The sequence below is a fragment of the Kitasatospora sp. P5_F3 genome, from assembly GCF_054049135.1.
The window spans coordinates 1-111677 of the sequence record NZ_JBFUMY010000031.1; the positions used below are offsets into that span (position 1 = coordinate 1).

General features: G+C 71.9%; 104 protein-coding genes, 1 pseudogene and 1 riboswitch (1 of these 106 running past the window's edge). Of the genes and pseudogenes, 42 read left to right on the top strand and 63 right to left on the bottom strand.

All coding sequences use genetic code 11. The features are described 5' to 3' along the window. Nucleotides 1-71 precede the first annotated feature (71 nt). Entirely contained in the window at nucleotides 72-1337 is a 1266-nt protein-coding gene (gene tyrS, locus ACXJMZ_RS19055) for a tyrosine--tRNA ligase (RefSeq protein ID WP_457031439.1), read from the bottom strand. Between the two features lie 248 nt (nucleotides 1338-1585). On the opposite strand from tyrS, the gene ACXJMZ_RS19060 reads away from it, so the two are divergent. Then, a complete protein-coding gene (locus ACXJMZ_RS19060; protein ID WP_184913067.1) occupies nucleotides 1586-2101 on the top strand; it encodes an HNH endonuclease in 516 nt (171 codons plus the stop codon). A gap of 70 nt (nucleotides 2102-2171) precedes the next feature. On the opposite strand, the gene ACXJMZ_RS19065 is transcribed toward ACXJMZ_RS19060, so the two are convergent. From ACXJMZ_RS19065 to ACXJMZ_RS19090, 6 genes are all read right to left on the bottom strand, one after another. After that, nucleotides 2172-3884, bottom strand: a complete 1713-nt coding sequence (locus tag ACXJMZ_RS19065) for an outer membrane protein assembly factor BamB family protein (RefSeq protein ID WP_457031252.1) — start codon at nucleotides 3882-3884, stop codon at nucleotides 2172-2174. A 100-nt stretch (nucleotides 3885-3984) separates the two neighbouring features. Continuing rightward, entirely contained in the window at nucleotides 3985-4281 is a 297-nt protein-coding gene (locus tag ACXJMZ_RS19070; protein WP_457031253.1) for a 4a-hydroxytetrahydrobiopterin dehydratase, read from the bottom strand. A gap of 34 nt (nucleotides 4282-4315) precedes the next feature. Then, on the bottom strand, nucleotides 4316-5074 hold the full coding sequence (locus ACXJMZ_RS19075; RefSeq protein ID WP_457031254.1) for a sulfite exporter TauE/SafE family protein: 759 nt from the start codon (nucleotides 5072-5074) through the stop codon (nucleotides 4316-4318). A 167-nt stretch (nucleotides 5075-5241) separates the two neighbouring features. Next, nucleotides 5242-6255 carry an SPFH domain-containing protein gene (locus tag ACXJMZ_RS19080; RefSeq protein ID WP_057240072.1) on the bottom strand — a complete coding sequence of 338 codons (1014 nt, stop codon included), beginning with the start codon at nucleotides 6253-6255 and terminating at the stop codon, nucleotides 5242-5244. A 10-nt stretch (nucleotides 6256-6265) separates the two neighbouring features. Further along, a complete protein-coding gene (locus ACXJMZ_RS19085) occupies nucleotides 6266-6697 on the bottom strand; it encodes an NfeD family protein (RefSeq protein ID WP_057240074.1) in 432 nt (143 codons plus the stop codon). A gap of 115 nt (nucleotides 6698-6812) precedes the next feature. Beyond that, nucleotides 6813-7604 carry an ABC transporter ATP-binding protein gene (locus ACXJMZ_RS19090; protein WP_457031255.1) on the bottom strand — a complete coding sequence of 264 codons (792 nt, stop codon included), beginning with the start codon at nucleotides 7602-7604 and terminating at the stop codon, nucleotides 6813-6815. Between the two features lie 208 nt (nucleotides 7605-7812). On the opposite strand from ACXJMZ_RS19090, the gene ACXJMZ_RS19095 reads away from it, so the two are divergent. After that, nucleotides 7813-8613 (top strand): hypothetical protein, encoded by an 801-nt coding sequence (locus ACXJMZ_RS19095; protein ID WP_457031256.1) that lies wholly within the window; start codon nucleotides 7813-7815, stop codon nucleotides 8611-8613. On the opposite strand, the gene ACXJMZ_RS19100 is transcribed toward ACXJMZ_RS19095, so the two are convergent. From ACXJMZ_RS19100 to ACXJMZ_RS19110, 3 genes are all read right to left on the bottom strand, one after another. Next, on the bottom strand, nucleotides 8610-9257 hold the full coding sequence (locus ACXJMZ_RS19100) for a response regulator (protein ID WP_057240081.1): 648 nt from the start codon (nucleotides 9255-9257) through the stop codon (nucleotides 8610-8612). The genes ACXJMZ_RS19095 and ACXJMZ_RS19100 overlap by 4 nt on opposite strands. After that, complete coding sequence (locus ACXJMZ_RS19105; RefSeq protein WP_457031257.1) at nucleotides 9250-10395, bottom strand: GAF domain-containing sensor histidine kinase; 1146 nt, start codon at nucleotides 10393-10395, stop codon at nucleotides 9250-9252. Before ACXJMZ_RS19105 ends, ACXJMZ_RS19100 begins: the two co-directional genes overlap by 8 nt. A 61-nt stretch (nucleotides 10396-10456) precedes the next feature. Then, entirely contained in the window at nucleotides 10457-12925 is a 2469-nt protein-coding gene (locus ACXJMZ_RS19110) for an FHA domain-containing protein (protein WP_457031258.1), read from the bottom strand. A gap of 162 nt (nucleotides 12926-13087) precedes the next feature. On the opposite strand from ACXJMZ_RS19110, the gene serB reads away from it, so the two are divergent. Beyond that, the gene (gene serB / locus ACXJMZ_RS19115) at nucleotides 13088-14338 is read left to right on the top strand and encodes a phosphoserine phosphatase SerB (protein WP_457031259.1); all 1251 of its coding nucleotides are present in this window, start codon (nucleotides 13088-13090) and stop codon (nucleotides 14336-14338) included. Nucleotides 14339-14386: 48 nt separating this feature from the next. Here serB and ACXJMZ_RS19120 read toward each other — a convergent pair whose 3' ends face one another. The 3 genes from ACXJMZ_RS19120 to ACXJMZ_RS19130 all read right to left on the bottom strand — a co-directional run bounded on the left by ACXJMZ_RS19120 (nucleotide 14387) and on the right by ACXJMZ_RS19130 (nucleotide 16430). Continuing rightward, nucleotides 14387-14917, bottom strand: a complete 531-nt coding sequence (locus tag ACXJMZ_RS19120; protein ID WP_457031260.1) for a SixA phosphatase family protein — start codon at nucleotides 14915-14917, stop codon at nucleotides 14387-14389. Between the two features lie 73 nt (nucleotides 14918-14990). Next, nucleotides 14991-15113, bottom strand: a complete 123-nt coding sequence (locus ACXJMZ_RS19125) for an SGM_5486 family transporter-associated protein (protein WP_457031261.1) — start codon at nucleotides 15111-15113, stop codon at nucleotides 14991-14993. 57 nt (nucleotides 15114-15170) lie between these two features. After that, a complete protein-coding gene (locus tag ACXJMZ_RS19130) occupies nucleotides 15171-16430 on the bottom strand; it encodes a CynX/NimT family MFS transporter (RefSeq protein ID WP_457031262.1) in 1260 nt (419 codons plus the stop codon). Nucleotides 16431-16502: 72 nt separating this feature from the next. Between ACXJMZ_RS19130 and ACXJMZ_RS19135 the strand changes: the two genes are divergently transcribed. After that, nucleotides 16503-17168 carry a FadR/GntR family transcriptional regulator gene (locus tag ACXJMZ_RS19135; protein ID WP_457031263.1) on the top strand — a complete coding sequence of 222 codons (666 nt, stop codon included), beginning with the start codon at nucleotides 16503-16505 and terminating at the stop codon, nucleotides 17166-17168. A 53-nt stretch (nucleotides 17169-17221) separates the two neighbouring features. On the opposite strand, the gene fabI is transcribed toward ACXJMZ_RS19135, so the two are convergent. Both fabI and fabG read right to left on the bottom strand, forming a co-directional pair. Next, complete coding sequence (fabI, locus tag ACXJMZ_RS19140; RefSeq protein ID WP_057240095.1) at nucleotides 17222-17989, bottom strand: enoyl-ACP reductase FabI; 768 nt, start codon at nucleotides 17987-17989, stop codon at nucleotides 17222-17224. A 2-nt stretch (nucleotides 17990-17991) separates the two neighbouring features. Continuing rightward, nucleotides 17992-18711: a 3-oxoacyl-[acyl-carrier-protein] reductase gene (gene fabG / locus ACXJMZ_RS19145; protein ID WP_457031264.1), complete on the bottom strand. Its 720-nt coding sequence runs from the start codon at nucleotides 18709-18711 to the stop codon at nucleotides 17992-17994. A 299-nt stretch (nucleotides 18712-19010) separates the two neighbouring features. On the opposite strand from fabG, the gene ACXJMZ_RS19150 reads away from it, so the two are divergent. From ACXJMZ_RS19150 to ACXJMZ_RS19170, 5 genes are all read left to right on the top strand, one after another. Then, nucleotides 19011-20144, top strand: coding sequence for an MBL fold metallo-hydrolase (locus tag ACXJMZ_RS19150; RefSeq protein WP_457031265.1), 1134 nt, complete (start codon nucleotides 19011-19013; stop codon nucleotides 20142-20144). A gap of 81 nt (nucleotides 20145-20225) precedes the next feature. Beyond that, nucleotides 20226-21761, top strand: a complete 1536-nt coding sequence (locus tag ACXJMZ_RS19155; RefSeq protein WP_457031266.1) for a serine/threonine-protein kinase — start codon at nucleotides 20226-20228, stop codon at nucleotides 21759-21761. A gap of 116 nt (nucleotides 21762-21877) precedes the next feature. Then, nucleotides 21878-23431, top strand: a complete 1554-nt coding sequence (locus ACXJMZ_RS19160) for a TldD/PmbA family protein (RefSeq protein ID WP_457031267.1) — start codon at nucleotides 21878-21880, stop codon at nucleotides 23429-23431. Continuing rightward, a complete protein-coding gene (locus ACXJMZ_RS19165; RefSeq protein ID WP_457031268.1) occupies nucleotides 23431-24828 on the top strand; it encodes a metallopeptidase TldD-related protein in 1398 nt (465 codons plus the stop codon). The genes ACXJMZ_RS19160 and ACXJMZ_RS19165 overlap by 1 nt, the downstream gene beginning before the upstream one ends. Before the next feature lie 2 nt (nucleotides 24829-24830). Beyond that, a complete protein-coding gene (locus ACXJMZ_RS19170) occupies nucleotides 24831-25379 on the top strand; it encodes an RNA 2'-phosphotransferase (protein WP_457031440.1) in 549 nt (182 codons plus the stop codon). Here ACXJMZ_RS19170 and ACXJMZ_RS19175 read toward each other — a convergent pair. After that, the gene (locus ACXJMZ_RS19175; RefSeq protein WP_457031269.1) at nucleotides 25376-25699 is read right to left on the bottom strand and encodes a GlsB/YeaQ/YmgE family stress response membrane protein; all 324 of its coding nucleotides are present in this window, start codon (nucleotides 25697-25699) and stop codon (nucleotides 25376-25378) included. The two genes, ACXJMZ_RS19170 and ACXJMZ_RS19175, sit on opposite strands and share 4 nt — an antisense overlap. A gap of 127 nt (nucleotides 25700-25826) precedes the next feature. On the opposite strand from ACXJMZ_RS19175, the gene ACXJMZ_RS19180 reads away from it, so the two are divergent. Together ACXJMZ_RS19180 and ACXJMZ_RS19185 are read left to right on the top strand one after the other, a co-directional pair. Further along, complete coding sequence (locus ACXJMZ_RS19180) at nucleotides 25827-26156, top strand: DUF3099 domain-containing protein (protein WP_457031270.1); 330 nt, start codon at nucleotides 25827-25829, stop codon at nucleotides 26154-26156. A gap of 273 nt (nucleotides 26157-26429) precedes the next feature. Continuing rightward, the gene (locus ACXJMZ_RS19185) at nucleotides 26430-26675 is read left to right on the top strand and encodes a hypothetical protein (RefSeq protein WP_457031271.1); all 246 of its coding nucleotides are present in this window, start codon (nucleotides 26430-26432) and stop codon (nucleotides 26673-26675) included. Nucleotides 26676-26691: 16 nt separating this feature from the next. Here the strand turns inward: ACXJMZ_RS19185 and moaA are convergent, their stop codons facing one another. From moaA to ACXJMZ_RS19205, 4 genes are all read right to left on the bottom strand, one after another. Beyond that, the gene (gene moaA / locus ACXJMZ_RS19190) at nucleotides 26692-27681 is read right to left on the bottom strand and encodes a GTP 3',8-cyclase MoaA (RefSeq protein ID WP_457031272.1); all 990 of its coding nucleotides are present in this window, start codon (nucleotides 27679-27681) and stop codon (nucleotides 26692-26694) included. Between the two features lie 114 nt (nucleotides 27682-27795). Continuing rightward, nucleotides 27796-29406: a solute symporter family protein gene (locus tag ACXJMZ_RS19195; RefSeq protein WP_457031273.1), complete on the bottom strand. Its 1611-nt coding sequence runs from the start codon at nucleotides 29404-29406 to the stop codon at nucleotides 27796-27798. Then, nucleotides 29403-29756, bottom strand: coding sequence for a DUF485 domain-containing protein (locus ACXJMZ_RS19200; RefSeq protein ID WP_457031274.1), 354 nt, complete (start codon nucleotides 29754-29756; stop codon nucleotides 29403-29405). Before ACXJMZ_RS19200 ends, ACXJMZ_RS19195 begins: the two co-directional genes overlap by 4 nt. Nucleotides 29757-29940: 184 nt before the next feature. After that, entirely contained in the window at nucleotides 29941-30984 is a 1044-nt protein-coding gene (locus tag ACXJMZ_RS19205) for a zinc-dependent alcohol dehydrogenase family protein (RefSeq protein ID WP_457031275.1), read from the bottom strand. A gap of 168 nt (nucleotides 30985-31152) precedes the next feature. Between ACXJMZ_RS19205 and ACXJMZ_RS19210 the strand changes: the two genes are divergently transcribed. Genes ACXJMZ_RS19210 through ACXJMZ_RS19220 form a run of 3 tightly spaced genes read left to right on the top strand, consistent with a single transcriptional unit; the run spans nucleotide 31153 to nucleotide 33763 of the window. Further along, nucleotides 31153-32142: a DEDDh family exonuclease gene (locus tag ACXJMZ_RS19210; protein WP_457031276.1), complete on the top strand. Its 990-nt coding sequence runs from the start codon at nucleotides 31153-31155 to the stop codon at nucleotides 32140-32142. Between the two features lie 30 nt (nucleotides 32143-32172). Further along, nucleotides 32173-32958, top strand: coding sequence for an SURF1 family cytochrome oxidase biogenesis protein (locus ACXJMZ_RS19215; RefSeq protein ID WP_457031277.1), 786 nt, complete (start codon nucleotides 32173-32175; stop codon nucleotides 32956-32958). A gap of 43 nt (nucleotides 32959-33001) precedes the next feature. Next, nucleotides 33002-33763: an SDR family oxidoreductase gene (locus tag ACXJMZ_RS19220; protein ID WP_457031278.1), complete on the top strand. Its 762-nt coding sequence runs from the start codon at nucleotides 33002-33004 to the stop codon at nucleotides 33761-33763. Nucleotides 33764-33919: 156 nt separating this feature from the next. On the opposite strand, the gene ACXJMZ_RS19225 is transcribed toward ACXJMZ_RS19220, so the two are convergent. From ACXJMZ_RS19225 to ACXJMZ_RS19265, 9 genes are all read right to left on the bottom strand, one after another. After that, on the bottom strand, nucleotides 33920-34540 hold the full coding sequence (locus tag ACXJMZ_RS19225; protein ID WP_457031279.1) for an alkaline shock response membrane anchor protein AmaP: 621 nt from the start codon (nucleotides 34538-34540) through the stop codon (nucleotides 33920-33922). After that, the gene (locus tag ACXJMZ_RS19230; RefSeq protein ID WP_457031280.1) at nucleotides 34537-35070 is read right to left on the bottom strand and encodes a DUF6286 domain-containing protein; all 534 of its coding nucleotides are present in this window, start codon (nucleotides 35068-35070) and stop codon (nucleotides 34537-34539) included. The genes ACXJMZ_RS19225 and ACXJMZ_RS19230 overlap by 4 nt, the downstream gene beginning before the upstream one ends. Beyond that, nucleotides 35067-35387 (bottom strand): hypothetical protein, encoded by a 321-nt coding sequence (locus tag ACXJMZ_RS19235; RefSeq protein WP_457031281.1) that lies wholly within the window; start codon nucleotides 35385-35387, stop codon nucleotides 35067-35069. The genes ACXJMZ_RS19230 and ACXJMZ_RS19235 overlap by 4 nt, the downstream gene beginning before the upstream one ends. Next, nucleotides 35387-35578, bottom strand: coding sequence for a hypothetical protein (locus ACXJMZ_RS19240; protein ID WP_457031282.1), 192 nt, complete (start codon nucleotides 35576-35578; stop codon nucleotides 35387-35389). The genes ACXJMZ_RS19235 and ACXJMZ_RS19240 overlap by 1 nt, the downstream gene beginning before the upstream one ends. A 24-nt stretch (nucleotides 35579-35602) precedes the next feature. Next, nucleotides 35603-36061, bottom strand: coding sequence for an Asp23/Gls24 family envelope stress response protein (locus tag ACXJMZ_RS19245; protein WP_457031441.1), 459 nt, complete (start codon nucleotides 36059-36061; stop codon nucleotides 35603-35605). 175 nt (nucleotides 36062-36236) lie between these two features. Beyond that, nucleotides 36237-37043, bottom strand: coding sequence for an enoyl-CoA hydratase/isomerase family protein (locus ACXJMZ_RS19250; protein ID WP_457031283.1), 807 nt, complete (start codon nucleotides 37041-37043; stop codon nucleotides 36237-36239). Between the two features lie 254 nt (nucleotides 37044-37297). After that, nucleotides 37298-37531, bottom strand: a complete 234-nt coding sequence (locus ACXJMZ_RS19255; RefSeq protein WP_057240394.1) for a helix-turn-helix domain-containing protein — start codon at nucleotides 37529-37531, stop codon at nucleotides 37298-37300. A gap of 341 nt (nucleotides 37532-37872) precedes the next feature. Then, the gene (locus ACXJMZ_RS19260; RefSeq protein WP_457031284.1) at nucleotides 37873-39471 is read right to left on the bottom strand and encodes an ABC-F family ATP-binding cassette domain-containing protein; all 1599 of its coding nucleotides are present in this window, start codon (nucleotides 39469-39471) and stop codon (nucleotides 37873-37875) included. A gap of 294 nt (nucleotides 39472-39765) precedes the next feature. Beyond that, nucleotides 39766-40683: a hypothetical protein gene (locus ACXJMZ_RS19265; protein ID WP_457031285.1), complete on the bottom strand. Its 918-nt coding sequence runs from the start codon at nucleotides 40681-40683 to the stop codon at nucleotides 39766-39768. Nucleotides 40684-41091: 408 nt separating this feature from the next. Between ACXJMZ_RS19265 and ACXJMZ_RS19270 the strand changes: the two genes are divergently transcribed. Continuing rightward, nucleotides 41092-42165 carry a glycoside hydrolase family 26 protein gene (locus tag ACXJMZ_RS19270; RefSeq protein WP_457031286.1) on the top strand — a complete coding sequence of 358 codons (1074 nt, stop codon included), beginning with the start codon at nucleotides 41092-41094 and terminating at the stop codon, nucleotides 42163-42165. On the opposite strand, the gene ACXJMZ_RS19275 is transcribed toward ACXJMZ_RS19270, so the two are convergent. From ACXJMZ_RS19275 to ACXJMZ_RS19310, 8 genes are all read right to left on the bottom strand, one after another. After that, the gene (locus ACXJMZ_RS19275) at nucleotides 42101-43159 is read right to left on the bottom strand and encodes a GNAT family N-acetyltransferase (RefSeq protein WP_457031287.1); all 1059 of its coding nucleotides are present in this window, start codon (nucleotides 43157-43159) and stop codon (nucleotides 42101-42103) included. The two genes, ACXJMZ_RS19270 and ACXJMZ_RS19275, sit on opposite strands and share 65 nt — an antisense overlap. Continuing rightward, nucleotides 43156-43851 (bottom strand): Wzz/FepE/Etk N-terminal domain-containing protein, encoded by a 696-nt coding sequence (locus ACXJMZ_RS19280; RefSeq protein WP_457031288.1) that lies wholly within the window; start codon nucleotides 43849-43851, stop codon nucleotides 43156-43158. Before ACXJMZ_RS19280 ends, ACXJMZ_RS19275 begins: the two co-directional genes overlap by 4 nt. A gap of 14 nt (nucleotides 43852-43865) precedes the next feature. Beyond that, entirely contained in the window at nucleotides 43866-45041 is a 1176-nt protein-coding gene (locus ACXJMZ_RS19285; RefSeq protein WP_457031289.1) for a glycosyltransferase, read from the bottom strand. After that, on the bottom strand, nucleotides 45038-47608 hold the full coding sequence (locus ACXJMZ_RS19290; RefSeq protein WP_457031290.1) for a lipid II flippase MurJ: 2571 nt from the start codon (nucleotides 47606-47608) through the stop codon (nucleotides 45038-45040). The genes ACXJMZ_RS19285 and ACXJMZ_RS19290 overlap by 4 nt, the downstream gene beginning before the upstream one ends. Then, entirely contained in the window at nucleotides 47605-48888 is a 1284-nt protein-coding gene (locus ACXJMZ_RS19295; RefSeq protein WP_457031291.1) for an O-antigen ligase family protein, read from the bottom strand. The genes ACXJMZ_RS19290 and ACXJMZ_RS19295 overlap by 4 nt, the downstream gene beginning before the upstream one ends. A 46-nt stretch (nucleotides 48889-48934) precedes the next feature. After that, nucleotides 48935-50440: a sugar transferase gene (locus ACXJMZ_RS19300; protein ID WP_457031292.1), complete on the bottom strand. Its 1506-nt coding sequence runs from the start codon at nucleotides 50438-50440 to the stop codon at nucleotides 48935-48937. Nucleotides 50441-50773: 333 nt separating this feature from the next. After that, the gene (locus ACXJMZ_RS19305) at nucleotides 50774-51949 is read right to left on the bottom strand and encodes a glycosyltransferase (RefSeq protein WP_457031293.1); all 1176 of its coding nucleotides are present in this window, start codon (nucleotides 51947-51949) and stop codon (nucleotides 50774-50776) included. An 87-nt stretch (nucleotides 51950-52036) separates the two neighbouring features. Continuing rightward, entirely contained in the window at nucleotides 52037-52474 is a 438-nt protein-coding gene (locus ACXJMZ_RS19310; protein ID WP_457031294.1) for an SRPBCC family protein, read from the bottom strand. Nucleotides 52475-52556: 82 nt separating this feature from the next. Here ACXJMZ_RS19310 and ACXJMZ_RS19315 point away from each other — a divergent pair, with 82 nt between their 5' ends. Further along, a complete protein-coding gene (locus ACXJMZ_RS19315; protein WP_457031295.1) occupies nucleotides 52557-53426 on the top strand; it encodes a HipA family kinase in 870 nt (289 codons plus the stop codon). A 13-nt stretch (nucleotides 53427-53439) separates the two neighbouring features. Here ACXJMZ_RS19315 and ACXJMZ_RS19320 read toward each other — a convergent pair whose 3' ends face one another. The 4 genes from ACXJMZ_RS19320 to ACXJMZ_RS19335 all read right to left on the bottom strand — a co-directional run bounded on the left by ACXJMZ_RS19320 (nucleotide 53440) and on the right by ACXJMZ_RS19335 (nucleotide 58493). Beyond that, the gene (locus ACXJMZ_RS19320; protein ID WP_457031296.1) at nucleotides 53440-53880 is read right to left on the bottom strand and encodes a hypothetical protein; all 441 of its coding nucleotides are present in this window, start codon (nucleotides 53878-53880) and stop codon (nucleotides 53440-53442) included. Nucleotides 53881-53950: 70 nt separating this feature from the next. After that, nucleotides 53951-54079 carry a hypothetical protein gene (locus ACXJMZ_RS19325; RefSeq protein ID WP_457031297.1) on the bottom strand — a complete coding sequence of 43 codons (129 nt, stop codon included), beginning with the start codon at nucleotides 54077-54079 and terminating at the stop codon, nucleotides 53951-53953. 18 nt (nucleotides 54080-54097) lie between these two features. After that, complete coding sequence (locus ACXJMZ_RS19330) at nucleotides 54098-55372, bottom strand: S8 family peptidase (protein WP_457031298.1); 1275 nt, start codon at nucleotides 55370-55372, stop codon at nucleotides 54098-54100. Nucleotides 55373-55577: 205 nt separating this feature from the next. Further along, nucleotides 55578-58493, bottom strand: a complete 2916-nt coding sequence (locus ACXJMZ_RS19335) for a glycoside hydrolase family 48 protein (protein WP_457031299.1) — start codon at nucleotides 58491-58493, stop codon at nucleotides 55578-55580. Between the two features lie 220 nt (nucleotides 58494-58713). Between ACXJMZ_RS19335 and ACXJMZ_RS19340 the strand changes: the two genes are divergently transcribed. The 3 genes from ACXJMZ_RS19340 (at nucleotide 58714) to ACXJMZ_RS19350 (ending at nucleotide 60783) form a co-directional block, all read left to right on the top strand. Further along, on the top strand, nucleotides 58714-60234 hold the full coding sequence (locus tag ACXJMZ_RS19340; RefSeq protein WP_457031300.1) for a cellulase family glycosylhydrolase: 1521 nt from the start codon (nucleotides 58714-58716) through the stop codon (nucleotides 60232-60234). 141 nt (nucleotides 60235-60375) lie between these two features. Beyond that, on the top strand, nucleotides 60376-60600 hold the full coding sequence (locus ACXJMZ_RS19345) for a hypothetical protein (RefSeq protein ID WP_457031301.1): 225 nt from the start codon (nucleotides 60376-60378) through the stop codon (nucleotides 60598-60600). 33 nt (nucleotides 60601-60633) lie between these two features. Beyond that, the gene (locus ACXJMZ_RS19350) at nucleotides 60634-60783 is read left to right on the top strand and encodes a hypothetical protein (RefSeq protein ID WP_457031302.1); all 150 of its coding nucleotides are present in this window, start codon (nucleotides 60634-60636) and stop codon (nucleotides 60781-60783) included. Nucleotides 60784-60798: 15 nt separating this feature from the next. Here ACXJMZ_RS19350 and ACXJMZ_RS19355 read toward each other — a convergent pair whose 3' ends face one another. From ACXJMZ_RS19355 to ACXJMZ_RS19370, 4 genes are all read right to left on the bottom strand, one after another. After that, entirely contained in the window at nucleotides 60799-61875 is a 1077-nt protein-coding gene (locus ACXJMZ_RS19355; protein WP_457031303.1) for an amidohydrolase family protein, read from the bottom strand. Nucleotides 61876-61879: 4 nt separating this feature from the next. Next, nucleotides 61880-63220: a glutamine synthetase gene (locus tag ACXJMZ_RS19360; protein ID WP_457031304.1), complete on the bottom strand. Its 1341-nt coding sequence runs from the start codon at nucleotides 63218-63220 to the stop codon at nucleotides 61880-61882. Between the two features lie 81 nt (nucleotides 63221-63301). Next, nucleotides 63302-63862, bottom strand: a complete 561-nt coding sequence (locus ACXJMZ_RS19365; protein ID WP_457031305.1) for a Uma2 family endonuclease — start codon at nucleotides 63860-63862, stop codon at nucleotides 63302-63304. A 12-nt stretch (nucleotides 63863-63874) separates the two neighbouring features. Further along, complete coding sequence (locus tag ACXJMZ_RS19370; RefSeq protein WP_457031306.1) at nucleotides 63875-66442, bottom strand: MXAN_6230/SCO0854 family RING domain-containing protein; 2568 nt, start codon at nucleotides 66440-66442, stop codon at nucleotides 63875-63877. Between the two features lie 304 nt (nucleotides 66443-66746). Between ACXJMZ_RS19370 and ACXJMZ_RS19375 the strand changes: the two genes are divergently transcribed. From ACXJMZ_RS19375 to ACXJMZ_RS19425, 11 genes are all read left to right on the top strand, one after another. Next, nucleotides 66747-67394, top strand: coding sequence for a TetR/AcrR family transcriptional regulator (locus tag ACXJMZ_RS19375; protein ID WP_457031307.1), 648 nt, complete (start codon nucleotides 66747-66749; stop codon nucleotides 67392-67394). A gap of 136 nt (nucleotides 67395-67530) precedes the next feature. Further along, entirely contained in the window at nucleotides 67531-69027 is a 1497-nt protein-coding gene (locus ACXJMZ_RS19380) for an MFS transporter (RefSeq protein WP_457031308.1), read from the top strand. 367 nt (nucleotides 69028-69394) lie between these two features. Then, nucleotides 69395-71170, top strand: a complete 1776-nt coding sequence (locus tag ACXJMZ_RS19385; RefSeq protein ID WP_457031309.1) for a 3-hydroxyacyl-CoA dehydrogenase family protein — start codon at nucleotides 69395-69397, stop codon at nucleotides 71168-71170. A gap of 191 nt (nucleotides 71171-71361) precedes the next feature. Next, complete coding sequence (locus tag ACXJMZ_RS19390; protein WP_457031310.1) at nucleotides 71362-72264, top strand: TetR family transcriptional regulator; 903 nt, start codon at nucleotides 71362-71364, stop codon at nucleotides 72262-72264. A 340-nt stretch (nucleotides 72265-72604) separates the two neighbouring features. Then, nucleotides 72605-73942 carry a crotonyl-CoA carboxylase/reductase gene (gene ccrA / locus ACXJMZ_RS19395; RefSeq protein ID WP_457031311.1) on the top strand — a complete coding sequence of 446 codons (1338 nt, stop codon included), beginning with the start codon at nucleotides 72605-72607 and terminating at the stop codon, nucleotides 73940-73942. Continuing rightward, nucleotides 73942-75960 (top strand): protein meaA, encoded by a 2019-nt coding sequence (locus ACXJMZ_RS19400; protein WP_457031312.1) that lies wholly within the window; start codon nucleotides 73942-73944, stop codon nucleotides 75958-75960. Before ccrA ends, ACXJMZ_RS19400 begins: the two co-directional genes overlap by 1 nt. Nucleotides 75961-75982: 22 nt before the next feature. Further along, a complete protein-coding gene (locus ACXJMZ_RS19405) occupies nucleotides 75983-76942 on the top strand; it encodes an HpcH/HpaI aldolase/citrate lyase family protein (protein WP_057240187.1) in 960 nt (319 codons plus the stop codon). 2 nt (nucleotides 76943-76944) lie between these two features. Beyond that, nucleotides 76945-77448 carry a MaoC family dehydratase gene (locus tag ACXJMZ_RS19410; RefSeq protein ID WP_403036298.1) on the top strand — a complete coding sequence of 168 codons (504 nt, stop codon included), beginning with the start codon at nucleotides 76945-76947 and terminating at the stop codon, nucleotides 77446-77448. A gap of 106 nt (nucleotides 77449-77554) precedes the next feature. Continuing rightward, nucleotides 77555-78721 (top strand): acyl-CoA dehydrogenase family protein, encoded by a 1167-nt coding sequence (locus tag ACXJMZ_RS19415; RefSeq protein WP_457031442.1) that lies wholly within the window; start codon nucleotides 77555-77557, stop codon nucleotides 78719-78721. Nucleotides 78722-79103: 382 nt separating this feature from the next. Next, nucleotides 79104-79793, top strand: coding sequence for a phosphatidylserine decarboxylase (locus tag ACXJMZ_RS19420; protein ID WP_221503563.1), 690 nt, complete (start codon nucleotides 79104-79106; stop codon nucleotides 79791-79793). Continuing rightward, nucleotides 79780-80664 carry a CDP-alcohol phosphatidyltransferase family protein gene (locus tag ACXJMZ_RS19425; RefSeq protein WP_057240193.1) on the top strand — a complete coding sequence of 295 codons (885 nt, stop codon included), beginning with the start codon at nucleotides 79780-79782 and terminating at the stop codon, nucleotides 80662-80664. The genes ACXJMZ_RS19420 and ACXJMZ_RS19425 overlap by 14 nt, the downstream gene beginning before the upstream one ends. Before the next feature lie 1656 nt (nucleotides 80665-82320). Here the strand turns inward: ACXJMZ_RS19425 and ACXJMZ_RS19430 are convergent. The 3 genes from ACXJMZ_RS19430 to ACXJMZ_RS19440 all read right to left on the bottom strand — a co-directional run bounded on the left by ACXJMZ_RS19430 (nucleotide 82321) and on the right by ACXJMZ_RS19440 (nucleotide 84972). Next, nucleotides 82321-83439 (bottom strand): alpha/beta hydrolase family protein, encoded by a 1119-nt coding sequence (locus ACXJMZ_RS19430; protein ID WP_457031313.1) that lies wholly within the window; start codon nucleotides 83437-83439, stop codon nucleotides 82321-82323. 120 nt (nucleotides 83440-83559) lie between these two features. After that, the gene (locus ACXJMZ_RS19435) at nucleotides 83560-84249 is read right to left on the bottom strand and encodes a helix-turn-helix domain-containing protein (RefSeq protein ID WP_457031314.1); all 690 of its coding nucleotides are present in this window, start codon (nucleotides 84247-84249) and stop codon (nucleotides 83560-83562) included. Between the two features lie 321 nt (nucleotides 84250-84570). Continuing rightward, complete coding sequence (locus ACXJMZ_RS19440) at nucleotides 84571-84972, bottom strand: YidB family protein (RefSeq protein ID WP_457031315.1); 402 nt, start codon at nucleotides 84970-84972, stop codon at nucleotides 84571-84573. Between the two features lie 123 nt (nucleotides 84973-85095). Then, a riboswitch (cobalamin riboswitch) is annotated at nucleotides 85096-85295 on the top strand. An 82-nt stretch (nucleotides 85296-85377) separates the two neighbouring features. Between ACXJMZ_RS19440 and ACXJMZ_RS19445 the strand changes: the two genes are divergently transcribed. From ACXJMZ_RS19445 to ACXJMZ_RS19465, 5 genes are read left to right on the top strand one after another with little or no spacing between them, the layout of a single operon-like run. Further along, a complete protein-coding gene (locus ACXJMZ_RS19445; RefSeq protein ID WP_457031443.1) occupies nucleotides 85378-86319 on the top strand; it encodes a cobalamin biosynthesis protein in 942 nt (313 codons plus the stop codon). Then, nucleotides 86316-87833: a cobyric acid synthase gene (locus tag ACXJMZ_RS19450; RefSeq protein ID WP_457031316.1), complete on the top strand. Its 1518-nt coding sequence runs from the start codon at nucleotides 86316-86318 to the stop codon at nucleotides 87831-87833. The genes ACXJMZ_RS19445 and ACXJMZ_RS19450 overlap by 4 nt, the downstream gene beginning before the upstream one ends. Beyond that, nucleotides 87830-89839 (top strand): putative cobaltochelatase, encoded by a 2010-nt coding sequence (locus tag ACXJMZ_RS19455; protein WP_457031317.1) that lies wholly within the window; start codon nucleotides 87830-87832, stop codon nucleotides 89837-89839. The genes ACXJMZ_RS19450 and ACXJMZ_RS19455 overlap by 4 nt, the downstream gene beginning before the upstream one ends. A gap of 2 nt (nucleotides 89840-89841) precedes the next feature. Continuing rightward, a complete protein-coding gene (gene cobO / locus ACXJMZ_RS19460; protein ID WP_457031318.1) occupies nucleotides 89842-90447 on the top strand; it encodes a cob(I)yrinic acid a,c-diamide adenosyltransferase in 606 nt (201 codons plus the stop codon). Nucleotides 90448-90451: 4 nt separating this feature from the next. Further along, nucleotides 90452-91831 (top strand): cobyrinate a,c-diamide synthase, encoded by a 1380-nt coding sequence (locus tag ACXJMZ_RS19465; RefSeq protein WP_457031319.1) that lies wholly within the window; start codon nucleotides 90452-90454, stop codon nucleotides 91829-91831. On the opposite strand, the gene ACXJMZ_RS19470 is transcribed toward ACXJMZ_RS19465, so the two are convergent. Continuing rightward, nucleotides 91804-92355: a GNAT family N-acetyltransferase gene (locus ACXJMZ_RS19470; protein WP_457031320.1), complete on the bottom strand. Its 552-nt coding sequence runs from the start codon at nucleotides 92353-92355 to the stop codon at nucleotides 91804-91806. The genes ACXJMZ_RS19465 and ACXJMZ_RS19470 overlap by 28 nt on opposite strands. A 137-nt stretch (nucleotides 92356-92492) precedes the next feature. Here ACXJMZ_RS19470 and cobC point away from each other — a divergent pair, with 137 nt between their 5' ends. Both cobC and ACXJMZ_RS19480 read left to right on the top strand, forming a co-directional pair. Continuing rightward, complete coding sequence (gene cobC, locus ACXJMZ_RS19475; protein ID WP_457031321.1) at nucleotides 92493-93896, top strand: Rv2231c family pyridoxal phosphate-dependent protein CobC; 1404 nt, start codon at nucleotides 92493-92495, stop codon at nucleotides 93894-93896. A gap of 87 nt (nucleotides 93897-93983) precedes the next feature. Next, a complete protein-coding gene (locus ACXJMZ_RS19480) occupies nucleotides 93984-94886 on the top strand; it encodes an intradiol ring-cleavage dioxygenase (RefSeq protein ID WP_457031322.1) in 903 nt (300 codons plus the stop codon). Between the two features lie 15 nt (nucleotides 94887-94901). On the opposite strand, the gene ACXJMZ_RS19485 is transcribed toward ACXJMZ_RS19480, so the two are convergent. The 5 genes from ACXJMZ_RS19485 to ACXJMZ_RS19505 form a co-directional block, all read right to left on the bottom strand. After that, nucleotides 94902-95273: a hypothetical protein gene (locus ACXJMZ_RS19485; RefSeq protein ID WP_457031323.1), complete on the bottom strand. Its 372-nt coding sequence runs from the start codon at nucleotides 95271-95273 to the stop codon at nucleotides 94902-94904. Nucleotides 95274-95351: 78 nt separating this feature from the next. Next, nucleotides 95352-95660, bottom strand: coding sequence for a hypothetical protein (locus ACXJMZ_RS19490; RefSeq protein WP_457031324.1), 309 nt, complete (start codon nucleotides 95658-95660; stop codon nucleotides 95352-95354). Between the two features lie 114 nt (nucleotides 95661-95774). Further along, nucleotides 95775-96263: a DUF1877 family protein gene (locus ACXJMZ_RS19495; protein ID WP_457031325.1), complete on the bottom strand. Its 489-nt coding sequence runs from the start codon at nucleotides 96261-96263 to the stop codon at nucleotides 95775-95777. Nucleotides 96264-96437: 174 nt separating this feature from the next. Further along, complete coding sequence (locus tag ACXJMZ_RS19500) at nucleotides 96438-96764, bottom strand: hypothetical protein (RefSeq protein WP_457031326.1); 327 nt, start codon at nucleotides 96762-96764, stop codon at nucleotides 96438-96440. 22 nt (nucleotides 96765-96786) lie between these two features. Continuing rightward, nucleotides 96787-97341 carry a hypothetical protein gene (locus ACXJMZ_RS19505; RefSeq protein ID WP_457031327.1) on the bottom strand — a complete coding sequence of 185 codons (555 nt, stop codon included), beginning with the start codon at nucleotides 97339-97341 and terminating at the stop codon, nucleotides 96787-96789. 149 nt (nucleotides 97342-97490) lie between these two features. Here ACXJMZ_RS19505 and ACXJMZ_RS19510 point away from each other — a divergent pair, with 149 nt between their 5' ends. Next, nucleotides 97491-98429 carry a phosphatidylinositol-specific phospholipase C gene (locus tag ACXJMZ_RS19510; protein WP_457031328.1) on the top strand — a complete coding sequence of 313 codons (939 nt, stop codon included), beginning with the start codon at nucleotides 97491-97493 and terminating at the stop codon, nucleotides 98427-98429. 130 nt (nucleotides 98430-98559) lie between these two features. Beyond that, nucleotides 98560-98862, top strand: a complete 303-nt coding sequence (locus tag ACXJMZ_RS19515) for a hypothetical protein (protein ID WP_184913213.1) — start codon at nucleotides 98560-98562, stop codon at nucleotides 98860-98862. A gap of 34 nt (nucleotides 98863-98896) precedes the next feature. On the opposite strand, the gene ACXJMZ_RS19520 is transcribed toward ACXJMZ_RS19515, so the two are convergent. The 6 genes from ACXJMZ_RS19520 to ACXJMZ_RS19545 form a co-directional block, all read right to left on the bottom strand. Continuing rightward, on the bottom strand, nucleotides 98897-99271 hold the full coding sequence (locus tag ACXJMZ_RS19520) for a glyoxalase superfamily protein (protein WP_457031329.1): 375 nt from the start codon (nucleotides 99269-99271) through the stop codon (nucleotides 98897-98899). A gap of 49 nt (nucleotides 99272-99320) precedes the next feature. Continuing rightward, on the bottom strand, nucleotides 99321-100457 hold the full coding sequence (locus ACXJMZ_RS19525) for a M48 family metalloprotease (protein ID WP_457031330.1): 1137 nt from the start codon (nucleotides 100455-100457) through the stop codon (nucleotides 99321-99323). Nucleotides 100458-100544: 87 nt separating this feature from the next. Continuing rightward, nucleotides 100545-101567 (bottom strand): glutamine synthetase, encoded by a 1023-nt coding sequence (glnII, locus tag ACXJMZ_RS19530; RefSeq protein ID WP_457031331.1) that lies wholly within the window; start codon nucleotides 101565-101567, stop codon nucleotides 100545-100547. 169 nt (nucleotides 101568-101736) lie between these two features. Then, a complete protein-coding gene (locus ACXJMZ_RS19535; RefSeq protein WP_457031332.1) occupies nucleotides 101737-102651 on the bottom strand; it encodes an SCO1860 family LAETG-anchored protein in 915 nt (304 codons plus the stop codon). Between the two features lie 194 nt (nucleotides 102652-102845). Continuing rightward, nucleotides 102846-103523 (bottom strand): uracil-DNA glycosylase, encoded by a 678-nt coding sequence (locus ACXJMZ_RS19540; protein ID WP_457031333.1) that lies wholly within the window; start codon nucleotides 103521-103523, stop codon nucleotides 102846-102848. A 186-nt stretch (nucleotides 103524-103709) separates the two neighbouring features. Continuing rightward, entirely contained in the window at nucleotides 103710-104792 is a 1083-nt protein-coding gene (locus tag ACXJMZ_RS19545) for an amidohydrolase family protein (protein ID WP_457031334.1), read from the bottom strand. A 94-nt stretch (nucleotides 104793-104886) separates the two neighbouring features. Here ACXJMZ_RS19545 and ACXJMZ_RS19550 point away from each other — a divergent pair, with 94 nt between their 5' ends. Both ACXJMZ_RS19550 and ACXJMZ_RS19555 read left to right on the top strand, forming a co-directional pair. Beyond that, nucleotides 104887-105177 (top strand): hypothetical protein, encoded by a 291-nt coding sequence (locus tag ACXJMZ_RS19550; RefSeq protein WP_457031335.1) that lies wholly within the window; start codon nucleotides 104887-104889, stop codon nucleotides 105175-105177. Further along, nucleotides 105159-105572: a PIN domain-containing protein gene (locus tag ACXJMZ_RS19555; RefSeq protein ID WP_457031336.1), complete on the top strand. Its 414-nt coding sequence runs from the start codon at nucleotides 105159-105161 to the stop codon at nucleotides 105570-105572. Before ACXJMZ_RS19550 ends, ACXJMZ_RS19555 begins: the two co-directional genes overlap by 19 nt. On the opposite strand, the gene ACXJMZ_RS19560 is transcribed toward ACXJMZ_RS19555, so the two are convergent. The 3 genes and pseudogenes from ACXJMZ_RS19560 to ACXJMZ_RS19570 all read right to left on the bottom strand — a co-directional run. After that, nucleotides 105553-106794 carry an MFS transporter gene (locus ACXJMZ_RS19560; protein WP_457031337.1) on the bottom strand — a complete coding sequence of 414 codons (1242 nt, stop codon included), beginning with the start codon at nucleotides 106792-106794 and terminating at the stop codon, nucleotides 105553-105555. The two genes, ACXJMZ_RS19555 and ACXJMZ_RS19560, sit on opposite strands and share 20 nt — an antisense overlap. Before the next feature lie 30 nt (nucleotides 106795-106824). Beyond that, nucleotides 106825-108348 (bottom strand): glycoside hydrolase family 53 protein, encoded by a 1524-nt coding sequence (locus tag ACXJMZ_RS19565; RefSeq protein WP_457031338.1) that lies wholly within the window; start codon nucleotides 108346-108348, stop codon nucleotides 106825-106827. Nucleotides 108349-108481: 133 nt separating this feature from the next. Next, a pseudogene (locus ACXJMZ_RS19570) lies at nucleotides 108482-110458 on the bottom strand (beta-galactosidase); the annotation flags it as partial. A 202-nt stretch (nucleotides 110459-110660) separates the two neighbouring features. On the opposite strand from ACXJMZ_RS19570, the gene ACXJMZ_RS19575 reads away from it, so the two are divergent. Beyond that, nucleotides 110661-111677, top strand: the 5' portion of a protein-coding gene (locus ACXJMZ_RS19575) for an ABC transporter substrate-binding protein (protein ID WP_457031339.1). It continues 297 nt past the right edge of the window; the window shows 1017 of its 1314 coding nt (coding positions 1-1017); it begins with the start codon at nucleotides 110661-110663; its stop codon lies off the right edge, out of view.

The following is a 111677-nucleotide window of genomic DNA, read 5'->3' on the forward strand; positions in this document are numbered from 1 at the left end:
GATCTGTCCAGATCCGGCCCCACATTGACTTCTCCGCAGCTCAACTGGCGTACGGTTTCAGCCAACTGACACTAGTTCGAGACCAGCTCGATCGCGGCCAGGTTGCGCTTTCCGCGTCGCAGCACGAGCCAACGGCCGTGCAGCAGGTCCGAGTTGGCCGGTACGACCTCCTCGTCGGCGACCTTCGCGTTGTTCAGGTAGGCGCCGCCCTCCTTGATGGTGCGGCGGGCGCCGGAGCGGCTGGGGGCGAGGCCGGCCTCGACCAGCAGGTCGACCACGGGGAGCAGCTCGGTGACCGTCGCCTTCGGCACCTCGGCCAGGGCGGCGGCCAGGGTGGCCGGTTCCAGGTCGGCCAGGTCGCCCTGGCCGAAGAGGGCCTTCGACGCTGCGACCGCGCGCTCGTACTGGTCGGCGCCGTGCACCAGGGTGGTGAGCTCCTCGGCCAGTGCGCGCTGGCCGAGCCGGGCCTGCGGGCGCTCGGCGGTCTCGCGCTCCAGCTCCTCGATCTCCTCCCGCGAGCGGAAGGAGAAGATGCGCAGGAAGTTCGAGACGTCCCGGTCGTCCGCGTTCAGCCAGAACTGGTAGAAGGCGTACGGGGTGGTCAGCTCCGGGTCCAGCCAGATGGTGCCGGACTCGGTCTTGCCGAACTTGGTGCCGTCCGCCTTGACGATCAGCGGGGTGGCGAGCGAGTGGACCGACTTGCCCTCGGCCTTGCGGATCAGGTCGCCGCCCGCCGTGAGGTTGCCCCACTGGTCGCTGCCGCCGGTCTGCAGGGTGCAGCCGTAGCGGCGGAACAGCTCCAGGTAGTCCATCCCCTGCAGGATCTGGTAGCTGAACTCGGTGTACGAGATACCGGCGTCGGAGTTCAGCCGCCGGGCGACCGCCTCCTTGGCGATCATGTTGTTGACCCGGAAGTACTTGCCCACGTCGCGCAGCAGGCTGATCGCCGACATCCCCGACGTCCAGTCCAGGTTGTTGACCATGCGAGCCGCGTACTCGCCCTCGAAGTCGAGGAACTTGGAGATCTGGCCACGCAGGCGGTCGACCCAGGCGGCCACCGTCTCGGGGTCGTTGAGCACGCGTTCGGCGGTGGGCTTGGGGTCACCGATCAGGCCGGTGGCGCCGCCGACCAGGCCGAGCGGGAGGTTTCCGGCCTGCTGGATCCGGCGCATGGTGAGGATCTGGACCAGGTTGCCGAGGTGCAGGCTGGGCGCCGTCGGGTCGAAGCCGCAATAGAACGTGACCGGGCCGTCCGCGAACGCCTTGCGCAGTGCGTCCTCGTCGGTGGACAGGGCGATCAGCCCTCGCCACCGCAGCTCGTCGACGATGTCCGTCACGGTCACGCTTCTCCTTCGGTCGGGCGCCAGCTCCGCGCTCGGGCCCGTTCCGTCGGGCCCCGCACCTGGACGACTCCAGCGTGCTAGAGCCTACGCGGTCGCGGCCAGCGGGTTTTCGCGGTCCCCGCCCGGCGTACGGAAATTCCGTTGTTCGCAGCTCCGGCGCGGGTCACAGTGGAGTCCCGCCGAGCGGCGGACAGGTACTGGACGGGCGTGCCGTCGGCACGGTCCGCAGGGAGGTGGCCGAGGTGCGCAACACGCTGGTTCTGAACGCGAGCTATGAACCCCTGACAACGGTGTCCCTGAAGCGCGCCGTCGTTCTGGTACTCCAGGACAAGGCCGTGGTCGAGCAGGCCCATCCGCTCGGTGTGGTGCGAGCGACCGGTATCTCGGTACCGGTGCCCCGGGTGATCAGACTCCAGCGCTACGTGCGGGTGCCGTTCCGACAACGGGCCCCGTGGTCGCGGCGCGGTGTACTGGTCCGGGACCAGCACCTGTGTGCGTACTGCGGGCGACGGGCCACCACGGTGGACCACCTCCACCCGAAGTCGCGCGGTGGTGCCGACTCCTGGCTGAACACCGTCGCGGCCTGCGCGGAGGACAACCAGCGCAAGGCCGACCGGACGCCGGAGCAGGCCGGAATGCGACTGCTGCGGAAGCCGTTCGAACCTACGCCGGAGGCGACGCTGATGCTGGCCCTCGGGCTGCACCGCAGTGAGATGAACGAGCTGGCGGCCTGGCTGCCGGCTGCGGCGGTGGCGTAACCGCCGCCCACGAGCTGGTGGGCCGACCCGGTCGGGGGACAGGTCGGCCCACCAGATTTCCTACGTACCGTCAGCTCTTGGCCTGGAAGGCGCCCGCCACGCCGAAGTTGGCCGAGTGCTCGGGCAGTACGACGACCTTGCCGCCGCCGGTGAGCACCCGCCCGGCGGTCAGCAGCGAGCCGGTGCCCTGGGGGTAGCCGCCGCCCGCGGTCGCCCGGCCGTCGGTGACGGCGTAGCGGCTGAGGTGGGCGGGCTGGTCGAGGCGCTCGTCGCCGGCCAGCAGCAGGGCGCCGTTCTCCACGCCGACCGGGACGGTCTTGCCCTTCTCGGCGACCGGGGTCTGCCAGCGCGGCTTACCGGTCGTCAGGTCGTAGGCGACGGCGGACGAGCGGCCGTCGGCTCCGGCCCGGGTGGTCAGCAGGGTCTGGTCCTGGAAGTAGACCGTCGGGACGGCGTCGAAGCTGCCCCGGGTGACGCCGAGCCGGCCGCCTTCGGCGGTGACCGGGATCTCGGCGGCCGGGTCGCCGGTGGCGCCCCAGGCGAAGATCCGGTCGTCGGCGGGCTGCGCCCCCGTGGTGAGCACCACGGCGGGCTCGGCGGAGAGCACGGTGACGGTCTTCGGCTGGTTGTTCAGCCCGCGCCACCAGTGCAGCTTGCCGTCCTCCGCGTTCAGCGCGACCGCCTGGTCGGCGGGCGTGCTGTCGGCGCAGGTGCTGTGCAGCAGTACGGTGTTGCCGCTCGCGCCGCCGCTCAGCGTGCAGAACTTGCCCTGGCCGCCGTACGTCCAGAGGTCCTTGCCGTCGGCGGCGGCCCAGGCGACGGCCTTGTCGTCGCCGACCGCGACCACCTTGTCGTTCAGCACCGCGACATGGGCACCGTAGGTGTCCTTGGCGTCGGAGAGCGGCTTGGTCCAGTTGGCCTTACCGGTCTTGGTGTCGACGGCGGAGACCAGGGTGCAGGCGCTCTTCGGGTCGGCCGAGACCCGGAACAGTGCGGCGCCCAGGCCCGCCGAACTGACGGTGGGTGAGAGTCCGCACGGGACGGCGCCTTCGGCGGGCGGGGCGAGCGTCCAGGTGGGCTTGCCGTCGGCGAGCGCGTAGGCGTGCACGCCGGTGCTGTCGGCGCGGACCACGGCGTCACCCAGCAGCCAGCTGCCGACCAGGGTGTCGTCGGCCCCGGTGGCCGGCGCGGTGGCGGGCTGGGCGGCCCAGGCCTGGGCGTGCGCGACGGTGAAGGTCTTCGGGATCTCGGCCGGGCCGCCGGCCGCACCGCTGTCGGATTCGTCGGCGGTCACCATCACTCCGGCCGTGATCAGCACGGCCAGCGCGGCGACGCCGGCGCCGGAGCGGATCAGCAGGGCGCGCCGGCTCGGCGCGTGCTCCCCGGAGATCACCGACGCGGCGAGGTCCTTCACCCGGTCGGCGGGTGACACCTTGCGGACCCGTTCGGCGACGGCGGCGGGCTCGGCCTCAGCGACCGGCTCGACCACGGGCACCGGTTCGACCGGCGCGGGCTCGAAGGACGGCGGCTCGAAGGACGGCTGCTGCTCGTACACCTGCGGCTGCTGGTAGGCGGGCGGCGCGTACAGCTGCTGCTCGTACCCGGGCTCGGCCTGCTGGTAGTACTGCTCGGGCTCGCGCTGCTGTGGCATCTCGGACTGCCACTGCTGTTGTTGCTGCTCCTGGTACCCGTAGGGCTGCTGCTCCTGGGTCGGGTACCAGCCCTGCTGGTAGTCGTAGCCGACCGGCTCCTGCCCGGCCGTGCCGGAGTGGTCCTGAGCCATACCGTTCCGTCCGTCCGACTGCTTGCTGCCGACGGTCAGCATCTCACGCCGGTCGGACCATCCCGTCCGGATCCGGAGCAATCGGGCATCTCACGGAGGATCAGGCGGTGCGCAGCGTCTGATCGATCCTGGCGGCCATAGTGAGGTCGAGACCGGTCAGCCCGCCCGCGCTGTGGGTGGAGAGGACGAACCGCAGGGTGCGCCAGCGGATGTCGATGTCGGGGTGGTGGTCGAGTTCCTCGGCCGCCTCCGCCACCACCCCCACCACCGCGATCGCGGTCGGGAAGCTGGCGGTCTCGGCGGTCCGGACGATGGCCTCGCCCTCCCGGGTCCAGTCCGGGAGGGCGGCCAGGCCGGCCGTGATCTGATCGTCGGTCAGTCGCGTTCGCTCGCTCATGGGCCCAGCGTACGAGCGGGCGCACGCAGGGCGCTCAGCCGAGCAGCATTCGGGTCACCGCGACCAGGCCGACCGTGACGATCACCCCGCGCAGCGCGGGCGGCGGGAGGCGGCGGCCGACCTTGGCGCCGAGCTGGCCGCCGAGGGTGGAGCCGACCGCGATCAGCAGCACGGCGGTCCAGTCGATCTCCGAGGTGAAGAGGAAGAACACCGCCGCCACCGCGTTGACGATCAGCGCGAGGACGTTCTTGGCACCGTTGATCCGCTGCATGGAGTCCTGCAGCAGCATGCCCATCAGGGCCACCAGCAGGACGCCTTGGGCGGCGCCGAAGTAGCCGCCGTAGATGCCGGTCAGGAAGACCCCGCCGAGCAGCAGCGGGCCGACCTCGGCGGTCGAACCGTCCCGCTTCCGGGCGGCCATCGCCCGGGCCACCCGGGGCTGGATCACCACCAGCACCAGGGCGAGCAGGATCAGCACCGGCACGACGGTGTCGAAGGCCGCGCTCGGCAGCTTGACCAGCAGGTACGCGCCGAGCAGTCCGCCGAGCAGCGAGGCGGTGCCCAGCCGGAGCAACCGGCCGCGCTGGCCGGTGAGTTCGCGGCGGTAGCCGATCGCGCCGCTGAGCGTGCCCGGCACCAGGCCGATGGTGTTGGAGACGTTGGCGGTCACCGGTGGCACGCCGAAGGCGAGCAGCACCGGAAAGGTGATCAGGGTGCCGGATCCGACCACGGTGTTGATGGTCCCGGCGCCGACCCCGGCGAGCAGGACGGCGAGCCCCTCCCAGAGCGTCATGAGTACCCCAGTTTCTGGCCCGGTCCGGTACACGGCACGGGGGCTCGCGTCAGGACGGGGCCGAGCAGTTGTCGCCGCCGATCATGCATCAACAGGGCGGCCCGGGGCCAGAGGGTATGCGAACGGGCCCGCCCCCTGAATGGAGCGGGCCCGTCTGCTGCCGAGGTCTACTCGGGGTCGAGCTTGGGGTACTCGCGGTTGGGCTCCACCCGGGGGCGGGCGGTGCCCTTGTCGGTGTCGACCGGGCGCGGTCCGGCCGGGCGGTCGACCTGGATCGGGGAGCTCGCCGGGGCGCCGGGGGCGCCGCCGCCGGCCATGTTGCCGAACGCGCCGCCGATGCCCTTGAGCGCGTCGCCGATCTCGCTCGGGATGATCCAGAGCTTGTTGGAGTCGCCCTTGGCCAGCTCGGGCAGGGTCTGCAGGTACTGGTAGGCGAGCAGCTTCTGGTCGGCGTCGCCCTCGTGGATCGCCTCGAAGACCGTCCGGATCGCGGCGGCCTCACCGTCGGCGCGGAGCACCGCGGCCTGCGCCTCACCCTCGGCGGTCAGCACTGCTGCCTGCTTGTCACCCTCGGCCCGCAGGATGGCGGCCTGCCGGGCGCCTTCGGCGGTGAGGATGGCGGCGCGCTTGTCGCGGTCGGCGCGCATCTGCTTCTCCATCGAGTCCTGGATGGAGGTCGGCGGCTCGATCGCCTTGAGCTCGACCCGGTTGACCCGGATGCCCCACTTGCCGGTGGCCTCGTCGAGGACGCCGCGCAGCCCCGCGTTGATCACCTCACGGGACGTCAGGGTGGACTCCAGGTCCATCGAGCCGATGATGTTGCGCAGGGTGGTGACGGTGAGCTGCTCGATCGCCTGGATGTAGCTGGCCACCTCGTAGGTGGCGGCCCGGGCGTCGGTGACCTGGTAGTAGATCACCGTGTCGATGTTGACCACCAGGTTGTCCTGGGTGATCACCGGCTGCGGCGGGAACGGGACGACCTGCTCACGCAGGTCGATCCGGTTGCGGACCCGGTCGATGAACGGGACCACGATGTTCAGTCCTGCGTTCAGCGTCCGGGTGTAGCGGCCGAAACGTTCCACGATGGCCGCACTGGCCTGCGGGATCACCTGGATCGTCTTGATCAGTGCGATGAAGGCCACCACGACCAGGACGACCAGCACGATAAGGACGGGTTCCACGCGTTCTCCCCTAGACGACCAGGGCGGTGGCGCCCTGGATTTCGACGACGTCGACCTGCTGACCCGGCTCGTAGACACTGCCGGGGTTGAGCGCCCGGGCCGACCAGATCTCGCCGTTCAGCTTGATCCGCCCTCCCTGCCCGTCGACCTGCTCCTGCACGATGGCGGTGGCGCCGGTCAGCGCGTCGATCCCGGTCCGCAGGCCGGGCCCCTGCTTGAGCTGCCGGTACGCGATCGGGCGGACGAAGACCAGCAGGGCGACCGACACCCCGACGAAGATCAGGAACTGCCCCACCACCCCCACGCCGAGTGCGGCGGCACCGGCGGCCGCGCCGGCCCCGACCGCGAACATGGCGAACTCCGGCATCGCCGTGAGTACCAGCGGTATACCAAGACCGACGGCGGCCAGGAGCCACCAAATCCAGCTGTCCACGAAGTCCATCCTAGGGAGGTGAGGTCTCTCCCGGCGGAAAGTTCCCGCAGGTGGACGGGCGGAAACCGGCCGTACGTACGACCGGCCCCAGTTCAGTCCTGTTCCGGGCTGTTCAGTAGTGGGCTCAGCCGAGCGGCAGACCCTGCGCGGACCAGCGGTCGCCGTGCCGCTCCAGGGTCAGCGGGAGGCCGAAACAGAGCGACAGGTTGCGCGCCGTCAGCTCGGTGTCGATCGGGCCCGCGGTGAGCACCTTGCCCTGACGGATCATCAGTACGTGGGTGAAGCCGGGCGCGATCTCCTCGACGTGGTGGGTCACCATCGCCATCGCCGGGGCGAACTCGTCCTGGGCCAGCGCACCGAGCCGGCGGACCAGGTCCTCCCGGCCGCCGAGGTCGAGACCGGCGGCCGGCTCGTCCAGCAGCAGCAGCTCGGGGTCGGTCATCAGGGCGCGGGCGATCATGGTGCGCTTGCGCTCGCCCTCGGACAGCGTGCCGAACTTGCGGGCCACGAAGTCCGCCATGCCGAGCCGGTCCAGCAGGGCCAGCGCGCGGGACTCGTCGGTGGTCTCGTACCGCTCGTTCCAGGTGGCGGTCATGCCGTACGCGGCGGTCAGCACCGTCTGCAGCACGGTCTGCTCGCTCGGCAGCTTGTCCAGCAGCGAGGCGCTGGCCAGGCCGATCCGCTGGCGGAGCTCGAAGACGTCGACCGCGCCGAGCTTCTCGCCCAGTACGGCGGCCGCGCCGGTGCTCGGGAAGAGATAGGTGGAGGCGACCTGGAGCAGGGTCGTCTTACCGGCGCCGTTCGGGCCCAGGATCACCCAGCGCTCGCCCTCGGAGATCGACCAGGAGACCTGATCGACCAGCGCGCGCCCCTCCCGGACCACGGAAACGTCCACCAGCTCCAGCACGTCGCTCATGCCTACGCCTTCCCCAATGCAGAAAATTCGGCCGCCCGAGGGCCCTTGCGCGCGCGGGTCCTCGGGGTGCGGTCCACTCGTGTCGACAGTCGGCTGCGGGCGGGCAGCCTACCCCGGGGGCCGGGTAAGGCTCGGAGGGGGTGCGCCGCTCACAGCACAGGCCAAACCTACGCCACGCGGATGGCCGTACTTTCCGTAGGCTGGCCGGATGCCAGCTTCAACCACTGACAATCCGTACGAAGAGCCGCGCTCCGGGCGGCTGACCGCGTGGGGCAACGCGCTGCTCGGCGGTTTCACCTCTCCCGACCACGCCGCCGAGGCCCTGGTCGGCGCCGACGAGAGCCACCGGTTCACCGGCCTGCCCGGCGATGCCGACGGCGAACTGCACAGCCCGGCCTGGGCCCTGGGCCGGCTCCGCGCACTCGGCGCCACCGGCCTCCGGCTGGCCCGGCCCGCCCCCGGCCACCCGCTCGGCCTGACCGGCCCCGCCCCCTTCAACGCGGCCGCACTTACCGCCGGTGAGGCGGTGCTCGCGGTCGGCCTCCCGATCGGCTTCGTCCCCGAGGTGGAGGTGTACGGGCCCGAGGGCGACCAGGGCGTCCGGGTGCTCTGGCACTGCTCGACCGTCAACGAGGGCCCGCCCGCTGACGTCCCGTCACTGCACGAGGCGGAGCGCGAACTCGCGGAGGGCCTGCGGGAGACCACCCTGCTGCTCAGCAGGCTGGACGTCGCCGGGGCCGGCCCCGAAGCCGTCCGCGCCCTCACCGAATGGCGCCGCCGCGGCCACACCGAACTGCTCGCCCCCGGCTACCCCCCGCGCGCCGTACGGGTCCTGGAGTCCGCCCGGCAGATCACGGCCCTGCTCTCGATCGCCCTCGGCGGCCACGGCGCAGCGGTCAGCGCCTCCGAGATGGCCGCCCGCCGCGAGATCCTCGCCCCCCTCGGCCGCACCGCCCGACGGGCCACGGCGGCGGCCTACAACGCCCTGGTGGACGAGCCCAGGGGCTAAGCCTGGTTGTTCCGTACGGCCCAGAGGGCGGCCTGGGTGCGGTCGGCCAGGTCGAGTTTCATCAGGACGTTGGACACATGGGTCTTGACGGTCTTTTCGGACAGGTGCAGCGCCCGCGCGATCTCCCGGTTGGAGCGCCCGTCCGCGATGTGCGAGAGCACCTCGCGCTCGCGCTCCGTCAGCGTCCCGCCCCGTCCCTTCGGGGCGCGTGGGGTGTCGTCGGAGAGCAGTGCGGCGGCCAGCTCCGGCTGGAGCAGGACGTGGCCCGCGTGCACCGAGCGGATCGCCCCGGCCAGCGCCTCCGGGTCCACGTCCTTGTAGACGTACCCGGCGGCGCCGGCCCGGAGCGCGGGGACCATGGTCCGGTGTTCGGTGAAGCTGGTGACGATCAGCACCCGGGCCGCACTCCCCCGCTCCTTGAGCAGCTTGAGCGCCTCGATCCCGTCCACCCCCGGCATCTTCAGGTCCATCAGCACCACGTCGGGCCCGAGCGCCTCCGCCTTCTCCACGCCCTCGGCACCGTCCGCGGCCTCGCCGACCACCTCGATGTCGTCCTGGACCTCCAGGAAGGTGCGCAGCCCTCGCCGCACCACCTGGTGGTCGTCCACCAGCAGGACGCGGATCGGTGACGTGGTGTCAGGCACCGGGGACCTCCAGTTCGATGGCGGTCCCCTGGCCGGGGGCCGATTCCAGGGACAGCGTCCCGCCGACCGCGGCCGCGCGGTCCCGCATGGAGACCAGCCCGAGGTGCCGGCCCTCCCGGCGGACGGTCTCCGGGTCGAAGCCGCGTCCGTCGTCGCGCACCCGCAGCCGGGCGCCCCGCCCGGCCGTACCGGTCAGGGTGACCTCGACGAGCTTCGCGCCGGAGTGCCGCAGGGCGTTGTGCAGGGCCTCCTGAGCGATCCTCAGCACCGCGGCCTCCTGCCCGGGCGGCAGCGTCCGGACGCCGTCCGAGCTGAACCGGACCTCCGCCGTGTGGGCGCGGTCGAGCACCTGGGCCTGCGAGGCCAGGGTGGCCACCAGGCCGTCCTCGTCCAGGGCGGCGGGCCGCAGCTCGATCACCACGGTGCGCAGTTCGTCGGCGGCCTCGGCCGCGAGGCGGGCCACCTCGGCGAGTTCGGCCCGGGCCCGGGCCGGGTCGCGGTCGACCAGGGTGGCGGCGGCCTTGGCGGTGAGGCGGAGCGAGAACAGCTTCTGGGCGACCGCGTCGTGCAGGTCGTGGGCGATCCGGGCCCGCTCCCCGGCCAGCGTGAGCTCGCGGCTGCGCTCGTACAGCCGGGCGTTGCCGAGCGCTATCGCGGCGTGCGCGGCGAGGATCCGCAGCAGTTCCTCGTCGTGGGCGGTGAACCCGCCCGCCTTGTTGGCGAGGAAGACGGCGCCGAGGATCTCGGTGCCGTCCACGATCGGCATCCCGAGGAAGTCGCTCATGTCGGGGTGCGCGTCCGGCCAGCCCTCGAAGTCGGGGGCGCGGCGGACGTCGTCCAGCCGGGTCGGGGTGAGCTGGTGCAGCATCGCGGCCAGGACGCCGTGCTGGCGGGGCAGCGGGCCGATCGCCTTCCACTGCTCGTCGGTGACGCCGTCCACCACGAACTGGGCGAAGCCGCCGTGGTCGTCCGGCACCCCGAGGGCGGCGTACTGGGCGCCGAGCAGAGCCCGGGCCTCGGCGGTGATCCGGCGCAGCACCTCGCGGACCTCGAGGTGGCGGCTCATCGCCAGAACGGCGCTGCTGACGGCCTCGATCCCGCTCAGGGAGGGGTCGCAGGGGGACGGTTCGGCTGGCATGCTCCCACGCTACCCGCGGGCCCCTGGCCGGGCATGAGGCGCCGGGTCTAGGACCTGAGGACTAGCCGCGCTGCATCACCTCGGGTTCGTGGCGGCGCTGCAGCCGGTTGACCAGCAGGCCGAGCAGCCCCGCAAAGGCCAGCAGGACAAGCCAGTTGAGGATCAGTGTCCCGACCGAGTGGGTCCACAGCGGGTCGGTGCCCGTTGCCACCGGGGAGATCCCGGCCAGGTCGAGGGTGTTTCCTGCGGCGGCGACGCCCCAGCGGGCCGGCATCAGCCAGGCGAACTGTTCCAGCCCCGGCTCGTCGTAGACCTGGAAGACCGCGCCGGTGAAGACCAGCTGGACGATGGTGAACATCACCAGCAGCGGCATGGTCTTCTCCGCCGTCCGGACCAGGGCCGAGATCACCAGGCCGAACATCATCGAGACGAAGCCGAGCAGGGTCAGGCCGACGGCCATCTCGACCGCCGGGGCGCCGGTGATCAGCAGACCGCGCTCGGGGAGTTCGCGCAGGCCGAAGCCGACGGCGGAGATCAGCCCGCCCTGCAGCACGCTGACCGCGCCGAGCACGGTCACCTTGGACATCAGGTACGCGGAGCGGGACAGGCCGGTGGCCCGTTCCCGTTCGTAGATCGGCCGTTCCTTGATCAGCTCGCGGACCGAGTTGGCCGCCCCGGCCAGGCAGGCGCCGACCGCGAGCACCAGCAGGATCATCCGGGCCCCGGCATTCTGGGCCGGCCCGGCGCAGTCCACCAGCCCGCAGCTGTCCGGGATCAGCGCGCTCACCCCGCCGAGCACCAGCGGCAGCAGCAGCGAGAGGGCCAGGAAGCCCCGGTCGGCGCCGATCACCGCGAGGTAGCGGCGGACCAGGGTCCACAGCTGGGAGCGCCAGCGCTGCGGCTTGGGGGGCTCGGTCCTCGGCCGGTCGACCGGCAGGACCGGCAGCGGGGTGGCGGCCGAGTCGGCGGAGTACTCCAGGTGGTGCGGGGAGCTGCGGTAGCGGCCGGCCCAGTCGTGGTCGGGGTGGTTCTCGAAGGCCTGGAAGACGTCGGCCCAGCTCTGGTAGCCGAAGAAGTACAGCGCCTCGTCCGGCGGCCCGAAGTAGGCCACCGAGCCGCCCGGGGCGAGCACCAGCAGCCGGTCGCAGAGCGCCAGTTCGGCTACCGAGTGGGTCACCACCAGGACGGTGCGGCCGTCGTCGGCGAGCTTGCGCAGGGTCTGCATCACCTCGCGGTCCATGCCCGGGTCCAGGCCCGAGGTGGGCTCGTCCAGGAAGATCAGCGAGGGCTTGGTGAGCAGTTCGAGGGCGACCGAGACCCGCTTCTGCTGGCCGCCGGAGAGGGTGCTGATCCGACTGTCGGCGCGCTGGTCCAGCCGCAGCTCGTACAGCACCTCGTCGATCCGGCGCTCGCGCTCGACCGCCTCGGTGTCGCCGGGGAAGCGCAGCTCGGCGGCGTAGCGCAGCGCCGTACGGACCGTCAGCTCGTGGTGCAGGATCTCGGACTGCGGCACCAGGCCGATCCGGGACCGCAGCTCGGCGAACTGGCGGTAGAGGTCGCGACCGTCGTACAGCACCTGGCCCTGGTCGGCCGGGCGGTAGCCGGTCAGTGCGCGCAGCAGGGTGGACTTGCCGGAGCCGGACGGGCCGACCACGGCCACCAGCGACTTCTCCGGGACGGTGAAGCCGACGTCCCGGAGCAGGGTCCGGTGGCCGCCCCGGTGCGGGACCTGGACGCTCAGGTGCCGGGCCGAGAAGGTGACCGCGCCGTCGTCCACGTACTCCTGGAGCTGACCGCCGATCAGCGCGAAGGAGGACCGGCCGACGGTCAGCCGGTCCTGCTCGCCGACCAGGGCGCGCTGTACCGGCTGGCCGTTCAGGAAGATCCCGTTGTGGCTGCCCAGGTCGACGATCTCCCAACGGCCGTCCGGGAGTTGGCGCAGCTCGGCGTGGTGCCGGGAGATCTGCAGGTCGGCCAGCACCACGTCGTTGTCCAGCGCCCGGCCGATCCGGATGGTCCGGGTGCTCGGCGCGAGGGCACGGATCACGGTGGGCGCGGAGCGGTCGCGCTGCGCCGGGAAGGCGGCGGGCGGAAACCCGGCGGGCTGGGCGGGCGGCGCGGCCGGGGCGGGCGGCGGAAAGGCGGCGGCCGGGAACGGGCTGGGGGTGCTGCGCCCGGTGATCGCGGCGTGCCAGGGCACCGGCGGCAGCACCGGCGTGGTCGGCACCGGCGCGGCCACCGGGGCCCGGACGGTCAGCCGGGGGCCACTGGCGACGCTGCCGAGCCGGATCTCGGTACCGGGGTGCAGCGGCACCTGCCGGGCCCGCACGCCCTGGGCGAAGGTGCCGTTGGTGCTGTCCTGGTCGGTGAGCAGCCAGCCCCCGTCCCGATGGGCCAGGGTGGCATGCCGCCAGGAGACCCGGGCGTCCTCGGACCGGAGGTCCGCCGCCGGGTCGCGGCCGATCAGGTAGCTACGGTCCGGGTCCAGGGCCAGCTGCTGCCCGTCGATCTCCACTACGAGTTGCGGCACTCTCCGCCTGCCCCTGCTGGTACTGACAACTGACGGCCCGCCATCCTTCCAGGTACGGACGCGAAGCACTATCCGCGCGGGTCGGAACGGGTCCAGCCAGTAGTCCAGAGGGCGGACGCCGTTGCGGGGCGGGCCGAACCGCCCGGTAGCGTGGGTGGCACCATGAACGCTGCGCCCTTCCCCCCGCTGCCCCGGTCGTACGACGACGAGCGCACCTTGCTGGTCAAGGTCTTCGGCAAGGACCGCCCCGGTATCACCGCAGGGCTGTTCAGCACGCTCGGTGACTTCGGCGTGGACGTGATCGACATCGAGCAGATGGTCACCCGTGGCCGGATAACGCTGTGCGCCCTGGTGGCCACCCCGGCCGGCGGGCCCGGCGCCGAGGGTGCGCTGCGCTCCACCGTGCACCGCTGGGCGGAGGAGCTGAAGCTCCAGGCCGAGATCATCTCCGGCACCGGTGACAACCGGCCGCGCCGCGAGGGCCGCTCGCACGTCACGGTGCTCGGCCACCCGCTGACCGCCACCGCCGTCGCCGCCCTGACCAGCCGGATCACCGAGGCGGGCGGCAACATCGACCGCGTCTTCCGGCTGGCCAAGTACCCGGTGACCGCCGTCGAACTGGCCGTCTCCGGGGTGGCGACCGAGGAGCTGCGGGTGGTGCTGGCCCTGGAGGCCGCCGCCCAGCAGGTGGACATCGCGGTGGTCCGGGCCGGTCTGGAGCGCCGGGCCAAGCGGCTGGTGGTGATGGACGTCGACTCGACCCTGATCCAGGACGAGGTGATCGAGCTGTTCGCCGCCCACGCGGGCTGTGAGCAGGAGGTCGCCGAGGTGACGGCCGCCGCGATGCGCGGCGAGCTGGACTTCGCCGAGTCGCTGCACGCCCGGGTGGCCCTGCTGGCCGGTCTCGACGCCGCGGTGACCGAGAAGGTCCGCACCGAGGTCCGGTTCACCCCGGGGGCCCGCACCCTGGTCCGTACGCTGCGCCGGCTGGGCTTCCAGGTGGCCATCGTCTCCGGCGGCTTCACCCAGGTCACCGACCATCTGGTCGAGCAGCTCGGGCTGGACTTCGCGGCCGCCAACACCCTCGAGGTGGTGGACGGGAAGTTCACCGGCCGGGTCATCGGCGAGATCGTCGACCGGGCGGGCAAGGCCCGCTGGCTGCAGCGCTTCGCCGAGCAGGCCAAGGTGCCGCTGGAGCAGACCGTGGCGATCGGCGACGGCGCCAACGACCTCGACATGCTGAACGCGGCCGGGCTCGGCGTGGCCTTCAACGCCAAGCCGGTGGTCCGCGAGGCCGCCGACACCGCGGTCAACGTCCCGTTCCTGGACACCGTCCTCTACCTGCTCGGCATCACCCGCGAAGAGGTCGAGGCGGCCGACGAGCTGGACGGCACCCCGACCGACGACGAATAGCCCGGACGGCGGCGGCAGTCTGCCGGGCCACCGCCGCCGTCCGGTCGATCAGTCCTCGTGCGGGGTGTGCAGGGTGTCGAGCCTGGCGACGCCGGGCTCGACGGACTTCCAGGAGCCGGTGAAGCCCAGGACCGCGATCGCGGCGGTCGGGAAGCCGCCGTTCTGGAGCCGGGTCAGCGCCTCCGGGTCGCCCTGGTCACCGGCCAGGATCTGGGTCAGGCCGAGGACGCCGGGGTTGTGGCCGATCAGCACGACGTCCCGGTACTCGTCGGGGGTCTCCTGGAGTACCGCGATGATCTCGCCCGGGCTGGCGTCGTAGACGCGGTCCTCGTAGACCGTCTTGCGCGCGCGCTTGGGCAGCTCGTGCACCGCGAGCTTCCAAGTCTCCCTGGTCCGCAGCGCGGTGGAGCAGAGCACGTAGTCGGGGTTGATGCCCGAGTCGGTCAGCCAGCGTCCGGCGTCCGGAGCCTGCAGGCGGCCGCGGTCGGCCAGCGGCCGCTCGTGGTCGTCCACCTGGTTCGGCCAGTCGGCCTTGGCGTGGCGGAGAACGATGATCCTGCGAAGGGTGTCGGCGCTCATACCCCGAGCTTTCCAGAAAACCGCCCATCGGGCGCGGCGCTCAGCGGCGCTGCCACTCCCAGGGGTGGTCAGGTCAGCCGAAGCCGTTCGCAACAGTGGCGATCACGGAGACCAGCACCACGATGCCGGCGATCACGCCGAGCAGCTGGAGCAGCTTCTTCTGGCCGTCCGGGGGGTTCGGTTCGAGTACGGGCATGGTCAGCAGTCTCGCATCCGTTTACCTCCGGGCCCGCCCCGGGTCAGGCCGAGAGGGTCAGGCTTCGTCCTCGATGTGCCTGGCCTGGCCCGCGCGCAGGCCGACGGCCATCTGCGGGATCAGCAGCAGGGCCAGGAAGCCGAGCGGCAGGTACCACTGCCCGGTGGCCTGGTAGATGGTGCCGACCAGGATCGGGCCGGGGATGGAGATCAGGTAGCCGAGGCTCTGGGCGAAGGCGGAGAGCTGGGCCACCCCGCCCGGGGTCCGGGCCCGCAGGCCGATCATGGTGAGGGCGAGCGGGAAGGCGCACATCGACAGGCCGATCAGGCAGGCCCAGAGCCAGGAGACGCTGCCCGCCGCGAAGGCCAGACCGGTGTAGCCGAGGATGCCGCACAGGGCCAGCACCACCACGAAGAGGCCCTGCTCACCGCGCCGGACGGCCAGGTTGGGCAGGATGAACGAGGCTGGCACGCTGATCACCATCACCAGCGCGAGCAGCACCCCCGAGCTGCCGGCCGAGACCCCGGCGTCCTGGTAGATGGTGGGCAGCCAGCCCATGGTGGCGTACGCGCTGGTGGCCTGCAGGCCGAGGAAGAGGGCCAGCGCCCAGGCCGTCCGGCTGCGCAGGATCGGCAGCTTGGCGGCCGGGGCCGCGGTCGCCGAGACGCCGGAGCGGTCCCGCCGGAGGAACAGCGTGACCAGCCAGATCAGCAGCCCGCCGACCGCGAGCAGGCCCCAACTTCCCAGGCCCTCACGCCAGTTCCCGCCGAGCGCCTTGGTCAGCGGGACGGTGGCGGCGGCCGCGGCGGCGGTGCCGACCGAGAGCGCCATCGAGTACAGGCCGATCATCGGGCCGACCCGGTCCGGGAAGTACCGCTTGATCACCACCGGGATCAGCACGTTGGAGACCGCGACGCCGGCCAGCGCGACGGCGGTCAGCAGCAGGAAGACCCCCGTGCCCCCGGCGAACGAGCGGGCCAGCACGCCGAGCGCGATCGCCCCGATCCCGGCGGTGACCACCACCGTCGGCCCGAACCGGCGGGACAGCGCCGGGGCGGCCAGCCCGAACAGCGCGAAGCAGAGCGAGGGCACCGCGGTGAGCAGCCCGGCCACCGTCCCGCTCATGTGCAGGTCCACCCGGACCTGGTCGAGCAGCGGGCCGAGGCTGGTCACCACCGGGCGCAGGTTGAGCGCCGCCMCCGCGATGGCCAGCGCGAGCAGCCAGCCGAGGTGTCTGCGGGCGGGGTGGACGGTGGGCATCGCGGTGGCGACGGGCAGGTCCGTGGTGGTCTCTGCTGCGGTGGGCATGCGCCCCATCATAGAATGATGGGATGAATTTACGCACCCCGCTATCCTGAACCTGTCCTTCCCAGCTGAACAGGGAGTCCGATGGCACTGTCGACCACTCGCCGTACCCCGCTCTCCGACCAGGTGATCGCCCAGATCCGGACGCAGATCACCTCCGGCGAGTGGCCGGTCGGCTCCCGGATCCCCACCGAGGCGGCCCTGGTCGAACAGCTCGGGGTGGCCCGCAACACCGTCCGGGAGGCCGTCCGGGCGCTGGCCCACAACGGGCTGCTGGACATCCGGCAGGGCTCGGGCACCTACGTGCTGGCCACCAGTGAGCTGGCCGGGGTGATGCACCGCCGGTTCGCCGACGCCGACCAGGACCAGGTCGCCGAGCTGCGCTCGATGCTGGAGACCTCGGCGGCCGGGCTGGCCGCCGCCCGCCGCACCCCGCGCGACCTGGAGCTGCTGGAGACCGCGCTGGCCCGCCGGGAGGCCGCCTGGCACTCCGGTGTGGCCGAGGACTTCGTGCAGGCCGACGCCGCCTTCCACCAGGCCGTGGTGGCGGCCGCGCACAACGACGTGATCGCGGCGGTGTACGCGGACCTCGGCGAGGTGCTGCGGGCGCACCTGCGGCACGACGTCGGCCCCGAGCTGATCGCCGACCGGTACGTCGGGCACGGCGGCATCCTGGACGCCGTACGGGCCAGGGACGCCGCCCGGGCCTCGGTCGAGGCGGGCCGGGCGATCGGCGTCTGCGGCGACTGAACGAGAAAGGGGGTACGGGGCCGAAGCCCCGTACCCCCTCTGCTGACGATGCGTCAGGCGCCGATCGCGTGCAGCCCGCCGTCGACGTGGATGATCTCGCCGGTGGTCTTCGGGAACCAGTCCGACAGCAGCGCGACCACGCCGCGGCCGGTCGGCTCCGGGTCCGTCAGGTCCCACTTGAGCGGCGAGCGGTCCTCCCAGGTGGCGGCCAGGTCGGGGAAGCCCGGGATGGACTTGGCGGCCATCGAGCCGATCGGGCCGGCCGAGATCAGGTTGCAGCGGATGTTGCGCTCACCGAGGTAGCGCGCCAGGTACCGGTTGGTCGACTCCAGGGCGGCCTTGGCCGGGCCCATCCAGTCGTACTGCGGCCAGGCGTACTGCGCGTCGAAGGTCAGGCCGACCACCGAGCCGCCGTCCTGCATCAGCGGGAGCAGCGCCGTGGTGAGCGACTTCAGCGAGAAGGCCGAGACCTGCATCGCGGTCGCCACCGACTCCCACGGGGTGTTCAGGAAGTTACCGCCGAGCGCGTCCTGCGGGGCGAAGCCGATCGAGTGGACGATGCCGTCCAGGGTCGGCAGGTGCTCGCGGACCTGGTCGGCGATGCCGGCCAGCTGCTCCTCGCTGGAGACGTCCAGCTCCAGGGTCTGCACCGGCTTCGGCAGCTTCTTGGCGATCCGCGCGGTCAGGCTCGGCCGCGGGAAGGCGGTGAGGATGATCTCCGCGCCCTGCTCCTGGGCCAGCTTCGCGGTGTGGAAGGCGATGGAGGACTCCATCAGCACACCCGTGATCAGGATGCGCTTGCCCTCGAGAATTCCACTCATGTTCAGTGACCCATGCCCAATCCGCCGTCGACGGGAATGACGGCTCCGGTGATGTATGCGGCCTCGTCGGAGGAGAGGAAGCGCACCGCGGACGCGACCTCGGCGGGCGCGGCGTAACGGCCGAGCGGCACGCCCGAGACGATCTCCTTGCGGCGCTCCTCGCTGAGCACCGCGGTCATGTCGGTGTCCACGAAGCCGGGGGAGACCACGTTGACGGTGATGTTGCGGGAGCCGAGCTCCCGGGCCAGCGAGCGGGCGAAGCCGACCAGGCCGGACTTGGAGGCCGCGTAGTTGGCCTGGCCCGGGGAGCCGGTCAGGCCGACCACCGAGGAGATCAGCACGATGCGGCCCTTCCGGGCCCGCAGCATCTTGGCCGAGGCCCGCTTGACCACCCGGAAGGCACCGGTGAGGTTGGTGTCCAGGACGGAGGTGAAGTCCTCCTCAGTCATCCGGAGCAGCAGGGTGTCCTTGGTGATGCCCGCGTTGGCGACCAGGACCTCGACCGGGCCGTGGGCGGCCTCGATCTCGGTGTAGGCGGCGTCCACCTGCGCGGCGTCGTTGATGTCGCAGCGGACGGCGATGGCCTGGTGCTTGGCCAGCTCCTCGGGCAGCTCGCCGGAGCGGCTGGTGATGGCGACCTTGTCGCCCGCCTCGGCGAAGGCCAGGGCGATCGCGAGGCCGATGCCCCGGTTACCTCCGGTGACGAGAACCGAGCGGCTCACGGACCCACCTCTCTCCGTAGTAGACCTGCGACTGTGGACCTGGCACCTCGAGTGCCGGTCGAGCCGCGTCGGTACGCGGTGCGCGCGTACGCACTGTGACGCTATCGGTCGTTTCCGGCCAGCGACGAATCCGGCTCCCACAGGTACGTCCGGCCCGAACTGTCGCATCCCGACAATGCGTGCACCCACCGAAGTCCGGACGAACCGCCCACCCCGGACGGGAACACCCGCCGCGCCGAAGCCGTTGGCCACGTGGGCCAGGTACCGGCCTCCACGGACCGAGAGCGAAGAAGAGACGGATGAGCGAGCGACGACCCGGCAGCCGCAAGACCCTGCTGGCACTGGCCGCCCTGACCGCAGCGGCCGGCGCCGCCGCATGGGCGTTCCGTGAAGTACCCGCCTCTTTCGGCCGTCGGCCGGACGCGGCCGACCCCCGGGTGCGCAACTCCCCGCAGTTCCGGGACGGAGTCTTCCACAACGCCCCGTCCGAGCTGGCCAGGCCCACTCCGGAGACGCCGGTCAACCGCGACACCCTGCGCCGGATGCTGTTCGAACGGCACGGCAAGCCGAGCGGTCCGGTGCCGCTGGCCCAGTTCGACGGCGGTGCGCACCGCCCGGCCGCCGAGGGGGTGGAGATCACCTGGTTCGGCCACGCCTCCGCGCTGGTCGAGGTGGAGGGCAGCCGGGTGCTGCTCGACCCGATCTGGAGCGACCGCTGCTCACCGTCCGGGCACATCGGCCCGAAGCGGCTGCACCCGGTGCCGGTCGAGCTGGAGGAGCTGCCGCCGGTGGACGCGGTGCTGATCTCGCACGACCACTACGACCACCTGGACATGGCCACCGTCCAGCGGCTGACGGCGGCTCAGTCCGCCCCGTTCGCGGTGCCGCTGGGCATCGGCGGCCACCTGCGCCGCTGGGGCGTCCCGGAGCACCGGATCATCGAGCTGGACTGGGACGAGACCTGCACGCTCGGCGACCTGACCCTGACGCTGACCTCGGCGCACCACTTCTCCGGGCGGGGCACCACCCGCAACACCACGCTCTGGGGCTCCTGGGTGATCGCCGGGCCGAGCCGCAAGGTCTACTACACCGGCGACTCGGGCTACTTCGAGGGCTACCGGCGGATCGGCGAGCAGCACGGCCCGTTCGACGCCGCGCTGGTCCAGATCGGCGCGTACGACCAGGCCTGGGCCGACATCCACATGACTCCGGAGGACGCCGTCCGGGCCCATCTGGAGCTGCGGGCCGAGCTGCTGGTGCCGGTGCACTGGTGCACCTTCGACCTGGGCCTGCACCCGTGGGCCGAGCCGATCGAGCGGCTGCTCGCGGAGGCCAAGCAGCAGGCGGTGCCGATCGCGGTGCCCCGGCCGGGCCAGCGGGTGGACGTGGACAACCCGCCGGAGCTGGACGGCTGGTGGGAGTCGGTGGCCTGAACGCCCGCCACCGGTAACGGAACTGTGTAGACCCGCCCCCGGTGGAGCGGCCCGGGGGCGGGCCGGGCCAGGATGTCCGCCATGAACGAGTACGGGGGACCGTCGGGCGGCAGCGGGCCTGGCACCTTGGTGGCCGGCCGCTACCGCCTGCACGAGCGGCTGGGCCGGGGCGGCATGGGCACCGTCTGGCGGGCGACCGACGAGCGGATGCGCCGTCAGGTCGCGGTCAAGGAGCCCACCCTGCCGGAGGGTGTCGACGACCTGCACCGCGCCGAGCTCTGCCGGCGGATGGAGCGGGAGGCCCAGGCCGCCGCCGGGCTGCGGCATCCGGGCATCGTCCGGGTGCACGACATCGAGACGGTCGACGGCCTGCCGTGGCTGGTGATGGAGCTGATCGACGGCGAGAGCCTGGAGAGCCGGCTGGACTCCGGCACCATGAGCGTGGCCGAGGCCGCGTCGATGGGCCGTCAGATCGCCGCCGCGCTGGCCGTGGTGCACGCCGCCGGGGTGGTGCACCGGGACGTCAAACCGGCCAACATCATGCGCACCCCGGCCGGCGAGTACGTGCTCACCGACTTCGGCATCGCGCAGGTCGAGGACGCCGTCGCCCTCACCCGGACCGGCCTGGTGGTCGGCTCGGTCCCCTACCTCTCCCCCGAACGCGCCGCCGGCCTGCGACCCGGCCCGCCCGCCGACCTGTGGGCGCTCGGCCTGGTGCTGTTCGAGGCCGTGGAGGGCGTGCACCCGTACCGCCGGCAGTCCAGCCAGGGCACCCTGGTGGCGATCGTCCAGGACCCGCTGCCCGAGCCCCGCCGGGCCGGTGCGCTGACCAGCGCGCTGACCGCCCTGCTGGCCCGCGACCCCGACCGGCGGCCGACCGCCGCCGCTGCGGAGCGGCTGCTCACCCTCCCGGCGGCGGTGCCGACCCCGACCACGATCGTCGGGCCCGCCCCGACCGTGCGGCTCAGGGCCGTCGCGGTGAAGAACCGGAAGAAGCTGCTGCCGGTCGCCGCCGCCCTGGCCGTTCTGGCGGCGGCGGGCACCACCGCCTGGCTGCTGCTGGACGGGCCGCCCGCGCCGGTCAGCGTGCCGGGCGGCTACCGCGCGCACAGCTACGAACCGCTCGGCCTGGGCATCGCGGTCCCGGAGAGCTTCAGCGCGAGCTACGGGAGCAGGGAGGCGAACTGGGCCAGCCCCGACAGCCGGACCCAGATCCAGGTCAAGGACGAGGGCAAGGCGAGCAGGACCGCCGAGGAGTACGCGCGGGACCGGCTGGAGGTACTGAAGCAGGGTCAGGGCACGCTCTGCGGCGACAAGGTGAAGGTGCCGGACTACTTCCACGTCGAAGTGGTGCACCAGCCGCAGTCGGTGCTGCACGGCGACCTCGACGCCTCCGAGATCCAGTACCGCTACAACACCCGGGCCGAGGACGAGTACCCGTGCCTGAAGCACGACCCGCTCGACGAGGCGACCGAGCAGTACCTGGTCAGGGACGGCCGGGTGCTGCACCTGACGGTCCGGTTCGTGCTGAACAACAAGAAGGAGAACGGCCAGGGCCCGGCCGCCGCCAACCGGACCGTGCTGGAGAACGTCAACCACTCGATCGCCTTCGGCTGAGCGCCTGACGCGCCGTAAATCTGCTGGCCCAACTCCCTTCCGGCAGGACATGATGCGATGCGGGTGCCCCTGCCCGGGGCGCCCGCCGCCGTTCGTCCCCCGACCCAGGGAGCCCGATGCCCCCGACGCCCAGCACAGGCCGTACCCAAGGCCGTGCCGTCGATCCGCTGTTCCTCGCGTACCCGCTGCGCACCCTCGCCGACGCCGCCCTGGGCCGGGCGACACAGTTGGGCGCCGCCCATGCCGACTTCCGGATGGAGCGGGTCCGCAGCGCCGCCTGGCGGCTGCGGGACGCCCGCCCGGCCGGCTCCTCCGACAGCGTCCAGCTGGGCTTCGCGGTCCGGGTGCTGCTGGACGGCGCCTGGGGGTTCGCGGCCGGGGTCGACCTGACCCCGGAGGCGGCCGTCCGGGTCGCCGAGCAGGCCGTCGCGGTGGCCCGGCTGTCCGGCGGGATCAGCCGGGCGGCCGGCGGCACCGACCTGGTCGAGCTGGCCGCGGAGCCGGTGCACGCCGACGCCACCTGGGTCTCCGCGTACGAGATCAACCCGTTCGAGGTGCCGGACGCGGAGAAGACCGCGCTGCTGGCCGAGTGGAGCCACCGGCTGCTGGCCGCCGACGGCGTCTCGCACGTCTCGGCCTCGGTGCTGACGGTGCAGGAGAACAAGTTCTACGCGGACACCGCGGGCACCGTCACCACCCAGCAGCGGGTCCGGCTGCACCCGACGCTGGAAGCCACCTCGGTGGACGAGCGGACGGGCGCCTTCGACTCGATGCGCACGCTGGCCCCGCCGGTCGGGCGTGGCTGGGAGTACCTGCTCGGCACCGGCTGGGACTGGAACGCCGAACTCGCCGAGCTGCCCGGCCTGCTGGCCGAGAAGATGAAGGCCCCGAGCGTCGAGGCGGGCCGCTACGACCTGGTGATCGACCCGTCCAACCTGTGGCTGACCATCCACGAGTCGATCGGCCACGCCACCGAACTGGACCGCGCGCTCGGCTACGAGGCCGCCTACGCGGGCACCTCGTTCGCCACCTTCGACAAGCTCGGCTCGCTGAAGTACGGCTCCGAGCTGATGCACGTCACCGGCGACCGCACCGCCGAGCACGGCCTCTCCACCATCGGCTACGACGACGAGGGGGTGGCCACCCAGAGCTGGGACCTGGTCAGGGACGGCGTCCTGGTCGGCTACCAACTCGACCGGGCGATGGCCAGGTTGAAGGACCTCGGCCGCTCCAACGGCTGCGCCTACGCGGACTCCCCCGGGCACGTCCCGGTGCAGCGGATGGCCAATGTCTCGCTCCAGCCGGCCGCCGACGGGCCGAGCACCGAGGGCCTGTTCGCCCAGGTGGAGAACGGCCTGTACATCGTCGGCGACCGCTCCTGGTCGATCGACATGCAGCGCTACAACTTCCAGTTCACCGGTCAGCGCGCCTACGCCATCAAGAACGGTCAACTGGCCGGTCAGGTCAAGGACTTCGCCTACCAGGCCACCACCACCGACTTCTGGGGCTCGATGAGCGCCGTCGGCGGTCCCGAGACCTATGTGCTCGGCGGTGCCTTCAACTGCGGCAAGGCCCAGCCGGGCCAGGTCGCGGCGGTCAGCCACGGCTGCCCGTCCGCGCTGTTCCGCGAGGTCAACGTGCTCAACACGCAGCAGGAGGCGGGTCACTGATGCCCTACATCCACCCGCACGAGCTGGTCGAGCGCGCGCTCGAACTCTCCCAGGCCGACGGCTGCGTGGTCATCGCCGACGAGGAGTCCACCGCCAACCTGCGCTGGGCCGGCAACGCGCTGACCACCAACGGCGTCACCCGGGGCCGCCGCCTCACCGTGATCGCCACCGTGGACGGCGCCGAGGGCACCGCCTCCGGGGTGGTCGCCCGCGAGGCCGTCACCCTGGACGAGGTGGAGAGCCTGGTCCGGGCCGCCGAGGCCGCCGCCCGCGACGCGGGCCCGGCCGAGGACGCCCAGCCGCTGGTCGAGACCCGGCCCTCCTCCCCAGACTTCACCGCGCCGCCCGCCGAGACCTCGGTCGAGGTCTTCACGAAGTTCGCCCCGGCGCTCGGCGAGGCCTTCGCCCGGGCCCGGCAGGACGGCCAGCTGCTGTACGGCTTCGCCCGGCACGAGCTGACCAGCAGCTACCTGGGCACCTCCACCGGCCTGCGGCTGCGGCACGACCAGCCGACCGGCACGGTCGAGCTGAACGCCAAGACCGAGGACCTGTCCGGCTCCGCCTGGGCCGGCGCCGCCACCCGGGACTTCACCGACGTGGACGTGCGCGAGCTGCACGCCGAGGTCACCAAGCGGCTCGGTTGGGGCCGGAAGAAGATCGACCTCCCGGCCGGCCGGTACGAGACGCTGCTGCCGCCCACCGCGGTCGCCGACCTGATGGTCTATCTGAGCTGGTCCTCCGGCGGCCGGGACGCCACCGAGGGGCGCACGGTCTTCTCCAAGCCGAACGGCAGCACCCGGGTCGGCGAGCGGCTCAGCCCGCTGCCGCTCACCCTGCGCTCCGACCCGGCCCACCCGGGCCTGGAGGCCGCGCCGTTCGTGCTGACCCACGCCTCCGGCGAGGACAGCTCGGCCTTCGACAACGGCCTGCCGCTGACCGCCACCGACTGGATCAAGGACGGTGAGCTGACCAACCTGCTGACCACCCGTCACTCCAGCGGCCTGACCGGCCTGCCGCTCACCCCGCCGATCGACAACCTGGTGCTGGCCGTCGACGACCAGGAGGGCGCGCCCACCCTGGACGAGATGATCGCCCGCACCGAGCGCGGCCTGCTGCTCACCTGCCTCTGGTACATCCGCGAGGTGGACCCGGCGACCCTGCTGCTCACCGGCCTGACCCGGGACGGCGTCTACCTGGTCGAGAACGGCGAGGTGGTCGGCCAGGTGAACAACTTCCGCTTCAACGAGTCCCCGGTGGACCTGCTGAACCGGATCACCGAGGTCGGGAAGACCGAAGCATGCCTGCCCCGCGAGTGGGGCGACTGGTTCACCCGCACCGCGATGCCGCCGGTCCGGGTGGCCGACTTCAACATGAGCTCGGTCAGCCAGGCGTCATGACCATGGACGCGAAGCGGACCGTACGGGTCTCCAAGACGCTCTCCCGGGTGCTCCGGCACGACCCGGCCTCGGTCGGCATCACGCTGGACCAGGCCGGCTGGGTCGCGGTCGACACCCTGCTCGCCGCGCTGGCGAAGCGCGGCACCCGGGTCAGCCGGGCCGAGCTGGACCACGTGGTGGAGACCAACAACAAGCGCCGCTTCGCGTACTCGGAGGACGGCTCGCAGATCCGGGCCAGCCAGGGCCACTCGGTGGCGGTCGACCTCGGTCTGGCTGCCACCGAGCCGCCCCCGGTGCTCTACCACGGCACCACCGGGCGGTACCTGGACGCCATCCACCGCGAGGGCCTGCGGCCGATGAACCGTCAGGACGTCCATCTGTCCGCGGACACCGAGACGGCCGTGCGGGTGGGTTCCCGACACGGCCGTCCGGTGCTGCTGGCGGTCGACGCGGCCGCGATGGCGGCGGCGGGTCACGAGTTCCGGGTCAGCGCCAACGGTGTCTGGCTGACCGACCGGGTGCCGGCGGAGTTCTTGGCGACAGCGACCTAGACGCGCTTGCGTGATCCCCAGACCGGGCTGATCACCACGATCAGCAGCACGGCGGCGCCGAGCTGGAAGGCGTGCCGCCACCAGTCGAACCCCCGGGTGTCGGCGACGCCGAACAGGTGGGCGACCACATTGCCCAGCAGTGCCCCGACCATGCCGAGCACCATGGTCAGCCAGATCGGGATGTCCTGCTTACCGGGAATCACCAGCCGGGCGATGCCGCCCAGAATCAGCCCCTCGATCAGCGCCGAGATGATCGACCACATGTCAGCTCCCGAGAGCGCGGCCCGCCGACCGTCGACGGTGCTGCCCTTCTGGATCACAGTTTTTGCCCCACCCGGCCCGTCCGCACCTCGGGCGGGCCGTTTCGTGCCCCCACCCTCCTCCGGTCGTGTGAACCAGGCGTACGGTGATGAAGCCGTACCGGGTGCTGACGAGGGTGGTAGACGCATGGGCAAGCGGGGCGAGGTCTTCCGGATCACCGGGGCGCGGAGCAGTCTCTCCGAGGATGTCCGGGGGCGCCAGCGGCGCTACGTGATCTCGATGCTGGTGCGCACCCTCTGCGTGCTGCTCGCGGTGGTGCTCTGGGACGTGGAGCGCCACCTCGCGTTCGTCGCGCTCGCGGGCGGGGTGCTGCTCCCCTACTTCGCGGTGCTGGTCGCCAACGCCGGGCGGGAGCGGGCGCCGAGCCTGCCGAGCACCTTCGCCGTGCCCGCCGACACCCCCCTGATGCTCGGCCCGGGCGGCACCGGCGGTGGCGGCGACCGGAGCGAGGCCTGATCCCGCTGCCCGATTTGCCGCTCTATCAAGCGATTTGACCGACAGAAAGCTCAGAACAACCTCAGATTAATCTTGGCAGGGCTAGGCACAGCGGCGGTTCGGCGTGACATACTGCGTACGCGCTCCGCATCCCCCGTCGGAGCGACAGACCGACGCCGGGCGGCTCCCCCCGTGGCTGCCCGGCGTCGTCATGCCCCGCTCCGGGTGGGGGATTTCGGGCGGGTGCGAGACTGGCGGTGAACACTCCCGCCCACGGCTCCAGGACGGCACAGCATGGACACTCCCCCGCTCAGTCTCTTCGGCGGCCCGACCGGCCCCGAGGGCCCGCCGGTCTGCTCGGGCAAGGGGTGCCGCAAGCCCGCCGAGTGGGTGCTGGTGTGGAACAACCCGAAGCTGCACACCCCGGACCGCCGGAAGACCTGGCTGGCCTGCGAGGACCACCGCGAGCACCTGTCCCAGTTCCTGAGCGTGCGGGGCTTCCTCAAGGAGACCGTCGCCTTCGACCAGTTCGAGGGCTGACCGACCGTCAGAGCCGTCAGCCGCCGATCGCCGACATCGGCCGCTCGGGCTGCAGGAACTCCGGGTTGTCGATCCCCGCGCCCGCCTTCTTGCCCCACATCGCGGCCCGCCAGAGCGCACCGATCTCGGCGTCGCTGCCGCCCTCGCGCAGGGCGGTCCGCAGGTCGGTCTCGCCGGTCGCGAACAGGCAGTTGCGGACCTGGCCGTCGGCGGTCAGCCTGGTCCGGTCGCAGGCCCGGCAGAACGGCCTGGTGACCGAGGCGATCACACCCACGCTCGCCGGGCCGCCGTCCACCAGCCAGCGCTCGGCGGGCGCCGCACCCCGGACCGCGGACGGCTCGGGGGTGAGCGTGAAGCGGCTGTGCAGCCGGTCCAGGATCTCCTCGGCGGTGACCATCTGCGAGCGGTCCCAGCCGTGTTGGGCGTCCAGCGGCATCTGCTCGATGAACCGCAGCTGGTAGCCGTGCGCCAGGCACCACTCCAACAGGTCGGCCGCCTCGTGGTCGTTGACCCCGCGCATCAGCACCGCGTTCAGCTTCACCGGGGTCAGCCCGGCGGCCTCGGCGGCGGCCAGGCCGTCCAGTACGTCCTGGTGGCGGCGGCGACGGGTCAGGGTGAAGAAGACCTCGGGGTCCAGGGTGTCCATCGAGACGTTCACCCGGTCCAGCCCGGCCGCCTTCAGCGCGGCGGCGGTCCTGGCCAGGCCGATGCCGTTGCTGGTCAGCGAGAGCTCGGGGCGCGGCGTCAGCTCGGCGCAGGCGGCCACGATCGACACCAGGCCGGGCCGCAGCAGCGGCTCACCGCCGGTGAACCGGACCTCGGTGACGCCCAGGTCGGTGACCGCGATCGAGACCAGCCGGACGATCTCCTCGTCGGTGAGCAGGTCGCTCTTCCCGAGCCACTGGAGGCCCTCCTCGGGCATGCAGTACGTACAGCGCAGGTTGCACTTGTCGGTCAGGGAGACCCGGAGATCGACGGCCTGTCGGCCGAAGGTGTCGAGTAGCACGGTGTCGGCCCCCTTCCCATGGAACGCAGCTGGCCCGGCCACCGAACGCGGTGGGCCGGGCCAGCTTAACTCCGTAGCCCCTCGGGGTCGGAGTGCCATCCGTCCGGTGGGACGTCAGTGCGCGCCGAGGCCGGTCAGCGAGCGGACCTCGAGCTCGGCCGCCTTGACCGGATCGGCCTTCTCCTTGGCCAGCATCGTGCCGATCCAGCCGGCCAGGAAGCCGACCGGGATGGAGACCAGGCCGGGGTTCTCCAGCGGGAACCAGTGGAAGTCGCTGTGCGGGAACAGCGACTTCTCGGTGCCGGAGACCACGGTGGAGAAGAACACCAGGGTGACCGAGCTGATCAGGCCGGCGTAGACCGAGCTGACCGCACCGGCGGTGTTGAAGCGCCTCCAGAACAGCGAGTACAGCAGCGTCGGCAGGTTGGCCGAGGCGGCCACCGCGAAGGCCAGCGCAACCAGCGCGGCGGTGTTGAGCTTGTCGGCGAACAGGCTGAGCACGATGGCGACCGCGCCGATCCCGATCGCGGCCAGCTTGGCCGAGCGGACCTCCTCCTTCTCGCTGGCTTTGCCGCGCCGGATCACGTTGGCGTACAGGTCATGGGCGAACGAGGCCGAGGAGGCCAGCGTCAGCCCGGCGACCACGGCCAGGATGGTGGCGAACGCGACGGCCGAGATGACCGCCAGCAGGATCGCGCCGCCGGTGGTGCCCGCACCGCCGCCGAGGTGCTCGGCCAGCAGCGGGGCGGCGGTGTTGCCCGCCGCGTTGGAGGCCTTGATCACCTTCGGGCCGACCAGCGCGGCGGCACCGAAGCCGAGCGCCAGGGTCATCAGGTAGAAGCCGCCGATGATGCCGATCGCCCACAGCACCGACTTCCGGGCCGCCTTGGCGGTGGGCACGGTGTAGAAGCGGACCAGGATGTGCGGCAGGCCCGCGGTGCCGAGCACCAGGGCCAGGCCCAGGCTGAGGAAGTCCAGCTTGCTGGTCCCGGTGGCGCCGTACTTGAGTCCCGGCTCCAGGAAGGCCGAGCCCTTGGCGGAGGCGTCGGCGGCGGCGCCGAGCAGGGCGGAGACGTTGAAGTCGTACTTGGCCAGCACCAGGACGGTCATCAGTGCGGTGCCCGCGATCAGCAGCACCGCCTTGACGATCTGCACCCAGGTGGTGCCCTTCATGCCGCCGATCGCCACGTAGATCACCATCAGCGCGCCGACCGCGACGATCGTCCAGCGCTTCGCGCTGTCGCCGCTCACCCCGAGCAGCAGCGCGACCAGCGAACCCGCGCCGACCATCTGGGCCAGCAGGTAGAAGATCGACACCACGATGGTCGAGATGCCGGCGGCGGTACGCACCGGGCGCTGGCGCATCCGGAAGGCCAGCACGTCGGCCATCGTGTAGCGGCCGGAGTTGCGCAGCGGCTCGGCCACCAGCAGCAGCGCGACCAGCCAGGCGACCAGGAAGCCGATCGAGTACAGGAAGCCGTCGTAGCCGAACAGCGCGATCGCCCCGGCGATGCCGAGGAACGAGGCCGCCGACATGTAGTCGCCGGAGATTGCCAGGCCGTTCTGGAAGCCGGTGAAGCCGCGCCCGCCGGCGTAGAAGTCGGCCGCGTCCTTGGTCTGCCGCCCGGCCCAGATGGTGATGCCCAGGGTGGCGAGCACGAAGACGCCGAACAGCGTCATGGTGAGGCCGCGGTGTTCGGTCGCGGCGGTGGCCAGCGTGCTCATTCGCCCGACTCCCGGGGGTTGATGACGGTGGCCCGCTCGCGGATCAGCGTGGCGGGCGGGTCCAGGTGGCGGTCGGCGAAGCGCGCGTACCAGGCGGCGATCGCGAAGGTGCTGACGAACTGCAGCAGTCCGAGCAGCAGTGCCATGTTGATGTGCCCGAACAGCTTGATCCCCATGAAGGCGGGCGCGTAGCTGGAGAGCAGCACGTACAGCAGGTACCAGAGCAGGAAGCCTGCGGTCACCGGGAAGACGAACCCCCGGAAGGTCGTCCGCAGGGCGATGAACTCGGCGCTCTCCTCGATCAGTTGGACATGGGTCGGGGCGCTCTCGGCGGTGGGTGGGCTATCCATGCGGCGTCTCCTGTGTGTTCGGGCGGCACTGAGGGAAACGATGGGACGTGAGGGGCGTCACACTCGTGGGATCCGCTGCATGCTAGGGCCTACGAACGACCCGCAACAGGCCCCGTACCGAACTTTTGATCAGAAAACGTCAAATGGCGGCACCGCCATGCGGTGCCGCCATCCTGAGGAATCGTCAGAAGGTGATCCGGACCTTCAAGGCAGAGCGGTCGTCCATCGCCCGGTAGCCGTCCGGCACCCCGTCCAGGTCGACCGTGCGGTCGAAGACCAGACCCGGGTTGATCGTCCCGGCCAGCACGTCGGCGAGCAGCTCGGGGATGTACGCGCGGGCGGGGGCGACGCCGCCGCCGACCGAGACGTTGCGGTTGAACATCTGGCCGATGTCCACGCCGGCGCTGCCGCCGTGCGGGACGCCGACGTAGCCGACCCCGCCGCCGTCCCGGGTGATCGAGATCGCGGTGCGCATCGACTCCTCGGTGCCGACCGCCTCCAGCACGGCGTGCGCGCCCTGACCGCCGGTCAGCTCGCGGACCGCCTCGATCGCCGCCTCGCCGCGCTCGGCCACCACGTCGGTGGCGCCGAACGCCCGGGCGATGTCCGTCCTGGCCTGGTGCCGGCCGAGCGCGATGATCCGCCCGGCGCCGAGCCGGTGCGCGGCCAGCACGCCGCACAGGCCGACCGCGCCGTCGCCGACCACGGCCACGGTGGCCCCGGGGCGCACCCCGGCCGAGACGGCCGCGTGGTGGCCGGTGCTCATCACGTCGGAGAGCGCCAGCAGCGAGGCCATCAGCTTGTCGTCGCCGACCGCCTCCTGAGGCAGCTTCACCAGCGTGCCGTCGGCGAACGGCACCCGGACCGCCTCGCCCTGGCCGCCGTCCGAGCCGACCTCGCCCCAGAAGCCGCCGTGCGGGCAGGAGGTCTGCAGGCCCTCGCGGCAGAAGTCGCAGACGCCGTCCGACCAGACGAACGGCGCCACCACCAGGTCACCGGCCTTCACCCCGGCGACCTCGCGGCCGACCTCCTCGACCACGCCGAGGAACTCGTGCCCGATCCGCTGCCCGGGCTGACGGGCCGCCACTCCCCGGTACGCCCACAGGTCGCTGCCGCAGATACAGGCGTTCAGCACCCGGACCACCGCGTCGGTCGGCCGCTCGATCCTCGGGTCGGGGACCTCCTCGATCCGGATGTCGTTCGGGCCGTGGATCACGGTGGCGCGCATGAGGGATCTTCCTTCTGCCTGGTGCATAGTGCGGGGTCGCCCTGGTAGGACCACCACGGCTCCCACGATATTCCGGGGTGTCGCGTACGCCACTTTCAGCGCTCCCCGGCGGTCCGGAATCCCCCGAATGACCTTGGGTGTGGGTGCGCGCCCTTAAGCTGGTCCACCATGTACGCGATCCAGTCCCCGAGCGGCGAACCCACCTGGGCCGCGCCGTTCCCGGCGCAGCGCAGCACCGAGCACGGTCAGGGCTTCGCCGTGGTCGACGTCGAGACCACCGGGCTCGGCCGCACCGACCGGGTCATCTCGGCCGGTGTCTACCAACTGGACGCGTTCGGCGAGGTCACCGACCACTGGTACACCCTGGTCAACCCCGAGCGGGACCCGGGCCCGACCTGGATCCACGGCCTGACCAGCCGGGAGCTGGCCGGGGCACCGACCTTCCCGGAGATCGCCGCCGAGCTGGGCGAGCGGCTGGCCGGGCGGGTGATGGTGGCCCACAACGCGCTCTTCGACTGGAACATGATCTCCCGCGAGTACTCGCGCGCCGGGCTGCGCGCCCCCGTCGAGCAGCGGCTCTGCACCATGGTGCTGTCCCGCGACCTCGGCCTGCCGCTGCCCAACGGCAAGCTGGCCAGCCTGGCCGAGTACTTCGGTGTCCAGCAGCGCCAGGCGCACAACGCGCTGGACGACGCCCGGGTGCTGGCCGAGGCGTTCCGCCCCAGCCTGCAGCTGGCCCGCCAGGCCGGGGTGCCGCTGCCGCTGACCAACTGTGTGGCCGTCACCGATCTGGGCGAGGACGCCTCCTCGCCGCCCCGGTCCGGGTTCTCCTCCTCCTACCGCCCGAGCCGCAAGCGCCCCGCCTGCCCGTACCCGAACCCGGGCCGCTGGGTGGACGGCAGCCCGCTGATGCAGGGCATGCGGGTGGCCATCACCGGCGACACCGCCACCGACCGCGAGCTGCTGGAGGACCGCGCCATCGAGGCCGGCCTGCACATCGCCTCCTCGGTCAGCCGCCTGACCAGCCTGCTGGTCACCAACGAGGCAGGCAGTTGGAGCGGCAAGGCCCGCAAGGCCCGCGAGCTCGGCACCCCGGTGGTCGGCGAGGACGCCTTCCTGCACCTGCTCCGCGAGGTGGTCCCCCACCCCGGTGTCTGAGCGCGGTGTAGGTACGCGTAGCGTGCCGATGTGTACCGATTTCTGCTCTCCTGGCGCTGGGCGGCTTTTGCCCTGCTCGCCGCGCTGCTCGTCCCGGCCATGGTCGAGCTGGGCTTCTGGCAGTTCCACCGGCACCAGGACCGGGTCGCCCGCAACGAGCTGATCGCGCAGAGCCTGACCGCCGCACCGGTTCCCTTCGACTCGGTCTCCAAGCCCGGCTACGCGGTGCCCAAGGACCTCACCTGGCGCACCATGAGCGCCACCGGGCAGTACGACGGCGAGCACGAGTTCGTGGTCCGCAAGCGGACCGAGCCCGGCGGCAGCAGCATCGGCTACTTCGTGATCACCCCGCTCAGGCTGGCCGACGGCAACGGCTCGGTGCTGGTCAACCGCGGCTGGGTGGACTCCGGCGAGGACGCCACCAGCTACCCCGCGATCCCCGCCCCGCCCACCGGCCAGGTCACCGTCACCGGCCGGCTGCGCGCGGACGAGACCCGGGAGAGCAGCGGCATCAATGTCCGCGGCAAGCTGCCGGACCGTCAGTTCCACCTGATCAGCAGCACCCAGCAGGCCGAACTGACCGGCGCCCCCGTACTCGGCGGCTACCTGGAACTCGCCACCTCCACCCCCGCCCAGGGCGACTCCCCGATCCTGCTCGAGGAGCCCGACCACTCCTCGATCGGCCCGCACATGGCGTACGCCGTCCAGTGGTGGCTGTTCGCCTGTCTGGTCCCGGTCGGCCTGGTGGTGCTGGCCCGCCGCGAGGCCCACTCCCCGTCGCCCGTACCCTCGGCCGCCGAACCCGTCGCCGTCTGACGCTGCGTCGATCAAGCCGGGTCGATCGGGCAGGATGGCCGTTATGGATCTCGGACTTCAGGACAAGGTGTACGTGGTGACCGGCGCGACCCGGGGCCTCGGCCTCGCCTCCGCGCGCGAACTGGTCGGCGACGGCGCCAAGGTGGTGCTCAGCGGCCGCACCCAGCAGGCCGTGGACGCGGCGGTCGCCGCCCTGGACGCCCCCGGCCGGGTGCACGGCGTGGTCGCCGACAACGCTGATCCCAGCTCGGCCCAGCGGCTCGTCTCCGCCGCCCAGCAGACCTTCGGCCGCCTCGACGGCGTACTGGTCAGCGTCGGCGGCCCGGCGGCCGGCACCGTGCTCGACTCCACCGAGGCGGACTGGCAGCACGCCTTCGAGACCGTCGTGCTCGGCGCCCTGCGGATCGCCCGCACCGCAGCCGCAGCGCTCGGTGAGGGCGGCGTGATCGCCTTCGTGCTCTCCACCTCGGTCCGGCAGCCCGTCCCCGGCCTCGGCATCTCCAACGGCCTGCGCCCGGGTCTCGCGATGGCAGCCAAGTCACTCGCCGACGAGCTCGGCCCCCGGGGCATCCGGGTCCTCGGCCTGCTGCCCGGCCGGATCGACACCGACCGCCTCCGCGAGCTCGACGCGCTCGGCGGCGACGCGGGCGCAGCCCGCGCCCGCGCGGGGGCCAGCATCCCGCTCGGCCGCTACGGCACGCCGGAGGAGTTCGGCAAGGTCGCGGCGTTCGTGCTCTCGCCGGCCGCGTCCTACCTCACAGGCGTGATGATCCCGATCGACGGCGGCGCCCTGCGGTCCCTCTAGACGTAAGGCGTCTACGGTCAGGGGCTCGGGGAACTGCGAGGAGATCTGGCGTGCGGGTCACTGCAAAAGTGCCTGACCATTCACGCATGGATCACCTTTCCGAGGTCGGCGTCGCAGTTCCCCGAGCCCCTGGCGGGTCCCACCGTCTCGTGTGCCTCAGATGACCCGGCGGGGGGCCGGTTGGCGAGCCGGGGGTCGGGGCCGGGCGATCTGGAGGCGGAGGTCGGTGGGGATGTCCTGGCCGAGGGCGGTGCGGGCGTTGGCGAGCGGGCCGGTGAGGAAGCGGTCGACCGCCGAGGCCGGGTCGCCGTCGGGGGTGAGGCGGACCGCCGCCCGCAGCAGCAGGCGTTTCGGACGCCCCGTCAGCCGGGCCTGCACCCGGGCCACCTCGGGCTGCGCCACCGTCTCGGTCTCGACCGCGTCGGCCAGTGCGCGCGAGCGCAGCCGGAGCGTCACCCCCGCCGCCGCCACCGGCAGCGGCACCGAGCTCGGCCCGCTCCGCCGTGCCTGGGCGAACAGCCACCACAGGCTCAGCGCGACCGTCAGCCCCAGCACTGCGAAGACCACCGGCCACCACCAGGTCTCCCCCGACCAGCGGGTACGCGAGGCATCGCTCAGCACCGGCTGGTCCGGTGAGGTGAGCGGCCACCAGTCGGGCATCCGTACGCCGAGCCGGCCGTAGAGGTCGAATCCCCCGGCCAGCACCAGCGCTCCGCCGACCAGCAGCAGAGTCCCGGCCAGGCCCAGCAGGACCCGGTTCACCGTGCCCCGGCTCATCGCTGCCCCTTTCCGGTCCGGACGTCCAGCCGGTGTTCTCCGGCCAGTGGTACCCGGGCCAGCTCCGTCCGCAGCTCCCGCTGCACCTCGGCCGGGTCGGCGGGCCCGGCCAGCATCACCTTGGTCCGGGCCCGCCGTACCTTGACCTTCACCTGGCTCACCCCGTCCAGCTGTCCGGCCCGCCGGGTGAGCAGTGCGGCCACCCCGGCCCGGTCGATCACCGCGCCGGGCTGCCGCAGGGGCAGCCAGCGCCGCATCCCGGGTGCCACCGCGAGCCCGAGCAGCAGCACCCCGATCAGCACGGCCACTCCGGCGGAGATCAGCACCACCGGGTCGTCCAGGTGCAGGGTGGCCAGCCGGTCGGCGGCCTCGGCCCGCCAGGGGCGGGCCCGGTGACCGGTGCGGACGGCCACCGCGTCGTACAGCAGGCCGCCACCGACCACCAGGGCGGCCACCACCACCAACGCCGTCCAGCCCGTCCGGTTCGCCCGCAACCGGCGGGGCTTGAGCGGGGTCTGATCCACTGTCATACCGTCGGCACCAGCCGCTCGACCACCACCACGACCTCACCGACCGTGCGTCCGGTCAGCGCGGCCAGTTCGGCCGCCACCGCCGCCCGGACCGCCGTGGCCAGTGCGGCCAGGTCGGCCGGGAAGGGCAGTTCGACGCCGAGGGTCAGCCGGACCGGGTAGCCCGGGCCGGTCACCGCGATCCGCCGGACCGCGCCGGGCCGGCCGAGGGCCTGTCCGGCCGCCCGTTCGGCCAGCCGGACCAGCACCCGGTCGGCGATCCGCAGCCGCCCGCGCTCGGCGGCCGGCAGCACGGCGGAGACCGTGGCCGCCGACATCAGCGGCGCCGGTCGCGACCGCGCAGCAGATCACCGAGGTCGCGGAGATCGAGGTCACCCTCGATCACGCGACCGGCCACGAAGCCGACCCCGCCGAGGACGGCGACCAGAAGGAAAGCGGCGAACCCGCCGAAGTACCCGGCAAAGCCCAGGGCCATCCCCACCACCAGCCCGATCAGGCCGAGATTCATCCGCCTCTGCTCCTGTCTGTTGCGCTACTGGACCCTGGGCCGCTGACCGCTGCCGGCCATCGACTCCTCTTCCTCGTCGGTGTCCGGCTCGTCCGGCAGGTGGACGTCGTTGACCGCGATGTTCACCTCGACCACCTCCAGGCCGGTCATCCGCTCCACCGCCGCGATGATGTTGGCCCGCACCTCGGCCGCCAGCTTCGGGATCACCACGCCGTACTCGACGATCAGCGCGATGTCGATCGCCGTCTGCTTCTCGCCCACCTCGGCCTTGATGCCGCGCCCGATGCTGGACTTGCCGCCGGGCACCCGGTCCCGCATGGCGCCGAAGGTACGGGAGAGGCCGGAGCCCAGTGCGTGGATGCCGGAGACCTCCCGGGCGGCCATGCCCGCGATCTTCTCGATCACGCCGACCGCCAGCGCGGTACGGCCGCGCTCCTCGGGGGACTGCGGGGCGGCTGCCTTGTGGACGTCGGTCTTCGGCATTGCGGCGGGCGTCGGAGTGTCGGGCATGGCGGGCTCCCTCTGTGTGCGGTCCAGCTATATCGCAAATCAGCCCAACTCTGACATTCCGCCACGACCCCCGCCCGCCGGAGACCTCCGGACAGCGCAAAGGGCCCACCCCGCCGGGGTGAGCCCTCCGCAAACAGGTGACCGGCCGTCAGTCCCCGAGGCCCGCCAGGTCGCGCAGGCGGCGGGCCTGGGCGGCCCGCTCGGCGGCCCGCTGCTGCTCGAAGGAGCGGTCGCCCGCACCCTGGAGCAGTGCCTTGGTCTCGATCACCGCACTGCGCGGTGCGGCCAGCAGGGCGGCGGTCAAGTCCCGGACGGTGCCGTCCAGCTCGGCGGCGGGGACGGCCAGGTTGGCCAGGCCGGTGGCCGCCGCCTCCTCCGCGCCGACCCAGCGGCCGGTCGCACAGATCTCCAACGCCCTTGCGTAGCCGACCAGTTCGGTCAACGGCTTGGTCCCGGCCAGGTCCGGCACCAAGCCGAGCGAGGTCTCCTTCATGGCGAACTGGACGTCCTCGGCGACCACCCGCAGGTCACAGCCGAGCGCGAGCTGGAAGCCCGCGCCGACCGCGTGCCCCTGGACGGCGGCGATGCTGATCACGTCCGGTCGGCGCCACCAGGTGAACGCCTCCTGGTAGGACGCGATGGTCTCGTCCAGGTCCTTGTCGTCCGCGGCGGCGAGCTCCAGGAAGCTCCGCTCCCCCGGAATGCCCTCGGGGGAGAACATCGCCCGGTCGAGACCGGCCGAGAACGAGACACCCTCCGCCCGCAGCACCACGACCCGGACGGTGCCCGGCAGGCTGCGGCCGATCCCGGCCAGCGCCCGCCACATCGCCGGGGACTGGGCATTGCGCCGCTCCGGCCGACAGAGCGTCACCACGGCGGTCTCGCCGTCGAGTTCGAGCCGGACTCCGGCCTGCTCCCAGAGCTGCGGGTCGGTGTCCAGGATGGGGGTGCTCATGGCGGTACCTCCGGCGACGGTGCGGTTGGCTACCGGAGAGTAACAAAAAACCGGCGCCGCCGGACAGGCCCACTCAGGCCTACTCCCACGACACCGGGAACGACGATCGGCGGTCCGGGTCTCCGGCCGCCGATTCGTCTCGAGCTGCTTGCTGTTCACTGAACTGCCGGCGCCTTGCTCAAGCACCACTGCACTCAATCGGCACTGCAACTCAGCCGGCGCTGCCCGGCCGGGTCGGATTTCCTGACAATGCGTCAGGACCCGGCTGCTGCAGCCACCTTGCCCTTGCCACGCGTGGCACCACCGCGGCCTCGGAGGATCACTCCGGACTCGCTCAACATGCGGTGCACGAAGCCGTACGAGCGACCGGTCTCCTCCGCAAGCGCGCGAATGCTCGCCCCGGAGTCGTATTTCTTCTTCAGATCGGCCGCGAGCTTCTCACGCGCGGCACCAGTTACCCGGCTGCCCTTTTTCAGAGTCTCGGCCACCCGTGCCTCCTCGTAGCTTTGCTCGGTCAGATTCCCATGATCACCCATAGCCAGGCTCCTGGCCACCCATTCGACAAGGTCGATACCGGGAAAGCGCAGTCTGCCGGTCGTGATCGCTGCGCACAAGGGCGCTCACAGAGGGTGCTCACGCCCCCCGCGAGGGCGGCCGACCGAGCGCGGTGGGGGGCGAAATTGCTGATCAGCACGGGCGAGCCGGTGGATCAACACGGCTCCGCGACCAGGGGAACTCTTCAAACGGAATCCGGGACTCTCCCATTCCCGGATTCCGTCAGTGACCGGCTTTTCTACGCCAGAGAACCTACTCGGCGTCTACCCGGCCGTCAGGCCAGCGCGACCAGGTCCAGGTAGCCGGGGCTCCACAGGTCCTCGACACCGTCCGGCAGCAGGATGATCCGCTCCGGCTGGAGGGCCTCGACCGCACCCTCGTCGTGGGTCACCAGGACCACCGCGCCGGAGAAGGTGCGCAGCGCGCCGAGGATCTCCTCGCGGCTGGCCGGGTCGAGGTTGTTGGTGGGCTCGTCGAGCAGCAGCACATTGGCGCTGGAGACCACCAGCGAGGCCAGCGCGAGGCGGGTCTTCTCACCACCGGAGAGCACCCCGGCCGGCTTGTCGACGTCGTCGCCGGAGAACAGGAAGGATCCGAGGATCTTCCGGATCTGCACCAGGTCGGTGTCCGGCGCGGCGGAGCGCATGTTCTCCAGCACCGTCCGCTCCGGGTCGAGCGTCTCGTGCTCCTGCGCGTAGTAGCCGATCTTCAGACCGTGGCCGGGAATCACCTCGCCGGTGTCCGGCTGCTCGACGCCCGCGAGCATCCGCAGCAGGGTGGTCTTGCCGGCACCGTTGAAGCCCAGGATGACCACCCGGGAGCCCCGGTCGATCGCCAGGCCGACGTCGGTGAAGATCTCCAACGAGCCGTAGGACTTGGAGAGTCCACTCGCCGTCAGCGGCGTCTTCCCGCAGGGGGCCGGGTCCGGGAAGCGCAGCTTGGCGACCTTGTCTGAGGCGCGGACCTGCTCGAGACCGGAGAGCAGCTTCTCGGCCCGGCGGGCCATGTTCTGCGCGGCGACGGTCTTGGTCGCCTTCGCCCGCATCTTGTCGGCCTGCGAGTTGAGCGTCGCGGCCTTCTTCTCGGCGTTGGCGCGCTCGCGCTTACGGCGCTTCTCGTCGTCCTCGCGCTGCTGCTGGTACTGCTTCCAGCCCATGTTGTAGACGTCGATCTGGGACCGGTTGGCGTCCAGGTAGAACACCTTGTTGACCACGGTCTCGACCAGTTCGACATCGTGCGAGATCACGATGAAGCCGCCCTTGTACGTCTTCAGGAAGTCCCGCAGCCAGACGATCGAGTCGGCGTCCAGGTGGTTGGTGGGCTCGTCGAGCAGCAGGATGTCCGAGTCCGAGAACAGGATCCGGGCCAGCTCGACCCGGCGGCGCTGACCACCGGAGAGGGTGTGCAGCTGCTGGCCGAGGATCCGGTCCGGCAGGCCCAGCGCGGCGGCGATGGTGGCGGCCTCGGCCTCGGCGGCGTACCCGCCCTTGGTCAGGAACTCGGTCTCCAGGTTGGCGTACTTCTTCATCGCCTTCTCCCGGGTGGCGCCCTGGCCGTTGGCCATCCGGTCCTCGTTCTCGCGCATCTTCTTCAGCACGGTGTCGAGGCCACGGGCGGACAGGATCCGGTCACTGGCCAGCACGTCGAGATCGCCGGTCCGCGGGTCCTGCGGGAGGTAGCCGACCTGGCCGGTCCTGGTCACACTGCCACCGGCCGGCAGGCCCTCGCCGGCCAGCACCTTGGTGAGCGTGGTCTTGCCGGCGCCGTTACGGCCGACCAGACCGATCCGGTCGCCCGGGGCGATCCGGAAGTTGGCGGACTCGATCAGGACGCGGGCGCCGGCGCGCAGCTCCAGGGCGTTGGCGGAAATCATGGCTGTAGGAACACTCCTGAGACAGGCGGGGCGGCGGGATGGGGGCGGGGCTGGGGTGAGGCGCCTCGGGCGCCGCGCGCCCGCTAATGCCCGGAGAGAACAGCCATGCGGTCCAGTCTACCGGCACGCGTCCAGACACTTTCTTCGGCCGCGTTCAGTCCTACGGTCCAGGGGCTCGGGGAACTGCGAGGAGGTCTGGCGCCGGGGTCACATACGAAAGTGCCTGACCACACACGCAGGTGCAACGCTCCGGAGGTCGGCGTCGCAGTTCCCCGAGCCCCTGGTGGTGCAGCGCTACTTCGCCGGGCAGCCCGGGGTGGGGTGGAGGGCGGCGAAGGGGACGGTGCAGGTGGACTCGGGGACCGCGAGCTTGGTGTCGTAGGTGCGGGCGCCCAGGACGGGGCCGTCCTCGATGCTGACGCGCTGGTCGTCGAGGCGGCGCAGCTGGACGTTGGGCCCGGCTTCGAGCTGGAAGCCGCGGACCGAGAGGCGGAAGCCGGTGATCCCGCCTGGCAGCGGGCTGCCCGCGCCGTTGGTGCCGGTGCAGGAGCGTGGCACCAGGACCGCGTACCCGGTGTGCACCGCCCGCAGCGGGTCGTACGAACACCCGGCCAGCGGGCGGGAGTTGAACCGGAGGTCGCCGTCGCTGTCACGGAAGCCCATGGTCAGGGCCGGGGTGACCACCGCCACCCAGGCTTCGTCGCCGCCGACCGTCTGGAGCGCTGCGGCGGCGCGCTGGACCAGGCCGGCCTGCTTCTCCGCCTCGGTCCGCTCGAGGCCCTCCTTGACGTCCTCGCCGTGCAGCCAGTCGGCCAGGCCGGGGACGGCCCGGTGCCAGCGGACCTCGTGGTCGCTGGGGCGGACCGAGGTGACCATGCCGTCGTCCCAGATCACCACGGCACTCTCGCCGGCCATCGCCTGGTGCAGTGCGGTGGCACCCTCCCGGCGGTAGGACCAGAGGTGTTCGCCGGTCTGCCGGTCGAAGGCTTCCAGGCCGGGGCCGACCCGGAGCTCCAGGCTGCCGGCCGAGCGGGTCTGGGCACCGACCGGGCTGGCTTCCATGCTGTCCACGTCACCCGGCTTGACCAGGCGGTCGCCGAACGGCACCGGGCGGTTCGCGTGTGCGGCGGCACCCACCCCGAGGACCGCCAGCACGGCGAGCGCGGGCAGCACGGATCGGCGGGTGAGGGCACGCAGCGGCTTCCTGGACACGGGCGGAGCGTATCCAACCTGCGCGCCCTCCGTCAGCCAGGCACGGCGGTACGCCCCCGGGGCCGACGGGGCGTCCGGGGCTCACCGGCACGTCAGAAGCCCAGGTCGGCCAACGGGCAACCGGTCCGGAGCGCGGCCGGGGTGCGACTGCGGTCACTGGACGGACTGTTACAGAGGTGGTACGCAATGCAGCTCGACGACCAGGCGGATCTCGACACCTCACGGGTGACATGGCGCGCTGCAACACCTTCGGGTGAGCGGGCAGCCCCGGCAGGGGCCCTGCTGGGCCAACCCTCCTGCGCGACCTACCACTATCGAGTGACATGAGGCTTTTCTGACGGTCTGTGGGATTACCGTCGTGCCTACTGGCCTGGACAGGCCCCGCACGCCGCCCCGAGGAGAAGACCCATGCGCTTGGCCCGCCTGACGCTGGCCGCCGCCGCGCTGCTGTTGGTGACCACGGCGAGCGTTCCCTCCGGTACTCCGCTGAGCCAGACCGAGCGGCACACCGCGCTCTCCTCGGACGCCATCGAACCGCGGGGAGCGGCCCCCCGGCCGGCCGTCCAGCGGGCCAGGCACGAGCCGCCGTTCGGCGCCTTCGTCGGATCGTGGGACAACTACATTCCGAACATCGCCAAGATGGCCACCTGGCTGAACGGGGCCGACATGCAGGTCGGCCACACCTACCTGGCGGGCAACGGCTGGGGGGACGTCGAGGGCGAGCCGGTGGTGCTCGGTCTCTGGTCGCAGTGGAAGCTGGCCGACCCGCAGCGCAAGCTGGTGCTCGGCGTGCCGATGCTGGTGCCGAACGAGAACAACACGCCGGACGCCGAGGTGGCCCGGCTGCTGGCCCGGGGGAACAAGGGCGAGTTCGACCAGCACTTCCTCAAGCTGGCCAGGAAGCTGGTCGCGCTCGGCGGGCAGGACACCATCCTGACGCTGGGCTGGGAGATGAACGGCACCACCTACACCAGCCGCTGCAAGCCCGACCCGACCGCCTGGAAGGCGTACTGGCGGCGGATCGTGACGGTGATGCGGTCGGTGCCCGGGCAGCACTTCAGGTTCGACTTCAACCCGACCAGGGGGCTGGACGCCATCCCGTGGACGCGCTGCTACCCGGGCGACGACGTGGTCGACATCATCGGTATGGACAGCTACGACCAGCCCGCCGGCGGCACCTTCGACGAGTACATCTCCGAGCCGTACGGGCTGCAGGACCAGGTGGAGTTCGCGGCCAAGCGCGGCAAGCCGGTCTCGTACCCCGAGTGGGGGCTGTTCCGCAACGGCGACAACCCGGAGTTCGTCCGGCGGATGGTGGAGTGGATGCGCACCCACGACACCGCCTACCAGACCGTCACCGACTACTGCCCGCACGGCTTCTGGCAGTGCGACCGCAACCCCAGGTCGACCGCCGCGTTCAAGCAGCTGATGACCGGTTCGAAGGGCGCCACCGCGCCGTCAGCTCCGCATCCGGGCCAGTAGCACCCGCTTCACCCCGGGCAGCCTGGTGCGCAGCTGGTRCACCAGGGCCTGCCTGACCAGCACCCGGACCGCCCGGCCGGCCGCCCACGGGGCGAGCCCCGGCGATGTCGAGCCGCTCGCGCAGGGCGGGCTTGGCGCCGTACATGTAGAGGCCGCCGAACGGCGGGCTGAGCAGCAGCAGGTTCACCGCGACCAACTCGTCGTCCAGGTAGAACCGGTGGACCGCGGCCCGGCCGGCGGCGACCAGCCCGGTGGTGGACTCGGCCAGGTGGGCGGCGAACCGAACGGTTCGGTGCTCGGGGGTGACGCCGCGGTCCTGCCACTGCTCGATGTGCAGCCGGAGCAGGCCCTCGATCGCCGCCGGCACCTCGGCCGGGGTGGCGCTGCGGACCTGGACGCCGGACTCGGCGATCTTCCGCTGCTTGACCCGGCTGCGCTGGGCGGTCTTGCCGGGCAGCCGCTTGAGCAGCTCCTCCATCGGGACCGCCGGGAGGTACTGGCAGAGCGAGTCGGCGAACCGGTGCCGTCGGCCCCGCCAGTGCCGGAACACCTGCTGGACGGCGGCCTCCGGCCGGACCTCGCGCAGCTCCAGCGAGTGCCAGGGGCGGGTCAGCGGCAGGGCGGCGGCCAGCTCGGCGGCGGCCCGGTCGGTGCAGGAGTCGTCCAGCAGGACGTCGGTGAAGTCCACCAGGCCCGCGCCGAGATTGGTCAACCCGCCGAACGGGCCCCGGCGTTGCAGTGCGGCTGCGGCCACCAGCCGGTCGTCCCGGCGGACCAGCACCAGCACCAGGGCGCCCGGGCGGCCGTAGTGGCGCCACCAGGAGGCCAGCCAGGCGGCCGACTGGAAGGAGGTGGCGGTGGCGCAGCGGGCCGCCAGCTCGTCCCACTCGGCGGCGACCCGGTCGAGGGCGTCGTCCTCCCGGCGGACCTCGGTGTGCCAGTGCGGGGCGCCGCTCTGCGCGGGCAGCGAGCCGACCGAGAGTTCGGTGGTCATCCTCGGCTCCCGGTCTGCTGCGGCTCCTTGGTGGCGGTCTCCGCGCGGCGCTTGGGGACCTCCGGGGAGAGCGCGACGGTCTGTTCGGACGGGGTCTCGGCCGGGGCGCCCGGTTCGGGTTCGGCGGCGGTCGAGCCCTTCGGGCGACGGGTCATCAGCACCAGGGCGCCGAGCAGCAGCCCACCGGCCGCGCCGACCGCGACGTCCAGCTGGGCGGAGGGGGTGGCCGGGCGGTCCGGTACGGCGGCTCCGGCCAGCGGGACCAGTTTGACGCCGGTCTCCTTGGTGCTGGTGTTGGCGAAGGCGATCAGCGACTTGGCCACCGCGTCGGCGGCCCGCGCGGCGTCGGTGCCCTTGGCCCCTGAGCCGGTGATCTCGATCACCGGGGCGTCCGGCGAGGTGGTGCCCCGGACCAGCTCGGCCAGCTCGTTGATGGTCCGGCCGGTCTCGGCCGCCGCGCCCGCCAGCACCTGCGGCTGGCCGGCCAGCCGGCCGTACGCCTGGGCGAAGTTGACCGCGGTAACGCCCTCCCCCGGGCCCTGCGGGACCACCACCACATAGGAGTTGGCGGTGTAGCTGGGGTGCGAGACGACGGCGTATCCGGCGCCGGCCATGGCACCCAGCGGCACGGCGAGCGCAACCGGCCACCAACGGCGGGTCAGGGTGCGCGCGCGCCTGCGCAGTTCGGACATGGGAAGCTCCTTGGCTAGAAAGTTCGATTCAGGACTGGGGGTGCGGGCACCCGGCCGGGCACTCCCCCGAGGCGGTCGTAGAGCAGGGCCAGCCGGTCGGCGATCCGGGCGATGTCGTAGTGGGCGACCGCCGAGGGCTGTGGCAGCACGGTGCTGCGTCGGCTCCAGAGTTCGCACAGCGAGGTGGTGTAGGCGGCGGCCGAGCTGGGCAGCCGGACCGCTCCAGGAGCGGCCTCGGGGGGCAGCTCGTCCAGCGCCGGGCAGGCGCTGTGCCGGACCGGGAGTCCGGCTGCCAGGCCCTCCAGCACCGTCAGGCCGAAGGTCTCCTCGGCCGACGGGGCGGCCAACACGTCCATCGCGGTGAGCAGTTCGGGCACGTCGGAGCGCTCGCCGGTGAGCAGCAGCCGGTGCAGCACCCCGAGCTCCCCGGCCTGCCTGAGCAGCGCCGCCCGTTCGGGTCCGGCCCCGACCAGCAGCAGCCAGGGCTCCCGCAGCGCCGGGTGCTGGGCGCCCAGCCTGGTCAGCTCGGCCAGCACCGAGACCAGCAGTCCGAACTGCTTGCCGGGGACCAGCCGGCCGACCGCGCCGATCACCCAGGCCGACTGGGGCAGGCCGAGCTCGGCCCGGGCGCCCTGCCGGAGCGCCGCCCTGGAGGCGGTCGGCAGGGCGTACCTGGCGGTCTCGATGCCGTTCGGCAGCAGCTCCACCCGCTGCGGCGGCACCCCCCAGTCGTTCAGCGTGGCGGCGACCTGCCGGGAGACCGCGACGGTGGTCGAGCCGAGCCGTTCGGCGGCCAGGTAGAGCGCCTTGACGCCGGGGGTGACCGGCCGGCCCTCGATCACCGTGGCGTGCAGCGAGTGCTCGGTGGCCAGCACCTGGCGCACCCCGGCCAGCCGGGCGGCCAGCCGGCCGTACAGCCCGGCCCGGTAGAGGTGGGTGTGCACCAGGTCGTACCGGCCCTGCCGGATCAGGCCGGTGAGCCGGGGCAGCACCCCGAGGTCACGGTTGCCGCGCATCGCCAGGTCGTGCACCGGGATGCCTTCGGCAGTGAGCGCGGCGGCCACCGTGCCGGGATTGGTCAGGGTGGCTACCTCGCAGCGGTGCCGCTCGGGCAGGTGACGGAGGATCAGCTCCAGCTGGCGTTCGGCGCCGCCGGAGGCCAGGCCGGTGATCACGTGCAGGACCTTCACCGGCCGGCCCTCCCCGGGCGGCGCGCGCGCAGCGCGGTGAGCAGGTCCCTGACCTGGTGCCGCCCGCGCTTGGCCCGCAGCCGCAAGGCGCCGTCCCGGTCGCCGACATAGCTCCGGGGCAGGGCGTAGCGGCCGGTGAGCCCACCGTGCTCGATGGCGCAGGCGTAGTCGTACCCGGCGTCCCGGACCGCGTGGGTGGCGGCCAGGTCGACCGCGCCGTACGGGTAGCAGAAGCCGGTGACCGGTCCGCCGATCAGCTCCTCGAGGGCCCGGCGGCTCTCCCTGGTCTGCACCGCGAGCCGGTCGGCGGGCAGTCCCGGCAGCGCCTGGTGACCGAGGCCGTGCGAGCCGATCTCCCAGCCCGCGCCGGCCAGTTCGGTGACCTGATCGAGGGTCAGCAGCTGCTTGCGCGGGCCCTTGACGTCCCAGCCGTTCTCGGTGCCGAGCAGGTCGGGCACCACGTAGGCGGTCGCGGTGAAGCCGTACTCGTGCAGCACCGGGACGGCGTACCGGGCGAAGTCGGCGTAGCCGTCGTCGAAGGTCAGGCCGACCAGGTGTCCTGCGGTGCCCTCTGCCCTGGCCCGGAGCAGCTCGCGGACGCTGACGCCGCGTCGGCCGGTGCGGTGCAGCCAGGCCATCTGGGCGGCGAACCGTTCGGGGCTGACGGTGAGCAGGTACGGATCCTCCTCCTCCTCGGCCACCGAGTGGTACATCAGGATCCACGGGGCGCTCCGGCCGGACCCGGCCCGACGTTTGGTGCGACCGGCGGATGCCTGCGCGGGGAGGCGCAACTGCTGGGCGGAGTCGACGTCCATGGGGCAGCTTCCCTTCAGCGGCCGAAGGTGGTGGGTGGTCCCGCAAGCGGGCGGGGCGGCGGTGCCGGGCCCGACCGGTTCGGCCCGGGGGCGCGGGCCGGGGCCGAACCTGGCGAGGCCCCCCAGTAGTGGTCCGCGGATCTCGGCCGCACCGAAGGCGGTGCCGAGACCGGCGAAGACGAGCAGCACCGTCAGCCCGCCGACCAGGGTGGCCAGCAGCGGGGAGGCGGTCAGACCGTCGGCCAGGTACCCGACGGCCGCGGCGCCCACCGCGGCCGCCAGCAGGCGGGACTGACCGGTGATCACCTTCGGTACCCGGAGCGCGATCCCGCGCAGCAGCAGCCCGCGGAGCAGCAGCCCCGCAGTGGTGGTGATCCCGGCGGCGTTCCCGGCCGCCAGGCCCAGGCCGCCGTAGTGCGGGGTGGCGGCCAGGCCGACCGCGACGGTGACCAGCAGGCCGACCGCCATCGCGCCGACCGGGTACCAGTCGAGCCGGGTCACCCGGAAGCTGCTCGGGTCCTCGTCGGCCCGGCGGACCACCGGGCGGACCGAGAAGTACGGCCGGACCATCACGCCGATCAGCGCCTGGGCGGGCAGCCCGAAGCTGTAGACCCGGATCACGGCGGCGGTGGCGGCGGTGTCGTGGGCGGTGAAGGCGCCGCGCTCGAACAGCAGGGCCACCACCGAGGGCGCACAGGCCATCAGGAACGCGGTGCCGACCAGCACCAGCGCGGTGGCCTGGCCGATGTCCTTCTCCACCCGGTCCCGGGCGGTCCGCAGGTCGCCTGCGGCGAGCGCGCGGGCGACCAGCGGGAAGGTGACGGTGCAGATCAGGATGGCGGCGGTCATCGCGAGCTGGGAGACCTTGGCCGCGTAGTTCAGGTGCGAGATGGTGCCCGGCGGCAGCCCGGAGCCGAGGTGGCGCTCGATGAAGACCTGGGACTGCCGGGTCAGCGTGAAGCCCGCGACCGGCAGTATCGCCAGCGGGATCAGCACCAGCCCGGCCGGGCCGCCCCGGCGGGACTTCCGGGGCCGGCGGCGGCTCACCCGGAGCCGGCGCAGGAACGGGCCGACCAGCACCCCGGCCATCAGCAGGCTGCCGAGCGCGACGCCGAGCGCGGCCGACCGGACGCCCCAGGCGGTGTGCCCGACCAGCAGGACGCCGAGGATCGCCAGGTTGTACGCGACGTAGATGCCGGCCGGTGCGGTGAAGCTGTGGTGGGCCCGCAGCGCACTGCCCAGATAGCCCGCGATGCCGAACGGCAGGATGGTGAGCGCGGTGATCCGGGTGCAGGTGACGGCCAGCCCCGGGTCGACCAGCCCGGGGGCCAGGAAGTGCACCAGCTGCGGGGCGCCGACGGCGGTCAGCGCCGAGAGGCCGCACAGCGCCAGCAGCATCCAGGGCAGCGTGGCCCGGACCAACTGCCGCACCGGGTCGGCGCCCTTCGGGTTCTCCTCGCGCAGCACCAGGGCCAGGCTGAACGCCGGGACCATCAGGAACGCCATCGCGTCCTCGATCAGCAGCGGTGCGGCCGTCTCCGGCACGGTCCAGGCCACCAGGAAGGCGTCGGTGCCCTGGTTCGCCCCGAAGTACCTGGCCAGCAGCAGGTCGCGGAGCAGGCCGAAGGCGGAGCCGGCGGCGGTGAGCAGCGCGGTGACCCCGAAGGCCTTGGCGAGGAAGTCGCGCCCGGGCGCCGGGGGGCCGGGCGGGGCGGGCGCCCCGACCACGGCGACGTGCTGATCCGTACTCATGTCTGGGTTGCCTCATCGGCGTTCGGGCCAGGCAGCGCCGTACGGGCGGCAAGGCCGAGGATCACCGAGGTGAGCACCGTGGTGGTCCCCCCGATATCGGCGTACAGGAAGTCCACCAGCACCCAGACCAGCAGCCCGAGGGCCGCCAACCGGGGCCCGGCGGCCGGATTCCCCACCCGGCGAAGGCAGTTGACCAGCAGGGTGAGGAACAGGGCCAGATAGGCCAGCACCCCGATCAGGCCCTGCTCGCTCAACACCAGGAAGTACATGTTGTGCGGGGAGAGCAGCGGTTCGCGGGTGAAGCCGATCTGCGAGTCGGCCGCGTCGCTGCCCGAGGAGAGCCGCAACGGGGCGTGGCTGTCCCGGAGTTGCTGGAACGCCTTGGGGCCCGCGCCGGTCACCGGGTGGTCCTGCCAGATCCGTCCGGCGGTGCCCCAGAGGTCGTAGCGGTCGGTCACCGACTGGTCGGGGGTGTCGGAGACGGCGCCGATGCTGGAGAGCCGGTTGGTCACCCCCGAGCCGCCGAGGCCGAGCCCGCCGACCAGCACCACCGCGAGGGCGGCGGTCAGCACCGCGCCCCGGATCGCCAGCCGGGCGTCGGCCCGCAGCAGCAGCACGGCGGCGGCGACCGCACAGGCGATCCAGCTGCCCCGGCTGAACGAGACCGCGAGCGGGAAGGTCAGGAACCCGGCGACGGCCCAACAGCCGATCCGCAGGCGGCGGTTGCCGCCGGGACCGCGCTCCCCCAGGGCCAGCGCCAGGGCGGCCAGCAGTCCGAAACAGACCACCGTGGACATCGCCATGATGTCGAGCGCCCCGAAGGTGCCGATCGCCCGGATCGGCTGCCCGGTGTACGAGGCCCCCGTCCCGGTCAGGAACTGCTTGACCCCGACCACGCCCTGCACCAGCGCGGCCAGCACCAGGGAGCCGAGCACCAGTTGCTGGTCCCGCCGGTCGCGCAGCGAGCAGAGCACCGCGGCCGGTACCAGCACGAAGACCTGCACCAGCCGGACGAAACCGGTGGCACTGGCCAGCGGGTCGATCGAGTGCACGGTGGCCACCGCCGCCGAGCTGACCACCGCGCCGAACAGCACGCAGAGGGTGCGGTTCAGGGCGGGCAGCCGGCCGCGCAGCAGGCCCAGCGCCATGGTGCCGACCAGCGCCAGCGAGGCCAGGTCCGCAGCCGTGACGTGCACGGCTGCGGTGACGTCCTTGTCGCCGGTCGGCACGCAGACCAGCAGGACGGTGGCGGCGGCCAGCAGACTGGGCCGGGCGGTCAACCGCCCGGGTAACGCGAGTCCTTGAGGCAGAGTCAGGGACACCGGCTCAGCTCCCGTCCGGATGCAGCATCAGGGCGGCGGTGCGGAACAGCAGCTTGACGTCGAGCCAGAGGTTCCAGCTCTCGATGTAGCGGTTGTCGAACCGGGCCCTGGCCTCGATCGAGGTGTCGCCACGCAGGCCGTTCGCCTGGGCCAGCCCGGTCAGGCCGACCGGAACCCGGTGCCGGTCGGCGTACTCGGGGTACGCCTGGCTGAACCGCATGACGAAGTACGGGCGTTCGGGCCGGGGGCCGACCAGGCTCATGTCGCCGCACAGCACGTTCCACAGCTGCGGGAGCTCGTCCAGCGAGCTGTGCCGGAGGAAGTGGCCGACCCGGCTCATCCGGTGGTCCTGGGCGATGTTCCAGTGGGTGGCCGACTCGTGCTCGTTGGCGGGGCGCAGGGTGCGGAACTTCAGCAGGGTGAAGACCTTGCCGTCGAGACCGGTGCGCTGCTGGCGGAACAGCACGCCGGGGCCGGTGTCCAGCCGCACCGCCAGCGCGCAGACGGCCAGCAGCGGGGAGACCAGCAGCAGGCCGAACAGGGCGGCGGTGATGTCCAGGCCGCGCTTGGCGGCCCAGCCGTGCCGGCGCATCGCGGGGCGGTCGAGCTGCAGACAGGGGAAGCCCCAGAGGTGGTCCCCCCGGCTCCGGTCGGCCACCGAGCCGTACTCGCGCAGGGCGGGCACCAGCCAGACCCGGCAGCCGAGCCGGGCGGCCTCACGCAGCGCGGCGGCGGTCTCGGCCTCGTCGGCAGCGCCCTCGGTGGCCACCACGTGGTGCACCCGGTGACGGCGGATCTCCCGCTCCAGCACCTCGCGGCCGCCGAGCACCGGAAGCTTGGTGTCCCCGGCGAGCAGCACCGGGTCGGGGTCGAGGAAGCCGACCGGGCGCAGCCCGTACTCCCGACGCTCCGTCAGGGCCGCGGCCACCTGCTGGCCGAGCTGCCCGGCACCGAGCACCAGGACGGGGCTGGGGCGGCGACGACGGGCCTGGCGGAGCAGGTGGTAGACGAAGCCCCGGCCGACCGAGGCGACCAGCAGGAAGGCGGCCACCAGGGTGAGCAGGCGCAGTGGGGTGGCCGGGCCGCTGTCCGGCCAGCCGTCCAGACAGGCGGAGAGGGTGACGGCGAAGGCCGTCGCGACGGTGGCCCGGGCGGCCAGCGCGGGGAACTCGTCCAGGGCGGAGAGGGTGAGCCGGTTGCGGTACAGCCCACCGGTCAGGTTGAGCGGCAGCAGCAGTGGCAGCACGGCGGCGGCGCCCAGCAGTGGTCGCTCCGGGTCGGTGGCGGTCAGCACGGTGGCGGCGCAGACCGCGAGACCGTCGGCGGCCAGCAGCCCGGCCGGGCGGGCCAGTCGGGAGCGGAACGGGCGCCGGTGCCGCCCGACCTGCGGAGCGGATCTGGCCTGCACCGGGCGCCGGGGCGGGCGCCGGTCGAGGAGCTCGGTGGTGACCCGGCGGGAGGGCGGCAGGGGTTGGCCCCGCCGTGGCACACTCTCGTGGTCAATGGTCATCAGCGCACGAACTCCCCTGCTGTGTACCCGCCTTGACGGGACACCCGGACCCGGAGTCGGACCGACGAGTTAATCCCGGCCGACGGATGCGGTCCAGGTAGCACCTGCTGCCAAGGGCGGCATTCGGGTCATTCCGAGAACCGCGCTCAGAAATGACTACGAAGCAGGCAAAATCAGACAATACCGAACGCTGGCTTGATTGCAGGAAGTTGACTTGCCATTTCATTCCACCCGCCCATTAATCAGACTTTCGGACTTTGGGTCCTCGGTCACCCGGTCGAGATGCGAACACGGCAGCACCTTCGCGGCGAGCATTCACGGTCTGAGAAACGATCAGGACCGCCCTGGGACACGGGTGTCGCGGCGCTGCGCCGCACGGGGGCCGGGAACGCTGTCCCGAAGAAGGTTTCGATAGAGCAGCTCCACCTGGCGGACCACCCCTCGGACATCGTGATAATCGGACATTCGTTCACGCGCCAACAGGCCGATCCGTTCGCACTCGATCGGATCTCTCAGTGCCTGCACGATCAGACGTGCGAGTTCGGTCGGATTCTCCGGCTCGACCAGACCGGTACCGATCAGCTCGGGCGGCAGACACTCCCGCGCGCCGGGCACGTCCGAGAGCAGCACCGGGCGGGCGGTGGCCATCGCCTCCAGCGGGGCCAGCGCCATCCCCTCCCAGCGCGACGGCAGCACCACCAGGTCGGCGGCGGCCAGCCAGGGCCGGGGGTCGGTGACGTCCCCGGCCAGCCGGACCCTGGACGGGTCGGGGAGTTCACGCACCCGGTCGGCCAGCGCGGTGGCGTCCGGGCCGCCGCCGACCAGCGCCAGCCGGGCCCCCGGCAGCCCCTCGGTGACGGCCGGCCAGGCGTCCAGCAGGACGTCCTGGCCCTTCTGCCGACAGAGCCGCCCGACGCAGACCGCGAGCGGGTCCTCCAGATCCAGGCCGAGCGACATCCGGGCGGCCCGGCGGGCCGCCGAGTCGGCGGGCGCGTGGTGCCGCAGGTCCACCCCGTTCGGGATCACCTGCCAACGGGCCGTCAGCCCGGCCTGCTCGCCGTCCCGCCGCTCCTGCCCGCTGACGCAGAGCACCGCGCGGGCCCACCGGGTGGCGAACCGCTCCCAGCGCAGACTGGCCGCCGCCACCGGACCCTGCACGGCGGCGAACGACCAGGCATGCGGCTGGAACACGGTGGGGACGGCCCCCCGGACGGCCAGCCGACCCGCCAGGCCGGCCTTGGCGCTGTGCAGGTGCAGCACATCGGGGTTGGCGCCGCGGACGATCCGGCGCAGCCGCCACGCCTCCGCCAGGGTCGCCGGCCCCGGCGAGCGGCCCGCCTGCCAGTCCAGCACCAGGGCCCCGGCCGCGGCCGCCTCGGCCGCCAGCCGGCCACCCGCAGGGCAGGCCACCAGCACCCGGCAGCCCGCCTCGCGCTGGCCCCGCACCAGATCGACCACCACCCGGGCGACGCCGCCGTCCACGGGCTGGGAGACATGAAGGATCGTCATATGCACGGCCGTGAGCCTAGATCGGCGCGTACGCTACGTGATCCCGCTGTCACCCGGACCGGCGATCAGAACCACTCGTTCGAGAATTCAGGCGACTTCGGTCGCAAGGGCGACCAGGATCTGGTCGTGGATCCGGTTCAGGCCCTTGGGGGCGAAGGTCCGCTCGAAGAAGCCGCCGATGCCGGTTGCCCCGGTCCAGCTCGCCTGCACGGTGACCTTGCTGCCGTTGCCCTGCTCGACGACCTTCCAGGTGATCACCATCGAGGAGTTGGCGTCGGTCTCCATCAGGGTGCGACTGCCCGGCTCGGTCACGTTGAACAGGCAGTCCCTGACCCGCTTCTCGGTCGCCTGCAGGCGCCAGTGCACCTGCGTCCCCGCGCCCGTGCCGCCGGCCCGCACCTCGTACTCGCTGTACTGCGCCGGCAGCAGCTTCGGCCGCGTCACGGCGTAGTCGGCCAGCGCCTCGTACACCCGCTCGGGGCTCGCCGGGTAGCTGCGCTCGGTGGTGGCGTACACCTGTCCCATGATCCGTACTCTCCTCTGACTGCTCCGGTGGCACCGTTCAATCCAAGCCAACCACAGCAGCCACCGGGTTACGCTGGCCGGTGTGCTGACCGAGGTGACCGCTCTCCGCTACCTGGACCCGCTGCGCGCCGGGGGCTCCGTGCCCGGCATCGTGGAGACCGACGACCTGGGCACCTATGTGGTGAAGTTCAGCGGCGCCGCCCAGGGCCACAAGGCGCTGATCGCCGAGGTGGTGGTCGGCGAACTCGCCCGGCGGCTCGGCCTGCGGGTGCCCGAGCTGGTCCTGGTGGACTTCGACCCCGAGGTGGCCGCACACGAGCCGGACCCGGAGATCCAGGACATCCTGCGCGGCAGCGCCGGGCGCAACCTCGGCATGGACTACCTGCCGGGCGCCCGGGACTTCAAGCCCGGCATGATCGACGTCGACCCGCTCGAGGCCGGCCGGGTGGTCTGGCTGGACGCGCTGACCGGCAACGTCGACCGCAGCTGCCGCAACCCCAACCTGATGGTCTGGCACAACCGGCTCTGGCTGATCGACAACGGCGCCGGGCTGATCTTCCACCACCGCTGGTCCGGCGCGGCCGGCTCACTGCTCAAGCGGTACGACCTCAGCGACCACGCACTCGGCGCCCACCACCCGGACGTCGCGGCCGCCGACGCCGCGCTGGCCCCGCTGGTCACCCCGGAGCTGCTGCGCGAGGTGGTCGCCCTGGTACCCGAGGAGTGGCTGACGGACGAGCCGGGCTTCGACTCGGTCGAGCAGCTCAGGGACGCGTACGTGACCCAACTCGCCACCCGCGCCGCCCAGTCGGCCGCCTGGCTGCCGGACGGCTTCGCCACGCCGGACCAACTCAGGCAGACCGCCGCCGACCGCGCCGCCGCCACCCGGGCGGGCCGCCCGACCTGGCTCCAGGACGTCCCCGACCTCTCCGGCCGGCCCCGGACGCGCTGACCGGCGCTGACCGTTACGAAGCCGCGGGGTCGGGGAGCAGCGGGAGCTCCGGCGGCACCGGGCCGGTGTACGGCGTCCAGCCCGGCGGCGCCTGCTCCGGCTCGAACGTGGGCAGGTCCATCATCAGGTACGGCACCAGATACTCGCCGTACGTCCCGAGGCAGAACCCGACCGCGAGCAACGCGACCTTCGCGACCCCGTCCATCCGGCGGACCTTGCTGTACCGGATCACCAACCCCGCCACCAGCAGCCCGAGCACCGACCCGGTCAGCGAGAGGCCGACCGTCCCGAGCACCCTGACCGGCTGCTCCCCGCGCGCCGCAGTGGCCGCTCCGTAGCCGACCACGAGCGTCAGCCCCGCCAGCACGGGCAGGGCTGCCACCAGACTGCCCGTCAGCACGGCCAGGCTCCAACGACGGTGGTGGGCCGGGTGTTCGGCGCTGTTCATCTCCATGGGCGGCAGCATCCCGCCCTGACGGCACCCCCGCCTGAGGACGAGTACTCAGGCGGGGGGGGTTAGCGCCTCAGCCACGCCACCACTGCACGGCGGTGGCCGCGTTGCCGCTGCCCCGGCCGGTGGGCACCGACTGCCTGAGCCTGCCGACCGAGCTTCCCGGCGTGGTGAACGTGGCCTCGACCGGCGTGAACGGCAACAAGTCCTTCTTCTCCAGCTATGGCCAGGGCAAGATCACGGTCGCGGCCGCGTGCGGGGAGGCCATCGAAGTGCCCTGCATGTAGCCGTACTTGTTGCCCCGGACGGTGGAGAGGATGCGACCGTTCCTCGCCGGGGTGTTCGGGATCTGGTAACGGGAGTCGCCGCCGGGGGCCGCGACCGTGATCTTGCCCTGGCCATAGCTGGAGAAGAAGGACTTGTTGCCGTTCACGCCGGTCGAGGCCACGTTCACCACGCCGGGAAGCTCGGTCGGCAGGCTCAGGCAGTCGGTGCCCACCGGCCGGGGCAGCGGCACGGTGTCGTCCGGGCTGCTGTCGTCGGTGGTCTTGTGCGCCAGGTCGATGTTCTCGTTGCCCGCCGCCGCGACGCTCAGCACACCGTTGCGCTCGGCGAAGGCGGTGGCCCGCCGGACGGCGGTCAGGATGGCCGCCTGGTCCGGGTCACTGGCGCAGTTGAACAGCCAAGGGTCCACGTAGTAGCTGTTGTTGGTGACCTGGAAGTGGTGCTCGCCGGCCCAGACGAAGCCGCAGACGGCGTACTCCGGGTAGATGAACCCGCCGTCGTCCACCACCTTCACCGCAGCCAGCTTGACGTTCGGGGCGACCCCGAGCACGCCCTTGCCGTTCTTGGCGGCGGCGATGGTGCCCGCGACGTGGGTGCCGTGGTCGCTGGTGGTGGGCTGCCAGGCCTGGAAGTCGGTGTTCGGCCGGCCGTTGTCGATGCAGGACACCGACTGCGAGGCGTCGACGTTGGCGGCCAGGTCCTCGTGGGTGGCGTCGATGCCGGAGTCGAGCACGCCGACCGTCACCCGGCGGCTGCCGAGGCTGGTCCGGTGCGCCTCGGGGACGCCGATGGCACCCAGCGACCACTGGTCGGCCTGCAGCGGCTCGTCCGCTCCGGCGGCCGGCGTGGCGGCCATCAACCCGGCCGGTGGGGTGGCGAGTTCGACGGTGTCGTCGCCGATACCCGCGGTGACGGCCTTGGTCCGGCTGGCGCCGACCGAGTCGACCACGTGAGAGGCGCGCAGCCCGGCCGCGAAGGTGGTGGAGTCCGAGCGGGCGATGATCACGCCGATCTGCTCGTAGGACTGCACCACCGTGCCGCCGAGCCGGGCTATCGCGCGTTCGGCCAGCATGACCTGGCCGTGGTTGGCCTTGGTGTTGACCAGGTAGTTGAGCAGTGGCCCGGTCTCCGCCGTGGCGCCGTCCGCAGCGACCGCGGTGCCGGTCGGCAGCGTCAGCGTCCCCGCCGCCACCAGGGCCAGCCCGGCCACCCCGCGTCCGAATCGGCCTGTCCGAGGAACTCTCATAGGGGTTGGCCCTCCCGAGTCTCCGCCCGCGCCTACGGATGGCAGGCGCATGAGCTGCCCGGGACGGTAGTGACCAAGGACCACCCTCCGCAAGAGGTACGCACCGCCACCTCGTGCTGGGCACACGATCTTCCGACCGTGCGCCCAGCATCCACTGACGGTCGGTCAGTTACCCGAACAGTTCACCGTAGGTGGCCATCGCGGTCGCGACGTCCGCCTGGGCCCAGAACCGGTGGTAGGTGAAGACCGGCGCCGGGCCGCCGTCCAGGTAGGCCTGGACCTTGGCGAAGGCGGGGTCGTTCTTGTAGAAGGAGCGCATCGAGAGGAAGGTGGAGGTGGAGTTGACCGGGTCGCCGTTCGGCATGGTCCCGGTCCAGCCGGCGGGCACCGAGACGGTGTCCTTGAAGCGGCTGTAGTCCGTCCGGGTCTCCGGCACCGCGATGCCCAGCGCGTCCTGGTGGTTGCCCCACATCCCGTCCAGCAGCTTCTGCGCCGCCGTCTTCGCGGCCGCGTTGCCGGACTTCGCCGCGTAGTACGAGAGCAGCTTGGCGTAGGAGCCGGCCACCCCGACGTCCTGGGTGTAGTCGACCACGCTCACGTGCAGACCGGTGTTGGCGCCGGGTGCGGCGGCGTTCCAGGTGTCCGGCTTGCCGCTCCAGGCCAGCGTGGACGGGATCCGGTAGGTGCCGTCGGCGTTGAAGGTGGTCTGGCCGAGCGCCCAGGTCACCCACTTGTCCAGCACGGCCTTGGCCTTGGCGTCGCCACTGGCGTAGTAGTACTCCGCAACCCGCTCCAGACCCCAGGTCTGGAACCCGAACCACTGGTTGCTCGGCGGGTCGTGGTAGACCGGTGCCTCGTCGTAGTACATCCCGTAGAAGGTCGGGGTGCCGGCCGGCGGGGCCGCGTAGCTCCCCTCCCAACTGTTGGTCGCCCCACCGGAGATGGCGCCCTCACTGGACTGCAACCACTGCACGAACTCCACCTGGCGGGTCAGGCTGGTGGCCCAGTCCGCCTTCCCGGTGGCCGACTTGGGCGCCAGCGCGGGGTCGTTCACCAGGGCGTAGGCGGCCATCGGGTTCTGGTACCCGCCGTGCGCGGCACCGTCGCCGATCCGCCAGGCCCAGCCGGAGTTGGCGTCGGTCGCGCCGCCCCAGGCGTAGTACCAGGAGAGCAGGTAGTGGGAGGAGTCCTTGCCGGTGCCCGCCGGGCAGGCGGCGGGGCCGACGCAGTTGCCGATCTTCTTGAAGTACTTGTCGAAGAACGAGTACCGCAGGTAGTCGCCCATCTTGCCCGCCTTGGCGACGGTGGTCGAGACCTGGCCGCCGTTGCCCTGCGCCTTGGCCCAGGTGTCCGCCCAGTAGGCGGCCTGGACCGCCCGGGCGTCGGCGTCCGGCGCGTCGGTGAACTTCCACTGCTTGGCGTACGAGGCGTCCTTGACGAACAGGTCGAGGAAGCCGTTCTTGCCGCCGTAGGTGAAGTTGTCGCAGGTCGGCTGCGGGATGGTCTCCCAGACCGACTCCTGCGAACCGCGCTGGTAGGTGTTGATGTACGACGGACCGGTGTCGGTCGGTCCGGCCTCGCACTTGCCGGGCGAGTTCCCGAAGCCGTAGACGTTGTCGACGTCCTGCAGCCAGTGCATGCCGTAGATGTCACTGGTGCCGTACGTGCTGGACAGCTCGGCCGCGATCGGGTCCCGCCCCGCGGCCACCGAAGTGTCCAGCGGCGCTGGGTAGTTGCCAGGAAGCGGCATCTCGGGGGCGTAGGTGGCGGGCTTGGCCGCGTTGTAGAAGCTGTTGGTCGGCTGGTCCGCGTGGGTGGGGATCATGTACGTCTCCATGAGCGTCCACGCCGCGTTGAACTTGGACCAGTCCTTGCTGACCCGGCCGTACTGGGCCTCCAGCCAGAGCAGGTAGCTGTAGGCCTCCGAGGTGGTCTGGTGCCCGTGGTCCGGCGCCTCGACCAGCAGGGTCTCCACCGAGTGGTACGGGATGCCCTCCGGCGAGAAGTAGCCGTTCGCCGGGTCCTTCAGCTTGCTGTAGAGCTGGAGGAAGCGGTCGTTGTACACACCCGTACCGGCGGCCAGTTCGGTCACCGTGACGGCGGCGGCGGTGTGGCCGGTGGCCGAGGCGGTGAAGGTCGCCGAGCCGGTGCCGGTCGCGTCGGCGGTCAGCGTGACGGTCTGCGCGGTGGCCCAGTTGGTGGGCGTGAAGGTCAGACTGGCACCACCGCTGACGGTCAGTCCGGTGTTGCCCGAGGTGCGGGCGGTGGTCACCGTGACGTTGGCGGTGGGCTGGGCGGAGAGCTTCACCGTGAAGGTGCCGGTCTTCCCCTGGGTGACCGAGAGGCTGACCGACGTGGCGGTGATGGCCGGCCCGGCCGCCACCGTGATGCCCGACGGGGCGGACTCGCCGGTCGCGCCGGTGCTGTCGTACGCCTTGGCGTAGACCGAGTGGCTGCCGGAGGCGGCACCGGCCCAACTGAAGGAGTACGGCGCGGTGGTGTCGGTGGCCAGCAGGGTGGCGTTGTCGTAGAACTCCACCTTGCTGATGCTCGCGCCGTCGCTCGCGGCCGCCGTGGCGGCCAGCGGGACGGCGGCTCCGGCGGCGTAACTGGCCCCGGGGGCCGGGCTGGTGAGCGTGGTGACCGGGGGCTGGTGGGCGCCGGTGCAGGTGGTGCCGTTGACCGCGAAGGCGGTGGGGGCGGCATTGCTGCCGGTGTAGCTGAAGTTGGCGCCGGGGGTGGCGTTGCCGCCGGGGGCGATGGTGGCGTTCCAGGAGAGGCTGCTGACGGTGACGTTCTTGCCGGTCTGGGCCCAGGTGCCGCTCCAGCCGCTGCCGGAGAGGGTCTGGTTGCCGGTGTAGGCGTAGCTGAGGGTCCAGCCGTCGATGGCGGCGGTCCCGACGTTGTTGATCTTCACGTTGGCGGTGAAGCCGCTACCCCAGTCGTTCACGGAGTAGTCGACGGCGCACTGGATCACGGCTGCCGAGGCCGGCGTGCCGACCATCGTGGTGAGCCCGGCGGCCAGCAGCGTGAGCGCTGTACCGAGTGCGGGCAGGCGGGAACTGCGGGAGGTGGGGGGTGGCATGACGGCTCCTGCGGGAGGGGGCTGCGGGTGGGGGAACTGTTCGCTGAGCGCGAGGCATGGCACTCGCAACTGTGGGAGCGCTCCCAAATATCGGGAGCGGCTGAGCGGCTGTCAAGAGATTGCGCAGCCGGGGCAGTTGGCAACTCCCTTCCGGCTGGCTATGTTTCTGGTCGGGCCTGTGGGAGCGCGCCCATATTTCGTCAGTTACTAGGAGCGGGACATGTCCCTGCGCCACACCGCGCTCGCCCTCGGCGGCGCGCTCGCCGCCACGGTCGCACTGGTCGGACCGATCGCCGGTTCGTCCTCGGCCGCGACCGTCGCCTGTACCGTCGACTACTCCGTGAACGACTGGGGTAGCGGCTTCACCGCCAACGTGAAGATCAACAACGTCGGGACCGCCGCCCTCGACGGCTGGACCCTCAGCTACGCCTACACCGGCAACCAGACCCTCTCCGGCAGCGGCTGGAGCGGCACCTGGGCCCAGACCGGCAAGAACGTCACCGTCAGCAGCCTCTCCTGGAACGCGAGCATCGCGCCCGGTGGGAGTGCTACTCCTGGCGCCAACTTCAGCTACAGCGGCGCGAATTCGGCGCCCACGTCGTTCGCGGTCAACGGGGTGGTGTGCAACGGGGCGGCGTCGCCTTCGCCCTCCTCGTCTCCGTCGCCCTCCCCTTCACCCTCGCCATCGCCCTCTCCGTCGCCCTCGCCGACCGCGTCCACGCCCCCGGGGGTCGCGCCCGACCTCAAGGTCTCCGGCAACTCCCTGGTCAACGCGGCCGGTTCGCCGGTCGTCCTGCACGGCGTCAACCGCTCCGGCACCGAGTACATGTGCGTCCAGGGGTACGGGTTCTTCGACGGTCCGGTGGACGCCGCCTCGATCGCCGCGATCAAGAGCTGGAAGGTGAACGCCGTCCGGGTCCCGCTCAACGAGGACTGCTGGCTCGGCCAGTCGAACGTCAACCCGGCCTACGGCGGCGCCAACTACCGTGCCGCCATCAAGGGTTGGGTCGACTCGCTACGCACCGCCGGGCTGACCCCGATCGTCGAGATGCACTGGAGCCGCGGCCTGTACACCGGCAACTCCGCCGGCTGCTCCGACACCAACGCCACCTGCCAGAAGCCGATGCCGGGCGCGAACGCCGTCCCGTTCTGGACCTCGGTCGCCGAGACCTTCAAGGGCACCAACTCGGTGGTCTTCGACCTGTTCAACGAGCCGTACGCGGACCGGTCCGAGTCCTCGCTCGCCCAGGGCTGGCTCTGCTGGCGGGACGGCGGCACCGCCTGCCCCGGCATCGGGTACCAGGTGAGCGGCATGCAGACCCTGGTCAACACCGTCCGGGCCACCGGCGCCGCCAACGTCATCCTGCTCGGCGGCCTGGCCTACTCCAACGATCTCGGGCAGTGGCTCGCCCACAAGCCCACCGACCCGACCGGCAACCTGGGCGCGGCCTGGCACGTGTACAACTTCAACACCTGCTCCAGCGCAGCCTGCTGGGACTCCACGCTGGCCCCGGTCGCGGCCCAGGTCCCGCTGCTGGCCGGTGAGATCGGTGAGAACACCTGCGGCCACGCCTTCATCGACCAGGTGATGTCCTGGCTCGACAGCAAGAAGATCTCCTACCTCGGCTGGACCTGGAACACCTGGAACTGCAACTCCGGCCCCGCCCTGATCACCAGCTACGACGGCACCCCGACCGGCTTCGGCGCCGGCTTCCGCGACCACCTCCTCAGCCTCGGCTGAGCCGACCCGCGGGCTCCGCTCCACCCGGGGCGGAGCCCGGTACTGCCTGGCCCCCAGGTCGGCGGGCAGGGGCAGGACGAGCAGGAGGGGACCGCGCGGCGAGCGGGCCTGGCGGGCAAGCCGGGGATAAGTTCAGGCGGCATGGAGGAACCCATCTACTACGTTGACCACTCGGACATCCGCGAGGGCAGGCTCGCGGACGTCAAGCACGGGATGCGTGACCTGGCCGCGTTCGTCGAGGCACGCGAGCCGCAGCTGATCGCCTATCACTTCTACCTCGACGAGTCCGAGTCCGAGTCCACGATGACCGTGGTGGCCGTCCATCCCGATTCGGCGTCGCTGGAGCTCCATCTGGAGCTCGGCTGACCGAAGTTCCACGCGTTCGGTGCACTCATCCGGATGAGATCCATCGACGTGTACGGGCGGCCGAGCCCGGTGGTCATGGAGCGGCTCCGGCAGAAGGCCGAGATGCTCGGCGGAGGCACCGTCACCCTCCACACCCGGCAAGCGGGCTTCAGCCTGGCGCAGCCGTCCCGGGACACCACCTGAGGGGTGGTGGTCGGCTCAGAGGCCGTACAGGCGCCGGGCGTTCTCCGAGGAGACCAGGCGGGTGATCCGGTCGGCGTCCGCCGCCGTGCAGGCGCCGTCCGACTGCCAGTCGGTGAGCAGCCGGGCCAGGGCGTGGCGGTACTGGGCGGCGCCGACCGCGTAGAGCTCGGGGAGGCCGTAGGCATCGGTGGAGAACAGCAGCTTGCCGAACGGGGCGAGTTCGAGGTACTCGCCGAGCACGGTGGCGGCGCGGGGGCCGGCGTAGGAGAGGGTCAGGCCGAGGTCGGCGTACACGTGCGGGAAGGCCTGGGCGAGCCAGGCGGCCTGGCGGTGGTACGGGTAGGCGTGCAGCAGGACCAGCGGGGTGCCGGTCGGTTCGACGGCACGGATGAAGTCGGTGAGCAGGGACGGGTCGGCGCGGTGGAGGGTCAGGTCCGGATCGCCGAAGCCGGTGTGGAGTTGGAGCGGCAGACCCAGGTCGACGGCGGTCCAGAGGAGTTGGCGCAGCAGAACCGGGTCGGTCAGGCGGCGGCCGGGGTGGTGGGTGGCTGCGGCACGGGTGACCTCGGCGGGGTGGGGGCGTTCGGCGGGGATGGCGAGGCCGTGCCGGTAGGCGAGGACCGACTTGAAGGCGATGGCGGAGGCGGCAGCCGTGCGGAGGGCCGCCTCGACGGCGGCTGACCAGCCCGCAGCCGGGGCGTCGATCGGCTCCGCGATGCTCTCCAGCCGTACCACTTCCCGGACTTGGGCACCAGACAGCTCGGCGAGGGTGGGCATTGGGAGCAGCGGGTGGCCGGCTGCGGCGGTGAGACCGGTGTCGACAAAGCAGTGGCTGATGCCGGTGGTGGCGAGCAGGCGGCGGGCGGCTTCGGCGGGGCCGAGTTCGCGGCGCCGGGCGAGGTAGTCGGGCATCGGTGTGTGCGCGGGGAGGCCGAGGGCCGGTGGGCACCAGCGGCGGACCGCCAGGCCGAGCGAGCTGTCGAACGGTGAAGTCCCGGGCGCGGGTGGGCGGTCGGACTCGGTGAGCAGGCTCGCGAAGGCGGCGTCGTCGAGGTCGGCGAGGGTGATGCTGTGGCAGTGCTGGTCGATCACGGGCTCAGTACCTGTCGACCGTCGCCGCGATGACCTGCTCGGGCGTGCTGCCGGCGAAGAGCTCGATCTCCGCCTGACGGACCGCCAGGACTGCGGCGTGGAGTGAGGCGCCGAGTGCTTCGCGGAGCAGCACCGAGGATTCGAATGCCGTCACGGCCTCCGCCAGGCTTGCAGGCAGGCGCTCGACCGTGCCCAGGGCCGCCGGGTCGCCGTTCACCTCGTCGGGCAGCGGCTTTCCGGTGTCCAGGCCGTCCAGACCTGCGGCCAGCACTCCGCCGATCATCAGGTAGGGGTTGGCGATGGCGTCGAAGCACTTGAGTTCAGCGTTGGCCTGGCCGGCGATGGAGCCCTTGATCAGGCGCAGTGCGGCCTCCCGGTTCTCCAGCCCCCAGCAGCGGAACGGGCCCGACCAGCGGGACGGCTGCAGCCGCAGGTAGCTGGCGACGCTCGGTGCGCCGAGCGCGAGCAGCGCGGGCAGGTGGTCCAGCACTCCGGCCAGGAAGTGTTCGGCCTCGGGGTGCAGGCCGTGCGGGCCGGGGCCGCCGTGGCCGAGGTTCTGGCCGTCGCGCCAGAGGCTGAAGTGCAGGTGGCCGCCGTTGCCGACCCCGTCGGGGGTGAGCGCGGGCGCGAAGGTGGCCCGCAGGCCGTGCCGGGCCGAGACGGCGCGGATGGTGTGACGGACCAGCACGGTCGTGTCGGCCACCTCCACGGGGCCCTCCGGAGCGACCGAGACCTCGAACTGCCCTGGCGCGTACTCGGGATGGAGCTGGAGCACCGCCAACTGCTGTTCCGTCAGCGCCCGGAGCACGTCCCTCAGGTAGTCGGAGAGGTCGGCGAACCGGTGCAGCCCGTACGCAGGTGCCGTGGTGGCCGGCGCCCCGGTCGCGTCGGTGACCACCCACTCGACCTCGATCCCGGCCTGCACGGTGAGGCCACGCCGCCCGGCCGCCTCCACCATCCGCCGGGCGAACCGTCGTTGGCAGCCGGGGTGCGGCGTACCGTCCTGGGCGTACCGGTCCGCCGGGGCCCAGGCCCAGTCGGGCTGAGCCGCCAGCGGCACCAGCCGGTCGAGGTCGGGGATCAACCGCAGGTCCCCGTCCGGGCCCTGGCTGAACGGGCTGCTGGTCATCGAGTCGTCCAGCAGGAACAGGTCGAAGCTCGGCGCGGCCCCGACGCCCCACTCGGCGGCATGCTCCAACTGCCGTACGGGGAAGGTCTTCACTCGGCTGATCCCGGAGTTGTCGACCCAGCTGGTCGCCACCCCGTCGACACCTTCACCGGTCAGCCGGGCAGCGGCCAGCCTGGCCTGGGCAGCCCGCTCGGCGCGGGACGGGGCGCTGTTCATGCCGCCCATGCTCACCCATCACGAGGGCGCGGAGAACGCCCTGTCACTCGTCCGGCGGCAGTCGGCCACCCGTGCGGGTGCCTACGCGTACGGAACCAACTCGGTGGTGGCGAGGTCGAAGCCGAACGGCGCCGGAATCGGCACCGACTGGCCGAACTTGGCGGTGTAGCGCTGCCGGTAGCCCTCGGGACCCGGCTCGGTGAACATCGCGATCGAACTGTCCCTCGGGTCGATGAGCAGGTACACCGGGATCCCCATCAGAGGGTAATCACGGACCTTACCCACCCAGTCGTTCTCGGGGTTCGACGGCGAGACGATCTCGACCGCTATCGCCGCAAGGTCGGCAGGGATCTCGTTCCCAGCCGTCAGCGCCGCCGCCAGCGGGATGTACGCCAGGTCGGGGTTGCGCAGCTTGCCCACTTCCGGTGACGCGAGATCGGTGTTCTCCGTGGGCATCAGGTCGGACGGCCGGTTGGCATCGAACTGCTCACGGACCACCAGCAGATTGCGCTGATGAATCAGCAACGGGCCCGCCATCATGATGATCTCGTCGCCGGAGACCTCTACTTTGAAGCCTGGCGGGGGACTGAGGCTCTCCGCATACTCCAGGAGCCGCAGGTGGTGCGCGGGAGGCTGGGTCATGTCCCCATCCTCCTACACTTCCGGCGCGAAGCGGGCGACCAGGTCGCCGGCGGTGAGGCGGTCGAGGCCGGAGGTGGCGTCGAGGGAGCCGGGGTAGAGGCGGTAAAGAGTGCCGGTCAGGGTGGGAGTGGCGGGAAGGTCGGCGTTCAGGACGGCCAGGAAGGCGTGCCGGTCGGTGAGCCCGGCAGGGTCGAACGGGCCGGTGCTGTCCGGGTGGTGGCGGTCGCGGATCCGGGTGGCGAAGGTGGTGGTGGACTCGTCCGGGGCGCGGTGGTAGGTGGCGACGGTGTTGCCGGAGCGGATCAGGACCTGGTCGGTGGTGGCGGCCGCGGTGGCGGCGGCCAGGTCGTCGAGGGTGGCCCGGGCGCCGGGGGTGAAGTGGTGCAGGACGTCGGAGGCGAGCACGCCGAGGCGGCCGGAGTGGCGGCGGACGTCGTGCAGGCCGCCGGTGCCGCCGAGGTTGAGGTCGGTCCAGGTCCAGTGGCGTTCGGCCAGGTCGATGATCATCGGTACGGCCACCTTGGCGGCACCGGCCAGGTCGAGTCGCTGGGTGACGTGCTTCGGGTCGAGCGGGCCGGACGACCGGCCGGGCTCGCTCAGGGTCATGAAACCGGTGTAGGCGTCCGGGAGTTCGTCGAAGGCGACGTCGTTGTAGCTGAACACCACGACCACGGCGTACCGGGCGCCGGCGGCGGCCAGCCCGGCCAGGTCGAGGTCGACGAACTCGGTCGCGCCGTTCGGCGCCGAGGTGAAGTCGCCGGAGTGCACCGCCGTCCGGGCGCCGTACACCAGCTTGGTGTAGTCGCACAGGCCGGTGAGCGCCCAGTCCGCGTCGTAGAACGCCACCGAGAGGTCGAGGTCGACCCGGACGCCCTGGGGCTGGAGCCAGTGCAGGAAGAGCCGCAGGCGGCCACCGCCGGGCAGCGGCAGCACGCTGCCTCGCGGCACCGCGACCAGCGAACGGGCGCTGGCCCGCTCCACGGCCGGTACGGTCAGACCCGTCAACTCCTCGTCCAGCAGCGCCAGATCGTACCGGTCCTGACCGGCGACGGCCCGGCGGAGCAGTTCGGCCTCGATCAGCGCGCAGACCGGTGCACTGAGCTGCGCGGGCAACGCGGCGCCCCAGTCGGTACGGGCATGGGTGTGCGCGGTGTGGCCGCGCGGGAAGTACAGCCGGCGCTCGTTGTCCGGCCGGGGCGCGCGCAGCCGTCCGTACGCGCCGAGCAGCGGGCCGGGCGCGACCTTGCGCAGGGTGTCCGGGAGGACAGCGAGCAGCGCGGGCGGGCAGGGTGCGTCGGGCGCCCAGCGATAGTGGGTGCGGAGCAGGTGGTGCAGTCGGCGCGCCAGTTCGCCCGGGCGGTGGGCGAGCAGGGTGACGGCTCCGGGTACGTCGCCGGTCGCCAGCGCGGCCTCGACCCGGGAGGCGAAGGTGGTGACGGTCAGTCGGTTCCGTCCACCGGCGGTGCCCGCGGTGGGCAGCGAGGCAGTCAACAGGCTTTCACCCAACGGGTGTTGGAGCAGGTCGGTACCCCGGACCACCGCGAAGGCGGCAGCCGCGTTCGGGAACCGGCGGTGGTACTCGTACGGATGCAGCGCCTCCCCCGCGCGCTGCCAGGCGGCGCGGTGACGCAGCATGTCCTCGGCCGCACCGGCGAGCGGCAGCGCCTCCAGGGCGGCGAGCAGCGCCCGGCGGAGCGGGCGCGGGACGCCGAGCAGCCGGGGCGGCTTGTCGGCCAGCAGGTCGGGGTCGGCGCCGCACCAGGCCCAGAGCAGCCGCAGCACGTCGGTGGCGGTGCCGAGCCTGGCCGCCAGGGCGGGCAGTGTGCCGGGCAGGTCACGGTGCAGGAGTTCGGCCAGCACGGTGGCCTTGGTCTCCCGGACCGGGATCGCCTCGGGCAGCCAACTACCGGGATCGGCAGGCGCGTTGTCGAGCAGAACGGCTAGGTCGTCACGGTCCTGCGGGCTGAGCGGGGTCTGCCGGGCGAGCAGTCGGCCCAGCTCCGCCAGGGCGGCGTCGGCCGGTTCGACGGCCAGCCGGAGCCGGTGCAGCACGGCATCGGCCCGGATCTCGCGGCTGGCGGGCGGTGCGTCGGCACCCGTCAGTTCCGTCCGGCAGAGCGGGCAGCACCCGAGCTCGACCATTTCGTCCAGGCAGTCCGCACAGATCAGGTGCCCGCACGGAGCGAGCTGCTCGACGGACCGCCCGAGGTCGCACCAACTGCAGGTCAGCTCGGGCTGATTGCGCAGAAAGGCGTGGATCCGGGCCGAGTAGAGCGAGTGCGCCTCGCGGGAGACGCTGTCCGGGAAGCCGCGGAACAGCGGCTGGTGGCGGCGCTCGTTGCCGGTCAGCAGGTCGATCCGGCGGAGCAGGTCGGTGCCGGTCTGCTTGAGCGCGACCGGGCTCTGCCGGGCGAGCGCGGCGTGCAGCGGGGCGGTCAGCCGGTAGCCACGGAGTGCGAGGTCGGACTCCAGCACGGCCAGCCCGTCCCGGCTTCGCCGGTCCGGTTCGGCGCCGGGGCGGGTCGGGACGACGACCAGGCTCTGGCGGTGCAGCAGGAGTGTGTCGAGATCGCGGCTCATCGCGGTGGCTTCTTCCCCCTCGGGACGCCTCACGGGGCGGTGCCCCGGGCGGAGATGTCAGTGCGGGGGCGGAGAATGGGCGCACTCGGATTCATTGAGAGTGAGTGAGAAGGAAGCACGCCACGGAGCCGCCCCCGCGGCGCTCACCCTAATCGGCCGGGGCCCTGTCAACCCACTGGTTTTCAGATGTGACGCAGGTCACATCATCCGCCGAAATATCCGGGGACACTCTCCCCGTTTGACGCTATGTTCGAGTTATCCGGGGAATCAGTCCCCGGTACGGGGGCCCGAGGGGAGTTGGACCATGACTGTCACCGCCGCCGAAAAGGCGACCGCGCCACGCCTACGGGCCGACGCCTCACGCAATCGGGCGCGGATCATCGAGGCCGCCCGGGAGGCGTTCGTCGAGCAGGGGCCGGATGTCCCGCTCGACGAGATCGCCCGCCGGGCCGGCGTCGGCAACGCGACGGTCTACCGCAACTTCGCCGACCGGCGCGAGCTGATCCACTACGTGACCCTCTCGGTGATGCACAAGATGATCGGCCACGCCGAAGCGGCGACGGCCGAGGAGCCGGACGCGTTCGCAGCGGTCGCCCGCTTCACGCACGCGGCCGCCGACGAGCGGATCAGCGCGCTCTGCCCGTTGATCTCGCAGCACGGCGACCCGGACGCCCCCGAGCTGGAGCAGGCCGGTGAGCAGCTGAAGGACACCGTGGTCGAGCTGATCACCCGAGCCCAGCAGGCCGGGCTGTTCCGTACCGACATCGGTCCCGGCGACTACCTGGCCACCGTCACCCAGCTCACCCGGCCGCTGCCCGGCACCGACTGCATGGCGGTGGACGGCTTCGTCCACCGCCACCTCCAGATCCTGCTGGACGGCATGCGGGCCCCGGCCCGCTCCGAGCTGCCAGGTCACGCCGTGACCATGGAGGACCTCCGCCAATCCGACTGACGCCGTACCTGACGCCACACCAGCTCTGCACCTGACGCCACACCTGACACCTCATCGACTTCCGCGCCGCCCCAGCCATCCGGCGCGCCCAGTTCTCCCAGCTTTCACAGAACCTCGCACCTAAGTGGGTACCTCCATGTCCGGAACCGTCGCACCGCCCGATCCACGCCGCTGGAAGGCGCTCGGCTTCATCGGCCTCGCGCAGCTGATGGTCGTCCTCGACGCCACCATCGTGAACATCGCCCTGCCGTCCGCCCAGGCGGACCTCGGCATCACCGACGGCAACCGCCAGTGGGTCATCACGGCCTACGCGCTCGCCTTCGGCAGCCTGCTCCTGTTCGGCGGCCGGATCGCCGACCTCTGGGGCCGTCGTCGCACCTTCATCGTCGGCCTGATCGGCTTCGCGCTGGCCTCCGCCCTCGGTGGCGCGGCCGCCAACACCGGCATGCTGCTCGGCGCCCGCGCCCTGCAGGGTGTGTTCGGCGCGCTGCTCGCCCCGGCCGCCCTCTCGCTGCTCGCGGTGATGTTCACCACCGGCCAGGAGCGGGCCAAGGCGTTCGGCATCTACGGTGCGATCGCCGGTGGTGGTGGCGCCATCGGTCTGATCCTCGGCGGTCTGCTCACCGAGTACCTGAACTGGCGCTGGACCTTCTTCGTCAACATCCCGTTCGCGGTGGTCGCCGCGGTCGGTGCGGTCATGGTGATCCGTGAGCCCGCCGAGGGCCGTAACCGCAACAAGCTGGACATCCCCGGCGTGCTGCTGGTCACCTCCGGTCTGGTCGCGCTGGTCTACGGCTTCACCCGGGCCAACGAGGACGGCTGGGCCGCGGGTGTGACGATCGGTCTGTTCGTCGCCTCCGCCGTGCTGCTCGCGCTCTTCGTCCTGGTCGAGTCCAAGGTGAAGGCCCCGCTGCTGCCGCTGCGCGTGCTCCTGGAGCGCAACCGCGGTGGCGTGTACCTCTCGCTCGGTGTCGCGATCATCGGGATGTTCGGGCTGTTCCTCTTCCTCACCTACTACCTGCAGAAGGTGCTGGACTACAGCCCGGTGACCACCGGCGTCGCCTTCCTGCCGATGGTGGCGGGCATGATCATCGGCTCCACCCAGATCGGCACCCGGCTGATGACCCGGGTCGCCCCGCGCAAGCTGATGGCTCCCGGCTTCGTGACCGCGGCCCTCGGCCTGCTGATCTTCACCCAGATCGGTACCGACACCTCCTACCCGGCGGTGATCCTGCCCGGTCTGATCCTGATGGGCCTCGGCATGGGCACCGCGTTCATGCCCGCGATGAGCCTGGCCACCTACGGCGTCGAGCCGCGGGACGCGGGCGTCGCCTCGGCCATGGTGAACACCTCGCAGCAGGTCGGCGGCGCGATCGGCACCGCGCTGCTGAACACCATCGCGGCCAGTGCCGGCACCGCGTACGTCGCCTCGCACGCGGCCGGTGCCACCAGCCCGCAGCTGCTCCAGCTGAACGCCATGGTGCACGGCACCCAGGTCGCCATCTGGTGGTCCTTCGGCATCATGCTGCTGGCCGCCGCGATCGCGGCGGTCCTGATCAACACCGGTCGCCCGGACGCCCACCCGGCCGCGGCCGCCGGTGCCGAGGACGCTGTCCCGGTGCTGGTGCACTGATCCACCCGTACCACCCGACGGCCCCCGCTCCCTTGAGGAGCGCACGCACCACCGCCGGGCTTCGGGAGCCGCACTGGCGGGGCCGCCGTCCGACGTGCCATCGCACGCCTTCCGGACGCGGTACGGGACTTCAGCGCGATGCACAGCGACAACTCGCACAGCGACAGCTCTCAGTGCGCCTGAGTACCACGGCACAGCCGCAGCACGGCCGGAGCGGACCGGCATGCCGCGTGACGCCGCAACCGTCATCACCTTCTCCCCGCTCCGCCGTACCCTCCTCCCTGCCCTGACGGCCGCTGCTCGACGACGAGCGGGTGCGCCCGGCACGGACGGGCGGCGCGGGGCCCCATGACAAGGAGTCAGGACAATGGAGCGTCCCTTCCCCACCGTCGCGGTCGTCGGACTCGGCACCATGGGCGCCGGCATCGCCGTCGCCGTCGCACACAGCGGGCGCCGGGTGATCGGCATCGAGGCCGGCCCCGACAGCGCGGCCCGCTCGCTGGCCCGGATCGAGGAGGCCACCGCCGAGGCGGTCCGCCGCGAGCGACTGACCCCGCAGGAGCGCACCGCGCTGCTGGCGCTGATCTCGGTCGGCGACCAGCTGGACGCGGCCGCGGTCGCCGACCTGGTGATCGAGGAGGTCCCCGAGCAGCTGGAGCTCAAGCGGGAGATCTTCGCCGAGCTGGACCGGATCTGCCCGCCCGACACGGTGCTGGCGACCGGTACCACCGCACTCTCGGTGACCCGGATCGCCGCCGCCACCGCCCGCCCGGAGCGGGTGCTCGGCCTGCACTTCTTCAACCCCGTGCACACCATGAAGCTGGTCGAGGTGGTCCGCACCGTGCTGACCACTCCTCAGGTCGCCGAGCAAGCCGCCGACTTCGCCCGCGAGCTGGGCAAGGAGCCGGTCGCGGCCGGTGACCGGGCCGGTTTCGTGGTGAACGGGCTGCTGTTCGCGTACCTCAACCAGGCCGCCGCGATGTTCGAGTCCAAGTACGCCACCCGGGAGGACATCGACGCCGCGATGCGGCTGGGCTGCGGCCTGCCGATGGGACCGCTGGCGCTGCTCGACCTGATCGGCGTGGACACCGCGCGGACGGTGCTGGAGGCGATGTACGAGCAGTCCAAGGACCGGCTGCACGCCCCCGCCCCGATCCTCGGCCAGTTGGTCGCGGCCGGACTGCTGGGCCGGAAGAGCGGCCGCGGCTTCTACACCTACCAGGCGCCGGGATCGTCCCGGGTGGTCGCCGAGCCGGGCGGCTCGGCAGTCGCTCCGGTGGCCGGGCGCGAGGTGCGCAGCGTCGGTGTCTGCGGCTCCGGCACGATGGCCACCGGCATCGCCGAGGTGTTCGCCAAGGCCGGCTACCAGGTGATCCTGACCGCCCGCAGCCAGGAGAAGGCGGACCAGGCCAAGGCCCAGCTGGCCCGCTCGCTGGACCGCTCGGTGAACAAGGGCCGGCTGACCGCCGAGCAGCGCGACGCCGCGCTGGCCCAGGTCACCCCGAGCGGCCGGTACGCCGAGCTGGCCGAGGTCGACCTGGTGGTCGAGGCGGTGGCCGAGGACCTGGCGGTCAAGCGCGAGCTGTTCGCCACCCTGGACAAGATCTGCAAGCCGGGCGCGGTGCTCGCCACCACCACCTCCAGCCTGCCGGTGATCAGCTGCGCGACCGCCACCTCGCGGCCGCAGGACGTGATCGGCATGCACTTCTTCAACCCCGCCCCGGCGATGAAGCTGGTCGAGGTGGTCTCCACCGTGCTGACCGCGCCGGACGTCACCAGCACCGTGCTGGCGCTCTGCGGCACGGTGAAGAAGCACGCCGTGGAGTGCGGCGACCGGGCCGGCTTCATCGTGAACGCGCTGCTCTTCCCGTACCTGAACGACGCGGTCCGGATGCTCCAGGAGCACTACGCGACGGTGGACGACATCGACACCGCGATGAAGCTCGGCTGCGGCTACCCGATGGGTCCGTTCGAGCTGCTGGACGTGGTCGGTCTGGACGTCTCGCTGACCATCGAGAAGGTGCTGCACCAGGAGTTCCGCGAGCCGGGCCTGGCCGCCGCACCGCTGCTGGAACACCTCGTCGCGGCCGGCTGCCTGGGCCGCAAGACCGGTCGCGGATTCCGCGACCACGCCCGCCGATGACCGGCCAGGCGCCGGCTTCGGGCGGGCTGCCGGGCAGTCAGCACCCGGTCGGCGGACGGGCCGTACGGCCCGCCTGGGGTCCGGGCTCGGTGACCGGGCGGTGGCCCCGTCCGGTGGTGGCCGCCCCGGTGCCACCAGTGCGCCGGACAAAGCCGGTAGGCCCGCCACCCGGTACGTGTAGCGTTCCGGCCATGGACCGGGAACAGTCATCCGAACAGTCAGCCCCGGAGCGTCCGGAGGGCGTCCGGCCGGCCACCGAGGCCGGGGCCGGCAACCGCCGGGCGGCCGCCCAGCGACAGCAGATGCGGCAGGATCTCGCCTCGGCCGCGATGGAGCTGTTCGCCACCCAGGGGTACGAGGAGACCACGGTCGACCAGATCGCGGCCGCCGCCGGGGTGGCCCGGCGGACCTTCTTCCGGTACTTCAGGTCCAAGGAGGAGGCGATCTTCCCGGACCACGACGACACCCTGGTCCGGGTGGCCGACCTGCTGGCCAGCGCCGACTCCGAGGAGCACCCGCTCGACGTGGTGTGCCGCGGGATCAAGGAGGTGCTCCGGATGTACGCCTCCACCCCGGGCGTCTCGGTGGCCAGGTACCAGCTGATCCGTCAGGTCGCGGCGCTGCGCGAGCGGGAGATCGCGGTGGTCTCCCGGTACGAGCGGCTGTTCACCCGCTACCTGCTGGGCCGCTTCGACGCGGCCGAGGAGATCCCGCCGGGCTGGCAGCGCGGCGGGGACGACGACTCGATGCTGGCCGAGGTCTCGGCGGCAGCGGTGGTGGCGGCCCACAACCACGTGCTGCGGCGCTGGCTGCGGGCCGGCGGCATGGGCGACGTGGAGGCACAGCTGGACCACTCCTTCGACCTCATCCGCACCACCTTCTGGGCGACGGCCCCGAACGGGGTGCGACGGCGCGGCACGGTAGTGGCACCCGGTGCCACTGTGACACCCGGGTCGTCGCTGGAGGCCGCCGCGGTCAGCGCACTGAGTGCCAGCCCCGGGGGTGAGGTTCTCATCACAGTGACCCGGACGGACGCCCCGCTGGAGCAGGTGGTGGACCGGATCAGGGCCGCACTGAGCGGCGCCGCAGGCTGAGGTTTGCGCAGGTCAGAGCAGTTTCAGAGGGCCCGTTCCGGTTCGCCGGGGCGGGCCCTCCGTGCGTCCCTTGGGGTTCGGTCGAACGGTCGTCGGATTCACTCGAATTGATGGCACCCGGTGTCTTTACTAGTGGCACAGGGTGCCACTACCTTGTTCCTCACCAGTCGCGGCGCCGCGGCTCCCCACCTCGGCGCGCCGTGTCCGGGTGCGACACCACCATCCGTCGCAGCCACTCCAGACTTCCCACCCACAGACCGAACCAGCGAAGCCGGTGTCCGCTCCCGGCTCCCCCAGACGCCCTGTGCGCCCTCACACAGGTACGCCTTCGGAGGCAGCCATGAAGGAAATCCTCGACGCGATCCTCAGCACCGACAGCACCCCGGCGGACTTCGCCGGGCTCAAGCTGCCGGAGTCCTACCGGGCGGTGACGCTCCACAAGGACGAGGAGCAGATGTTCGCCGGCCTGGACAGCCGCGACAAGGACCCGCGCCAGTCCCTCCACCTCGACGACGTCGCCCTGCCCGAGCTCGGCCCGGGCGAGGCCCTGGTCGCCGTGATGGCCAGCGCGGTGAACTACAACACGGTGTGGAGCTCGATCTACGAGCCGGTCTCCACCTTCGGCTTCCTGGAGCGGTACGGCCGCCTCTCGCCGCTGACCAAGCGTCACGACCTGCCGTACCACGTGCTCGGCTCCGACCTCGCGGGCGTGGTGCTGCGCACCGGCGCCGGGGTGAACGCCTGGAAGCCCGGCGACGAGGTCGTCGCGCACTGCCTCTCGGTCGAGCTGGAGTCCTCCGACGGCCACAACGACACGATGATGGACCCGGAGCAGCGGATCTGGGGCTTCGAGACCAACTTCGGCGGCCTCGCCCAGATCGCCCTGGTGAAGACCAACCAGCTGATGCCCAAGCCGAAGCACCTCACCTGGGAGGAGGCCGCCTCCCCCGGCCTGGTCAACTCCACCGCGTACCGCCAGCTCGTCTCGCAGAACGGTGCGGGCATGAAGCAGGGGGACAACGTGCTGATCTGGGGCGCCAGCGGTGGCCTCGGCTCGTACGCCACCCAGTACGCGCTGGCCGGCGGCGCCACCCCGATCTGCGTGGTGTCCAACGACGCCAAGGCCGAGATCTGCCGGGCCATGGGCGCCGAGGCGATCATCGACCGGAGCGCCGAGGGCTACAAGTTCTGGAAGGACGAGAACACCCAGGACCCGCGCGAGTGGAAGCGCCTGGGTGGCCGGATCCGCGAGCTGACGGGTGGTGAGGACGTGGACATCGTCTTCGAGCACCCCGGCCGGGAGACCTTCGGCGCCTCGGTCTACGTCACCCGCAAGGGCGGCACCATCGTCACCTGCGCCTCCACCTCGGGCTTCATGCACCAGTACGACAACCGCTACCTGTGGATGTCGCTGAAGAAGATCGTCGGCTCGCACTTCGCCAACTACCGCGAGGCGTGGGAGGCCAACCGCCTGGTCGCCAAGGGCAAGATCCACCCGACCCTCTCCAAGGTCTACACCCTGGAGCAGACCGGGCAGGCCGCCCTCGACGTGCACCAGAACAGGCACCAGGGCAAGGTCGGCGTGCTCTGCCTGGCCCCGCAGGAGGGCCTGGGCGTCCGCGACCAGGAGCTCCGGGAGAAGCACCTGCCCGCGATCAACCGCTTCCGGAACATCTGATGGCCGACCGGGACCGTCCGTGGCTGATGCGGACCTACGCGGGCCACTCGACCGCGAGTGACTCCAACGCGCTCTACCGGAAGAACCTGGCGAAGGGTCAGACCGGTCTCTCGGTCGCCTTCGACCTGCCGACCCAGACCGGCTACGACTCGGACCACATCCTGGCCCGTGGCGAGGTCGGCCGGGTCGGCGTGCCGGTCGGCCACGTCGGCGACATGCGGGCGCTGTTCGACGGCATCCCGGTCGAGCAGACCAACACCTCGATGACCATCAACGCCACCGCGATGTGGCTGCTGGCGCTCTATCAGGTGGTCGCCGAGGAGCAGGGCGCCGACATCGCCAAGCTCACCGGCACCACCCAGAACGACATCGTCAAGGAGTACCTCTCGCGCGGGACGCACGTCTTCCCGCCCGGGCCATCGGTGCGCCTGATCACCGACATGATCGCCTACACGGTCGGGCACATCCCGAAGTGGAACCCGATCAACATCTGCAGCTACCACCTCCAGGAGGCCGGGGCCACCCCGGTCCAGGAGATCGCGTACGCGATGTGCACGGCGATCTCGGTGCTGGACGCGGTCCGCGACTCCGGGCAGGTCCCGGCCGAGCGGATGGGCGAGGTGGTGGCCCGGATCAGCTTCTTCGTGAACGCGGGCGTCCGCTTCGTCGAGGAGATGTGCAAGATGCGCGCCTTCGCCCGGCTCTGGGAGCAGGTCACCCGCGAGCGGTACGGAATCGAGGACCCCAAGCAGCGCCGGTTCCGCTACGGCGTCCAGGTCAACTCGCTCGGCCTGACGGAGGCTCAGCCGGAGAACAACGTCCAGCGGATCGTGCTGGAGATGCTCGCCGTCACCCTCTCCAAGGACGCCCGTGCCCGCGCCGTCCAGCTGCCCGCGTGGAACGAGGCGCTCGGCCTGCCCCGGCCGTGGGACCAGCAGTGGTCGCTGCGGATCCAGCAGGTGCTCGCCTACGAGTCCGACCTGCTGGAGTACGGCGACATCTTCAACGGCTCCGAGGTGATCGAGACCAAGACCGCCGAGCTGCTGGCCGGCGCCGAGGCCGAGATCGCCAAGGTGCTGGAGATGGGCGGGGTGATCCCGGCCGTCGAGTCCGGCTACCTGAAGTCCAACCTGGTCGCCTCGCACGCCGCCCGGCGGGCCAGGATCGAGTCCGGCGAGGACAAGATCGTCGGGGTGAACTGCTTCGACACCACCGAGGAGAGCCCGCTCACCGCGGATCTGGACACGGCCATCATGGTGGTCGACCCGGCCTCCGAGCAGTCCGTGCTGACTGCTCTTCAGCAGTGGCGCGCCGAGCGGGACGAGACGGCCGCCCAGGCCGCCCTGGCGGCTCTCAAGGCCGCCGCCGTGACCACCGACAACCTGATGGCCGCCACGCTCGCCTGTGCCCGCGCCGGGGTCACCACCGGCGAGTGGTCCTTCGCCCTCCGGGACGTGTTCGGCGAGTACCGCGCGCCCACCGGCGTCGGCGGCGCCCCGGTCGCGGTCGCGGCCGAGCCCGGCGGCGAGCTGGCGGCCGTCCGGGAGGCGGTCGCGGCCACCGCGGCCGAGCTGGGCACCGGCAAGCTCCGCCTGTTGGTCGGCAAGCCCGGCCTGGACGGGCACTCGAACGGCGCCGAGCAGATCGCCGTCCGGGCCCGCGACGCCGGCTTCGAGGTGGTCTACCAGGGCATCCGTCTGACGCCCGAACAGATCGTCTCCGCCGCCGTCGCCGAGGACGTGCACTGCGTCGGCCTGTCGATCCTGTCGGGTGCTCACCCCGAGCTGGTTCCGGACGTCCTGCACCGACTCCGCCGAGCCGGGGTGGAGGATGTGCCCGTGATCGTCGGTGGCATCATCCCCGCAGCGGACGGCGAGGCCCTCAAGGCCGCCGGCGTCGCCGCCGTCTTCACCCCGAAGGACTTCGGCATCACCACCATCATCGGCCGGATCGTCGACGAGATCCGGCTCGCCAACAGGCTTCAGCCCTGGGCCGCGACCACCGCCGCGACCAGCTGACCCGGAAGGACCGACCACCCTCATGACTGTCAACCGCCTGCGCCCCCGCCGCTCCTGTCTCGCAGTCCCGGGCAGCAACCCGCGCTTCCTGGAGAAGGCCCAGGGCCTCCCGGCCGACCAGGTCTTCCTCGACCTGGAGGACGCCTGCGCCCCGCTGGTCAAGGAGAGCGCCCGCCACAACATCGTGGACGCCCTGAACAACGGCGACTGGGGCAACAAGACCAAGGTCGTCCGGGTCAACGACTGGACCACCCACTGGACGTACCGCGACGTGATCACGGTCGTCGAGGGTGCCGGCCCGAACCTCGACTGCATCATGCTGCCGAAGGTCCAGGACGCCACCCAGGTGAAGGCGCTCGACCTGCTGCTCACCCAGATCGAGAAGACCATGGGCTTCGAGGTCGGCAAGATCGGCATCGAGGCGCAGATCGAGAACGCCAAGGGCCTGGTGAACGTCGACGAGATCGCCGCCGCCTCGCCCCGGCTGGAGACAATCATCTTCGGCCCGGCCGACTTCATGGCCTCGATCAACATGAAGACCCTGGTGGTCGGCCAGCAGCCCCCCGGCTACCCGGCCGACGCCTACCACTACATCCTGATGCGGATCCTGATGGCCGCCCGGATGCACGACCTGCAGGCCATCGACGGCCCGTACCTGCAGATCCGCAACCCCGACGGCTACCGCGAGGTGGCCGGCCGCGCCGCCGCCCTCGGCTTCGACGGCAAGTGGGTCCTGCACCCGGACCAGGTCGGTGCGGCGAACGAGATCTTCTCGCCCTCGCAGGAGGACTACGACCACTCCGAGCTGATCCTCGACGCGTACGACTGGTGCACCTCCGAGGCGGGCGGCGCCAAGGGCTCCGCGATGCTCGGTGACGAGATGATCGACGAGGCCAGCCGCAAGATGGCCCTGGTCATCGCGGGCAAGGGCCGCGCGGCCGGTATGGAGCGCACCAGCAAGTTCGAGATCCCGGGAGCCTGACCATGCAGTTCGGACGCACCTACGAGGAGTTCGAGGTCGGCGCGGTCTACAAGCACTGGCCCGGGAAGACCGTCACCGAGTACGACGACCACCTGTTCTGTCTGCTCACGATGAACCACCACCCGCTGCACCTCGACGTCAACTACGCCGAGAACACCACCGACTTCGGCAAGAACGTCGTGGTGGGCAACTACATCTACTCGCTGCTGCTCGGCATGTCCGTCCCGGACGTCTCCGGCAAGGCGATCGCCAACCTGGAGATCGAGTCGCTGCGGCACATCGCGCCGACCTTCCACGGCGACACCATCTACGGCGAGACCGTGGTGCTCGACAAGTGGCCGTCCAAGTCCAAGGACGACCGCGGCATCGTCTACGTCGAGACCAAGGGCTACAAGCAGGACGGCACGGTCGTCTGCATCTTCCGCCGCAAGGTGATGGTGCCGACCGAGACGTACATCAAGGCGCGCGGCGGCGAGCAGCCCGGCCGCCCCGAGCCGCTCTCCTAGAGACCGGCCACCCAGAGCCCCGGCCGAGGAGCCGCCGTCATCGGCTCCTCTCCGGTCATGGGGCCCCACCGAGTCACGCCGGTGGGAGACCGACGGCCTCACCGAGATCCAGCGGGACATCCTCGCCACCGTGCGGGACTTTGTCGACAAGGAGATCATTCCGGTCGCCAACGAGCTGGAGCACAAGGACGAGTACCCCACCGCGATCGTGGAGGGGATGAAGCAGCTCGGCCTCTTCGGCCTCACCATCCCCGAGGAGTTCGGCGGGCTCGGCGAGTCGCTGCTCACCTACGCGCTGGTGGTGGAGGAGATCGCCCGTGGCTGGATGTCGGTCTCCGGCATCGTCAACACCCACTTCATCGTGGCCCACATGATCAACGCGCACGGCACCCAGGAGCAGAAGGAGTACTTCCTGCCCCGGATGGCCGCCGGTGAGATCCGTGGCGCGTTCTCGATGTCCGAGCCCGGCCTCGGCTCCGACGTCGCCGCAATCTCCACCAAGGGCGTCAAGGACGGCGACGAGTACGTCCTGAACGGCCAGAAGATGTGGCTGACCAACGGCGGCACCTCCACCCTGGTGGCGGTGCTCTGCAAGACCGACGAGGGCGGCTCCAGCCCGTACAAGAACATGACCACCTTCCTGATCGAGAAGACGCCGGGCTTCGGACCGAACCCGACCGTCCCGGGCCTGACGGTGCCCGGCAAGATCGAGAAGATGGGCTACAAGGGCGTCGACACCACCGAGTTGGTGCTCCAGGACGTACGCATTCCGGCCAACCGGGTGCTCGGCGGCGTCCCCGGCAAGGGCTTCTACCAGATGATGGACGGCGTCGAGGTCGGCCGGGTCAACGTGGCCGCCCGTGGCTGCGGAGTGGCCCGTCGCGCCTTCGAGCTGGGCATCTCGTACGCCCAGCAGCGCTCCACCTTCGGCAAGAAGATCTGCGAGCACCAGGCGATCCAGTTCAAGCTGGCCGAGATGGCCACCAAGGTCGAGGCCGCGCACCAGATGATGGTGATGGCCGCCCGCAAGAAGGACAGCGGCGAGCGGAACGACCTGGAGGCCGGGATGGCCAAGTACCTGGCCTCCGAGTACTGCAAGGAGGTCGTCGAGGACTCCTTCCGGATCCACGGCGGCTACGGCTTCTCGAAGGAGTACGAGATCGAGCGGCTGTACCGGGAGGCTCCGATGCTGCTGATCGGTGAAGGCACTGCGGAGATCCAGAAGATGATCGTCGGGCGCCGGCTCCTGGAGGAGTACCGCCTGGCGGACTGAGTCCGGCACGGAGGACCGGGGCCCGGCGTGCGGGCCGGACCCGGTGGAACCGTAGGGCGTGTACCGGTCGGTATGCGCCCTACGGCTGCATCCGCGCGCCTCCGGAGACCCCTCCGTGGGCCGCGTACGCACTGAGACATGGGTCACGCGGCATGTCGGAGCCCTTGGGGAACCGGTGTCGGCCGAGCTACGGTCGTACACATAGCAGGCACGGATCGGCACCGCACAGGACACCTCAAGCAGCAGGCGGCTTGCCCACCTACCGCCTGGTCCCGATAGCATCCACCGGGACAGCACGCCGTCCCTTTATCACTCGATCCCGCGGTTGGCCCCCGTCCAGGTGCCAAGCTCCGCCAGTCGGGGCCCGCGACTAAGGTATTCGATGCCCATCAGCCCGTCCCCTCACTCCTCCGCTCCGGTCGGCGATGCCCTCGCCCCGGCGAACGGTCGGCGCCCACGCGTCACCATCGCGCGCGGAGCCACCCCCTGGTTCGTCCCCACGCTGGCCACCGCCGCCCTCACCACCGCCCTCACCAGGCGGAGCGGCAAGTGGGCCGTGGCGGCGGTACCGGCCTGTGCGCTCAGCGCGGGCATGCTGTGGTTCTTCCGCGACCCCGAGCGTGAGATCGGGACCGGCAGGGTCATCTCACCCGCCGACGGTGTCGTGCAGTCGATCGACGCCTGGCCGGACGGCCGCACCCGCGTGGCGATCTTCATGAGCCCGCTCAACGTGCACGTCAACCGCGCGCCGCTGCCCGGCACCGTGACGTCCGTCGAGCACGTCGCCGGAGGCTTCGTCCCGGCGTTCAACAAGGACAGCGACCAGAACGAGCGGGTCGTCTGGCACTTCGACACCGAGCTCGGCGACATCGAGATGGTGCAGATCGCGGGGGCCGTGGCCCGTCGCATCGTGCCGTACGTCGACGCCGGTACCAAGGTCGAGCAGGGTGACCGGATCGGTCTGATCCGTTTCGGTTCCCGGGTCGACACCTACCTGCCGGCCGGCGTCGAGGTCGGCGTCGAGGTCGGCCAGAAGACCACTGCCGGGGTGACGCGCCTTGACCGTGACTGATCCTGAGACGCTAGTCGGCCTCAACGAGGACGAGGAGACGGACCTGCGCCGCCGCCGCTGGGCGCGCGACCGCGAGCTCCGTGCGCCGCGCTCGCCGCAGCACCTCTCCACCGCCGACTTCCTGACCCTGGGGAACGCCGTCTGCGGCTTCCTGGCGATCTACTCGATCACCACCGGGGTCCTGATGCCGCACATCACCGGCGCATCCGCCGCCGGCCCCGACAAGCACAGCGCCGCCACCGCGGTGACGCTGCTGCTGATCGGTTCGATGTGCGACCTGTTCGACGGCCTGGTGGCCCGCAAGCTGCGCTCCTCGGCGCTGGGTGCGGAGCTCGACAACCTGGCCGACCTGATCAGCTTCGGCATCGCCCCCGCCTACTTCGTGGCGGTCTGGGGCATCGTCAGCCCGGGTCAGGACCAGCGCTTCTCCGCGCTGATCGCGCTCACCGTGCTGCTGGCGGTGGTGCTCCGGCTGGCCCGGTTCTCGGCCGTCAAGATGCAGCCGGGGATCTTCCAGGGCATGCCCTGCCCGATGGGTGCCATGACGGTGATCGCGATCGTCCTGCTGGACCCGCCGTTCGTGCCGGGCCTGCTGATGATCTTCGGGGTGGCGTACCTGATGGTCAGTCGGATCGAGTACCCCAAGCCGCAGGGCCTGCTGGCAACGGCCACGCTCTGCTGGATCGTGGTCTCGATCGGCTGCCTGGCTGCCTGGGCCGCCGGTCTGCCCGGTGGTGACACCCTGATGCACGTCGGTGCGATCGCCCAGATCACGCTGGCCGCGATGGCACCGCTGCTGGTGATCCGCCGCAAGGTGGGCCAGAAGGTCGGGGACGTCCGCGCCCGCCGCGCCGAGTCGCGCGGCTGCTGACGCCGGATCCCGAAGAGCACGCGAAGGGCCCCTCTCCCGCTCGGGAGAGGGGCCCTTCCGCGCCGTCGCGCCGCCCGGGCCACCGCGGGGTCGGGGTGCACCCCGGCGACGGCGGTGAGGACCGAGGCGGCCCGCGGGTGGCCGGACTGCCGGGCCCGGTTGAAGAGCCGGACCGGCTCCCCCGCCGAGGCGCCCTCGACGTGACCGACCAGCAGGCCGGTCTCGCCGTGGTCCAGCACGGCGGCGGCGGTGTCGACCCAGAGCCAGGCGGCGTCCTCGGCCGTCAGGACGTCCGAGGGCAGCACACCGACCTCGTCCGACTGCTCGGCCAGCCAGAGCAGCGCGTAGGGGCGCAGGACGCCCTCGTCCACGGCCGCCCGGACCGCCTGCTCGGCGGTGCCCCCGGCGACCCGGAGCGCCTCGAAGGCGAGGCCGCGCAGCAGTGCGTCGTCGCCCCGGGCGGCGTCCAGCAGCTCGGCCACCGCGCGGTCCACCGGCCGGGCCGCGACCCAGGCGCGGTACTCGGCCCTGGCGGGTCCTGGCGAGTAGCTGGCGCAGGCGTCCAGCAGTTCCAGCGCGCTCTGCTCGATGTGGCCGGCGGCGGTCTGCGCGACGGTGCAGATCTCCTCCAGCTTGGCCCGGACCGCCCAGTGCCCGAGCGGCGAGAGCTCGGCCGCCTCGTCCTGGCGGGTGAGCGCGCCGACGGCGGCCAGGCCGTCCAGCATCCAGTCCAGCACGGCCGCCACGTCGGCGGGCGAGTGCGGGGTGTCGATCTGCGGCTCGCGGCAGGTGCCGCGGACCGCGGAGACGGCGGAGGCGGCGTGCGGGACGGGCGACAGCGGGGTGGCCCCGGCGGCCACCCTGCGCTCGTCCAGACCCCGGCGGAGCAGCTCCAGCAGCTCGCTGTCGGCCACCGGGCCGTCCACCAGGTGCAGGAAGGAGAGCAGCTGGGGTGCCTGGTCCACGGCCTGCCCGGCCAGCACGGCGAAGACGCCGCGCATCGCGGCGGGCGGCATCGGGGCAACCAGGGTCCAGGCGTCGAACAGCGCGGACCAGCCACGGACCACGGCCTCGTCGTCGTGCTCCCAGGCGTGCAGCCGCCACCCGGGGGTGGCACCGCCGTCCCGGGCCTCGACCAGGCCGACCAGCAGGGCCTGGCCCCAGGCGTTGGCGGCGGCGCCGACAGTCATGGCGAGCGCCCGGCCGGCCGCGCGAGCGTCCTCGGGGAGCAGCTCGCCGCGCTTGTCGACCTCGTCGAGCTCGCCGGCCCAGCGGGCGATCCGGACCGCGTCGGCGAGCATCCGGCGGGCCAGTGGGGCCAGCTCGGCGGGTGCGGGGAAGCCCTCCGGGACCGGGGCCCGGCCACGGCCGGGCTTGGGTGCGGGGGTACGGCGGCGGGGGGTGGAGGTGGTACTGGGGGTGCTGCCCGGCTGTGCGGTGTCACCGCGGCGGGCCGTGCCGGGGAGACGGGTCACCGTCGCCCCGGTACCGATCGTCGGCGGGAGCGGGGCATCACGGTCGCGCGAATTCCGAGACGTCACGCCGTGCAGTCTTCCCCGTGCGTGGGCCTTCTGTCACATCGCCTTTTCCCCGGCAAGGGGCAAACCAGACTCCAGCGGTCATTTCACGAGCCCGTTCGTCGATTCGGGGCCACCGCTAGAGCAGCGGGGTGAGCCAGCGGCGGAGGGTCTCCGAGTAGCCGGCCGGGTCGGCGTTCCAGAGTGCGGCGTGCTCGGCGTGCGGGACGGGGTGCAGGCTGACCAGGTCGCCGCGCAGCTCGGCCAGCCTGGCGGCGGCGTCCCAGGGGGCGATCGAGTCGGCGGGGCTGTGCAGCAGCAGGGTCGGCACGTGCAGGTCGACGCCGGAGGCGAGCCGGGCGAAGCCGGCCAGGTCGACCTGGCTGCGGCCCTCGGCGGCCAGGGCGCCGAGTTCGGCGAGCGCGGCGGGCACCCCGGCCTTGGCGCGTTCCCGGCGGACGGTCTGCGACCAGTCCAGCACCGGGGAGTCCAGCACCAGCCCGGCCACCTCCTCCGGCCAGGCCGTCCGGGCGGCAGCCTGCAGCACCATGGTGGCGCCGACCGACCAGCCGTACAGGATCACCCGGCCCGCGCCGCTGTCCAGGGCCAGCCGGATCGCCGCCTCGACGTCCTGCCACTCGGTCTCGCCGAAGTGCCCGAGCCGGTCCGGCGAGGCCGGGGCGTCCCCGTCACCCCGGTAGGTGACGGTCAGGGTGGGCAGCTGGAGCGTGTGCAGCAGGGGGAGGACGGGCAGCGCCTGTGAACGGTCCGCGCCGGGGCCGTGCACCAGGATCACCCAGGTACCGCGCGTGGCGTCGACGTACCAGGCCGGGAGGTCACCGAGGTCGCCCTTGGCGACGGTGTCGGTGTGGCGGAGACCGAAGGCCGAGCCCGGGTCACCGACGTACACTCGGGGCGTCAGTTCGACCTTGTCGCCGATCTGCAGGGATCCGCCGTCCACCTGCTCCAGGCGGCGGGTGACGGTCTGCGGGCCGGTGGCGAGCACCTCGCCGACCACCGCGTGACCGCCGTCGCGCCACTCCAGCGCGTACCGGCCGGGTCGGGCGGTGGCGGTGCTGCGGGTGATCACCACCCCGCCGGGGGCCAGGTCGTGCACCCGCAGGTCGGCGTCGGCGCCGGGCTCGGCCCGCCCGGGCCTGACCACCCCGTCGGACGCCTTGCGGCCGAGCAGCAGGACGGCCGCAGTACCTGCTCCGACTGCGGCGGCGGCCACCATGGCCGCAGTTCCCCAACGCATTGCGCTCCCCGGTGTGCTGTGGCGGACGGGACGATGCGGTCCATTCCATCGGCACGGGCGCCGCGCTGCCACCGGGGCAGGGCCGTCCGGGAGCGGACGGCCTCGGGAGCGGACGGTCCGTCAGACCGGGATGTCGGTGGGGTGCAGGGAGAGCAGTTCCCAGAACCGCTGCGCGTGCGGCTTCACCGGCTGCTGCTCGGCCGGGCTCGGCGAGGAGCCCCAGTGCATCGGCACCAGATACTCGCCCTGCAGTTCCGCGAGGGCCCGCTCCAGCACCGGCCGGGACACCGGCACCATCTTGGCGACCGGCTTCACCTGGGACTGCCAGCGGCCGTCCACGCACTGGCGCAGGCAGCGGTCGAGCTCGTCCTGACGGTGGGTCACGTGCACCAGCATCCGCAGCCCGATGCCCAGCGCGTGGGCCAGCGCGTACGTCTGTGCGGCGTCTCCGCCCCACTTGCCGGCCAGCTCGGCCTGCTCGTACGCCCGGAGGGTCACACCGATCCGCTCGGCGGCCTGCTCCTGGGACAGCTCGCGGGCCACCCGGAAGTCCCGCAGGGTGGCCGGTGCGGTGCCCATCAGCTGGGCGGGCGGACACCAGAGGGCCCGGGCCAGCGCGATGAACTCCTCCTCGGACGGCCGGAACTCACCGGTCTCCCAGCCGATCACGTGCATCGGCAGCAGACGGACGCCGTGCGCGGCCATTCCTTCGGCGACCTGATCCGGGGTCAGGCCGAGGCCGGCCCGGTGGGACCGCGCCGCAGTCGGCGAGAAGGGCACGGGGGKGGGGGCGGGCGGTCTTCGTCGCATGCCACCAGACGCTAGGCCCGGGCGGGCTGCCCGAGCACCCGCTGAACACACGAAGCCCCTGGGGGCGCTCTGCCGGGGCATTGGCGATTCCTACAGCCGCTGACGCCTGATCAGCCCTCGTACTCGGAGGTAGCCACGTTGCAGGGCTGCACTGTTGGCAGGTGCTTGAGCATCTACGGTCAGGGGCTCGGGGAACTGCGAGGAGATCTGGCGCCGGGGTCACTGCGAAAGTGCCTGACCATCCACATAGGTGCAACGCTCCAGAGGTCGGCGTCGCAGTTCCCCGAGCCCCTGATGGCTGAGCCCGGAGCGCAGGTGGCTTCAGCGCTTGCCGAAGAGCTCGTCCAGGGTGGCCGGGGTCGGCACTTCGCCGGTCGGGGTGAGCTGGTCGACGGCGGTGGGGAGCTGGGCGGCGAGTTGCTCGGCGACCTGCTCGCGGGAGAGGCCGGACTGTTCGGCCAGGTCGTCCAGCTCGCGGTCGGGCAGGGCGGCGGCGAGTTCGGCGCCGGTGACCGGGTGGTTGTCGCCGGTGCCGACCCAGGACTGGGCCTGGGAGCCGAGGCCGCCCTGGGTCAGCTGTTGGAGCAGTGCGCCGAGACCGCCCGCCGCCCCCTGGCCGCCGCCGAGTGCGCCGAGCAGCATGGCCAGCAGGTTGCCCCCACTGCCTGCGCTACCGCCCGTGCCGCCGAGCAGACCCCCGAGAAGCTTGCCGAGATCGGTCATGACCGTCCTCCAGTTCGGGCGCGGACCGACGCCGCGCCAGGGCCAGCTTCACCCGCCCGGGAGCACCCCGCTCGGTGGGGCGAACAGACGTGTGACCAACCCCTCCGCGCCCTCTGTTGACTGCCTGTCCGGCCGCGTGATGGGATCCTTCAGCCAAACGGAGGCAAGTAGAGGAAGCCGGTGCGAGTCCGGCGCGGTCCCGCCACTGTCACCGGGGAGCACTCTCGACATATGGTCACGACGGCCCGCTGCGGCGGCTGTTGGAAGGCCCGAGGGTGTGTCGGACCCGGAAGCCAGGAGACTCTCACCCCCGGTACGTCGATCCAGGGCGCGGACCCTGAGTGAGGACACCCACGCCATGCCGGCCACCCAGGACCGAGCCGACCCGTCGCCGTCGTGCGCCGACTGACCCCCGCGCTCCCGTTCCTGCTCGGATCCGTCGCCGGCTACCTGGCCGACGCGCGGTTCGCCGACCCCCGTCGGGGTCACCCCGTCGCCGTCTTCGGCTCCGCCGCCACCCGGCTGGAGCGCCGCCTCTGGCGTGACCACCGTCCGGCCGGCGCCGCGTACACCGCCGCCTGTGTGGGCACCGTCGCGGCCGGGGCGGTGCTCGCCGAGCGCGCCCTGCGCCGGGCGCCGCTGGCCCGGGCCTGCCTGGCCGCCGCCGCGACCTGGACGGTGCTGGGCGGCACCTCGCTGACCCGGGAGGCCCGCACCATCGGCCGCTCGCTGGCGGCGGACGACCTGGCGGCCGCCCGGGAGCGGCTGCCGCACCTGTGCGGCCGGGACCCGAGCGCGCTGGACGGGCCGCAGATCGCCCGCGCGGTGGTGGAGTCCGTCGCCGAGAACACCGCCGACGCCGTGGTGAACGCGCTCACCTGGGGCGCGCTGGCCGGTACGCCCGGTCTGCTCGCCTTCCGGGCCGTCAACACCCTGGACGCGATGGTCGGTCACCGCTCCCCGCGCCACCTGCGGTTCGGCTGGGCGTCGGCCCGGCTGGACGACCTGGCGGGCTGGCCGGGCGCCCGGCTGACCGCACTGCTCACCGTGGCGGCCGCGGCCGAGCCGCGGACCGCCTGGCGGGTCTGGCGCCGTGACGGCTCGTCACACCCGAGCCCCAACGCCGGGCAGGCCGAGTCGGCCTTCGCCGGGGCGCTCGGGGTGCGGCTGGGCGGCACGCTCCAGTACGGGGAGCGAGTCGAGCACCGGCCCGTACTCGGCGGCGAGCTGCGGCCGGTGACGGTCGATGACATCGAGCGGGCCTGCGCGCTGTCCCGGCGGGTCGGAGCCCTGGCGCTGGCGGTCACCGTGACCGGCCGGGCCCTGTACGCGTGGAGGAAGTCGTGAGCGGTTCACTGCTGGTCGCCGGAACGACCTCGGACGCGGGCAAGAGCGTGGTCACCGCGGGCATCTGCCGCTGGCTGGCCCGACAGGGCGTCAGGGTGGCCCCGTTCAAGGCGCAGAACATGTCGCTGAACTCCTTCGTCACCGCCGACGGCGCCGAGATCGGCCGCGCCCAGGCGATGCAGGCGCAGGCCGCCCGGGTGGAGCCGGAGGCGGCGATGAACCCGGTGCTGCTCAAGCCCGGTGCGGACGGCCGCAGCCAGGTGGTGCTGCTCGGCCGGGCGGTCGCCGAGGTCGGCGCGCTGGACTACCGCGAGCGCAAGCCCGTCCTGCTGGAGCGGGCGTTGGAGTGCCTGGCCGACCTGCGCAGCCGGTACGAGGTGGTGGTCTGCGAGGGCGCCGGCTCGCCCGCCGAGATCAACCTGCGGGACCGGGACATCGCCAACATGGGCCTGGCCACGGCGGCGAGGCTGCCCGTGGTGGTGGTCGGCGACATCGACCGGGGCGGGGTGTTCGCCGCGATGTACGGGACGCTGGCGCTGCTCTCGGCGGAGGACCAGGCGCTGGTGGCGGGCTGGTTCGTGAACAAGTTCCGGGGCGACGCCCGGCTGCTGGCGCCCGGCCTGGAGATGCTGCGCGAGCTGACGGGCCGTCCGGTGCTCGGCACCCTGCCGATGCTCTCCGGCCTGTGGCTGGACGCCGAGGACTCGCTCGACCTGACCACGGTGGTGGACCAGGGTTCGGTGCGCGGCCCGGTCGGGGCGGACGTGCTGCGGGTCGCGGTGGTCCGCTTCCCGAGGCTGTCGAACTTCACCGACCTGGACGCGCTGGCCCAGGAGCCGGGCGTGCTGGTGCGCTGGGCCACCCGGGCCGAGGAGCTGGCCGACGCCGACCTGGTGGTGCTGCCCGGCACCCGGGCCACCGTGGCCGACCTGGCCTGGCTGCGCGAGCGCGGGATCGAGCCGGTGCTGAAGGCGCGGGCGGCGGCCGGGCTGCCGGTGCTCGGGGTGTGCGGCGGGTACCAGATGCTCGGTCAGCTGATCGAGGATCAGGTGGAGTCGAAGGCGGGCACCGTCCAGGGGCTCAGCCTGCTGCCGACCCGGGTGGTGTTCGGCCGGGAGAAGGTGCTGGCCCGGCCGGTCGGCGAGGCTTTCGGCGAGCGGGTGGAGGGGTACGAGATCCACCACGGGGTGGTGACCGTCGAAGGCGGTGACCCCTTCTTGGACGGCTGCCGGGTCGGCTCGGTCCGGGGCACCACCTGGCACGGTGCGCTGGAGAACGACGGCTTCCGCCGCGCGCTGCTGCGCGAGGTGGCCGAGCAGGCGGGCCGGGCCTTCGTCCCCGCCCCCGACACCTCATTCGCCGCCGCCCGGGAGGAACGCCTGGACCGGCTGGGCGACCTGATCGAGGAGCACGCCGACACCGACGCGCTGTGGAAGCTGATCGAGGGCGGCGCCCCCGCCCACCTGCCGTTCGTCCCACCCGGGGCACCCCGAGCTACGGAGACCGACCGATGACCGACGTGCGTTACCCCTTCACCGCGATCGTCGGCATGGCCGACCTGCGGCTCGGGCTGCTGCTGAACGCCGTCTCGCCGGCCGTCGGCGGGGTGCTGGTGCGCGGCGAGAAGGGCACCGCCAAGTCGACCATGGTGCGGGCCCTGGCCGGGCTGCTGCCCTCGATCGACACCGTGCCAGGATGTCGCTTCTCCTGCGACCCGGCCTCCCCCGACCAGGGGTGCCCGGACGGCCCGCACGCCTCGGTCGACGGCCACCAACGCCCGGCCTACCTGGTCGAGTTGCCGGTCGGCGTGTCCGAGGACCGGATCGTCGGCTCGCTCGACCTGGAACGCGCGCTGGCCGAGGGCGTCAAGGCGTACGAGCCCGGCCTGCTGGCCAAGGCGCACCGGGGCGTGCTCTACATCGACGAGGTGAACCTGCTCCAGGACCACGTGGTGGACCTGCTGCTGGACGCCGCCGCGATGGGCCGCTCGTACGTCGAGCGGGAGGGCGTCTCGGTCCGGCACGCGGCCCGCTTCCTGCTGGTCGGCACGATGAACCCGGAGGAGGGCGAGCTGCGGCCGCAGCTGCTCGACCGGTTCGGCCTGACGGTGGAGATCGCCGCCACCCGGGAGCCGGACGAGCGGGCCGAGGTGGTCCGCCGCCGGCTGGCGTACGACGCCGACCCGGACGGCTTCGCGGCCCGGTTCGCGGCCGAGGAGCTTGCGCTGGCCGAACGGATCACCGCTGCCCGGGCGCTGCTTCCCTCGGTGGAGCTGACCGATGTGGCGCTGCGTCAGATCACCGCCGTCTGCGCGGCGTTCGAGGTTGACGGGATGCGCGCGGACATCGTGATGGCCCGCACTGCCATCGCGCTGGCCGCCTGGGAGGGCCGGACCGAGGTGAACGAGCAGGACGTCCGCAAGGCCGCCCAGCTCGCCCTGCCGCACCGCCGTCGGCGCAATCCGTTCGACGCCCCCGGGCTGGACGAGGAGCAGCTCGACCGGACCCTGGACGAGCACTCCGAAGGCCCCGAGGACCCGGACGGCGGTGGCCCCGACGGTGACGGCGGCGGCGCTCCCGAGCCGCAGGGCGACGCCCCTGACGGCTCGACGGCCGCCGAAGAGCCCGCCGGGGAGCCGGAGTTGCCCTCCCAGGCCCAGGGCGGCGGCAGCAAGGCGCCGGTGGCCTCGGCCGGGGAGCCGTACCGGACCCGGCTGTTCAAGGTGCCCGGCACCGGCAAGGGCGCCCAGGGGCGCCGCTCCCCCGCCGAGACGGACGGCGGGCACACCATCCGCTCCCGCCGCCCGCAGGGCCAGCTCAGCCGGCTGCACCTGAGTGCCACGCTCCAGGCCGCCGCGCCCCACCAGGCCGCGCGCGGACGGGACTCGCGGGCACTGGTGCTACGCAAGGACGACTTCCGCGAACAGGTGCGCCAGGGAAGGGAGTCCAACCTGGTGCTGTTCGTGGTGGACGCCTCCGGGTCGATGGCGGCCCGGCAGCGGATGGCCGCCGTCAAGGGCGCGGTGCTCTCGCTGCTGATGGACGCCTACCAGCGGCGGGACAAGATCGGCATGATCACCTTCCGGGGCAGCGGTGCCGAGCTGGCGCTGCCGCCGACCTCCTCGGTCGAGGTCGGCGCGGCCCGGCTGGAGCAACTCCCCACCGGGGGACGGACTCCGCTGGCCGCCGGGCTGCTCCGGGCGCACGAGACGCTCCGGGTGGAGCGGATGCGCGACCCGCACCGCCGCCCGCTGCTGGTGGTGGTCACCGACGGCCGGGCCACCGGTGGCAAGGACGCGCTGCCGCAGGCCGGCCGGGCGGCCGGGCTGCTGGCCGCCCAGGGCGTGGCGAGTGTCGTACTGGACTGCGAGTCCGGCCACGTCCGGCTCGGTCTCGCGCACACGCTGGCGGCCCAACTGAACGCCTCCGCCGTCACGTTGGACGATCTCCGGGCCGAGGGCGTCGCCGCCCTGGTGCACGCGCACCGGCCCTCCTCCGCTTCGATCCGAAAGGCAGCCTGACCATGCCGAAGGGCCAGCCAGAGACCGTCCCCGACGACGGTCTGACCACTCGCCAGCGCCGTACGCTGCCGATCACCGCCGTGCACACCGGCCCTGGCAAGGGCAAGTCCACCGCCGCCTTCGGGATGGCGCTGCGGGCCTGGAACCAGGGCTGGCCGGTCGGGGTGTTCCAGTTCGTCAAGTCGGCCAAGTGGAAGGTCGGCGAGGAGAACGCGCTCAAGGTGCTCGGCGCCTCCGGCGAGGGCGGCACGGTGGACTGGCACAAGATGGGCGAGGGCTGGTCCTGGGTCCAGCGCTCCGCCGACATGGTCGAGTCCAGCGAGGAGGCGGCCAAGGAGGGCTGGGAGCAGGTCAAGCGCGACCTGGCCACCGAGACGTACCGCTTCTACGTGCTGGACGAGTTCACCTACCCCATGCACTGGGGCTGGGTCGACGTGAACGAGGTGGTCGAGGTGCTGCGCAACCGCCCCGGCAGCCAGCACGTGGTGATCACCGGTCGGTACGCGAAGGACGAACTCCTCGAACTCGCCGACCTGGTCACCGAGATGACCAAGGTGAAGCACCCCATGGACGCCGGCCGCAAGGGCCAGCGCGGTATCGAGTGGTAGTCCGTTGAACAACATCCCCCGCTTGGTGATCGCCGCGCCCTCCTCGGGCGCGGGCAAGACCACCGTCGCCACCGGCCTGATGGCCGCCCTCGCCGCGCGCGGCCTGGCGGTCTCCCCGCACAAGGTCGGCCCGGACTACATCGACCCCGGTTACCACGCGCTCGCCGCCGGGCGTCCTGGCCGCAACCTGGACGCCTTCATGTGCGGGCCAGAGCGGGTCGCCCCGCTCTTCCTGCACGGCGCCGCCGGGGCCGATGTGGCCGTGGTGGAGGGCGTGATGGGGCTGTACGACGGCGCCGCCGGGCGGGGCGAGCTGGCCTCGACCGCCCATGTCGCCAAGCTGCTCCGGGCGCCCGTGGTGCTGGTGGTGGACGCCTCCTCGCAGTCCCGCTCGGTGGCCGCGCTGGTACACGGCTTCGCCTCCTGGGACCCGGAGGTCAGGCTCGCCGGGGTGATCCTCAACCGGGTCGCCTCGGACCGGCACGAGCAGCTGCTCCGGGAGGCGCTGGAGGAGGGCGGCGGGGTCGAGGTGCTCGGCTGCGTCCGGCGCTCGGCCGCCGTCGCCACACCGTCCCGGCACCTGGGCCTGATCCCGGCCGTGGAGCGCTCGGCGGACGCCCTGCGCGCGGTCCGGGACATGGGTGAGCTGATCGGCGCCTCGGTCGACCTGGACGCCCTGCTCGAACTGGCCCGCAGCGCACCGCCGTTGGATGCCCAGCCGTGGTCGGCCGCGGAAGAGGTCTCGCCGGTGTCCGGACGGCCGCGGGTGGCGCTGGCGGCCGGGGCGGCGTTCTCGTTCTCGTACGCGGAGAACGCGGAGCTGCTGGCGGCGGCAGGTGCCGAGGTGGTCCCGTTCGACCCACTGCACGCGCCCGAACTCCCCGCCGGTGCAGCCGGGTTGGTGATCGGCGGCGGTTTCCCGGAGATGTACGTCAAGGAGCTCAGCGCGAACGCCGGACTGCGCGCCTCGATCGCCGCGCTGGCCGCCGCCGGGGCGCCGGTCAGCGCCGAGTGCGCCGGGTTGCTGTACCTGGGGCAGGAGTTGGACGGGGCGCCGATGTGCGGCGTGCTGAACACCACGGCCCGGATGACCGAGCGCCTCACCCTGGGCTACCGGGAGGCGGTCGCGCTCACCGACAGTGTGCTGGCCCCGACCGGGTCGCGGCTGCGCGGGCACGAGTTCCATCGGACGGTCTGCGAGCCGGGCGCGGGCGATCCGCCGGCCTGGGGCTGGCGGGGCCCGACCGGGTCGCGCACCGAGGGCTTCGTGAGCGGCTCGGTGCACGCCTCGTACCTGCACCTGCACTGGGCAGGGGCGCCCGAACTCGCCTCGCGGTTCGTCCGGGCGGCCGCCGACTACTCGGCTGCGGTGGGGAGTTCGTAGATCAGCTCCAGGCCGTCCTCGTCGTCCCACTGCTCGCCGACGTGGACCAGGCCGAAGGCCGCGACCGTGGCCAGCGAGGCGGCGTTGTCCGGGCTGATGGTGGCCCGCAGTACGGTCACGGTCGGCTCCTCCACGGCTCGCCGGAGCAGCGCGGCCAGGATCGCCTTGGCGTACCCCTGGCGGCGCTGCCCTTCGGCCACGCCGTAGCCGACCTCCACCATGCCGCGCTCGTCCGGCGGGCCGTGGAACCCGGCCGCGCCGATCACCACACCGTCGGCCAGCACCGCCCGGGTCACCCACTCGGCACTCGACGGGTCGTCACCGGTCTGGTGGTAGCGGCGGGCCCAGACGCCCAGCATCCGGCCGTCGGCCAGGTCGGCGGGGAAGGCGAGGCCGCTCGCGCCGGCCGCGCCGTCGAGGTCGCCCACCATCAGGGCGGCCATCGCGGCGCGGGGCACCTGCACCAGGCTGACCTGGGTGCTGGCGGCGGGGGCGGAGGTCCAGGGTGCTGCTCGTTCTGTCACAGGCGGATGCTCGTTCAGGTGGTGGCCGGTGTCCACCGCTTTTACGGCGCGTCGCACCTCACAACCCGCACGATTGACCAGTTCAGCGGCACCGTGGTGGGATTTCCCGAGCACCGGCCGTCGAGAGGAATCCAGCAGTGACCCACCCCTCCCTTACGGTCGGGGTCGGCGCGCGCAACGGCGTCCCCGCCGCCGAGCTGCTCGACCTGATCGACGCCGCACTGACCGCGCTCGGCCGGAGCCGGAGCGAGGTGGCCCGGCTGGCCACCGTCGCCGCCAAGGCCGCCGAACCCGGTCTGCTGGCCGCCGCGCAGGCGCTCGCCGTCCCGCTGGTCGGCCACTCCGCCGAGGAGTTGGCAGCCGTCGCGGTGCCGAACCCGTCCGACCTCGTGCTCGCCGCCACCGGTACCTCCGGGGTGGCCGAGGCCGCCGCCCTGCTCTCGGCCGCGCCCGGCGGCCAACTGCTGGCCGCCAAGCGGAAGTCGGCGAGCGCGACGGTGGCCGTGGCCGGGCCAGGACCCGACCTGCGGCACCACGGCGACGCCGAGGTCCGCACCGGCGGCCTGGTCGATCTGGCCGTCAACGTCCGGACCGGCACCCCGCCGGCCTGGCTCCGGGAGCACCTCGCCGCGACGCTGGCCGACCTCGCCGCCTACCCCGACGGCAGCACCGCCCGGGCCGCCGTCGCCGCCCGGCACGGCCGGCCGGTCGAGGAGGTGCTGCTCACCGCGGGGGCGGCCGAGGCTTTCGTCCTGCTGGCCCGGGTGCTGACGCCACGTCATGCTGTGGTGGTGCACCCGCAGTTCACCGAACCGGAGGCTGCGCTGCGGGACGCGGGGCACCAGGTGCACCGCGTGCTGCTCTCCCCCGCCGACGGCTTCCGGCTCATGCCCGGCGCGGTGCCGGACGCCGCCGACCTGGTGGTGATCGGCAACCCGACCAACCCCACCTCCGTACTGCACCCCGACCTCGCCCAACTGGCCCGCCCGGGCCGGACCCTGGTGGTGGACGAGGCGTTCATCGACACCGTCCCCGGCGAGCGCGAGAGCCTGGCCGCCGTACGCGACCTGCCCGGCCGGGTGGTGGTGCTACGCAGCCTGACCAAGACCTGGGGCCTGGCCGGACTGCGGATCGGCTACGTCCTCGCCCCCGCCGACCTGATCGCCCGGCTCGGCGCGGCCCAGCCGCTCTGGCCGGTCTCCACCCCGGCGCTGGCCGCCGCCGAAGCGTGCAGCGCGCCCGCCGCGCTGGCCGAGGCGGAGGCCGCCACGCAGACCATGGCGGCCCAACGTGCCCATCTGCTGCGGGGGTTGGCCAAGCTGCCAGGGATCACCGTGCACGGCACGCCGGCTGCCTCGTTCGTGCTGATCCATACGCCCGGCGCCGCTGTGCTGCGTACCCGGCTGCGCGACGAGGGCTTCGCCCTCCGCCGGGGCGACACCTTCCCCGGCCTCGGGCCTGACTGGCTCCGGATCGCGGTCCGGGACGAGGCCACCACCGACCGTTTCCTCGGCGTACTCTCAGCTCTCGTCCAGAACTGATCCCGCCCTCATCCGGCACACAGACCGCTCTCACCAGGCGTTCCTAGGCTCCCTGGCAGTTGACCCAGGAGACCGAGGAGCACAGCCATGGGACACGACCACCACGAGGGCCAACGGGTCAGCCGCCGGGCCGCGCTCGCCGGGATCAGCAGCATCGGGCTCGGCGCACTGCTCGCCGCCTGCGGCAGCCCGAAGTCCACCACCGCGACGACCACGACCGGCGCCACGGCCAGCATCTCCCCCAGCACGACGGAGGACCTCACCGCCCTGTTCGCGGGCGCGGGCACCTGCTCGCTCTCCCCCCAGGCCACCCAGGGCCCGTACTACTTCGACGCCGACAAGATCCGCAGCGACATCCGCGAGGACCGGGAAGGCGTCAAGCTCCGTATCGCCATCCGGGTCCAGGACAGCGAGGCCTGCGGGCCGCTGGCCAACGCCGTGGTCGAGATCTGGCACTGCGACGCGGCCGGCCTCTACTCCGGCGCCGAGTCCCTCTCCTCGGGCGGCGGTGGCGGTGGCGGTCCGGGTGGCGGCAGCGGTGGTGGCGGCACTCCGCCCTCGGGCGCTCCGACCGGCGCTCCCCCGTCCGGCGGGCCCGGCGGCGGCAGTGGTGGCGGCGGTGGCGGCGGCGGGGACCTCACGCCGACGGACGACAAGCGCTACCTGCGCGGCGCCCAGGTCACCAACAGCGACGGCATCGTCCAGTTCACCACCATCTGGCCGGGCTGGTACGTCGGCCGCACCGTCCACATCCACGCGATGGTGCACATCGACAACGAACGCACCCTCACCACCCAGCTGATGATGGACGAGTCGCTCAACTCCAAGGTCTTCGCCCAGCAGCCCTACGCCAAGCACACCAACCGCGACACCTTCAACGACGCCGACAGCATCTACAAGGAGTCCATGCTCCTCAAGATCACCGAGGATGCCGACGGCTACCTCGGCGTCATCACCTTCGGCGTCGACCCCGACAAGGACGGGAAGTAGCGGCCTGTCGGGCCGTCAGAACGGCCGGTACCAGGGCCGCTTGACGGGCGGCAGCGTGCGGGCGAAGAACTCCGCCAGCTCCGCGCGCTGCCCCTCGTCGAAGGCCCCCTGCGGAATGAACCCGACCGCCTTGGTGATCTGGTGGAGGTACCAGAACCCCGCCCGCCCGGTCACCTGCCGGTACAGCCGCCACTCCAGCGTCGCCTCACTCGCGGCCGTCTTCAGCGAGTACGACTGCTCCGTGATCCGAATCGTCCAGGGATCCGCGATCAACCCGGCACTCTTCCTCACCCCGCCCCGGACCGCCATCACCTCGGACAGCACCAGCAGCACCGGCCCGATACGGAAGATCGACGCATCCTGGCCGCCCCACCTGCACCACGTCAAACCCATTCGCCGCCCGCCGTGCCGTCTGCCTGCCTGTGTCGTAGACCGGCCCAGCAGGCATCGCGCGGAGTTGGCGCGTCAAGCTGAGGGGGCGAGTCCGCTGTTGACGATTCGGGTCCAGAGAGTGTGGTGCCAGTCGTTGGCGTCGGGTGCGGGCTCGGCGGTCAGGACCGGGCTGGGGCCCGTCTCGATGAGGTGCAGCAGGGTCCAGGCGACGCCGTAGCAGTCGTCCGGGCCGAAGCAGGCGACCAGCGCCTGGGCCTCCTCACCGGTGACGGGCTTGGCGATGGCTTCGAGCTGCTCGACCCGTCGGTCGATCTCCTCCTCGTCGGCGTCCCAGTCGGGGAGAGGGCCGTCCGCTGCGAAGGTCTGCACCTCTGGTCTCATCCGCGAATGATCGACCGCTGCGACCGGCTGGGGCAAGGCGCTGTGACGAGTCACGCGGCGACCCTGCCAGGACATGGGTGGCGAGCTGAACGCCGACGCGCTGGTCGAGGTTGCTCAATCAACCCAGGTCACAACCGCGAGGCGACGGCGGGATGCGGCGCGGTAGAAGTCCCGCAGCGCGTCGAAGTGCCGGCCGAGGTATGCCGGGAGATTCCCGTCGAAGCCTTCGAAGCCGCATGCCCGGGCTGCCTCCGCGCTGTCTTTCGGAAGCTGGGCGATGGCTTGGCTCACGTCAATGGCATCGAGGGCGTGGGCGATCTCGGTCACGAGCTCCGGCGGGAGAAGGGCGGGAGGGGCACCGAAGCCGTCGTAGACCTCAGTGTGATCGAGAAATCCGATGTCACCTTCGGTCTCGTCGGTGGTGCTTCGCTCAAGGGCGTTCGTGTGCGCGGCATCGACGTTGGCCCAGTGGAACAACTTGATCAGGCCCCAGATCGCCCAGTCGAGGTCGAGGGTGTCCTCGGCCGGCGGGTTCCAGCCGGGGTCGTTCTCCTGCGAATCCGCAGCGGTCTCACGGCACTGGGCCAAGTACTGAAGGCTCACGCGTGCGAGTTGTTGGGTAAGGGCCACGAAGGGAGTCTGGCGGTGTCCTCCCGTCACGTCACGCGAGTTTCGGCTCGCTGGACTATGTGTGTGGCGGCGGAGACGATCAGCGAGGAGCGTGGCCGGCAGTTGGCTACAGCTTGTGCCGAGGCCGTCGCCGCTCCACGGACAGGGTCACGCGGGGTTTCCCGGGCGACGGGCAGAAACGTCGTCGCCATGGACGAGCCCCAATGCCTCCGCCACCTGCCGCCGCTCCTCCTCCGTCAGCTCGTCGTCGGTGACCTCCGGCAGTGGCGGCAGCTCAGCAGCTTCCGCCTCCGCTGCGCCGATCACCGCGTCGATCGGGGCGAAGTGCGCCTCGGCCGCCTCGGTCTCAGCCATCTGCCGGGTGGCGGCGTTGATGAGGTAGGCCGAAACGTCCATCCCCGCGCGTTCGGCATGCGCCCGGATGCGCTCGGCGTGATCGCGATCGAGGGTGATGCTGATCCTGGTCCTTGCCATGCAGTCCAGTGTGTGACGCGCGCTACGACTGGCCAAGCGCCAACCCGGCTGCCCACGCGGCGAGGGCCGTGAAGTGCTCGGGCTGGAGGCCGAAGCGGTGGTCGACGTGCACGGTGAGGGACGGGGCCGGGTGGTGGGTGGCGATCCAGGTGGTGTCGCGTTCGGTGAGTTCGTCGTCCACCCAGGCGAAGGGGCGGCCGGCGGCCCAGGTGACCAGGTGGCGGGTCTTCCAGTGCAGGTCCTCGGGGTCGCCCTGGTGCATGGACGGCCAGTCCACGTACGGGAGTTGGGGCAGGCCGAGCAGGGGGGAGATCCAGGTGTTGGCCTCGTCGGTCCAGGTGGTGCACCAGACCAGGTCGTACGGGAGGGCGAGCAGGGCCGGGCCGTGGTCCGGGTTGAGCCAGAGCCGGAGTGGGCGGACCCGGTCGGCGGGCCGGTGCTGCCACTGCATCTGCCGGGCGATCCAGGAGGCGGGCCGGACCCGGTGGGTGAGGTAGCCCTCGGGGCGGCGGTGCGGCTTGCCGTTGTACGGGTTCAACGGGCCGTCCACGTCGAGCAGGAGCATCGGTCGGGGCATCGGGACTCCTCGGGACGGTACGTGAAGGGCACCGTAGGCGCTCCGGGCACTCGACCGCCTGCGGTTTTCGTCGGGGGTCTTGTGAGCCGGGCTCGGGTGGCGGGACCGTGGTGGCTGCTCACCGTCAACTCCCTTCCCCGGAGGCACCGATGAACCTGTCACGTCGCACGCTCCTCGGCTCGATGGCCGCCACGCTGGCCGTCGGAACGCTCGGCACAGTCGGCACCGGCGCGGCCCGAGCCGCCGTCCCCCCGACCGGGTCGTGGATGGCGGGGCTGCCGGACGGGCGGTCGCTGCTGCGGATGACCGTCCCCGGGACGCACGACTCGTGCTGCACCGACCCGGCGAACGGGACGGAGTGGTCGCACACTCAGAACTGGGGCGTGCCGGAGCAACTGGAGCGCGGCATACGGTTCCTGGACATCCGGTGCAACGGCCTTGCGGGGGCGCCGGACTCGTTCGGGATCTACCACGGCGGGTGGTACCAGGGCACCACGTTCGACCAGGTGCTGAACCAGTGCCGGAGCTTCCTGGCCGGGCACCCGGGCGAGGTGCTGCTGATGCGGGTGAAGAAGGAGAACGGGACCAACAACGACGTCGGCGCGGACTTCGCCCGGATCTTCAACGGCTATCTGGACACCAAGGGTTACCGGCCGCTGTTCTGGACCAACCCGTGGTTTCCCACCCTCGGCGAGGCGCGTGGGCGGATCGTGCTGCTGACCGACTTCGCCAACGACTGGTCCGTGCTGCACTGGCCGGGCGGGGACAACGGCTTCCTGTCCAACGACGTGATCAACCTGCAGGACCGGTACACCGGCATCAGCAGCAGCACCAAGTGGTCCTCGTACGTGCAGCGGCAGTTCGACAACGCCTTCAACGACCAGAACTCGGCGAAGCTCTACATCAACTTCGCCAGCCTCGGGAACGGCGAGTGGCCGAAGTACTCCTCCCAGACCATCATGCAGAAGGCCTGGGAGTACCTGGAGGCCCGAAAGCTGCAGCGGGCCAACCTCGGTGTGGTGCCGATGGACTTCCCCGACTTCCACACCAACGCCCTGCAGCTGCTGATCGACAAGAACTTCATCTGACCGGCTCTGTCAGCCGGCTGACGCCCCGTCGTCACCCCTTCCGGGGAACCGGCGCGTGTCCGGCGGGGCGGCGGCGGTCCGGGGCGGGATGATCGCCGATGGTTCCGGAACGCCCTGGGAAAGAGACCTGATGATTCGCAAGACCGCCGCCTCCGTCTCCGCCGTCGCACTCGCAGTCCTGGGGGCGGCGCCCGCCGTCGCCTGGGCCGCCCCGGACCCGACCGGTGCGGCGCTGGACACCACCTGCTCGGAGGTCGGCAAGCTCGGCGCCCAGCAGGCCTTCGCGATGACCGCGATGGCGGCCCAGCCGCTCCCGGTGGCGGGGCTGGTACAGCAGTGCACCGACAGTGCCCTCTCGGTGGAGGGCGACGCCGAGCTGTCCCACGCCCTCGGCGGGGCCCCGTCGCTGGCGGGCAGCGGTCCGCTGCTCTGAGTCCGGCGCCAAGGCAGGGCCGGCTGACCGAGTGTCAGCCGGCCCTGGCGGGGAGCTGCTGGACCGCCCAGCCGTTGCCGTCCGGATCGGCGAAGAAGACGAAGGAGCCCCACGGGAACTCCTGCACCTCGCTCACCGCCACACCCTGCGCGGAGAGCTCCGCGCGGGCGGCGTGGATGTCGGCGACCACCAGCTGCAGGCCCTGGGCCGAGCCCGGCGGGGTGTCCAGCAGCCCCTTCCCCAGGGCGATCGAGCAGGCCGAGCCCGGCGGCGTCAGCTGGACGAAGCGCATCGTGTCGCTGACCGTGTGGTCGTGGTCGGCGTGGAAGCCGACCTGATCGGTGTAGAACGCCTTGGCCCGGTCCACATCCGTGACCGGGACCGCCACCAGTTCGAGTTTCCAGTCCATGTCCGCGACGCTACCGAACACCGGCCGCCCCCTCATCCCGACACGCGCTTCAGCCGGCGTGGGCCACCGTCCAGGCGCGGGCGGCGGCAATCCGCTCGGTGGCGCTCGGGTGGGTGGCGAAGAGGAAGTGGACCAGCCGGGGCGGGTCGACGTCGGCGATGTTGGCGATGGCCAGGCGGCGTTGCATCGCGATGAACTGCTCGGGGTCCGAGGTGAGTTCGAGGGCATGGCGGTCGGCCCTGGCCTCGATCCGGCGGCTCGCGGCGCACTGGAACGGCCCGGCCAGAGCGCCGAGCGCGGCGGCGCAGGCCGCGAACAGGAAGAGCGAGCGCGGGTCGGCGGCCGAGGACGCGTCGGCGGCGGAGAGCAGCGGCGGCCAGGAGGTGAGCAGCCCGAGCAGGACCACCGCGACGGCTGCGCCGAGCGAGCCGAGCAGGGTGCCGGTGAGCACGTCCCGGTGTTTGACGTGGCCGAGTTCGTGGGCGACCACGAGTTCGACCTCGCGCGGGTCGGCGGTGCTGAGCAGGGTGTCGTACGCGACGATCCGGCGGGTCGCCCCGAGGCCGGAGACATAGGCGTTCAGCGCGGTGGTCCGGCGGGAGGCGTCGGCGACCAGCACCTCGCGGACCCGGATCGCGTCCCGGTCCGCCAAGTCCAGCAGCGCGGTGCGCAGTTCACCGTCGGGCAGCGGGGTGAAGCGGTTGAACAGCGGCTCGACCAGCAGCGGGAAGAGGAACGAGAGCAGCGGCACCAGCAGGGCGGCGAGCAGTGCGGCCGGCAGCCACCAGCGGTCCGGCGACCGGTCGGTCAGCGCGTACAGCCCGTACCCGACCGGCAGCGCCAGCAGCAGGCCGAGGGCCAGCCCGCGCAGCAGGTCCACCGCCCAGCCGGACCAGCCCTGGGTGATCAGCCCGTACTCCCGGCGGATCACCCGCAGCCGGGCCGCGAACGGGAGTCGGACCAGCTCGCCGATCAGCAGCAGGAGCGCCACCCCGGCCAGTACCTGCGCCGTTCGGGAACCACCGAACAGGTCGCCGGCCCAGCTGACCAGCCGGGCCCCGGCCGGGGTGAGACCGAGCAGCAGCAGCGACAGCAGTCCGGCGAGGCGGGCGCCGAGCGCCCAGGGCAGTTGGGCCCGGCGCAGCGCCCGGCCCCGGGCCACCTGCTCGGGGGTGAAGTCGTCCATGGGAGTCAAGGGTGGCAGAACGACGGCGGCCCGTCCGCCCCGCAGAGGGGTGGACGGGCCGCGCGAGGTGACTGGTGTTCAGCCGGATCAGACCTGGCCGGCCTTCTCGAGGGCCGAGCAGCAGGTGTTGACGATCAGGCGGGTGACCACGTACGGGTCGACGTTCGCGTTCGGGCGACGGTCCTCGATGTAGCCCTTGCGGTCGACCTCGACCTGCCACGGGATGCGGACCGAGGCGCCACGGTCGGACGCGCCGTAGGAGTAGACGTTCCACGGGGCGGTCTCGTGCTTGCCGGTCAGGCGGGACTGGATGTCGTCACCGTACTGGTTGACGTGCTCCAGGACCTTCTCCTGCGAGGCACCGAGCGACTCGCAGGCGGTGATGATGGCGTCGTAGCCCTCACGCATCGCCTTGGTGGAGAAGTTGGTGTGCGCGCCCGCGCCGTTCCAGTCGCCGCGCACCGGCTTGGCGTCCAGGGTGGCGTCGATGCCGAACTCCTCGGCGGTGCGGTAGAGCAGGTAGCGGGCGATCCACAGGTCGTCCGAGACGGTCAGCGCGTCGACCGGGCCGATCTGGAACTCCCACTGGCCGGGCATGACCTCGGCGTTGATGCCGCAGATCGCCAGGCCGGCGTCCATGCAGCGGTCGAGGTGCAGCTCGACGATCTCGCGACCGAAGACCTCCTCGGCGCCGATGCCGCAGTAGTAGCCACCCTGCGGGGCCGGGTAGCCGCCCTCCGGGAAGCCGAGCGGGCGGGAGCCCTTGAAGAAGGTGTACTCCTGCTCGATGCCGAAGATCGCCTCCTGCGAGGTGAACTGCTCGGCGATCGGGCGCAGCAGCGCGCGGGTGTTGGACTCGTGCGGGGTGCCGTCCGTCTCGAGGACCTCGCAGAGGACCAGGATGTGGTCGCCGCCGCGGATCGGGTCCTTCACGACCTTGACCGGGTCGAGTACACGGTCCGAGGCGTGACCCTCGGCCTGGTTGGTCGACGAGCCGTCGAAGCCCCAGGTGGGGATCTTGTCCGCGTTGGCCAGCACCCGAGTCTTGGAACGGAGCTTGGCGGTCGGCTTGGTGCCGTCGATCCAGATGTACTCGGCCTTGATTGCCATTGCGGTGAACCTCACTGCTTGGGTGGTGGGTGCCCGCGTAGCGTCGCAAGTTGCCGTTTCCCCATTGTTCCTCCTATGTAACGCCCATGTGAACCAACCGTCCGCAGCGGCACGAGTACGGTCGGGAAGTGTCATGTCCGGATGGTGGACGTTCGATTCCACCCCTTGGTCAGTGCTTCCGCGCGTGTGCGCGACGCCGCCGGGTCATCCGCAGTGCCACCGCGCCGACCGCCAGCAGGGCGCCCGAAGTGGCCAGCACGGTGCCGGTCCCACTGCTTCCGGTGGCGGCCAGCGCCCGGCCGGCCTCGGGGCTCTCGCTCGCCACCGCCGGGACGGCCCGGTTGGCCCGGGTCGGGATGACGGCGGCGCTCGGGCTCGGGGCCGGGACGGGCTTCTCACAGCTGACCGAGGCCACCGTGATCTTCCCGGTGACCTTGGCGACGTTCAGCTTCAGCGGATTGACGTCCAGCGTGACCTCCAGGGCGGAGGCGGCCGCCGTACTGGAGGTGGTGCTCCGCCGGGAGAACTGGACGTCCACCAGGCCGACCCCCGGGACCTCCACATGGGTCGGCCCGTTCAGCCCGAGCGTGACGGGCTTGCCGAGCACGGTGATCCGGGCGGGCGAGTTCACCTTGGCGGTGGGCGGCCCGTCCACCGGGCAGGTGACCTCGGCGCTCAGCGCCTCCAGTTCGAGCAGGGCCGCTCCCAGCAGGCCGGGAGCCCGGACGTCGGCATCCAGCAGCTCGACCTTGGCGGCGGAGCCGGTGGCGTCCGCCCTGGTGGTGGACTTGCCGACCTCCGCCCTGACCAGGGTGACCGGCCGGCCCTGGTCCACCCCGTCCACCTTGGCGGTCAGCACCGAGCCGTCCAGGCTGGCCGGGGACTCCACCTTGTTCAGCGAGATCCGGACCGGGACGGCGGCGGCGCCGGCCAACAGGGCGACGTTCAGGTCGAGTTCGGCCGTGACGGCGGCGGCCCGGCCGGGCGAGGCGAGGGCCGGGTCGGCAGCCTGGGCGGTGCCCGGCAGGACCAGTACGGCGGTCAGGGCGGTGGCGGCCGAGGCACAGAGAACGGAGTGGCGCACGGGCATGACGGAGGAACCCCCGGGGAGGAAGAGTTGGCAGAGCCGGCCACGGATGCTCCTCGGCGCAGGCACGGGGAGGGGGCGTTGCTCTCGACTGCCGTCAGTCTCTTCGAACAATCCGTCACATGAGTAACACTGAGCGTCAGTTCACTCTTTCGGGTTGAGTTGACGCTGAGCGCTGACGAAAAGCGGGGTTACGGGAGGCGCCAGTCCACCGGCTGGGCGCCCTGGCCGACCAGCATCTGGTTGGCCCGGCTGAACGGGCGGGAGCCGAAGAAGCCGCCGCTCGCCGACATCGGGCTCGGGTGGGCCGACTCGACGGCCGGCACCTGGCCGAGCAGGGGGCGCAGGTTACGGGCGTCGCGCCCCCAGAGGATCGCGACCAGCGGCCCGCCCCGGTCCACCAGGGCCCGGATCGCCTGCTCGGTGACGTCCTCCCAGCCCTTGCCCCGGTGCGCGGCCGGCTTGCCGGGAGCGGTGGTCAACGCCCGGTTGAGCAGCAGTACGCCCTGCTCGGTCCAAGGGGTGAGGTCACCGTTGGCGGGCGGCGGGAAGCTGAGGTCCCGGCCGTACTCCTGGAAGATGTTGATCAGACTGCCCGGGATCGGGCGCACCTCGGGCGCCACCGAGAAGCTCAGGCCGACGGCGTGACCCGGCGTCGGGTAGGGGTCCTGACCCACGATCAGCACCCGGACCTGGTCGAAGGGCTGCTGGAACGCCCGCAGCACATTCGGGCCGGACGGCAGGTAGGTCCGCCCCTCGGCCAGCTCCCCGCGCAGGAAGTCACCCATCGCGGCGACCCGTCCGGCCACCGGCTCCAGGGCCTTGGCCCAGCCGGGCTCGACAATCTCGTTCAACGGACGTGCAGCCATATGGCCCAGCCTAGTGGGCCCGGAGCTCGGCCATTTACAGCCCGGGGCTCGGGGAACTGCAAGGAGATCCGGCGCCGGGGTCACGTGCAAAAGTGCCTGACCATTTACGTGCGGATCACCTTTTCCGAGGTTGGCGTCGCAGTTCCCCGAGCCCCTGGGCAGTGCCTGGCTGAGCACAGCTGCCGTCTACAGGATCCGGCCGCGGAGGACGATGAGCTGGGGGTCGGCCAGGACGCGGATGTCCGTGCGGGGGTCGGCGGCGTAGACGACCAGGTCGGCCGGGGCGCCCTCGGTGAGGCCCGGGCGGCCGAGCCACTTGCGGGCGGCCCAGGTGGCGGCGCCCAGGGCGGCGAGCGGTGAGAGCCCGGCCTTGACCAGTTCGGCCACCTCCTCGGCGACCAGTCCGTGGGCGAGCGAGCCGCCCGCGTCGGTGCCGACGTAGATGGGCACGCCCGCGTCGTGGGCGGCGCCGACCGTGTCGTAGCGCCGCTCGTGCAGCCGCCGCATGTGCGCCGACCAGGCCGGGAAGCGCTGGTCGCCGCCGGCTGCCAGCTTCGGGAAGGTCGCGATGTTGACCAGCGTCGGCACGATCGCGACCCCGCGCTCGGCGAACTGCGGGATCAACTCCTCGGTCAGGCCGGTCGCGTGCTCCACACAGTCGATCCCGGCAGCCAGCAGGTCGGGCAGCGACTCGGCGGCGAAGCAGTGCGCGGTGACCCGGGCCCCCTCCTGGTGTGCGGCCGCGATCGCCTCCCGCAGGGCGTCGCCGGGCCAGCAGGCGGCCAGGTCGCCGCGCTCGCGGTCGATCCAGTCGCCGACCAGCTTGACCCAGCCGTCGCCGCGCCGGGCCTCGGCCCGGACGTACGCGGGCAGGTCGCCGGGCTCGATCTCGTGCGCGTAGTTGCGGATGTAGCGCCTGGTACGGGCGATGTGACGGCCCGCCCGGATGATCCGGGGCAGGTCCTCGCGGGCGTCCACCCAGCGGGTGTCGGCGGCCGAACCGGCGTCCCGGATCAGCAGGGTGCCCGCGTCCCGGTCGGTGATCGCCTGCTTCTCGCTGGTCGCGGCGTCCACCGCGCCGTGCGCGTCCAGTCCGACGTGGCAGTGCGCGTCGACCAGCCCGGGCACCGCCCAGCCGTGCACCGTACGGCTCTCGCCTGCGGGCCGCTGGTACGTCACCCGGCCGTCCAGCACCCAGAGTTCGTCCCGGACGTCATCAGGACCGACCAGCACCCGACCCTTGACGTGCAGCACCGCAGCATCGCTCATGCCCCGCACTCTACCGAGGCCCTGGAACGCCCTGATCGGGTGATTCACAAGGCACCCGGCGCTCGATTGGCAATCTGATTGCTAAACTTCTGCCATGGCAGACAATGACGCTGTTCCCGGCATCGGCGAAGGCTCCGCCAAGGTAGTGAGCATCTCGGTACCGGAAGGCACACTGCTCGCGCTCCGGGAGGCAGCCGGCACCCGTGGGCTGTCGGCCTTCATCACGACCGCGATGGAGAAGCGACTACGAGATCTCGCGACCATCGAGTACCTGGACCAGATCGAGGCCGAGCACGGGCCGAGCACGCCTGAGGAGATAAAAGAGGTCGCCGACATCTGGGCTGCCGCCGAGCAGAAGGAGGCTCAGTGGCGCGCGGCCGGGTGACCGACAGCGGGACGCTCGTGTTGGACAGCCAGGGCTTGTCCAAGTACATCGACGGCGACCCGTATGTCGGCCGCCTCGCCCGCGGTGCGGTAGAGCGCGGCTCGGCGCGGGTCGTGAGCGGATCGACCCTCATCGAGGTCCAGCACAGGGGCATCAAGCGAGCCCACTGGGACTTCGTCCTCTCTCAGCTCCAAGTTGAGCCGCTGCACGTCGAGTGGGCCAGGGAGGCTGCCACTCTGCTTCAGGATGTCGGCCTGCACGGCCACAAATACGCCATCGACGCGATGGTCGCCGTCACCGCGCTCCACCAGCCCGGCCCGGTGGTCATGTTGACCTCCGACGTGGACGACATGGCGAAGCTCTGCGGTGATCGGGTCACTCTGATCGCACTGTGAGCACCTGCTCCACCCGGGCCGCGCGGGGCTGCAGCAGCGGCAGCACCGCCAGCGCGCTGAGCCCGTAACAGAGCGCCACCGCACCGAACAGCAGGCGCGGGTCGTGGTCGTAGAGGACGGCGGCAAGGTAGCCGGAGGGTATCGCCACCAGGGCCGTCAAGGTCTTGATGGCGGAGGAGAGTTCGGCGCGGTCCAGGGCGGGGATCGCGCTGACCACCAAGGCGTCCCGGTAGGACTCGAGGAGGAACGGCCCGGCGGCGGTCAGCACGGTGCTGAGCAGCAGGACGACGAGGCCGCCCCGGGGCACTCCGAGGAACGCCAGCCAACCGACTGTGCTGAGCAACAGGCCGGTCAGGATGGAGCGGGCCGGCGGGCGGTGCTGCCAGCGGGGCATCGGGCCGAGGTAGCAGGCGAAGGCGGTGACGGCGGCCACGGCCGGGAGGGCGGCGATCGCGGCCGTGCCGTAGTGCAGGTTGTCGGCGAGGTGGACGACCTGGAAGAGGTTGATCTGGACGGCCAGGTTGGTGAGCAGGCAGAGCACCACCACCGGCCACAACTGCCGGGAGCGGCAGGCCAGTCCGAGCATCCGCAGGCCCCGGGCGACCCCGCCGAGCAGCGAGCCGTGCGGGGCGGCGGCGGACTGCCGCCCCGCGGCGGTCTCGACGGTGAGGTGGTTCCGGATCAGGAACATCGCCGTCATGCTGACCCCGCCGAGCAGGTAGACCCAGCGCAGCGTCGGCAGCGTTCCGTACCGGGCCATCGCGATGCCCGCCAGTGGGGCGAGCAACCCGGCGGCCATCACCACGAGTTTGATCGCGGCGAAGATCCGGGGACGCTGCCGCTCGGTGGCGTCCTCTGTGACCAGCAGGAAGAACGAGAGGTTGACCACCCGGCTGAGCGAGCTGCAGAGGGCGGCGAGCAGGAACAGCCAGAAGGTGTCGGCGAAGGCCCAGACGAACATCGGGACGGACCAGGAGAGCAGGTCGAAGATCAGCGTGGTCCGCCTGCGCCCGAGCCGGTTGGTGATCGTGCCCGCCAACAACTGGACGCAGCAGGCGAGATAGAGCCCGGCCGAGGCGATCAGGCCGATCTCCAGCGTGCTCAGCCCGGCGGTCTTCTGGTACAGCGTCGCGTAGTAGATCGAGATGGTGCCGGGGACGGCCCAGAGCGGCTCCCAGAGGATGGAGTGCCGGGCGTTCGGGGGAAGGTCGGCGATCAGCATCGGGCACTCCTGCCGCAGGGGGTGGCGGGGTCAGCGGTGCTTGAACCAACTGGCGGCGCTGGTCACCTTGTTGGCGTAGTCGAACAGCGCCTGGTTCTCCCAGGCGTTCTTGGAGCTCGCGTCGGCCGGGTCCCAGCCGTTGCCCGTGACGGCGGTCCAGGCCGGCTCCCAGTAGAAGACGCCCAGGCCGCGGCCGTTCGGCACGGCCTCGACCACGTTCATGACGTCGCGCAGGGCGGCGGCCTGGCCGGCCTGGGTCGCGGGGTAGCCGCTCTGGACGTCGGCCGAGGTGAAGTTGTTCTCCAGCCCGTCCTTGTCGGCCGTGGTGAAGGCGTAGGCGGTCTCGGCGACGAAGACCTGCTTGCCGTAGCGGGCGGCCGCGTCGTCCAGGGTGGCCTGGAGGTCGTTCAGCGGGCCGTGCCAGTAGTTGTAGTAGGAGAGCCCGATCAGGTCGAAGGACACCCCGTTGGCCACCGCGTTGTCGAAGAACGTCCGGGTGCCCGCCAGGTCACCGCCCTTGGCCAGGTGCAGCGCGACCTTGGTCGAACTGCTCACCGCCTTGGCCGCGTTCGCGCCCTGCTTGAGGAATCCGGCCAGGTTGGACCAGTTCGAGGTGGAGCCGGTGGGGAGCAGCATCCCGTCGTTGATCTCGTTGCCGATCTGCACCATGTCCGCCGTGGTGCCCTGCGCCTTGAGGGCGTTGAGTACGTCGTAGGTGTGGTTGTAGACGGCGGTGTTGAGCTGCGCCACGGTGTAGGCCGACCAGGCGGCGGGCTTGTCCTGCTGGCCCGGGTGGGCCCAGTGGTCGGAGTAGTGGAAGTCCACCAGGACGCCCATGCCGAGCGCCTTGGCCCGCTTGGCCATGGCCAGCACCTGGGTCTTGGTGTTGTAGCCGTCGGCCGGATTCACCCAGACCTTGAGGCGGACGTAGTTCATCCCGTTGGAGTTCAGGATGGTCATCGCGTCACCGGTGCTGCCGGACGCGTACTGGTAGACCCCGCCCTTGTCCTCGCTCTTCTTCAGCGAGGAGAGGTCACCGCCCTTGGCCGCGACAGCAGTGCTGCCCGAGGTGAACGTGAGGTCGTCGACGTTCAGCCAGTTCCCCGCGTTGGCATCGGAGTTGATGCTGATGGTGCACTGCCCACCGGTCACCACGATCGAGGTGACCAGGCGTATCCAGCCGCCGTTGGGGGTGGGCGGCAGGTCGGTGCGCTGCTCGGTGGAGCCGCAGTTGCGCAGCGCGAGGTAGGCGGAGTTCTGCCCACCGCTGGAGCGGACCCAGGCGGTGAGCGTGTAGTTCCCGTTGGTCAGCCCGGAGAGGTACTGGTACGTCTCGACCTTGTAGGCGGCGGCGTTCCAGTGGGCGAGCCGGTACGAACCGGCGTGGCCGCCCGCCTCGGTGTACGAGGCGGCGTTCTGCCCGGCGGCGGAGTAGGTCGACCAGCCGGTGGGGGTGGCGGTGGCCGAACCGTTCGACTCGAAGCCGGGGTTGGTGATCGTGGTGGCGGCGTCGGCGCTCGCGATGGGGAGCGCGATGACGGCCGCGGCGAGCATGAGTGTGGCTGCGCCGCTGCTCAGCAGGCGCTTGGTTCCCTGGTGCATCGTCATCCTTGGCGATGAGGTGGGGTGGGGGAGGTGGTGCCACGAGGGTGCAGCGGTGGGGCGCTCCGCACTGGGGATGGGAGTCCAGTCGGCCGGCCACCGGGCTGCCGGTGATGAGCTCGACGCCCTCGCCCGGCACCGGCAGCTCGACGTCGGCCGAGCTGTGGTTGATCGCGAACAGGTAGCGGCCGTGCTCGCCCACCCGCTCCACCAGCTCGACGTCGCGCGGCAGTTCGCGCTCGGCCAGGCCCGCGTCCGCGCAGGCCCGGGCCAGCACGGTGTCCAGGCCGGCGCCGTTCAGCCGGCTGGAGACGTACCAGGCGGTGCCGTCCCCGAGCGCGTGCCGGGTGACGGCGGGGTGCCCGGCGGCGGGGCCGTCGGCGTACGTCCAGACCGGCTCGGCGCCGCGCGGGACGACGAACTCGGACCACACGTCGCCGGTCAGCTCGGAGCCGCCGCCGACCAGTCGGACGGTCTCCCCGGCCCGCAGCGGTGCGAACTCCTCGACCGTGAGGCCGAGTACGTCGCGCAGCGCGCCAGGGTGCGGGCCCGGCTGGACGGTGTCGTGCTCGTCCACGATGCCGGAGAAGTAGGAGACCGCCAGCGTGCCGCCCCGCGCCACGTACTCCTGGAGGTTGAGCGAGGCCGCCTCGGTCATCAGGTACAGCGCCGGGACCAGCACCAGCGGGTAGCCGCTGAGGTCCGCCTCGGGGTGCGCGAAGTCGACCGTCAGGTGCCGGTCGTACGCGGCGGCGTACCAGGCGTCGGCCCGCTCGCGGGCGTCCAGGTCCTCGCTCGGCCGCCACTCCAGCTTCTGTGCCCACCAGGACTGCCAGTCCCAGAGGATCGCCGCGTCGGCCTTGACCCGGCTCCCCCGGACCGCGCCCAGCGAGCCCAGGTCGGCGCCGAGTGCGACCACCTCGCGCCAGATCCGGCTGTCGGTCCCGGCGTGCGGCAGCATCGCGGAGTGGAACTTCTCGGCGCCGTAGCGGGAGGCCCGCCACTGGAAGAACATCGCGCCGTCCGAGCCGCGGGCGACGTGCGCCAGGCTGTTGCGGGCCAGCTCGCCGGGCTGCTTGATCAGGTTCCGGGGCTGCCAGTTGACCGCGCCGGTGGAGTGCTCGAGCAGCAGCCAGGGCCGGCCACCTGCCACCGAGCGGGTGAGGTCCGCCGACATCGCGAGGTTGATGTGGTTGCGCGGCGCTTCGGCGACCAGGTAGTGGTCGTTCGAGACGAGGTCCACCTCGCGGCCCCAGGCCCAGTAGTCCAGTGACTCGCACTGGGACAGCGCGGTCATGAAGTTGGTGGTGACCGGGATGCCGGGCGAGAGGCGGTGCAGCACGTCCCGCTCGCGCTTGAAGTTGGCCAGGATGGCGTCGTTGGTGAACCTGGCCCAGTCCAGCTGCTGCGCCGGGTTGCCCGCCGTGGGGGTGGTCCGGGGCGGCCGGACGTCGTCCCAGCGGTTGTAGCGCTGACCCCAGAAGGTGGTGCCCCAGGCCGAGTTGAGCTCGGCCAGGGTCTGGTAGCGGTCGGCCAGCCAGCGCCGGAAGTGCGCGGCGGAGATCTCGCAGTAGCAGGCGCTGACCGGCACGCCGTACTCGTTGTGCACGTGCCAGAGCGCGACCGCCGGGTGGCTGCCGTAGCGCAGGCCGAGCTGCTCGGTGATGCTCGCGGCGGCCTCCTGGTAGGCGGGCGAGCTGTGGCAGATCGCACCGCGTCCGCCGAACTCGTACCGCAGGCCGTCCTTGCCGACCGGCAGTGCCTCGGGGTGCTCGCGGTAGAACCAGACCGGCGGGACCACGGTGGGGGTGCCGAGGTCGACCCGGATGCCGTTCTCGTGCAGCAGGTCGAGCAGCCGGTCCAGCCAGCCGAAGTCGTAGGCGCCGCGCTCGGTCTCCAGCAGGGCCCAGGAGAAGATCCCGACGCTGACCATGGTGACCCCGGCCTCGCGCATCAGCCTGACGTCCTGCTGCCAGACCTCCTCGGGCCACTGCTCCGGGTTGTAGTCCCCGCCGAAGGCGAGCGCGTCCAGCCCGACGGGCCAGGTCAGCGGGTGTTCCATGTGAGGCTCCATCAGGAAGTTCTGTGAACGTGCACAGCGGCGGGCTGCTGTGTCTCGCCTAGATAACCGTACGATCCCAAGCATTGACAAGTGTCTGGCTGGTTTCCGTACTGTGAACGTGCACAGCCGATGATCGCGGCCCCACCCGCTCCGGCTGCCCCCCGCTTCTCCCCCTGCAGCAGTGATCCTCGGGAGGATCCCCATGAACCGTCGCGCCCTCGCCCCGGCCGCCCTCGCCCTGACCGGCGTGCTCGCGCTCGCCGCCTGCTCCAGCTCGGCCGGCTCCGACGAGCCCAAGGCCGCCACCGGCCCGGTGAACCTGACCTTCTGGTCCTGGACCCCGAACATGGACAAGGTCGTGGCGCTCTGGAACCAGGGCCACCCCGACATCCAGGTGAGCGTGCAGAAGCAGGCCAGCGGCGACGACCTGGTCACCAAGACCATCACCGCCGCCAAGGCCGGCAACGCCCCCGACCTGGTGCAGGCCGAGTTCCAGGCGCTGCCGACGCTGGTCTCCAACGACGTGCTGGCCGACATCTCCAAGCAGGCCGGTGCGGTGAAGAGCCAGTTCGCCGCCGGTGTCTGGCAGCAGGTCACGCTCGGAACCGACGCCGTCTACGCGATCCCGCAGGACACCGCCCCGCTCGCGCTCTACTACCGCACGGACATGTTCCAGCAGTACGGCCTCAAGGTGCCCACCACCTGGGCCGAGTTCGCCGACGCGGCCCGCCAGTTGAAGCAGAAGGACCCGAGCAAGGCGCTCACCACCTTCTCCGCCAACGACTCCGGCCTGTTCGCCGGGCTGGCCCAGCAGGCCGGGGCCAAGTGGTGGACCGCCTCCGGCGAGACCTGGAAGGTCGGCATCGACGACGCGGCCACCAAGAAGGTCGCCGACTTCTGGGGCGGCCTGGTCAAGGAGGGCGCCGTCGACAACCAGCCGATGTACACCCCGGCCTGGAGCAAGGCGCTGAACGACGGCAGCCAGATCGCCTGGGTCAGCGCGGTCTGGGCGCCCGGTGTCTTCGACAGCTCCGCTCCCGACACCAAGGGCAAGTGGGCGATGGCCCCGCTGCCGCAGTGGAACGCAGGCGAGATCGTCACCGGCAGCTGGGGCGGCTCCACCACCGGCATCACCACCGGCGCCAAGAAGGCCGGACACGCCGACGCCGCCGCCCAGTTCGCCGGCTGGCTGAACACCGACCCGACCGCCGTCACCGCG

Excerpts from the sequence above, each read along its gene's own strand:
- ACXJMZ_RS19065 (WP_457031252.1), bottom strand. The coding sequence starts at position 3,884 with ATGGCTCAGGACCACTCCGGCACGGCCGGGCAGGAGCCGGTCGGCTAC.
- ACXJMZ_RS19070 (WP_457031253.1), bottom strand. The coding sequence starts at position 4,281 with ATGAGCGAGCGAACGCGACTGACCGACGATCAGATCACGGCCGGCCTG.
- ACXJMZ_RS19075 (WP_457031254.1), bottom strand. The coding sequence starts at position 5,074 with ATGACGCTCTGGGAGGGGCTCGCCGTCCTGCTCGCCGGGGTCGGCGCC.
- ACXJMZ_RS19085 (WP_057240074.1), bottom strand. The coding sequence starts at position 6,697 with ATGGACTTCGTGGACAGCTGGATTTGGTGGCTCCTGGCCGCCGTCGGT.
- ACXJMZ_RS19090 (WP_457031255.1), bottom strand. The coding sequence starts at position 7,604 with ATGAGCGACGTGCTGGAGCTGGTGGACGTTTCCGTGGTCCGGGAGGGG.
- ACXJMZ_RS19095 (WP_457031256.1), top strand. The coding sequence starts at position 7,813 with ATGCCAGCTTCAACCACTGACAATCCGTACGAAGAGCCGCGCTCCGGG.
- ACXJMZ_RS19105 (WP_457031257.1), bottom strand. The coding sequence starts at position 10,395 with ATGCCAGCCGAACCGTCCCCCTGCGACCCCTCCCTGAGCGGGATCGAG.
- serB (WP_457031259.1), top strand. The coding sequence starts at position 13,088 with ATGAACGCTGCGCCCTTCCCCCCGCTGCCCCGGTCGTACGACGACGAG.
- ACXJMZ_RS19120 (WP_457031260.1), bottom strand. The coding sequence starts at position 14,917 with ATGAGCGCCGACACCCTTCGCAGGATCATCGTTCTCCGCCACGCCAAG.
- ACXJMZ_RS19125 (WP_457031261.1), bottom strand. The coding sequence starts at position 15,113 with ATGCCCGTACTCGAACCGAACCCCCCGGACGGCCAGAAGAAGCTGCTC.
- ACXJMZ_RS19135 (WP_457031263.1), top strand. The coding sequence starts at position 16,503 with ATGGCACTGTCGACCACTCGCCGTACCCCGCTCTCCGACCAGGTGATC.
- fabI (WP_057240095.1), bottom strand. The coding sequence starts at position 17,989 with ATGAGTGGAATTCTCGAGGGCAAGCGCATCCTGATCACGGGTGTGCTG.
- ACXJMZ_RS19150 (WP_457031265.1), top strand. The coding sequence starts at position 19,011 with ATGAGCGAGCGACGACCCGGCAGCCGCAAGACCCTGCTGGCACTGGCC.
- ACXJMZ_RS19155 (WP_457031266.1), top strand. The coding sequence starts at position 20,226 with ATGAACGAGTACGGGGGACCGTCGGGCGGCAGCGGGCCTGGCACCTTG.
- ACXJMZ_RS19160 (WP_457031267.1), top strand. The coding sequence starts at position 21,878 with ATGCCCCCGACGCCCAGCACAGGCCGTACCCAAGGCCGTGCCGTCGAT.
- ACXJMZ_RS19165 (WP_457031268.1), top strand. The coding sequence starts at position 23,431 with ATGCCCTACATCCACCCGCACGAGCTGGTCGAGCGCGCGCTCGAACTC.
- ACXJMZ_RS19170 (WP_457031440.1), top strand. The coding sequence starts at position 24,831 with ATGGACGCGAAGCGGACCGTACGGGTCTCCAAGACGCTCTCCCGGGTG.
- ACXJMZ_RS19180 (WP_457031270.1), top strand. The coding sequence starts at position 25,827 with ATGGGCAAGCGGGGCGAGGTCTTCCGGATCACCGGGGCGCGGAGCAGT.
- ACXJMZ_RS19185 (WP_457031271.1), top strand. The coding sequence starts at position 26,430 with ATGGACACTCCCCCGCTCAGTCTCTTCGGCGGCCCGACCGGCCCCGAG.
- ACXJMZ_RS19195 (WP_457031273.1), bottom strand. The coding sequence starts at position 29,406 with ATGAGCACGCTGGCCACCGCCGCGACCGAACACCGCGGCCTCACCATG.
- ACXJMZ_RS19200 (WP_457031274.1), bottom strand. The coding sequence starts at position 29,756 with ATGGATAGCCCACCCACCGCCGAGAGCGCCCCGACCCATGTCCAACTG.
- ACXJMZ_RS19205 (WP_457031275.1), bottom strand. The coding sequence starts at position 30,984 with ATGCGCGCCACCGTGATCCACGGCCCGAACGACATCCGGATCGAGGAG.
- ACXJMZ_RS19210 (WP_457031276.1), top strand. The coding sequence starts at position 31,153 with ATGTACGCGATCCAGTCCCCGAGCGGCGAACCCACCTGGGCCGCGCCG.
- ACXJMZ_RS19220 (WP_457031278.1), top strand. The coding sequence starts at position 33,002 with ATGGATCTCGGACTTCAGGACAAGGTGTACGTGGTGACCGGCGCGACC.
- ACXJMZ_RS19225 (WP_457031279.1), bottom strand. The coding sequence starts at position 34,540 with ATGAGCCGGGGCACGGTGAACCGGGTCCTGCTGGGCCTGGCCGGGACT.
- ACXJMZ_RS19230 (WP_457031280.1), bottom strand. The coding sequence starts at position 35,070 with ATGACAGTGGATCAGACCCCGCTCAAGCCCCGCCGGTTGCGGGCGAAC.
- ACXJMZ_RS19235 (WP_457031281.1), bottom strand. The coding sequence starts at position 35,387 with ATGTCGGCGGCCACGGTCTCCGCCGTGCTGCCGGCCGCCGAGCGCGGG.
- ACXJMZ_RS19240 (WP_457031282.1), bottom strand. The coding sequence starts at position 35,578 with ATGAATCTCGGCCTGATCGGGCTGGTGGTGGGGATGGCCCTGGGCTTT.
- ACXJMZ_RS19245 (WP_457031441.1), bottom strand. The coding sequence starts at position 36,061 with ATGCCGAAGACCGACGTCCACAAGGCAGCCGCCCCGCAGTCCCCCGAG.
- ACXJMZ_RS19250 (WP_457031283.1), bottom strand. The coding sequence starts at position 37,043 with ATGAGCACCCCCATCCTGGACACCGACCCGCAGCTCTGGGAGCAGGCC.
- ACXJMZ_RS19260 (WP_457031284.1), bottom strand. The coding sequence starts at position 39,471 with ATGATTTCCGCCAACGCCCTGGAGCTGCGCGCCGGCGCCCGCGTCCTG.
- ACXJMZ_RS19270 (WP_457031286.1), top strand. The coding sequence starts at position 41,092 with ATGCGCTTGGCCCGCCTGACGCTGGCCGCCGCCGCGCTGCTGTTGGTG.
- ACXJMZ_RS19280 (WP_457031288.1), bottom strand. The coding sequence starts at position 43,851 with ATGTCCGAACTGCGCAGGCGCGCGCGCACCCTGACCCGCCGTTGGTGG.
- ACXJMZ_RS19290 (WP_457031290.1), bottom strand. The coding sequence starts at position 47,608 with ATGAGTACGGATCAGCACGTCGCCGTGGTCGGGGCGCCCGCCCCGCCC.
- ACXJMZ_RS19300 (WP_457031292.1), bottom strand. The coding sequence starts at position 50,440 with ATGACCATTGACCACGAGAGTGTGCCACGGCGGGGCCAACCCCTGCCG.
- ACXJMZ_RS19305 (WP_457031293.1), bottom strand. The coding sequence starts at position 51,949 with ATGACGATCCTTCATGTCTCCCAGCCCGTGGACGGCGGCGTCGCCCGG.
- ACXJMZ_RS19310 (WP_457031294.1), bottom strand. The coding sequence starts at position 52,474 with ATGGGACAGGTGTACGCCACCACCGAGCGCAGCTACCCGGCGAGCCCC.
- ACXJMZ_RS19320 (WP_457031296.1), bottom strand. The coding sequence starts at position 53,880 with ATGGAGATGAACAGCGCCGAACACCCGGCCCACCACCGTCGTTGGAGC.
- ACXJMZ_RS19335 (WP_457031299.1), bottom strand. The coding sequence starts at position 58,493 with ATGCCACCCCCCACCTCCCGCAGTTCCCGCCTGCCCGCACTCGGTACA.
- ACXJMZ_RS19340 (WP_457031300.1), top strand. The coding sequence starts at position 58,714 with ATGTCCCTGCGCCACACCGCGCTCGCCCTCGGCGGCGCGCTCGCCGCC.
- ACXJMZ_RS19345 (WP_457031301.1), top strand. The coding sequence starts at position 60,376 with ATGGAGGAACCCATCTACTACGTTGACCACTCGGACATCCGCGAGGGC.
- ACXJMZ_RS19350 (WP_457031302.1), top strand. The coding sequence starts at position 60,634 with ATGAGATCCATCGACGTGTACGGGCGGCCGAGCCCGGTGGTCATGGAG.
- ACXJMZ_RS19360 (WP_457031304.1), bottom strand. The coding sequence starts at position 63,220 with ATGAACAGCGCCCCGTCCCGCGCCGAGCGGGCTGCCCAGGCCAGGCTG.
- ACXJMZ_RS19365 (WP_457031305.1), bottom strand. The coding sequence starts at position 63,862 with ATGACCCAGCCTCCCGCGCACCACCTGCGGCTCCTGGAGTATGCGGAG.
- ACXJMZ_RS19370 (WP_457031306.1), bottom strand. The coding sequence starts at position 66,442 with ATGAGCCGCGATCTCGACACACTCCTGCTGCACCGCCAGAGCCTGGTC.
- ACXJMZ_RS19375 (WP_457031307.1), top strand. The coding sequence starts at position 66,747 with ATGACTGTCACCGCCGCCGAAAAGGCGACCGCGCCACGCCTACGGGCC.
- ACXJMZ_RS19380 (WP_457031308.1), top strand. The coding sequence starts at position 67,531 with ATGTCCGGAACCGTCGCACCGCCCGATCCACGCCGCTGGAAGGCGCTC.
- ACXJMZ_RS19385 (WP_457031309.1), top strand. The coding sequence starts at position 69,395 with ATGGAGCGTCCCTTCCCCACCGTCGCGGTCGTCGGACTCGGCACCATG.
- ACXJMZ_RS19390 (WP_457031310.1), top strand. The coding sequence starts at position 71,362 with ATGGACCGGGAACAGTCATCCGAACAGTCAGCCCCGGAGCGTCCGGAG.
- ccrA (WP_457031311.1), top strand. The coding sequence starts at position 72,605 with ATGAAGGAAATCCTCGACGCGATCCTCAGCACCGACAGCACCCCGGCG.
- ACXJMZ_RS19400 (WP_457031312.1), top strand. The coding sequence starts at position 73,942 with ATGGCCGACCGGGACCGTCCGTGGCTGATGCGGACCTACGCGGGCCAC.
- ACXJMZ_RS19405 (WP_057240187.1), top strand. The coding sequence starts at position 75,983 with ATGACTGTCAACCGCCTGCGCCCCCGCCGCTCCTGTCTCGCAGTCCCG.
- ACXJMZ_RS19410 (WP_403036298.1), top strand. The coding sequence starts at position 76,945 with ATGCAGTTCGGACGCACCTACGAGGAGTTCGAGGTCGGCGCGGTCTAC.
- ACXJMZ_RS19420 (WP_221503563.1), top strand. The coding sequence starts at position 79,104 with ATGCCCATCAGCCCGTCCCCTCACTCCTCCGCTCCGGTCGGCGATGCC.
- ACXJMZ_RS19430 (WP_457031313.1), bottom strand. The coding sequence starts at position 83,439 with ATGCGTTGGGGAACTGCGGCCATGGTGGCCGCCGCCGCAGTCGGAGCA.
- ACXJMZ_RS19440 (WP_457031315.1), bottom strand. The coding sequence starts at position 84,972 with ATGACCGATCTCGGCAAGCTTCTCGGGGGTCTGCTCGGCGGCACGGGC.
- ACXJMZ_RS19455 (WP_457031317.1), top strand. The coding sequence starts at position 87,830 with ATGACCGACGTGCGTTACCCCTTCACCGCGATCGTCGGCATGGCCGAC.
- cobO (WP_457031318.1), top strand. The coding sequence starts at position 89,842 with ATGCCGAAGGGCCAGCCAGAGACCGTCCCCGACGACGGTCTGACCACT.
- ACXJMZ_RS19480 (WP_457031322.1), top strand. The coding sequence starts at position 93,984 with ATGGGACACGACCACCACGAGGGCCAACGGGTCAGCCGCCGGGCCGCG.
- ACXJMZ_RS19490 (WP_457031324.1), bottom strand. The coding sequence starts at position 95,660 with ATGAGACCAGAGGTGCAGACCTTCGCAGCGGACGGCCCTCTCCCCGAC.
- ACXJMZ_RS19500 (WP_457031326.1), bottom strand. The coding sequence starts at position 96,764 with ATGGCAAGGACCAGGATCAGCATCACCCTCGATCGCGATCACGCCGAG.
- ACXJMZ_RS19505 (WP_457031327.1), bottom strand. The coding sequence starts at position 97,341 with ATGCCCCGACCGATGCTCCTGCTCGACGTGGACGGCCCGTTGAACCCG.
- ACXJMZ_RS19510 (WP_457031328.1), top strand. The coding sequence starts at position 97,491 with ATGAACCTGTCACGTCGCACGCTCCTCGGCTCGATGGCCGCCACGCTG.
- ACXJMZ_RS19515 (WP_184913213.1), top strand. The coding sequence starts at position 98,560 with ATGATTCGCAAGACCGCCGCCTCCGTCTCCGCCGTCGCACTCGCAGTC.
- ACXJMZ_RS19520 (WP_457031329.1), bottom strand. The coding sequence starts at position 99,271 with ATGGACTGGAAACTCGAACTGGTGGCGGTCCCGGTCACGGATGTGGAC.
- ACXJMZ_RS19525 (WP_457031330.1), bottom strand. The coding sequence starts at position 100,457 with ATGGACGACTTCACCCCCGAGCAGGTGGCCCGGGGCCGGGCGCTGCGC.
- glnII (WP_457031331.1), bottom strand. The coding sequence starts at position 101,567 with ATGGCAATCAAGGCCGAGTACATCTGGATCGACGGCACCAAGCCGACC.
- ACXJMZ_RS19540 (WP_457031333.1), bottom strand. The coding sequence starts at position 103,523 with ATGGCTGCACGTCCGTTGAACGAGATTGTCGAGCCCGGCTGGGCCAAG.
- ACXJMZ_RS19545 (WP_457031334.1), bottom strand. The coding sequence starts at position 104,792 with ATGAGCGATGCTGCGGTGCTGCACGTCAAGGGTCGGGTGCTGGTCGGT.
- ACXJMZ_RS19550 (WP_457031335.1), top strand. The coding sequence starts at position 104,887 with ATGGCAGACAATGACGCTGTTCCCGGCATCGGCGAAGGCTCCGCCAAG.
- ACXJMZ_RS19560 (WP_457031337.1), bottom strand. The coding sequence starts at position 106,794 with ATGCTGATCGCCGACCTTCCCCCGAACGCCCGGCACTCCATCCTCTGG.
- ACXJMZ_RS19565 (WP_457031338.1), bottom strand. The coding sequence starts at position 108,348 with ATGCTCGCCGCGGCCGTCATCGCGCTCCCCATCGCGAGCGCCGACGCC.